112 protein-coding genes, 3 tRNA genes and 2 pseudogenes (1 of these 117 running past the window's edge) are annotated in these 114515 nt (G+C 47.1%); 46 read left to right on the forward strand and 71 right to left on the reverse strand.

What is annotated here, in order from left to right; genetic code table 11:
- Positions 1–328: 328 nt before the first annotated feature.
- The 5 genes from NDA06_RS05350 to NDA06_RS05370 all read left to right on the forward strand — a co-directional run bounded on the left by NDA06_RS05350 (position 329) and on the right by NDA06_RS05370 (position 4967).
- Positions 329–1279, forward strand: coding sequence for a phosphotransferase (locus NDA06_RS05350; RefSeq protein WP_190984986.1), 951 nt, complete (start codon positions 329–331; stop codon positions 1277–1279).
- Between the two features lie 355 nt (positions 1280–1634).
- Complete coding sequence (locus NDA06_RS05355) at positions 1635–2366, forward strand: ATP-grasp domain-containing protein (RefSeq protein ID WP_190984987.1); 732 nt, start codon at positions 1635–1637, stop codon at positions 2364–2366.
- Positions 2367–2741: 375 nt separating this feature from the next.
- Positions 2742–2957 (forward strand): hypothetical protein, encoded by a 216-nt coding sequence (locus NDA06_RS05360; protein ID WP_190984988.1) that lies wholly within the window; start codon positions 2742–2744, stop codon positions 2955–2957.
- A gap of 6 nt (positions 2958–2963) precedes the next feature.
- Positions 2964–3599, forward strand: a complete 636-nt coding sequence (locus NDA06_RS05365) for a hypothetical protein (protein WP_206755342.1) — start codon at positions 2964–2966, stop codon at positions 3597–3599.
- A 303-nt stretch (positions 3600–3902) separates the two neighbouring features.
- Positions 3903–4967 (forward strand): tRNA-dihydrouridine synthase family protein, encoded by a 1065-nt coding sequence (locus tag NDA06_RS05370; protein ID WP_190984990.1) that lies wholly within the window; start codon positions 3903–3905, stop codon positions 4965–4967.
- Between the two features lie 130 nt (positions 4968–5097).
- Here the strand turns inward: NDA06_RS05370 and NDA06_RS05375 are convergent, their stop codons facing one another.
- Positions 5098–5907 (reverse strand): hypothetical protein, encoded by an 810-nt coding sequence (locus NDA06_RS05375; protein WP_190428173.1) that lies wholly within the window; start codon positions 5905–5907, stop codon positions 5098–5100.
- Between the two features lie 145 nt (positions 5908–6052).
- Between NDA06_RS05375 and NDA06_RS05380 the strand changes: the two genes are divergently transcribed.
- A complete protein-coding gene (locus NDA06_RS05380; protein ID WP_242047379.1) occupies positions 6053–7432 on the forward strand; it encodes a GTP-binding protein in 1380 nt (459 codons plus the stop codon).
- 89 nt (positions 7433–7521) lie between these two features.
- Here NDA06_RS05380 and NDA06_RS05385 read toward each other — a convergent pair whose 3' ends face one another.
- From NDA06_RS05385 to NDA06_RS05395, 3 genes are all read right to left on the reverse strand, one after another.
- Positions 7522–7785 (reverse strand): hypothetical protein, encoded by a 264-nt coding sequence (locus tag NDA06_RS05385; RefSeq protein WP_190984991.1) that lies wholly within the window; start codon positions 7783–7785, stop codon positions 7522–7524.
- 84 nt (positions 7786–7869) lie between these two features.
- Positions 7870–8694, reverse strand: a complete 825-nt coding sequence (locus NDA06_RS05390; protein WP_190984992.1) for a TlyA family RNA methyltransferase — start codon at positions 8692–8694, stop codon at positions 7870–7872.
- Between the two features lie 241 nt (positions 8695–8935).
- A complete protein-coding gene (locus NDA06_RS05395; RefSeq protein WP_190984993.1) occupies positions 8936–9733 on the reverse strand; it encodes a vWA domain-containing protein in 798 nt (265 codons plus the stop codon).
- Positions 9734–9865: 132 nt separating this feature from the next.
- Between NDA06_RS05395 and tnpA the strand changes: the two genes are divergently transcribed.
- Entirely contained in the window at positions 9866–10279 is a 414-nt protein-coding gene (gene tnpA, locus NDA06_RS05400; protein WP_190984994.1) for an IS200/IS605 family transposase, read from the forward strand.
- Between the two features lie 172 nt (positions 10280–10451).
- Here the strand turns inward: tnpA and NDA06_RS05405 are convergent, their stop codons facing one another.
- From NDA06_RS05405 to NDA06_RS05475, 15 genes are all read right to left on the reverse strand, one after another.
- Positions 10452–11408 carry a HEPN domain-containing protein gene (locus NDA06_RS05405; RefSeq protein ID WP_190984995.1) on the reverse strand — a complete coding sequence of 319 codons (957 nt, stop codon included), beginning with the start codon at positions 11406–11408 and terminating at the stop codon, positions 10452–10454.
- 225 nt (positions 11409–11633) lie between these two features.
- The gene (locus tag NDA06_RS05410) at positions 11634–11774 is read right to left on the reverse strand and encodes a hypothetical protein (RefSeq protein WP_190428377.1); all 141 of its coding nucleotides are present in this window, start codon (positions 11772–11774) and stop codon (positions 11634–11636) included.
- A gap of 72 nt (positions 11775–11846) precedes the next feature.
- On the reverse strand, positions 11847–12509 hold the full coding sequence (tsf, locus tag NDA06_RS05415; protein WP_190984996.1) for a translation elongation factor Ts: 663 nt from the start codon (positions 12507–12509) through the stop codon (positions 11847–11849).
- Positions 12510–12658: 149 nt separating this feature from the next.
- Complete coding sequence (locus tag NDA06_RS05420; RefSeq protein WP_190984997.1) at positions 12659–14092, reverse strand: hypothetical protein; 1434 nt, start codon at positions 14090–14092, stop codon at positions 12659–12661.
- A gap of 203 nt (positions 14093–14295) precedes the next feature.
- Positions 14296–14697, reverse strand: a complete 402-nt coding sequence (locus tag NDA06_RS05425; protein ID WP_199323997.1) for a hypothetical protein — start codon at positions 14695–14697, stop codon at positions 14296–14298.
- A 17-nt stretch (positions 14698–14714) separates the two neighbouring features.
- Positions 14715–15098 carry a 50S ribosomal protein L7/L12 gene (gene rplL / locus NDA06_RS05430; RefSeq protein WP_190985038.1) on the reverse strand — a complete coding sequence of 128 codons (384 nt, stop codon included), beginning with the start codon at positions 15096–15098 and terminating at the stop codon, positions 14715–14717.
- 66 nt (positions 15099–15164) lie between these two features.
- Positions 15165–15239: transfer RNA gene (locus tag NDA06_RS05435), tRNA-Leu, on the reverse strand.
- A gap of 31 nt (positions 15240–15270) precedes the next feature.
- Positions 15271–16005: a hypothetical protein gene (locus tag NDA06_RS05440; RefSeq protein WP_190984998.1), complete on the reverse strand. Its 735-nt coding sequence runs from the start codon at positions 16003–16005 to the stop codon at positions 15271–15273.
- A 176-nt stretch (positions 16006–16181) separates the two neighbouring features.
- Positions 16182–16252 (reverse strand) — tRNA-Ile (locus NDA06_RS05445).
- 989 nt (positions 16253–17241) lie between these two features.
- Positions 17242–17442, reverse strand: a complete 201-nt coding sequence (locus tag NDA06_RS05450; protein ID WP_190428392.1) for a hypothetical protein — start codon at positions 17440–17442, stop codon at positions 17242–17244.
- Between the two features lie 134 nt (positions 17443–17576).
- Positions 17577–18536, reverse strand: a complete 960-nt coding sequence (locus NDA06_RS05455; RefSeq protein WP_190528349.1) for a GNAT family N-acetyltransferase — start codon at positions 18534–18536, stop codon at positions 17577–17579.
- Between the two features lie 161 nt (positions 18537–18697).
- Positions 18698–19204 (reverse strand): GNAT family N-acetyltransferase, encoded by a 507-nt coding sequence (locus NDA06_RS05460; RefSeq protein WP_190688033.1) that lies wholly within the window; start codon positions 19202–19204, stop codon positions 18698–18700.
- Positions 19205–19206: 2 nt separating this feature from the next.
- A complete protein-coding gene (locus NDA06_RS05465) occupies positions 19207–19692 on the reverse strand; it encodes a cupin domain-containing protein (RefSeq protein ID WP_190984999.1) in 486 nt (161 codons plus the stop codon).
- A gap of 117 nt (positions 19693–19809) precedes the next feature.
- Positions 19810–20343 (reverse strand): GrpB family protein, encoded by a 534-nt coding sequence (locus tag NDA06_RS05470; RefSeq protein WP_190985000.1) that lies wholly within the window; start codon positions 20341–20343, stop codon positions 19810–19812.
- 251 nt (positions 20344–20594) lie between these two features.
- Positions 20595–25181, reverse strand: a complete 4587-nt coding sequence (locus tag NDA06_RS05475) for a CHAT domain-containing protein (RefSeq protein WP_190985001.1) — start codon at positions 25179–25181, stop codon at positions 20595–20597.
- Positions 25182–25441: 260 nt separating this feature from the next.
- On the opposite strand from NDA06_RS05475, the gene NDA06_RS05480 reads away from it, so the two are divergent.
- Positions 25442–25696 carry a type II toxin-antitoxin system ParD family antitoxin gene (locus tag NDA06_RS05480; protein ID WP_190985039.1) on the forward strand — a complete coding sequence of 85 codons (255 nt, stop codon included), beginning with the start codon at positions 25442–25444 and terminating at the stop codon, positions 25694–25696.
- Positions 25683–25853 (forward strand): annotated as a pseudogene (locus tag NDA06_RS05485) (type II toxin-antitoxin system PemK/MazF family toxin); the annotation flags it as partial. The gene NDA06_RS05480 and the pseudogene NDA06_RS05485, both read left to right, overlap by 14 nt.
- Before the next feature lie 152 nt (positions 25854–26005).
- Here NDA06_RS05485 and NDA06_RS05490 read toward each other — a convergent pair.
- The 6 genes from NDA06_RS05490 to NDA06_RS05515 form a co-directional block, all read right to left on the reverse strand.
- Complete coding sequence (locus tag NDA06_RS05490; RefSeq protein ID WP_190985002.1) at positions 26006–26668, reverse strand: hypothetical protein; 663 nt, start codon at positions 26666–26668, stop codon at positions 26006–26008.
- 49 nt (positions 26669–26717) lie between these two features.
- A complete protein-coding gene (locus NDA06_RS05495) occupies positions 26718–29510 on the reverse strand; it encodes an SUMF1/EgtB/PvdO family nonheme iron enzyme (protein WP_190985003.1) in 2793 nt (930 codons plus the stop codon).
- Positions 29494–29826 carry a CU044_2847 family protein gene (locus NDA06_RS05500; protein ID WP_190985004.1) on the reverse strand — a complete coding sequence of 111 codons (333 nt, stop codon included), beginning with the start codon at positions 29824–29826 and terminating at the stop codon, positions 29494–29496. Before NDA06_RS05500 ends, NDA06_RS05495 begins: the two co-directional genes overlap by 17 nt.
- 203 nt (positions 29827–30029) lie before the next feature.
- Positions 30030–30977, reverse strand: coding sequence for a DUF1822 family protein (locus tag NDA06_RS05505; protein ID WP_190985005.1), 948 nt, complete (start codon positions 30975–30977; stop codon positions 30030–30032).
- Positions 30974–31744, reverse strand: coding sequence for a hypothetical protein (locus NDA06_RS05510; protein ID WP_190985006.1), 771 nt, complete (start codon positions 31742–31744; stop codon positions 30974–30976). Before NDA06_RS05510 ends, NDA06_RS05505 begins: the two co-directional genes overlap by 4 nt.
- Entirely contained in the window at positions 31741–31923 is a 183-nt protein-coding gene (locus tag NDA06_RS05515; RefSeq protein ID WP_190667003.1) for a hypothetical protein, read from the reverse strand. The genes NDA06_RS05510 and NDA06_RS05515 overlap by 4 nt, the downstream gene beginning before the upstream one ends.
- On the opposite strand from NDA06_RS05515, the gene NDA06_RS05520 reads away from it, so the two are divergent.
- The 4 genes from NDA06_RS05520 (at position 31922) to NDA06_RS05535 (ending at position 37377) form a co-directional block, all read left to right on the forward strand.
- Complete coding sequence (locus NDA06_RS05520) at positions 31922–32602, forward strand: actin-binding WH2 domain-containing protein (protein ID WP_190437145.1); 681 nt, start codon at positions 31922–31924, stop codon at positions 32600–32602. The genes NDA06_RS05515 and NDA06_RS05520 overlap by 2 nt on opposite strands.
- A gap of 50 nt (positions 32603–32652) precedes the next feature.
- A complete protein-coding gene (locus NDA06_RS05525; protein ID WP_190688022.1) occupies positions 32653–33327 on the forward strand; it encodes a hypothetical protein in 675 nt (224 codons plus the stop codon).
- A gap of 209 nt (positions 33328–33536) precedes the next feature.
- Positions 33537–36335, forward strand: coding sequence for a TIGR02921 family PEP-CTERM protein (locus NDA06_RS05530; RefSeq protein ID WP_190985007.1), 2799 nt, complete (start codon positions 33537–33539; stop codon positions 36333–36335).
- Between the two features lie 178 nt (positions 36336–36513).
- Positions 36514–37377 (forward strand): alpha/beta hydrolase, encoded by an 864-nt coding sequence (locus NDA06_RS05535; RefSeq protein ID WP_190985008.1) that lies wholly within the window; start codon positions 36514–36516, stop codon positions 37375–37377.
- Positions 37378–37644: 267 nt separating this feature from the next.
- Here NDA06_RS05535 and NDA06_RS05540 read toward each other — a convergent pair whose 3' ends face one another.
- The 11 genes from NDA06_RS05540 to NDA06_RS05590 form a co-directional block, all read right to left on the reverse strand.
- Positions 37645–38559 carry a branched-chain amino acid transaminase gene (locus tag NDA06_RS05540; RefSeq protein WP_190985009.1) on the reverse strand — a complete coding sequence of 305 codons (915 nt, stop codon included), beginning with the start codon at positions 38557–38559 and terminating at the stop codon, positions 37645–37647.
- Between the two features lie 256 nt (positions 38560–38815).
- Positions 38816–40300, reverse strand: a complete 1485-nt coding sequence (locus NDA06_RS05545; protein ID WP_190985010.1) for a DUF697 domain-containing protein — start codon at positions 40298–40300, stop codon at positions 38816–38818.
- A gap of 91 nt (positions 40301–40391) precedes the next feature.
- Positions 40392–40468, reverse strand: a tRNA-Met gene (locus NDA06_RS05550).
- Between the two features lie 46 nt (positions 40469–40514).
- Entirely contained in the window at positions 40515–41468 is a 954-nt protein-coding gene (locus NDA06_RS05555; RefSeq protein ID WP_190985011.1) for an asparaginase, read from the reverse strand.
- A 133-nt stretch (positions 41469–41601) separates the two neighbouring features.
- A complete protein-coding gene (locus tag NDA06_RS05560; protein ID WP_190412553.1) occupies positions 41602–42102 on the reverse strand; it encodes a CGLD27 family protein in 501 nt (166 codons plus the stop codon).
- Positions 42103–42122: 20 nt separating this feature from the next.
- On the reverse strand, positions 42123–42629 hold the full coding sequence (gene rsfS / locus NDA06_RS05565) for a ribosome silencing factor (protein ID WP_242030385.1): 507 nt from the start codon (positions 42627–42629) through the stop codon (positions 42123–42125).
- A gap of 105 nt (positions 42630–42734) precedes the next feature.
- On the reverse strand, positions 42735–43340 hold the full coding sequence (yqeK, locus tag NDA06_RS05570; protein ID WP_190985012.1) for a bis(5'-nucleosyl)-tetraphosphatase (symmetrical) YqeK: 606 nt from the start codon (positions 43338–43340) through the stop codon (positions 42735–42737).
- A gap of 146 nt (positions 43341–43486) precedes the next feature.
- Positions 43487–44716 (reverse strand): glycosyltransferase family 4 protein, encoded by a 1230-nt coding sequence (locus NDA06_RS05575; RefSeq protein ID WP_190528377.1) that lies wholly within the window; start codon positions 44714–44716, stop codon positions 43487–43489.
- Between the two features lie 216 nt (positions 44717–44932).
- Positions 44933–45382 (reverse strand): anti-sigma regulatory factor, encoded by a 450-nt coding sequence (locus tag NDA06_RS05580; protein ID WP_190412556.1) that lies wholly within the window; start codon positions 45380–45382, stop codon positions 44933–44935.
- Between the two features lie 22 nt (positions 45383–45404).
- Entirely contained in the window at positions 45405–46403 is a 999-nt protein-coding gene (locus NDA06_RS05585) for an anti-sigma factor antagonist (RefSeq protein ID WP_190985013.1), read from the reverse strand.
- Positions 46404–46626: 223 nt separating this feature from the next.
- On the reverse strand, positions 46627–46770 hold the full coding sequence (locus NDA06_RS05590) for a hypothetical protein (protein ID WP_190534628.1): 144 nt from the start codon (positions 46768–46770) through the stop codon (positions 46627–46629).
- A 109-nt stretch (positions 46771–46879) separates the two neighbouring features.
- Between NDA06_RS05590 and NDA06_RS05595 the strand changes: the two genes are divergently transcribed.
- A complete protein-coding gene (locus NDA06_RS05595; protein WP_190985014.1) occupies positions 46880–47668 on the forward strand; it encodes a 7-carboxy-7-deazaguanine synthase QueE in 789 nt (262 codons plus the stop codon).
- A gap of 198 nt (positions 47669–47866) precedes the next feature.
- Complete coding sequence (locus NDA06_RS05600; RefSeq protein ID WP_190985040.1) at positions 47867–49345, forward strand: esterase-like activity of phytase family protein; 1479 nt, start codon at positions 47867–47869, stop codon at positions 49343–49345.
- 164 nt (positions 49346–49509) lie between these two features.
- Here NDA06_RS05600 and NDA06_RS05605 read toward each other — a convergent pair whose 3' ends face one another.
- The 4 genes from NDA06_RS05605 to NDA06_RS05620 all read right to left on the reverse strand — a co-directional run bounded on the left by NDA06_RS05605 (position 49510) and on the right by NDA06_RS05620 (position 51261).
- A complete protein-coding gene (locus tag NDA06_RS05605; RefSeq protein WP_190412559.1) occupies positions 49510–50154 on the reverse strand; it encodes a DUF3318 domain-containing protein in 645 nt (214 codons plus the stop codon).
- Positions 50155–50237: 83 nt separating this feature from the next.
- Positions 50238–50795, reverse strand: coding sequence for a hypothetical protein (locus NDA06_RS05610; protein WP_190412560.1), 558 nt, complete (start codon positions 50793–50795; stop codon positions 50238–50240).
- 53 nt (positions 50796–50848) lie between these two features.
- Positions 50849–50974, reverse strand: coding sequence for a hypothetical protein (locus NDA06_RS05615; protein ID WP_277877557.1), 126 nt, complete (start codon positions 50972–50974; stop codon positions 50849–50851).
- 56 nt (positions 50975–51030) lie between these two features.
- A complete protein-coding gene (locus NDA06_RS05620; protein ID WP_190412561.1) occupies positions 51031–51261 on the reverse strand; it encodes a hypothetical protein in 231 nt (76 codons plus the stop codon).
- A gap of 403 nt (positions 51262–51664) precedes the next feature.
- Here NDA06_RS05620 and NDA06_RS05625 point away from each other — a divergent pair, with 403 nt between their 5' ends.
- On the forward strand, positions 51665–52534 hold the full coding sequence (locus tag NDA06_RS05625; RefSeq protein ID WP_347277007.1) for a hypothetical protein: 870 nt from the start codon (positions 51665–51667) through the stop codon (positions 52532–52534).
- Between the two features lie 217 nt (positions 52535–52751).
- Here NDA06_RS05625 and NDA06_RS05630 read toward each other — a convergent pair whose 3' ends face one another.
- The 4 genes and pseudogenes from NDA06_RS05630 to bchL form a co-directional block, all read right to left on the reverse strand.
- Complete coding sequence (locus NDA06_RS05630) at positions 52752–54158, reverse strand: ferredoxin:protochlorophyllide reductase (ATP-dependent) subunit N (protein ID WP_190429383.1); 1407 nt, start codon at positions 54156–54158, stop codon at positions 52752–52754.
- Between the two features lie 112 nt (positions 54159–54270).
- Positions 54271–54390 (reverse strand): annotated as a pseudogene (locus tag NDA06_RS05635) (DUF5331 domain-containing protein); the annotation flags it as partial.
- A gap of 59 nt (positions 54391–54449) precedes the next feature.
- Positions 54450–55064 (reverse strand): DUF5331 domain-containing protein, encoded by a 615-nt coding sequence (locus tag NDA06_RS05640; protein WP_348251689.1) that lies wholly within the window; start codon positions 55062–55064, stop codon positions 54450–54452.
- A 10-nt stretch (positions 55065–55074) separates the two neighbouring features.
- The gene (bchL, locus tag NDA06_RS05645; protein WP_190412565.1) at positions 55075–55941 is read right to left on the reverse strand and encodes a ferredoxin:protochlorophyllide reductase (ATP-dependent) iron-sulfur ATP-binding protein; all 867 of its coding nucleotides are present in this window, start codon (positions 55939–55941) and stop codon (positions 55075–55077) included.
- An 828-nt stretch (positions 55942–56769) separates the two neighbouring features.
- Here bchL and thiO point away from each other — a divergent pair.
- Together thiO and NDA06_RS05655 are read left to right on the forward strand one after the other, a co-directional pair.
- Entirely contained in the window at positions 56770–58758 is a 1989-nt protein-coding gene (gene thiO / locus NDA06_RS05650; RefSeq protein ID WP_190985017.1) for a glycine oxidase ThiO, read from the forward strand.
- A gap of 183 nt (positions 58759–58941) precedes the next feature.
- A complete protein-coding gene (locus NDA06_RS05655) occupies positions 58942–59121 on the forward strand; it encodes a ssl1498 family light-harvesting-like protein (protein ID WP_190412567.1) in 180 nt (59 codons plus the stop codon).
- Between the two features lie 120 nt (positions 59122–59241).
- Here NDA06_RS05655 and NDA06_RS05660 read toward each other — a convergent pair whose 3' ends face one another.
- The 5 genes from NDA06_RS05660 to NDA06_RS05680 form a co-directional block, all read right to left on the reverse strand.
- A complete protein-coding gene (locus NDA06_RS05660) occupies positions 59242–60045 on the reverse strand; it encodes a tetratricopeptide repeat protein (protein WP_190985018.1) in 804 nt (267 codons plus the stop codon).
- A gap of 181 nt (positions 60046–60226) precedes the next feature.
- Entirely contained in the window at positions 60227–62287 is a 2061-nt protein-coding gene (locus NDA06_RS05665) for an RNB domain-containing ribonuclease (RefSeq protein ID WP_190985019.1), read from the reverse strand.
- A gap of 129 nt (positions 62288–62416) precedes the next feature.
- On the reverse strand, positions 62417–62632 hold the full coding sequence (gene rpsR / locus NDA06_RS05670) for a 30S ribosomal protein S18 (RefSeq protein ID WP_190412875.1): 216 nt from the start codon (positions 62630–62632) through the stop codon (positions 62417–62419).
- A gap of 86 nt (positions 62633–62718) precedes the next feature.
- Complete coding sequence (gene rpmG / locus NDA06_RS05675; RefSeq protein ID WP_190412570.1) at positions 62719–62913, reverse strand: 50S ribosomal protein L33; 195 nt, start codon at positions 62911–62913, stop codon at positions 62719–62721.
- A 50-nt stretch (positions 62914–62963) separates the two neighbouring features.
- On the reverse strand, positions 62964–63506 hold the full coding sequence (locus NDA06_RS05680) for an RDD family protein (protein ID WP_190412571.1): 543 nt from the start codon (positions 63504–63506) through the stop codon (positions 62964–62966).
- A 293-nt stretch (positions 63507–63799) separates the two neighbouring features.
- Here NDA06_RS05680 and glp point away from each other — a divergent pair, with 293 nt between their 5' ends.
- Positions 63800–65041, forward strand: coding sequence for a gephyrin-like molybdotransferase Glp (gene glp, locus NDA06_RS05685; RefSeq protein ID WP_190985042.1), 1242 nt, complete (start codon positions 63800–63802; stop codon positions 65039–65041).
- A 94-nt stretch (positions 65042–65135) separates the two neighbouring features.
- Here glp and NDA06_RS05690 read toward each other — a convergent pair whose 3' ends face one another.
- Positions 65136–66776, reverse strand: a complete 1641-nt coding sequence (locus NDA06_RS05690) for a serine/threonine-protein kinase (RefSeq protein ID WP_348251690.1) — start codon at positions 66774–66776, stop codon at positions 65136–65138.
- Between the two features lie 275 nt (positions 66777–67051).
- Between NDA06_RS05690 and NDA06_RS05695 the strand changes: the two genes are divergently transcribed.
- From NDA06_RS05695 to NDA06_RS05725, 7 genes are all read left to right on the forward strand, one after another.
- On the forward strand, positions 67052–67315 hold the full coding sequence (locus NDA06_RS05695) for a hypothetical protein (protein WP_190985021.1): 264 nt from the start codon (positions 67052–67054) through the stop codon (positions 67313–67315).
- 32 nt (positions 67316–67347) lie between these two features.
- Positions 67348–69894 carry a phenylalanine--tRNA ligase subunit beta gene (gene pheT, locus NDA06_RS05700; protein WP_190985022.1) on the forward strand — a complete coding sequence of 849 codons (2547 nt, stop codon included), beginning with the start codon at positions 67348–67350 and terminating at the stop codon, positions 69892–69894.
- A 72-nt stretch (positions 69895–69966) separates the two neighbouring features.
- On the forward strand, positions 69967–70236 hold the full coding sequence (locus NDA06_RS05705) for a YciI family protein (RefSeq protein ID WP_190412575.1): 270 nt from the start codon (positions 69967–69969) through the stop codon (positions 70234–70236).
- 344 nt (positions 70237–70580) lie between these two features.
- Entirely contained in the window at positions 70581–71000 is a 420-nt protein-coding gene (locus tag NDA06_RS05710; protein ID WP_190436898.1) for a hypothetical protein, read from the forward strand.
- Between the two features lie 3 nt (positions 71001–71003).
- A complete protein-coding gene (locus NDA06_RS05715; RefSeq protein ID WP_190534647.1) occupies positions 71004–73148 on the forward strand; it encodes an ATPase domain-containing protein in 2145 nt (714 codons plus the stop codon).
- 312 nt (positions 73149–73460) lie between these two features.
- Complete coding sequence (locus NDA06_RS05720; protein WP_190534649.1) at positions 73461–73598, forward strand: hypothetical protein; 138 nt, start codon at positions 73461–73463, stop codon at positions 73596–73598.
- A 60-nt stretch (positions 73599–73658) separates the two neighbouring features.
- Positions 73659–76412, forward strand: a complete 2754-nt coding sequence (locus tag NDA06_RS05725; RefSeq protein WP_190985023.1) for a bifunctional diguanylate cyclase/phosphodiesterase — start codon at positions 73659–73661, stop codon at positions 76410–76412.
- Between the two features lie 152 nt (positions 76413–76564).
- On the opposite strand, the gene NDA06_RS05730 is transcribed toward NDA06_RS05725, so the two are convergent.
- A complete protein-coding gene (locus tag NDA06_RS05730) occupies positions 76565–77608 on the reverse strand; it encodes an adenosine deaminase (RefSeq protein ID WP_190985024.1) in 1044 nt (347 codons plus the stop codon).
- 169 nt (positions 77609–77777) lie between these two features.
- On the opposite strand from NDA06_RS05730, the gene NDA06_RS05735 reads away from it, so the two are divergent.
- The 6 genes from NDA06_RS05735 (at position 77778) to NDA06_RS05760 (ending at position 83293) form a co-directional block, all read left to right on the forward strand.
- Positions 77778–79118, forward strand: coding sequence for an adenylosuccinate synthase (locus NDA06_RS05735; RefSeq protein ID WP_190425281.1), 1341 nt, complete (start codon positions 77778–77780; stop codon positions 79116–79118).
- A 125-nt stretch (positions 79119–79243) separates the two neighbouring features.
- Complete coding sequence (locus NDA06_RS05740; protein WP_190412582.1) at positions 79244–79852, forward strand: 50S ribosomal protein L25/general stress protein Ctc; 609 nt, start codon at positions 79244–79246, stop codon at positions 79850–79852.
- Between the two features lie 127 nt (positions 79853–79979).
- Entirely contained in the window at positions 79980–81548 is a 1569-nt protein-coding gene (locus NDA06_RS05745) for an AAA family ATPase (RefSeq protein WP_190985025.1), read from the forward strand.
- Positions 81549–81712: 164 nt separating this feature from the next.
- Positions 81713–82027 carry a hypothetical protein gene (locus NDA06_RS05750; protein WP_348251691.1) on the forward strand — a complete coding sequence of 105 codons (315 nt, stop codon included), beginning with the start codon at positions 81713–81715 and terminating at the stop codon, positions 82025–82027.
- Between the two features lie 187 nt (positions 82028–82214).
- Complete coding sequence (locus NDA06_RS05755) at positions 82215–83006, forward strand: YdcF family protein (RefSeq protein ID WP_190985027.1); 792 nt, start codon at positions 82215–82217, stop codon at positions 83004–83006.
- A gap of 62 nt (positions 83007–83068) precedes the next feature.
- Positions 83069–83293 (forward strand): hypothetical protein, encoded by a 225-nt coding sequence (locus NDA06_RS05760; RefSeq protein ID WP_190412586.1) that lies wholly within the window; start codon positions 83069–83071, stop codon positions 83291–83293.
- Positions 83294–83356: 63 nt separating this feature from the next.
- Here the strand turns inward: NDA06_RS05760 and NDA06_RS05765 are convergent, their stop codons facing one another.
- Both NDA06_RS05765 and NDA06_RS05770 read right to left on the reverse strand, forming a co-directional pair.
- A complete protein-coding gene (locus NDA06_RS05765; protein WP_190412587.1) occupies positions 83357–83581 on the reverse strand; it encodes a ferredoxin-thioredoxin reductase variable chain in 225 nt (74 codons plus the stop codon).
- Positions 83582–83765: 184 nt separating this feature from the next.
- Complete coding sequence (locus NDA06_RS05770) at positions 83766–85946, reverse strand: protein phosphatase 2C domain-containing protein (RefSeq protein WP_190985028.1); 2181 nt, start codon at positions 85944–85946, stop codon at positions 83766–83768.
- Positions 85947–86209: 263 nt separating this feature from the next.
- Here NDA06_RS05770 and NDA06_RS05775 point away from each other — a divergent pair, with 263 nt between their 5' ends.
- Together NDA06_RS05775 and NDA06_RS05780 are read left to right on the forward strand one after the other, a co-directional pair.
- On the forward strand, positions 86210–86644 hold the full coding sequence (locus NDA06_RS05775) for an NfeD family protein (RefSeq protein ID WP_199324001.1): 435 nt from the start codon (positions 86210–86212) through the stop codon (positions 86642–86644).
- 45 nt (positions 86645–86689) lie between these two features.
- Positions 86690–87673: an SPFH domain-containing protein gene (locus NDA06_RS05780; RefSeq protein WP_190412588.1), complete on the forward strand. Its 984-nt coding sequence runs from the start codon at positions 86690–86692 to the stop codon at positions 87671–87673.
- On the opposite strand, the gene NDA06_RS05785 is transcribed toward NDA06_RS05780, so the two are convergent.
- A complete protein-coding gene (locus NDA06_RS05785) occupies positions 87670–88077 on the reverse strand; it encodes a Fur family transcriptional regulator (RefSeq protein WP_190412589.1) in 408 nt (135 codons plus the stop codon). The genes NDA06_RS05780 and NDA06_RS05785 overlap by 4 nt on opposite strands.
- Before the next feature lie 162 nt (positions 88078–88239).
- Between NDA06_RS05785 and purS the strand changes: the two genes are divergently transcribed.
- From purS to NDA06_RS05800, 3 genes are all read left to right on the forward strand, one after another.
- A complete protein-coding gene (gene purS / locus NDA06_RS05790; protein ID WP_190412878.1) occupies positions 88240–88527 on the forward strand; it encodes a phosphoribosylformylglycinamidine synthase subunit PurS in 288 nt (95 codons plus the stop codon).
- A gap of 108 nt (positions 88528–88635) precedes the next feature.
- Positions 88636–89310, forward strand: coding sequence for a phosphoribosylformylglycinamidine synthase subunit PurQ (purQ, locus tag NDA06_RS05795; protein WP_190430528.1), 675 nt, complete (start codon positions 88636–88638; stop codon positions 89308–89310).
- Between the two features lie 206 nt (positions 89311–89516).
- Complete coding sequence (locus NDA06_RS05800; protein ID WP_190985030.1) at positions 89517–90629, forward strand: iron-containing redox enzyme family protein; 1113 nt, start codon at positions 89517–89519, stop codon at positions 90627–90629.
- A gap of 249 nt (positions 90630–90878) precedes the next feature.
- Here the strand turns inward: NDA06_RS05800 and NDA06_RS05805 are convergent, their stop codons facing one another.
- The 3 genes from NDA06_RS05805 to NDA06_RS05815 all read right to left on the reverse strand — a co-directional run bounded on the left by NDA06_RS05805 (position 90879) and on the right by NDA06_RS05815 (position 93168).
- Positions 90879–91595, reverse strand: a complete 717-nt coding sequence (locus tag NDA06_RS05805; RefSeq protein WP_190412592.1) for a class I SAM-dependent methyltransferase — start codon at positions 91593–91595, stop codon at positions 90879–90881.
- 469 nt (positions 91596–92064) lie between these two features.
- The gene (locus NDA06_RS05810) at positions 92065–92421 is read right to left on the reverse strand and encodes a hypothetical protein (RefSeq protein WP_190412593.1); all 357 of its coding nucleotides are present in this window, start codon (positions 92419–92421) and stop codon (positions 92065–92067) included.
- A 135-nt stretch (positions 92422–92556) separates the two neighbouring features.
- The gene (locus NDA06_RS05815) at positions 92557–93168 is read right to left on the reverse strand and encodes a Uma2 family endonuclease (RefSeq protein ID WP_190985031.1); all 612 of its coding nucleotides are present in this window, start codon (positions 93166–93168) and stop codon (positions 92557–92559) included.
- Positions 93169–93565: 397 nt separating this feature from the next.
- On the opposite strand from NDA06_RS05815, the gene NDA06_RS05820 reads away from it, so the two are divergent.
- Positions 93566–94582, forward strand: a complete 1017-nt coding sequence (locus NDA06_RS05820) for an SDR family oxidoreductase (RefSeq protein ID WP_190436927.1) — start codon at positions 93566–93568, stop codon at positions 94580–94582.
- Positions 94583–94643: 61 nt separating this feature from the next.
- Here the strand turns inward: NDA06_RS05820 and NDA06_RS05825 are convergent, their stop codons facing one another.
- From NDA06_RS05825 to NDA06_RS05835, 3 genes are all read right to left on the reverse strand, one after another.
- Positions 94644–94769 carry a hypothetical protein gene (locus NDA06_RS05825; protein WP_277878305.1) on the reverse strand — a complete coding sequence of 42 codons (126 nt, stop codon included), beginning with the start codon at positions 94767–94769 and terminating at the stop codon, positions 94644–94646.
- 10 nt (positions 94770–94779) lie between these two features.
- Positions 94780–95472: an ABC transporter ATP-binding protein gene (locus NDA06_RS05830; RefSeq protein WP_199292335.1), complete on the reverse strand. Its 693-nt coding sequence runs from the start codon at positions 95470–95472 to the stop codon at positions 94780–94782.
- 568 nt (positions 95473–96040) lie between these two features.
- Positions 96041–97294, reverse strand: a complete 1254-nt coding sequence (locus NDA06_RS05835; RefSeq protein WP_190412597.1) for an FtsX-like permease family protein — start codon at positions 97292–97294, stop codon at positions 96041–96043.
- Between the two features lie 485 nt (positions 97295–97779).
- Between NDA06_RS05835 and NDA06_RS05840 the strand changes: the two genes are divergently transcribed.
- The 3 genes from NDA06_RS05840 (at position 97780) to NDA06_RS05850 (ending at position 99582) form a co-directional block, all read left to right on the forward strand.
- Positions 97780–98079 (forward strand): hypothetical protein, encoded by a 300-nt coding sequence (locus NDA06_RS05840; RefSeq protein WP_190412599.1) that lies wholly within the window; start codon positions 97780–97782, stop codon positions 98077–98079.
- 136 nt (positions 98080–98215) lie between these two features.
- Positions 98216–99148, forward strand: a complete 933-nt coding sequence (locus tag NDA06_RS05845) for an SH3 domain-containing protein (RefSeq protein ID WP_190985032.1) — start codon at positions 98216–98218, stop codon at positions 99146–99148.
- Positions 99149–99363: 215 nt separating this feature from the next.
- Complete coding sequence (locus NDA06_RS05850; protein ID WP_190985033.1) at positions 99364–99582, forward strand: hypothetical protein; 219 nt, start codon at positions 99364–99366, stop codon at positions 99580–99582.
- 121 nt (positions 99583–99703) lie between these two features.
- On the opposite strand, the gene NDA06_RS05855 is transcribed toward NDA06_RS05850, so the two are convergent.
- A complete protein-coding gene (locus NDA06_RS05855) occupies positions 99704–100465 on the reverse strand; it encodes a MinD/ParA family protein (protein ID WP_190436933.1) in 762 nt (253 codons plus the stop codon).
- A 218-nt stretch (positions 100466–100683) separates the two neighbouring features.
- On the opposite strand from NDA06_RS05855, the gene NDA06_RS05860 reads away from it, so the two are divergent.
- A complete protein-coding gene (locus NDA06_RS05860) occupies positions 100684–101826 on the forward strand; it encodes an IS4 family transposase (RefSeq protein WP_348251692.1) in 1143 nt (380 codons plus the stop codon).
- 205 nt (positions 101827–102031) lie between these two features.
- Here the strand turns inward: NDA06_RS05860 and NDA06_RS05865 are convergent, their stop codons facing one another.
- Complete coding sequence (locus NDA06_RS05865; RefSeq protein WP_190412603.1) at positions 102032–102358, reverse strand: ArsR family transcriptional regulator; 327 nt, start codon at positions 102356–102358, stop codon at positions 102032–102034.
- Positions 102359–102475: 117 nt separating this feature from the next.
- Positions 102476–104833: a CHASE2 domain-containing protein gene (locus tag NDA06_RS05870; RefSeq protein ID WP_190985034.1), complete on the reverse strand. Its 2358-nt coding sequence runs from the start codon at positions 104831–104833 to the stop codon at positions 102476–102478.
- 546 nt (positions 104834–105379) lie between these two features.
- Here NDA06_RS05870 and NDA06_RS05875 point away from each other — a divergent pair.
- On the forward strand, positions 105380–106192 hold the full coding sequence (locus tag NDA06_RS05875; protein ID WP_190985035.1) for a DUF928 domain-containing protein: 813 nt from the start codon (positions 105380–105382) through the stop codon (positions 106190–106192).
- 52 nt (positions 106193–106244) lie between these two features.
- Here the strand turns inward: NDA06_RS05875 and NDA06_RS05880 are convergent, their stop codons facing one another.
- The 8 genes from NDA06_RS05880 to NDA06_RS05915 form a co-directional block, all read right to left on the reverse strand.
- The gene (locus NDA06_RS05880; protein WP_347276133.1) at positions 106245–106403 is read right to left on the reverse strand and encodes a DUF6760 family protein; all 159 of its coding nucleotides are present in this window, start codon (positions 106401–106403) and stop codon (positions 106245–106247) included.
- A complete protein-coding gene (locus tag NDA06_RS05885; protein ID WP_348232901.1) occupies positions 106388–106765 on the reverse strand; it encodes a phage tail assembly protein in 378 nt (125 codons plus the stop codon). The genes NDA06_RS05880 and NDA06_RS05885 overlap by 16 nt, the downstream gene beginning before the upstream one ends.
- 9 nt (positions 106766–106774) lie before the next feature.
- Complete coding sequence (locus tag NDA06_RS05890) at positions 106775–107134, reverse strand: hypothetical protein (protein ID WP_190412607.1); 360 nt, start codon at positions 107132–107134, stop codon at positions 106775–106777.
- A complete protein-coding gene (locus NDA06_RS05895) occupies positions 107121–107627 on the reverse strand; it encodes a phage tail protein (RefSeq protein WP_190412608.1) in 507 nt (168 codons plus the stop codon). Before NDA06_RS05895 ends, NDA06_RS05890 begins: the two co-directional genes overlap by 14 nt.
- A 122-nt stretch (positions 107628–107749) precedes the next feature.
- Positions 107750–108250 carry a phage tail protein gene (locus NDA06_RS05900; RefSeq protein WP_190412609.1) on the reverse strand — a complete coding sequence of 167 codons (501 nt, stop codon included), beginning with the start codon at positions 108248–108250 and terminating at the stop codon, positions 107750–107752.
- 107 nt (positions 108251–108357) lie between these two features.
- Positions 108358–108828, reverse strand: coding sequence for a phage tail protein (locus tag NDA06_RS05905; RefSeq protein WP_190412610.1), 471 nt, complete (start codon positions 108826–108828; stop codon positions 108358–108360).
- 82 nt (positions 108829–108910) lie between these two features.
- Positions 108911–110629: a phage tail sheath C-terminal domain-containing protein gene (locus tag NDA06_RS05910; RefSeq protein ID WP_190412611.1), complete on the reverse strand. Its 1719-nt coding sequence runs from the start codon at positions 110627–110629 to the stop codon at positions 108911–108913.
- Positions 110630–110728: 99 nt separating this feature from the next.
- On the reverse strand, positions 110729–111277 hold the full coding sequence (locus NDA06_RS05915; RefSeq protein WP_190412612.1) for a Pvc16 family protein: 549 nt from the start codon (positions 111275–111277) through the stop codon (positions 110729–110731).
- Between the two features lie 240 nt (positions 111278–111517).
- On the opposite strand from NDA06_RS05915, the gene NDA06_RS05920 reads away from it, so the two are divergent.
- The 3 genes from NDA06_RS05920 to NDA06_RS05930 form a co-directional block, all read left to right on the forward strand.
- Positions 111518–112672 carry a HAMP domain-containing sensor histidine kinase gene (locus tag NDA06_RS05920; RefSeq protein WP_190534702.1) on the forward strand — a complete coding sequence of 385 codons (1155 nt, stop codon included), beginning with the start codon at positions 111518–111520 and terminating at the stop codon, positions 112670–112672.
- Between the two features lie 79 nt (positions 112673–112751).
- Entirely contained in the window at positions 112752–113429 is a 678-nt protein-coding gene (locus tag NDA06_RS05925; RefSeq protein WP_190412614.1) for a response regulator transcription factor, read from the forward strand.
- Positions 113430–113528: 99 nt separating this feature from the next.
- Positions 113529–114515, forward strand: the 5' portion of a protein-coding gene (locus NDA06_RS05930) for a DUF4255 domain-containing protein (protein WP_190528430.1). 357 nt of this gene lie beyond the right edge of the window; only the first 987 of its 1344 coding nucleotides appear in the window; it begins with the start codon at positions 113529–113531; its stop codon lies off the right edge, out of view.

Genomic DNA, 114515 nt, shown 5'->3' on the forward strand with positions numbered 1-114515 from the left:
CTTACAACATTGCTGTAGGAGGGGCAGTACCTCCCCGGTGGACTAACTGATATAGATTTTGGTGTTGAGTTTTAGGTTCAAGACGGCTGACACAAGTTTCTCAGAGCTGCTGATTATTCATTAGCTACTCTAGCCAGAGTATCCTTTTGGGATGACAACCAAGATGATACTCAGCATCAAGCTAGACCTTGAAGTAAAAAAGCAACGGTCGGAGATAGCTAAAGAGCAAAACACCAGTCTCGATAGGCTGGTGCTGAGGTACATATACTAACGATGGGAATTTGTCTGTTTCATTCCAGTCGATTCATTGGATGATGAACAACCATAGATGATGAATGACAAAACGTTTTTACACCTTGCAATTGAAGCACTTTGTAACTATGGTTTAGAAAATGCTCAACTAACTCGCTTAGGCGGAGCAAGTAACACTAACTTTAAAGTAGATGCTGACGATAAATCCTATGTACTACGTCTGCACACATCTGCATATCATGACCGAGTTGCTATATCTTCAGAACTAGCTTGGTTAAGCAGTTTGCAAAGCGAAACGACCTTGGTACTCCCTAAACCTATTGTTAATTTAAACGGAGAGCTAGTCACAGGCGTACCTGCTGATAGCAAGCCAGAAACGCTGTGTACGCTCATGTCCTGGGTAGAAGGGAAAATTTCACCTACTGTGGACATTTTGACCGATGATCAGCTTGCAAAAGTAGGCTCTCTGATGGCACAACTTCACATACACTCGCAACAGTTTGAGCTACCTGAAGGCTTCAAACGCCAAACGTTTAATGAAGCCCATTTTAGTGGGCGTTTAGAGGTGTTGTATACGGCTTTAAGCAACACCGAATTAGATAAAAGTGACCTGAACAGTTTGAAGGTCAATGCCAGTCACATAATCACTTATTTTGCTCATTTGGAACGCAAGCAAGACAGTTTTGGTGTTATTCATGCCGACTTTCATTCTGGTAACTACTTACTCTGTGACGAAAAGGTTTGCATCATTGACTTTGACCGTTGTGGTTTCGGCTTTTACCTTTATGACCTTGCTTTAGCGCTTATGGAACTTGACGAGCAACAACGAAAAGCCTTTTTACAGGGTTACGAAACCGTCAAACCATTGCCTGCTGATTACACAAACCTCAAGCAGGTGTTCCTGTGCTTGGCTTACCTTGATAATCTCGGCTTTCTTGTTGCCAATCCTGAGGAGCTAGCGTTTGTCATGGGAGAATTGCCGTTTGCCGTTGAAGCATTCCGTAATGCAGTCGAGACAGTGCCTTAACAACATATTGGAGCAGATTGACAAAAGATCCTGGTGCAATGCGATCGCTCATCGCCATAGCTTGAGTTAACGCAAGGAAACCCAACATATACTTCTGCTTTGCATATCCGTCAAGATGAGGTTTGCTATTAGCGTTCCTAGGATGCGATCGCTATCAGCTTGTCATGTGGGATGGAAAGATGGCAGTACTCGTATTTATGGATATGTGCTGAGGACGCTACTTCATTACATGAAGCACTGGAAGCCAAGAAGTGAGGCACTGTGCTGATAAGGCAGAGGTAGGAGGGGCAGTACCTCCCCGGTGGCTTGCTTATAATTAGAAATTGCCTGCTAGCATTTAAAGACTTTGTAACTGATGCCAACTCTGATTTTGACTCCACGCTACACTGACGATTCTCAGGCTTTATGGCGTGCAGCTAATCGTCTGGGTTGGCGAGTCGAGCGACTAATGAACTGGCGGCTACCTGATGAATTAAAACTTGTACCCGAACCAGTCTTGTATGTGGAAGCATTGATGACAGAGATGATAGCGGAGCAACTTGGACTTCGCTTACTTGACGCACCAGATGATTGGTTATCCAATTTACCTGAAGAATATCGGAAGCGTTGGGTTTATCTCAGTACCCTCGGTGAAGCACGGAGCATAGAAAAAGCAGCTTTTATCAAACCGCCAAACGACAAAAGTTTCCCTGCCCGCGTTTATCAAGGTAAGGAATTGCCAAGCGATTATCCCGATGAGATGCCAGTGCTAATAGCGGAAATTGTGGAGTGGAAAAAGGAGTTCCGTTGTTTTATTTTGAATCGCTCCCTGAAAACATTCTCAGTCTATCTCCGGGATGGAGAGTTACAGCGAGAGAATGATTTTGTACATACAGAAGAGGAGGAATGTGAGGTTCGGGAGTTCATCGAAACTCTACTATCAGATGAAAGGGTAGAGATTCTTCAGGCAACAGTAATTGACGTAGGTGTGATTCGAGGAAGAGGATGGGCAGTTGTTGAGCAAAATGCAGCCTGGGGAGCAGGTTTGTATGGTTGCGATCCCATTGAGGTTTTAGAAGTGCTGCGCTATGCTGTTGTTGCTGCATAACATATAGTTAGGCTGCAAGTATCACGGTATTTGTACGATGAGCAGTCAGGAAATCAACTAATAAGTTAGGTACCGGAGCGAAGGAAGTTTCACTTTGAAAACCGAATGCTATAAAGACGTTCATCGGTTCCAGTTTCCCTTCCCCATAAGCGTGTTAAACCTCTTCGTGCAGTTGAATAAATAGTTATACCGTTAAGCTATTGGTGAGGATAATACTTGAGAATCCTATACCAGAACACAGCATCAGGCTATTCCCTTATTTATGGATAGCATCGCCACTCTCCTTTTAGTGCAATCAAGTCACCTCGTAGACTAGATTGAGTTATAAAACCAGCAATCCCAGGCTTTTGAATGCCTAACAAACGCTTAGACTAGATGGACGTGGGATATCTGACGCTCTTTGAGTTGCGAGAAGCGACAACAGTTTCTCAACAAACACGCGATCGCGCCCACATGATTCGACTTTACGATGACTGTTCTTTGACACCTCGGCAGCGTTACAGTCTGGACACTTCATTTCGGAAAAGGGGTGGACACGTTAATTGTTCCATTTTGCTCAGGAAAGCATTCCTCTTTGAGCAACGCCTATAATCAATCATGAGTAAAAAAATGATGTTGCAACCTTTTGTAAGTTTTCTAAAACTGAGTCTTGTCTGCTTAGTTAGCTCCGCTGTCTTAGAGCCAGCGCAATCCTACGCCCAGTCAGCAGGTTCACTGTCAACCCCTGATGCTACTTTTAAAGGTGTTTTGCAGCAATCAGATGCAGTTCCTTCACAAACAAATGCACCGCTGAAAGCTCAGGTCAATCCCGAACCAGAATCTCGTCCCCGGCGCAGCTATATCGGTGTTGGAGGTGCTATCGGACTAGCGGGTGATACGACTGCCCTAGGAACGGGAGGTCTAGCGATTCTGACCAAGGTCGGATTTACGGACAACCTGTCTTTGCACGATGCCACAATCATATTTGGCGATCGCACTGCAACTTCGATGATTGCCCTGACTGGTGAGTTTCCCATTCGCGGTGCATCTGGACAAACTATTATCTCCCCTTTCCTGGGTGGAGGAGTCATGCTCAGGATTGCCGATGGTCTGAATATCAGTCCACTTATTTCTGGCGGCGTTGATGTTCCGTTATCAAGAGACTTAACGGGCACGGTACGGGCAAATGCAGGCTTCCCCACTAATCGCAATGCTGATGTCGGACTTTTAATTGGAGTTGGTTATAATTTTTGAGTAACTGGCGTTAATTAGAATGAATTGATTAATTGGTGTTGAATAATTTTAGAATAAAAGATATTTGTTTCTATTAACAAATCTTCGTCATTTTAAAAGGTACAGGCAGTAACCATTACCTATTGAAATGACATCTTTTTAAAGCTAAAATAATAAGTCGCTGTATGGGACGATCTGAAAAGGATGATTATCTAAATCCAAGTTGGGATTCTACAAGCTTTCAAGCTTTTTAGTCCGAGTGACAAGAAGTTTGTCGATCGCAACAAAAAATAATTTTTTATCCAACATCAACCGACCGCGCAAATGTCACAATCCGCTCTACTTCCGCCTCCTATGTATCCGGGACTGAAATTAACGGCGCTTGCTCCCATGCAGGATGTGACGGATCTGCTGTTCATGAGCGCGATCGCTAACTATGGCAGTCCTGATTATTTCTTTACTGAGTATTTTCGCGTCCACACGAGTTCGGGTTTAGATAAAAACATCCTCAGATCAATTACAGAGAACTCCACCGGACGCCCCGTCTTTGCTCAGCTTATTGGTGAGAGCGTTTCCGATCTTGTACGCATTGCGAAAGAACTAAGTCGCTATCCAGTCGCGGGTATCGACCTGAATATGGGATGTCCTGCACCAAGAATTTATCGCAAAAACGTGGGTGGAGGACTGTTACGCGATCCTGAAAAGATTAGCCAGATCCTTGGCGAGTTGAGGGGGGCAGTCGATGGGCTTTTGACCGTCAAAATGCGAATTGGCTTTGAAGATACCGCTAATTTCGATCGTATCCTCGACTTGATTAATTTGCACAAAATTGATTTGCTGAGCTTGCACGGTCGTACTGTCAAAGAAATGTATTATGGCAACGTGCATTACGATCTGCTTGCCCATGCCGTACAACGGGTGAATTGCCCAGTTTTAGCCAACGGGAACGTGACATCTGCCGCAACAGCAGCAACGGTTCTAGACACGACAGGAGCAGCCGGGGTAATGGTTGGTCGCGCTGCGATCCGAAATCCCTGGATTTTTAAGCAAATTCGCCAATACCTGAGCGGTCAACCTGTTTCTATCGTAACGCTGGGTGAAGTTCGCGGTTACATTGAGCTACTGCGTCGAACGATGACAGCATGGACAGTACCGGAGAAAGCGCGGGTTAGCTATATGAAGATGTATCTAAATTACATCGGTCAGAGTGTGGATGCCGCTGGATCTTTCTTAAAAGATATGCGCCTATCCCAGACTGAAGCGGAACTATTTGGAGTATGCGATCGCTATTTATTAAGCAACCCCGACCAAGAATTTGCTTCGGAGCCATATCCTAGACTTCTGGCTCGTCCTAGCTGCGAGAGTACCCGTGAATTGATCGCAAACTGAAAATAGAGAATGCAGTGCGATCGCAATCCTAAATGATTCTTGAAGGCGAGATACCCAACAACTCTTACGAAGTCGGGTATCCGAACCATTAGCTCACAACTACAATCGGATTGCGATCGCTGTAGCGTGTTTATTTTGCTGACTGAGCCGCGGTGCAACCAGTAAGAACTGAGGCAGGAACGGGTACATCAGAATTTGCCAAACCTTGTAATTGCTGTCGATAGGCTACTAACTGACTTTGAGTGTTTGGATCGCGGACAACTTTTCTCATTCGATCGATTACTTTGATCGCTTGCGTCCAATTTTGAGCGCAGACTGCCTTTTGTAAAGAGGCGTTGAGGTTTTCCTTGGGGACGTTTCGGGCTGCCGATGGATTTTTAGTAAGTTTGAAAGAAGTCAAAAATCCATCAATACTTTTAACTAGATCTTGTTCTCTATCTGTTACTACGAAAACTTGATAAAATCGTCTCCGGTCTACCAAATAAAATCTGCTTTTAATGATTACTCCTTGGGATAGTTGTACTTTGAATTCCCTTCCCGGAGAATTTGCTAAAGTAATATTCCGTTGGCTTAAAAGCTTCCCTTTTGAACTATTTGTAAATCCATAAATTGCCCCAGCTAAAAAATCGTTGACATCACGCTGAGTCTTGATCAGATTAGCCGGAAGCTCGGAATAACCAACTACATAACCGGCTTGATTTGGTCGGAAAGCCTGGAAGAGTTGCACTTTAATTGGCCCACCTTTAGTCTGAAGCGTTTGCTGACTTTGGTTGGGTGTACTGGGCATCAACACGGTGAAGCCTCCTCTTGTTGAAGAGAATGGCTTCCATACTGACTGAGCAAGTAAAATCGGTTGCTCAGCTTGCACTGCATTAATGATGGGAGCGCCACCCACCAGGCAGGTGGTTAGGAAAAGAGAACAAAGAAGTGGATTTTTCATTTCAGGTAGAGTGCAATCAAGCGATCGCAATGAGATATCGAGCGAAAATGGATCTGTAGCTTCTTCTAATCTAGCCTTGAGCCATCCTCAATTATCCCAAACCAATGCCGCTGTTGGGGGTCACACATCCTCTGCACGCAGCACTCTGCAAGAAACTCACTTCAATCGCGCTCGTGCCAGTCTGCGGCAAGCGCTGTCTTGGTATTCCCACTCTCGCAGCCAACGGCACCCTTCAAAATTAGAAGCAACCGCAGCGCTGCAAACTGAACTGGATTTTTTAAAGTCTACGCTTGATAAGTTAGACCAGGGTGTGATTCGGATAGCCGCTTTTGGTTTAGTCAGTCGCGGCAAATCAGCAGTGTTAAATGCCTTAGTGGGGCAGAAAATTCTGCAAACTGGGCCGCTGAATGGGGTGACTCAGTGGCCCCGTTCCGTGCGCTGGACGCCTAACGCGGCGGGTAAGGTGCAGGTGGAATTGATTGATACGCCTGGATTGGATGAAATTCAGGGGCAAGCGCGAGCAGAAATGGCGCGGGAAGTAGCGCGTCAATCTGACCTGATTTTGTTTGTGGTGGCGGGTGATATCACGCGAACCGAGTATCAGGCACTGTGCGAATTGCGCCTGAGCCAGAAGCCTTTGCTTTTAGTATTTAACAAGATTGATTTGTATCCGGAGCAAGACCGACAAGCGATTTATCAACAGTTGCAGATTCTGGGTGCTGGAAGCAGAGAGACGCGATCGCTCTCCGCTTTACAAGAAGATGAAATTGTGATGGTGGCGGCGGAACCTGCACCCCTAGAGGTGCGAGTAGAGTGGCCCGATGGTCGCGTCACGCAGGAATGGGAGACGCCGCCGCCGCAGGTGGATGAGTTGAAGCAGAAGATTTTGGGGATTCTGAATCGAGAAGGGCGATCGCTTTTAGCGCTCAATGCCTTAGTTCAGGCGCGAGAAGCTGAAGAAAGCATTGCTCAGAAGGTGGTGGCGGCTCGTGAAACTGAGGCGGAGCAGCTAATTTGGAGCTATGTGAGATACAAAGCGATCGCAGTTGCACTCAATCCGATTGCTGTTTTGGATGTCTTGGCAGGAACGGTGGCGGATTTGGCGCTGATTCGCTCCTTGTCGCGGCTGTATGGGTTGCCGATGACTGGTTATGAAGTTGGAAAGCTTTGGAAAACCATTGTGTTTAGTTCAGGCGGCTTGCTGCTGGGTGAATTCGGCAGTAGTTTAGTTTTCGGGTTGGGCAAGAGTGCGGCGGCGATTGGCGCTGGGGAGAGTCCAACGAATATTACGGCTTATGGCGGTGCAGCGATCGCCCAGGCTGGTATCGCCGGATATGGAGCTTATGCAGTCGGTCGGGCGGCGCAGGTGTATCTAGAACAAGGCTGCACCTGGGGACAGTTGGGAGCGAATACCGTCATTCAAGAGATTCTCAATCAGGTAGAACCGAATACAATTCTTTATCGCTTGCGGCAGGAATTGTTGCAATTCGGCGGAACATCTCAAAGCAAATCTCCAAGCAAATAGATGAACGCAAAACCTAACCCCCAACCCCTTCCCTGTGAGGGAAGGGGTGCAGGAGAAGTTCTCAGTCTGATTCGACTTTTAAATTCAGATCAAGATTGTACTTGGGAAGAATCAGCAGTACGATCGGCAGCGCCTAATTCTGATTCTGCACGGCTTCGCATGGACTCTTGTAAGTGTTCGTCGTGGTGACGGTGCTGCGACATCAATTCCCGCGCCTGTTCTTGGGTATGGGCGTCAGCAGGATGGGTTTGATGTACCTCAGCCTCTGCACGGCTTCGCATAGACTCGTGTAAGTGTTCGTCGTGGTGACGGTGCTGCGCCATCAATTCCCGTGCTTGGTCTTGGGTACTCATGCTTTGACCCTCTACTTTTAAGGCTTGCTTCTGTCTCAATTTGACCTGAATAGAGCTAAACGGTATCAAAACTGACAGAAAAATTTACGATTTAAGATTATCCCGAAAGTGAGATGCAGCGGCTTCGGTAATCTGTTTAATGGCTTGCAAACTCGGCGGTGGTGTGGCGCTATCCACATCCAACCACAACAGATACTCGATATTACCAGCAGGCCCGGTCACTGGCGACCAACTTAAGCCGCGATATTGCCATCCCAACGGTTGCGCGGCTAGTAACACTTGGAAAATAGCATCTGCTTGATCGTCAGGATCTCGCACCACACCTTTTTTACCAACACGCGATCGCCCAACTTCAAACTGCGGCTTTACTAGCAATACCGCTTCTCTAGGAGGCTGTGTCAATTTCCACAAAGCATCGAGAATTTTGGTTAGGGAAATAAACGAAACATCTACAACTGTTAAATCTGCTGGCGGTTCATCACCGTACAATTCCTCTGGGGTGAGATAGCGCAGATTAGTCCGTTCTTTCAACACTACCCGCGCATCATTGCGTAATTTCCAGTCGGCTTGTCCGTAACCGACATCAACGCCATAAACTTTTTTTGCCCCAGCTTGCAGCAAACAATCGGTGAATCCGCCAGTAGAAATTCCGCCATCTAAGCAAATTCGATCTTGTACGGAAATGCCAAATTCTTCAAGTGCTTTGGAGAGTTTTTCACCGCCTCTGGAAACAAAACGCGATCGCTCTTTAATTTTAATTTGCGCCTCGGTTTCTACCTCAGTTCCCGGCTTATCAATGACTTGCTGATTAACCATTACTTCACCGGCACGTATTAGCCGTTGTGCTAACTGCCGGGAGGTGCATAAATCAAGTTCTACTAATAAGGTGTCAAGTCGTTGTTTCGCCATTAATTATATATATTAGGGATTGCTTGCGTGCAAGTTAATAGAGCAAAGCGATCGCAATCGAAAAGGAACTCCGCTGGTTAGTTATTACACACTATTTAAAGGATAGCTACTTAATCGCTTACCTCCCAGGTTCTTCGCCCCTTCCTCCCACGTTCGCTGCTTCGATCGAGTCGAAGCCACGGATACTTATCCTCTCGTAAACAGTATGTATGCCCTAAAAGTTAGGGCACGCAAGCATTACCTAGACAATTAATGCATCCAAAAAACCACGCTTTCCAAGTCGTGCGATCGCAGATGCAACTTGCAGTCTTGGACAAGCGAGAGTTTCAGCAGTAGCGCTGATATCTAGAGAACCAAGACGCTGTACCGTATCTAATACTTTACCGTCAAATTCCAAGTTACGGAATTCGCTAGTTAGCATAGCTACCATCTGACTGATAACATCTTTAGCATCGCGGACAGAGGCACATTGTCCACTCGTGCCAGTTGCGATCGCGGTAAACGACTGCAACGTAGCGCGATCGCTTCCCATGCACAGTGCATGAACCGTTACCCGCTGATTTTCCGCCGCCGCCGTTACCGACTGCACCGTTAAACCATTAGGATATCGCGCCGGATCGGTATGCGTGAAGCCATCGCTGTCTCGATCTGCGTGAAAACCGTGTGGCGGTGCATCACCCACCAACAGAATAAAGCGACAACTGTTGCGTCTCCACTTCATCTGGTTAGCCGCATCCTGAACACCATCATAAACAGCTTCCGGATGATCTCCACCCCCATTCGCTTCTAGTTTGTTAATGTTCTTCTGCATCTCCTGCAACTTTGCAGTTAGCGGATAGATGCGAGTTACAAAAGTCGTGTCTTGTGGAGGGTGATCGCGGTATTCTACTAAACCGACTTGCAAATCGATGTCACTGTCAGCTGACAACAAACGAATTGTATCCAGCAATTGTTGTTTTGCTTCTTGGATGAAACTACCCATACTGCCAGTTGTATCAATTACAAAGCACACATCAACATGATTGAGAGCTTTTGTCATAATTAGTCTCACTCCTTCTAGTTAAAAAATTACCTGGCGAATGGAATTCGCAGCTACACAAACGAAGTCCGCCTTCGCGGACTAAATGCGATAATCGTGGTTGAAAAATTTGCATATTTAGGTTGAGGGAAAATGAGGTCGAATTTCACACAGTTGTATCTCCATTGTGTTTGGGCTACTTGGGATAGATTGCCTCTAATTACGCCGGATATCCAAAAGGTAATCTATGCAGCCATTGTTAGACAGTGCAAACAACTCGGATGCACAGCGATCGCTGTTGGTGGTATTGAAAATCATGTCCATCTTTTGACGAGTTTCCCATCTACTCTGGCTGTATCTGATTTAGTTAAACAAATTAAAGGTAGTTCTTCTCATCTAATTACTCACGAAATTAAACCTGGTGAATTCTTTAAATGGCAAGGCAGCTACGGGGCTTTTACTGTGAGCCATGATGCTATCGATAAAGTTGCTGATTACATCCGAAACCAGGCGATTCACCACCGACAGAAATCAACTATTTCTTCTTGGGAATTGATTCCTAAATAATTTATTTTAGGTTGGGCGGTTGAAAACGCAGCTACACAGGCTAAACCCGCCTCCGCCGGTTTCAATATCCTCAATTTTCTGATAGTCCGCGAAGGCAGACTTCGTTTGTGTAGCCGCGAATTACATTCGCCAGGGCTTTCTGGTGAGATAGTTATCAAATAGGTAAGAAAAGTTATTGGTTAGGCGGAACGAATAAATCGTGCTTGAGAATACGGGAATAGATTTGCCTAATGATGTCTTCTATCTCCTGGCTCTTGCGATCTAAGTCGGCATCAGATGCTCCCTCATGTAAAATCTTGCTACGAATGTTATAAGCTTCGTCAATCATAGAAACAGCATCTGGATTTTCAGGAAGATGCTCCTTCACAAGGCGTTTGATGGCTTGAGAAATCGATTCGCGCTCTAGCTCCCGAATCCGACCTTGGACTGACGCTCTAATATTGTCAGGAATAGAGGCTGTGTTGCTTAACTGTTCGACGAAACTGCCAATTAAATCCTGAAGTTCTGGGTTGGGGTAACGATTGCGTTTAGCTAGCGGTTCGAGAGAAGAGACAAGTCCAACAAATCGGGAACGCTCTGTCGTTTCCAACCTTGCTGATGCAAACAACTCCATAGATACCAAGAGTTGTCGGTCAACCTCAAGGTCAGCCGAAAATATTTCGTTAATACGCTCCACCATACTACTGCTGCTCATGACTACTCTGAAACTTACACTCATCATGAACCCCGATCCGCCTCTGCCCTGTTGGGTTCGATCAAAGACCATACAAGGCAATGGAGTGTGATAATCCAGCAGGAGTGGATGCTTCCTTGAAATCGCTGCCCAGAGAAGAGCTAGTGAGAGCTTTAAACCCTTCTGTTCAGCTTCACCCGCAGTTGCAAATCCCTCTACGTAGACATCCAGCTTTTTGGCAGTTTTTCTCCTCCCCCTAAACTGGCTCTCGTCCTTTTCCTCCTTTAACGGCACTATGCGGACAATGGACTCCTTATCGTTAAGCAGCAGGGAAGCCTCTCCATCGAAGCCAGACTCATCTGTTTCACCCAAGACAATTCCAACCTTTGCTCCGTAGGGACGACGGTTTGGACTGTCAGAAATTATTTTTCTGGGGTCAGGCTTGCTTCTGCTCATTGAATGACAGTAATTAAAATATGAAGTTGTTGCCTAGCCATTGATCTAGACAACAACCTATAGCCTAGCAAACGAGTTTGTTATTGTTAGACCGCACCTTACGACAACTGAGGTACCTCTATCTCACATCCCTTACTGGCAGCGTTGTCTCCAGAATCTCCATCAACAACTCTAAGCGCGATCGCTTTCCAAGTAAGTTATGTCCACCTAAAAACTTTCAGCCCCTCAATTTCCATTTTTTGAATCCCCATTCACCATTCCGAGCGATCGCAATTTGGGTTTCTTCTCCAGCAAGACAAATCGAGTTGCCTGGGCGGTTGAAACCGCAGCTACACAGACTAAACCCGGATGGTGCGCGGGTTTCAATATTCTCAATTTTCCGATAGTCCGCGCAGGCGGACTTTGTTTGTGTAGCCGCGAATTCTATTCGCCAAGCCTTTATTCCCTGCCGCCCATTTGTGCAGCGACTTCTTCGGCAAAGTTGCTTTCAGGCTTTTCAATGCCTTCACTTAACTCAAAGCGGACAAAACGACGCACTTGGATATTTTCACGCAGTTGAGCTACGCTTTGCTTCACCAGTTCTTCCACCACGATACTTTGGTCGCGAATGTAAGGCTGATCCATCAAAGACATTTCTTTCAGGCGTTTTTCAATTCGCCCTTGAAGAATTTTTTCTTTGATGTTTGCTGGTTTGCTAGCCAAGTCATCGCGTCCCCTTTCGATTTCTGTTTCTTTCGCAACAATTTCAGCCGGAATGTCTGCTACCTTTACATACTCCACATTCGGACAAGCGGCAATTTGCATGGCGATGTTTCGCACCAGGGTTTGAAATACTTCGCTGCGACTTACAAAATCAGTTTCGCAGTTTACTTCTACTAGTACGCCAACTTTACCGCCAGTATGAATGTAGCTGTCAATAATTCCTTCTGCGGAAATACGATGGCTGACGCCGCAGGTTCTACTCATACTTTTTTGGCGCAACCATGCGATCGCTTTGGTCATATCGCCATTGGTTTCATCCAGCGCCTTCTTACAATTCATCATGCCTGCACCTGTTTTCACGCGCAGTTCGTGGACAGTTTTTGCAGTTATTGCCACCATGTTTGATTCCTCCTTCACTAATAATTTTTTTGACCTCTCCCCAACCCCTCGCCTTGCAGGAGAGGGGCTTTTTTCTTCCCCTTTCTTACAAGAGGAAGGGGTTAGAGGTTAGGCTTTCTATGCTTCGATTTAGCCACAAGTGAACCTATCTAGTTATCAACTCGCACTGGTAACGGTGTCTCTAGAATTTCCATCAACAATTCAAGGCGAGATGGACGAGACAACAATGGCACCAAGTTTGGCAGAGAGTAGTAATCACCAGCGAAAGTGAATGTCTCCAGCGATACTTGAGACTGTTGCAACTGCTTTTCTAAGTGGTTGCTATGATTGCCAACTTTGACAATAATTACATTCGGCACTACCTTCAATTCTTCGCAGTATTGGGGATAAACTGTGTTGAAGAAAGGAGCGTTGTTTTCGCCTTCATCGGTAACGATGATGATTTGTTCTGCCGACTGTTTGTTTTGCCGCATCTTTTCCAGTGATGCACCAATGCTAGTGCAACCATCCGGAAACAATTTCTGGAAAGCTTTCTCCCAATCTGACAGCGCTTTACCTTGTGCTTTTACTTCAACAGCTTTGGTGTCGAAGGCATAAACAAATAAGTTACCTTCGCTGATGCCAGAAATCAAAGCTGCAATTTGCTTTCCGACTTCCAGCGCTTCAGTCATGCTGCTGCTTTTGTCTACAAACAAGGCAGTAGACTTAGTAATCTTACCCCGCTTTTTCACCTGTTCGTTGACAACTTGCTCTAGCTGCGCCACAGTTGCATCATCGACATTGGCGACACCCGCCGCTTTCATCGCCTTGAATGCAGACACGCGATCGCTTGTTGCAGCTTCTGCCAGTTTTGCATCAATCAACACCTTCACCTCAGCGTTCTCCATCGCACCTCGCGCTTGGAGTGACTTAAGGTTGTTAATTACCTCCTGCGGTGACATGGCGTTAACTAGCGCCATCAGCACTTCTGGCGTTACTTCCTTCACCGCACCAATGGCGACAGTGTAGGGAATTTTGTGTTCTGCAATCAGTTGTGCTTGTGCTTGTGGTGTCTCTGCTTTTGCAAGCTGCTTGAGTGCAAACGCAAGACTATCTTCAGGTGGTACATCTTTGAATAGTACGGCGTTAGCGCGATCGCTAGGGCGTATGTGCAAACTTGCATAAAGATGCTTCATCGCCTTGCGTCCCCGCACCGCTGCGCGATCGAAAAATGCAGGATTCTTCTCCCGTTCCTGCAAATAACGCCGCACCGCAGTCCGCGCCGAACGCGGCAACTTTTGCTGATGCTGCTTCATAAAGTCTACAATCCGCGCCACCTGGTAAGGCGGAAACTCTTGTAACATCATGAAACCCGCGCCCCGATGTTCGTTCAAGCTGCTGGTCAGCAAATTGCCGACAAAAACTTCCTTGTGGTCGCGCACATCACCCTGACGCTGATACCATACAGCCAGGTGTCCGTAAAAGATGGGGTCAAGTTCGACCATCATCTTATGCACTTCTGCTACCTTACCGAGTTCCCGGTGTGGCGTAGTCAGCAGACTGTTGAGCATTTCTAAACGCAAGTCGCGTTCTAGTGTATTCATTGCAACTACCTCCATTTCATTTGAAGCGTTGAGGAGGCAGGTGTCGCACGCAAGTTAATTGCTGCCGCGCAAGTCGAGAAAGCTGTTTTTTTACCTTAAAAGGGTATGTAAGCTTTTTCTGTTGGGGCGCGGCGACAACTGCCATTATAATTTGCCAAGCAAGAGACTGTCATCCCTGCTAATCTAAAGGTTTCAAATCCGGTTCAGTCCAACTTATCCGAGCTTGCCAAGACATTAAAGCGATCGCGGTTGTAGTATGTCAGAGGAAGATTTTTATCTGCGTAACTATCGATAAGTTCGTTGGCAAGATATACGATAGAGCGAGTTCGAGCTGCAACCGATAGATAGTGACTAACAATCCGAATCCAAAACAGTGTCATCGTTTCGTGATAGCCACTGTTTTTAGTAGTTTTAATCCGATTAGCCAAGTTGTAACGCTGGATGCGATCGCGTATGCAATTCGTCGCTTCTGCCTTCGAGTAACGAGTGAGATACCATAGTGCAACTGTTAAATGTGCGCGATCATTCCACTCGTCTCGTGGCAAGGTGCAATTCTCGAATGCCGCAATTAGACTTTCTATCTCACTGAGTGACTGATATTTCACAACTGCGAGAGTGCAAACTACTTGAGAGAAACTTTAGCGCCTGCTGCTTCTAGCTGTTGCTTGATTTCTTCTGCGTCGGAGAGTGCGATCGCTTCTTTCACCACTTTCGGCGCTGACTCAACAAAATCTTTTGCTGACTTCAGATCCAAATTAGTCAAAGTCCGTACAACTTTGAGGATTGCAATCTTCTTATCAGCAGGAACTTCCTCCAGAACTACATCAAACTCAGTTTGTACAGAAAGCTCTTCACCTTTTTCCTCGATTATTTCAATAATACTTGTCCGCTGGCGAGGCGAAGCATCAACTCGAAAAGTATCTTCAACTTGCTTAACTAATTCTGCCGCTTCGGTTAGTGTTAAAGATTTTAATTGCTCTAAAATCTTAATTGTTTTTACAGACATCTTTATACTCCTCCTCATAATAAAAAATGAAATATTATCATTCCACGCAAGTCGAGAAAGCTGTTGTTTCATACGCAGGGGTTGAACCTGCATAATCTTGAGCTTAAATCAAGCGCCTGTACCAATTCGGCTAGTATGTAAGCTTTTTCTATCAGGGCGCGGAATGAGAAGTTTAACTATTTGCAAGCTGCTGCATAATGAACTTTATTTCCTTCTTGTTACACTGACGTTTATCGACAGCGTAACTTTTTCTGTAGATTCTTCTACCTTGCTTCTCCCGTACACTCCAACCGTCAGCAATTTCTTTTAAGACAATATCTGTTACTGGCTTTGTTGGTGGTGTATTTTGAAGCTTTATTGCATACCACAAATTGTTAATTCTATGGTATTCTAGGCGGTCATTAACAACTACTAGATTGTCTAGCTTTTCGGGAGGTTTGTTGGGTGCTTTCTTCGCTAGGCAGAGAACTTTAGTGTCGGGATGGATATAAAGTTGCTCTCTCCAATAATTCAGCGGATTTCTGGGTAAATACTTGCACGATTTAGTAGAATAAGGAACTCCATCAATTAGTTCAACATCCTTTTCCACAAAACCCCATACATGGGAGAGAATATGTTGTCCTGATAACGTTCTCGTTTCAAGCTGCTGGCATAGTTCGCTGTAAACATTATCCCAAGATTCGCCTACTTTAGAACGCAACCAGCGACGTAATGGACCTAGATGGTCTGAAAAGTGCTTTGTGCGTTTTCTTGTCTTGATTAAATAAGGGCTTAGCAACCCATCTTCACTTGCTTCATGAGTAATCTTTTGCAGAGCTTTTTTATAACCTTTAAGCTTTTTTACACTTATCCTCATGCCTCCACGAGGACGTTCAATGACAATTTCTCCCAAACGGTGTTCGCTCATTACTTAGTATCGTCCCTAAATATCTATTGATTTTGATGAATTGCCATTCAGTTATGGCTAAGTTTGCTGTAATTAGGGAAGAACTACATAACATTAGAAACACCTCCAGTAAATATTAAAAATAACAATAAACTTAGTAGTATTTAAATCGCTCCGCGCAAGTCGAAAAAGCTGTTTGGGTATACACGGGAATTGAACCCGTCACGGCTCGATTATGAGTCAAGTGCTCTAACCAACTGAGCTAGTATGTAAGCTTTATCTATTAGGGCGCGAAGCGATTTTGCCGCTTTAAAAATAATGGGTGTTCCGCACAAGTTAAAAAAGCGATTCACTGGAGAGTTACCGTTACTCTACACTGCCAAATCATGGCAGCGGTAGGAATTGAACCTACATCTCCCGCTTATCAGGCGGATGTGTGTATGCTTTTCAGGTTAGGGCGCGGAACACAAAATTTAAAGCTGAGTATCCATAAAACGCACTCTTTAGTTTGCAATCTGTTTTGGAAAGAATTGTCACTTCGTACAAGTTAAGAAAGCTATAGTTAACGGGAGTTGAACCCGACCTATCGATTAATAGTCGATTGCTCTACCACAGAGCTAGTATGTAAGCTTTCTAAGTTAGGATACGAAGTGATGCGACACAAAATTTAGTGTAAATATGGGAGGCTACGCACAAGTTAAAAAAGCTTTTTTACACCTCTCCAAGCAGCGGAGAGGGTAGGAATCGAACCTACAATTCGGTTTCCCGAACCTTACCAGTTTGTATGCTTCTTACATCAGGGCGCGTGCCTTGATTTTCACATCAGTTCGCAGAAAAATTGAATTTCAATCCCGCGCAAGTTAGCAAAGCGTTTATCACTTGGCGCTCTATCCGTTGAGCTACAGCTGCATAATAGAGCAGCTGGTGGGAATCGAACCCACTACCTCCCCGACCGTAACGGGAATGTGTGTAGGCTTCACAAATTAGGGCGCGGGAAAAGTTTTGAAAGTTACGCCCGTGCAAGTCGAAAAAGCTTTATTACAACTTACGACCGTTCTTACTAAACATTGCTTAGCAGTGGACGCGCAAACCGCATCTGACAAGAGACTTGGAATGCTTCGCTAGTTCGGTCGCCCGAATTTCACTACCTTAGGATCGTTATCAATGGTGTGTATGCTTTTTCTGTCGGGGCGCGGGGCAGGAATAATTTCGAGTTTTGACTTTTGAGTTTTGAATTAATTTAAAATTCAAAACTATTTAGCCATAAACTGCTTCTGGGCGCACAATTAAATCGCCACTGGGACGACGATCGACAACGTAGGATTGGAAGCGATCGCTTCTAACATCAAAATGCTGTGCAAGGCGTTCCTTAACGGATTTGTCGTTCATGCCATCCGTTACACCTAGTTGCTTTTCTTCAATGTCGTAAGAACGACCTTCAAAACGAATGTGAACCATTTTGAACACCTCCTTAAAGTTGGAAGCAAGATGATGTATGAACTTGTCGTTCTCTTGCTTCACTACTTTATACTACATAAACACTACAAAAGTTGTCAAGAGTTCGGCAGCAAGATTTTTAAGCAAGAGTCTAACTACACATCCTTGACGTAGAAAATGCGGGTGTGAAGTGTGGCATAACCGACAGATTCGTAGAGTTGCAGCGCACCTGAAGGATTTTGAGCATCGACGCCAAGCTTGGCTGTCTCTACGCCAGCAGCCTTCAAACGCTGCATCCCGCTTAGTAACATAGCTCGTCCCAGCCCAATCTTACGGAAGCCGCGCCGCGTGCCTAGTACAGCAATCCAGCCTTCGTTGCGATCGCTGCGTGCATTTTCCTCTGTATAGATCCTGCTGTGGCAAAAAGCAGCAAAAGTCCCATCAGGAGCGATCGCAATCAAGTTTAATTCCGGCTTGTAATCCCGGTCGCTTAGATAATACTTAAGCATCTCCACAGTTAAAGGGTGATGATTCCAATGGTCGATAAACGACTGGTTAAACATCTCCACCCACGCTTCTGCGTCTTGTTCAACTTCTACTTGGCGAATGGTGAAACCTGCTGGAAACTGCGGTTGTGGTATTGGTTCATCCAGCGATCGCCTCATGGTGAAAAAGTACCGATCGGCAGTGAAACCGCAACTTTCTAAGAAAGCGATGCGTTCGGCTTGGTCTTCGCGAGCGCTGGAGCGCAGCTTAACACTCATGCAGCGTTCTTTGCTAACTTCGCGCATCCGTTCCTCACCCCAGGCGACGATCTGTTTTTCCAGATAAACGCCGCGATCGCTTGGGTGGACGTGGAAACCAATGTAGCCTTCGATGATTTCGCCATCAGGGGGAATCCACATTCGTCCGAAGCCAATCAGCTTACCGTCAGAGTTTTCCCAGAGGCAAAGATCGCGTGCTTTGTCTAATGAAGGTGCTTTAAATTCCTGTCGCAGTTCAGATACAGATATGCCTTCATCGAGTTTATCGACCGCTTCGCAGGAATTGATCAAGTGAGCGATCGCTTCTAAATCCGCTTCCCCTGCATAAGGACGCATTGTTAAAGTAATCATAAAATTAGCTTAGATGCCTACATTGGCGTAATTCCGGCAATTAAAGTTGCAATTCACTACAGGCATACTACAAGGAATTGCGGAAATAACACCTCACCTGATTGGGTGACAAGCTGACATTGCAGCTCATAGTTTGCGATCGCGATGAATTTCTGCACTGCTTAAAGCGATCGTAATTTTTCAAAGTAAAGAAGAGGATGCTCGTTGACGACTTCCCGTCCCGTTTGCCTCATCCCTAGCTTCTCAAGCACCCGCACAGACGCAATGTTTGGTTCGTCCACATCCGCCCTCACCTTGGGAAGGGAAAGCGTGTCCAGAGCATAACCCAATACAGCGCTAGCTGCTTCTGTTGCGTAACCATATCCCCAGCGATCGGGATGAACTCCGTAGATTAAACTGGGAGTCCCTTCCTCTGAAGGCAAGAAGCCAGCAAAGCCAACAAGATATTCAAGGTCGCGCATAAAGATTAGCCAGAGTCCGTACCCATGCTGTTCAAAGTTCGCGATGCTGTCCTCAACGAAAGATTCTGCCTCGTCAGACGAGATTACCCGGTTGTCGAATAAGAAAGACCGGACGCGATCGCTCGTCCAAAGCGTGTGAATGAGTTGAATATCCTCGATCTGGCAGGGTCGAAGCTGTAATCTACTTGTTTCGAGTACGCAACTCATCGTTATTCGGTGTCTAATGCTCCAAACGGTTTAGCATCTGACAGGTCAAAGATTTCAATAGCATCTTCACGGCGAAACATGCGTTTTCCAAGGTGCGGGAAATCGGCAATTTCTATATCGAGGTTTTCTCCTCCCGCCAGATAAACTAAGTCTTCCTCACCTGCATTCCTCAAATGATGAGCTACCGAAGGAGTCGGGAATGCCATGAAGTCTCCTGCACCAACTTCAAATTCTTCGCCGTCAATTTCCGCAATTCCGCTGCCCGATAGGATGTAAATCCATTCTTCCTCGCGGTAGTGGGAATGATATACAAAGGATTCCTTTCCTGGAGGGACTTTTACAAAGTTGACTCCGGTGCGCTTTAGTCCGAGCGCTCGCCCCATTTGTGTCCCTGAGATTTCGGATTTCGGATTCCAGGGGTGTGAGAATGTTTGCATATTGTCTTCAATTTGTTGACGCCGCAAAATCAAAGATTTCTTCTCTGCCATGTTCGTAACCCTCAGATGGTTTACTGGATACCTAATAGCTAAGTTCAGCGATCGCAATATGGGATTTCATAGAGGTTTCTCCTCGCGAACAAAATATAAGTCTGGATAGGGACACTGTTACTCATTTACTGAAGACACACGCCACCCTGCTGCTTTTCGGTCAATGGTTTTGATAAAGTCGTCTTTCCCGTCCATATATCCCTCTATATCATCGGGATACATCTCGGCTAATTTCCGCTTAAGGTTACTGTATTGCTGTGCATCGTCAGGATGAGCAATCATGTAATCTCGAAATGCTAAGTGACGCTTTACCTGTGCTGAACCAATCTCGAATGTATGAATGTGATGTGTTCTGATACCTGCTTGGCTATTCTTAAGGAAGAATCGCCGACCGGGAATTCCATATTCACCCATCACTTCATAACCCAGTGACTCCATTGCTGCACTCTGCTCATCTACACGAGAAATGTCTTTCACTTCAACCAGCAGATCGATAATGGGCTTTGCGTAAATATTAGGAATTGCCGTGCTACCAATATGATGTAGTGCAACCATATTTTCACCCATTGCCTCAGCAACTTGCTGCGACTCAGCCTCAAACGCATCTCGCCACTGTAGATTGTGTGGAACTACTTCAACTTTGAACGGCATAACTGGCACCTGTAGTAATGCAAGATTCTGGGAATGAGGAGCAATTCTTGGCTACACTCGCAGATTCTCCAATTGCGAAATTCTTGATTTGTAGATAAGTGATATCTAAGGTCATTAATCTTGTGTCAATTTGAGAGGGTCTGGCATTTCGGTGTATTCAGTTGGGGAACTGTTGATTTTAAGCCAGAGGAATTTGGAAGCAACAAAGAGGTAGATATAGCGATCGCAATTAACCTGGATTTTGTGCAACTTTACTGGCAAATCGACAGGCTTTGTGTTTGCAGATAGTCCCGCATCCAGGCACAGTTTAGAACCAGTAGGGCATCCAGATCCAAATTCCATAAAATAATTGTGCGATCGCTACTAGCTGAAGCGATTGTTTGACCATCTGGGCTAAAACTTATCCCCAAAACGCTATCAGTATGCCCACGTAAGGTTTTGAGCAATTTCCCACTCAGGCTCCAGAGTTTCACCGTTCCGTCAGAACTGGCAGAAGCGAGAGTTTGACCATTCGGGCTGAAGCTGATGCTATTGACTCGATTGGTATGTCCGGTTAAGGTTTTGAGCAACTGACCGTTGCTCCAAAGTTTTACGATTCCATCAGCACTGGCAGAAGCGAAGGTACTACCATTGGGACTGAAGCTGACATCTAAGATACCAGCACTATGTCCCGGTAGAGTGCTGAGCAAACTTCCGTTATGCCAAAGCTTCACCGTTTCGTCAGCACTCACAGAAGCTAAAGTCTGTCCATCCGGGCTGAAACTCACGCTTGTTACCGATTCCTGATGGCCGATCAAGGTATCCAGTAGAGTTCCATCCCGATTCCAGAGTTTCACAGTTCTGTCGGCACTCGCTGAGGCTAAAGTCTGACCATCTGGACTGAAACGGACACTCAAGACACTAGCAGTATGTCCCTGGAAGGTCTTCAGAAGCGTGCCGTCTTTGTGCCACAATTTTATCGTTTTGTCAGCACTCGCTGAAGCAAACGTCTGTCCATCCGGGCTAAAACTGATGCTGTAAATCTCCCCATTGTGTCCTTTGAGAGTTTTTAGCAGCTTCCCGTCTTGATGCCAAAGCCTCACTGTTTTGTCGGCGCTGGCAGAAACCAAAGTCTGACCATCTGGGCTAAAACTTACACCCCGCACCTCAGAATCATGCTTCTGCAAAGTGGGAAGTTTCTCAGCGTTAGGGTGCCAAAGTTTAACTGTAGTATCGGCGCTGGCAGAAGCCAAACTCTGACCATCGGGGCTGAAACTCACACTGTAAATCGAAGCGCTGTGTCCTTTGAGAGTAGAAACAAGCGTGCCATCCAGACGCCAAAGTTGCACCGTTTTGTCCGCACCGGCAGAAGCCAAAGTTTGACCGTCTGGGCTAAAATTAACCGCCCAAACGAGATCCTTGTGTTCGGTGAAAGTTCTGTAGGGACGAGTTTCAAAACCTCCCAGACTCCGATTCTGACGCCAGAGTTTCACTGTAGTATCTGCACTAGCAGAAGCCAAAGTCTGACCGTCGGGGCTGAAACTGACGCTATTGACTGAAGCGGTGTGCCCTTTTAAAATCCCTAGCAATTTACCATTGCGGTGCCACAGTCTAATTGTTTTGTCGGTGCTAGCTGTCGCTAAGGTTTGGCTATCTGGGCTGAAGTGAATACTTGTTACCCAAGAGCGATGACCCTTTAAGGTGACAATTAGGCTGCCGTTCCGCCGCCAAAGTTTCACCGTTTTATCCGCACTGGCAGAGGCGAGAAACTGACCATCTGGGCTAAAAGCAACGCTATTGACTTTGCCAGCGTGCCCTTTGAGAGTAGTTATGAGTGTACCGTCCCGGTGCCAGAGTTTCACCGTTTTGTCATAACTTGCAGAAGCCACCATTTGGCTGTCTGGACTGAAGCTGACGCTTTTTACCTTGTCTCGATGTCCCTCCAGCGTCCTCAACAGCGTGCCATTCGGTTGCCAAAGTTTCACTGTCCCGTCATCACTCGCAGACGCGATGGTTTGACCATCCGGGCTAAAACTGAGGCTAATGACCGTTCTTTGATGTCCCTCCAGACGGTTATACTCTCTGACGCCGTAGACGGCTTGCTGTAGAACCGTTACCACTCGAATGCGGGTATCGGGTTTGGCTTCGATAGATTGTTGTAGCTGTCTACCTGCCTTTAAACTTTCCAGCAATGCTTCTAGTTCTTTATTTGAGGCTAGGAGTTCATCTGAGGAAGCACTTAAAGCATTGAGTTGGGCATCGATTTCACCCGTTTCAGCTCGCTGCCATTGCTTTGTGGCAATTCCCACTAGCAATCCTAGTCCTATCAAACCGCTCGTGAGTCCCAGGATAACTTGTCTTCGTTGGCGATCGCGTACTCTCTGCTCTCGTGCTTGCAGAGCCAAACTTGCCTGTATAAAAGTTTGCTCCGTTGAACTCAGATCCGCTGAACGTTCGGCGTACCAATGTTGAGCTTCTAATAACGGCGCACCTCGCCACAGTACCCCCTCATCTTGCTGGCTATCCCATTGTCGCAAAGCTATCCGCAATCGCTCCTGCCAAGTCCGGAAGCTGCGGTTATCTTCTAGCCACTGGCGCAAGCGTTGCCACTCTCGAATCAGCGCTTCATGGACGATTTCGACAGTTTCAACGCTTGTTGCTTCATCTTGTCTGGTGACAACCAAACGTGCATCTGCTAAGCGCGTAACTAAGTTCCAATTGTCTTGTCCTACGTCGGTACGGGTGGCGATGCGGCGAGTATCGGCGGTGCCTTCACCGGGATGCACTAATTGGAGAAAGATACGCTTTGCCTGTTGCTGTTCTTCCGATTTGAGTGCTGCATACACCTGTTCGGCATAACTAGCGAGTGCTTGTTCGACGCCCCCAATGGCATCATAAGCAGCATGAGTGAGGATACCGTTGCATTGTTGTTCCCACAGCAAGGTCAGGGCAAACTCCAGCAAAGGCAGAGAACCGGGTTCGCAGCTAACGGCATCTAGTATGCGCGATCGCAATCCTTCCTCGATCTGTACGCCTAAATTTTGGGCTGGTTTTGCGATCGCTGCTTGCAGTTCTAAGCGGCTCATTTGCCCTAAAAATTCTGGGGGGAAGCGCTGCAACGCAGAGGCAAAGGGATGATAAGAAAGTGCGTATTCGCAGAAATCTGCTCGTAAAGTGAGAATTAGGGTAAAACTGGGTATCTGGTTGACAGCAGTTAATAATTCATCTTGAAAGCGTTGACGGATTTCAGCTTCCTGACAAAGCGCGTACAATTCCTCAAACTGATCGGCAAATAAAAGCAGATGGTCAGTTGTGGGAGTTTTATCTAGAATTCGCTCTAACACAGCGATTAATGGCAAGTCACCCTGCTGAATTGCTGTTGCTAGTTTGTTGATTTCAACCAAACGATCTGTTTCACGCAACTGCGGTTCTAATAGGGGAATCAGTTGTTCTGCCAGTTTTAAAAAAGGACGATTCCCCGGACGAAAGCTAACAATTAGCCAGTTTTCTATCTGACGCAAACGTGGAATTAAGCCTGCAAAGACTGCGGAAGATTTACCGCTACCGGAAGGGCCAATCGTAGCAACGAGTGGCTGATTATATACCGCTTTCAACAGTTTCTCAGTGAAAACCTCCCTGCCAAAGAAAAACGGTGCATCGGCTTCTTGAAATGCAGACAAACCCCGATAGGGACAGGGGAAATCTTGCCCAGTTTGTACGGGCACGGCACTGCCGTGTCCGTACCCCTCAAGAGACCCTTTTCCTCTATCATGTAATCCTTGCCAAATTATAGGCACCGCTGTGGGATTTTGGCATATTACTGGCAACCAACTGGCGCAAGGACATCGATCCTCTAAAGCTTGCAGCTGTTCTCGTGCTTCTCGCACAGAGGTATAAAAAGACTCACCCCTAGAAAAAGCGGCGAGAAAATACTTGAGAAATTCCTGAGCAACCAAGTCAGGGACTGGTTCCCGCATGACGACGATTTGGGGAATGTGGAGGCTTTCGAGGGAACGTGCTAAGCCTAGTCCATCGCAGGAGTTGAAAACTGCCAGTTGTAAGCCGCGTTCTATTGCTCTTTTCAGAGCATAGGTTAACTCGGTGATGGATAAGCGATCGCTACCATTAATTTCAATCTCACCCGTTTCGCCACAAGCAAGGCTGGAACTATGTCCGGCAAAAAATAAGATATCCCACCCAGATGAGTCCCAAAGTTGTTGGTATAACTGGCGGCGTTGCGGTTCTACTAAAAAGACAATTTCTGCATCATCAAGTAAACCTGAAAGCAACTGTCGGTCTGCTTCAATATCAATCCCATTCCCATTCCCCAAAATCGCTAAAATTCTGGGTTTTTCCCGTAATGGTGCGTCAGTTTCTACCCGTTCGTAAGCAGTTGCTCCCAGCGCTACTTCTGCCTTGGGGTAACGCTCGAAAAAATCCCATAAATGCCAAGGGAGTCGTCGCAGTTGGCTGTCTTCTATTTGCAGAATCAACCGCACTGTATCGGTTGGTAATAATTTTTCGAGTAATTTTTCTCGAATCGGGCGAAAAGACTCAGCTTTGAGCCAAATGGCCAAACTATCTGCTAAGGTTTGAGCTGATTGGCGGCAAGCCTCAAGTAAATCTTTTGGAGAACCCTGGGTAATTTGTCCTCCTCTTTCTTCCAAGCGAAACAGGAACGACAAACTGCGATAGAGAGACTGCCAGTGTTCGTATTGTTCCACCAACTCGTTTGCTGGAGGCAATTTACCTTTGGCACGGGTGGTAACAGCATGGTTGCCTTCTCCCCGAATTTCCAGCGTTGCTACGGCTCCCAGATGCAAGTCACCATCGATATCCAGGATGACTAACTTTTCCATCGCTGCCTGCTTTCGGGACTCTCAGGGATTAAACTGCTACAGCACTAATATAGTCTTAAACCTCGCCCAGAAGAGACTAGGGGAGAGCGCCTATTCCAGCGAGATTAGAGGATGCTTTAAAAGTGGGGGCAATGTAGGCACTTGTTGTGCAAATAGATTGCCTACATTTTGGTGATCGCTCCTTGATGCCGGTGGACTTCAAGAAGTGGTGGGAGAAGCGATCGCCTACAATAGAGCCAAAACTCCTCTGTGCAAACACCATGCAAATCGTCCTACCACCTGAAATTGAAGCCCTTGTGCAGCGCCAACTCATCAGTGGCAAATACAATAGTGCGATCGAGGTCATCCTTGCAGGTGTCAAACTCCTTGAACAACAGCAAGACATCTACCAAGGACGACTACTACAAGAACTCCAACAGAAAGCACTTGAGGAGGCTTACCGACAAGCATCACAAGAAATTGACCCAACTTGGGATGTAACAATTGCGGATGGCTTGAGTGATGAAACGTGGTGAAATTTACTATGCTAATCTCAGCCCTGCGGTTGGTTCTGAGATGGCTAAACGTCGTCCGGTGCTAATAGTCAGCAATGATACTAATAACCGCGCCGCCACCACAGTAACAATTTTGCCAATTACATCTAATGTTAGCCGTGTCTATCCTTTTGAAGTTGAATTAAAAATAAATGTGCTAACGCTGACCAAATTCAGCGCTGGCTTTCAAGTTAATCACGTTTTCCCAACGTAATTAATTCTGTTATACCCTACTTCTGAGTGCCAATGCGATCGCTTTAGATAGAGCTTACTTGTGCTGATTTTTGAGTCTTATGAAACTCGCCAAGTACCTGTAATGTTGTATTCGCTTCTGCTAGTACCTAATCCAGTGACTTTGATAGAGAAGCGAGTACCTAAATTGACATCGTTAGCGGGTATCAACTCTCCTGTTTCATTAGCTAAAACTTCAGCCGAGGCTACTTCTATAGAACCCTGAAGAAGCTGGACAAAAACTTGACCCGCAGTTACATGAACCGCCACCCTAGGTTTTCCAAATCTACGAAATGAACTGTTGGAAACAACAATCTCTGAACTACCTCCATCAATATCTCTTTCTTCAATAGTATTTCTTATGTTGAAATTAAAGCTATTTTGTAGTTCAATGTTTTGAGCGTTAGCTACTTCTACTACCATCTCTATGCTATCGGTTGATAGTGGGTCAACAGTCCCCTCTATGTCTAGAGCTTCTCCGGCAAGCAAAGCTAGTTCAGTATCTTCTTCAGATTTGCTAATTGTGTCAGGCTGGGTGAGTATAGACTCACTCGGAAGTATCTCAAAGTAAACATTTAGATTCTTGGTATACTGCTCCACGGCTTGCCGATCTAAGCCACTAACTCGAACCAAGAATTCCTGCCCTTTACTATTTTCAAACCTAGCAACACTACAATAACGAGGTTTAGGTGCACAAAATTCAAGTGAGATTAATTCAGTCATTTTTTTCTGTGTATTGGATAACTAGCTTAGGATTACATTAAGTTTTCTCTTATTTTGCACAGCGCACTCCAGTTGATTCACTACCAGGCGCAGCTTGAGCAGGGACTCTAGTGGTGATTGAGTACATTTCGTCTGTCCAACTACCTCCCCGTTGAGCTAGTGCCATAGGAAGTAGGTTTTTTAAATTACCATCCCAAACTTGCTGCTGGGTGGAATTTGAATACTCTGGAAAATAAGATGCAGTCCATTCCCGGACATTCCCTACTAGATTGTAAATACCTTCGGGGGTAACACCATCAGGATGGCTGTTTACAAGTTCAATCTCCTTTGAGGTATTTCCGGAAAGAATATTGGCACGTTGCCGTGTTGGGGGAGTGTTGCCCCAAGGCCACAACCTGCTTTTAGGTTCAAAGCCGCGTGCAGCTCCCTCCCACTCTAGTTCTGTTGGCAAGCGTCTGCCTAGCCATCTACAGTACTCAGCAGCCTGAATTGCTGTAATTCCTACAATTGGGTAGTGTAACTGGCCGTCATTATAGTAGCGAGATGGCTCTGTTGCTGGGGGAGAGCATTTCCCCGCCTGTACGCAAAATCGGTATTGGCGGTTAGAAACCTCATACTGCTCAATTTGAAAAGCTGCAAGGCGGATGTGCTGTTTCGGCCTTTCTTGAGATGGGGCTAGGGGATCATTTGTGCCAATGGTGGCGATGCCACCACGGATATCTTTCATAGCTCCTGCTGCTATCCGGCTCAGTACATAGCTCAGTACATAAGGATAGGCGAGTACACTTGTAGTACCAATAACAATTGTGCTGAGGGCTGCAACAAGCCATCGCAGCTGTTGTCGCGCTAGCCGCTCTAGTTCCAGTTCTCGCTGTTGCCTTTGTTCACGCTCATCTTTCTCCTTGTCCCGCAGAGCCAAACTCAGCAATATGAAGTCCCGCTCAGCTTCACTCAGCTCGTCTGAACGTTTCTGCTGCCAAGCTTCAGCCTCCGCCAGCAGTGTCCCGCGCAGCAAAACGGCTTCATCTTGACCTGTACTTTCCCATTGACGCATCACAGTCCGCAACCGCTCTTGCCAAGAGCGGAAAGTGCGATCGCTCTCCATCCATCCGCGCAGCCGTCCCCATTGCCGAATCAGCGCTTCATGGACAATCTCCACCGTTTCTTTACCAGCACCCTCATCCCACCCAGTCACAACTAGACGGGCATCAGCCAAACGCCTCACCAAATCCCACTTATCTTCCCCTACCTCATCACGGGTAGCCAACCGTCGGGTGTCCTCAGTCCCTGCCCCCGGACACACCAACTGGACGAACACCCACTGAGCAACCTGCCTGTCTACCTCACTTAGCCTGCTATACACCGCCTCGGCGTACCCAGCCAGCGCCTTCTCGACGCCACCGATATCCTCATAAGCCTGATGAGTCAACTGTCCATTTCTCTGTTTTGCCCACAGTAGCGTTAGGGCAAACTCCAGCAACGGCAAATTCCCTGGTTCCTTCTCTACTGCTTCTAAAATGCGCTCCGTTAGCCCCGACTCAATCCGCACCCCCAACAACTGGGCAGGCTTTGCTATCGCATCTTGCAGTTCCTGACGATTCATCGGGGCAAGTTTCACGTCAGCATTCTGCAAGGCATCAGCAAAGGGACGGTAAGAGAGGGCGTATCCCAGAAAGTCAGCTCGCAGGGCGAGGACAAAGGTGAAGTTCAAGATGTTAAATGCTTCCAGGAATTGCTCCAGAAATCCCTGGCGTTCCTCGACATCCCGGCACAGGGTGTAGAGTTCCTCAAACTGATCTGCTACCAACAACAGGCGGGTGCTTGAGTTTTTCTCCAGAATGCGCTTCACTACATCTTGCAACGTTACGTCTCCCAGCCGAAGCGTTTTCGCCAGCTTGTTAATTTCAGCCAATTGATCCGTTTCGCTCATCTGGGTTTCCAGCAGCGGAACCAATGCAGCGGCAAGATTACGGAAAGGACGCTCTCCTGGACGGAATGAGTTAATTAGCCAATCCCCTTGCTGTCGCAGTTGAGGTACAAAACCTGCAAACACTACCGAAGACTTACCGCTGCCTGAAGAACCAATCACTGCTACCAATGGCTGTCTTTGCACAACAGCTACTAGCTGTTCTGTGAACGTCTCGCGACCGAAAAAGAACTTAGCATCTTGCTCCCGAAACGCAAACAATCCCCGGTAAGGACAAGAGGGAATAGCTTGTTCGTCCAAATCAGACCAAGCGTTTACTAGAATCCTGGTAGGAATAATAAACGCGGCTTTTACGTCTGCTCGGTTCATTTCTGCCGCGACAGCCATTCCTGCCACACCCTGTAACTCTTCATCCCACACAGGCGCACCGCTGAAACCCGGTTCTAAGCGATAACCTGGTTGTTTCACATCCTCTAGCTGCACCCAATTGTTTGCAATCCGGGAGCGCAACACGCCAGAGGCTGAAACCCCATTCGGCTGACCTGCTGGAAACCCCAAAACGCGGAACGGATGCCCCCACAAATCCTCTGACGTGACCAATTGTGCAGGTTGAGCGGTGTCTGGGAGAGCAGTTTCTAACTCCAATCCTGCAATATCTTCAAACGCCTCATTGGGATTGACAGGTCGCCAGAAAATGATTTTAGCTGCCAACATCTGTTTAGCAGCCAAGAGCGGGAAGTCCAAATTGATGACACCATCGGGCTGTTCTTGAATGGTGCGGGGAATGCCTAGCGCATCTGTCACCACATGAGCGCAGGTGAGAACGTGCTTGGAGGAGACTAAAAAGCCAGCACCAATAACCTTTCCCGATTTCGAGTAAATCCTGACAACCGATAACTCAAGCGGTACCGCCATTTATAGGCTCTTGCTTCCACTTCAGGGTAATTTCGTAGTTAACTTCACCCTTTCCTGATGCAATTACGGCTCCAAGTTCAGCCGTCATTTTAATGCCAAACTTAACCTCAACTTCACTAGCCGGCTCATTCAAACTCCGCACCTTGTTAATAATGGTACTGGCTACTGGCTTGATGGTATCGAGGGCAGATTCAAAGGTCTTTTGGGCTTTTTCTACGATGTCGTCACCCAAACCGATGCGATCATCGCTAGGCTGATCCACTTCTATAAGAATGGAATCGCCCCCCTCTACAGGAAATTCAACGATGCGTTTCACGCTTGCCCTCCATTAAAGATTTGGTACGTGCTGTTCTCACTTGAAGCAACTCAATAGCTGGCAGTTAGCCGTTACCCTAAATCTTATTATTTACTTTGACGTGTTAATTTAAGAAATTTTTCATTCTCCCCTACTACTGTACCTGGGTTATTTGAGAACTACTATAAACCCACTCATACAAGACCTTTATTATGTAGAAATCCCTAGATGACAAAGGCTTCTGTGATGCTAATATCTCCTAACGCTACTTTAACACTAAATTGTTCCCCCATTTGTCCGCTGAATTCATATTGCATGAAGGTGTCAGTTCCGCTAGCAGTAATTTCTCTGAATACCTCCCCAGATTCTGTTAATACCATCAACTTCAGTTGATGTGGCAGCGCCATTTGTGGATTGACAGAACAAAGTTGCAGATGAATGCCCAACCTTTCCTGGTTTTCTGGCTGGAGAGTGACTATTAAAACAACTGCATTTGTTTCCAACTCGATCCGCTTTGCCCGTCTCACAGTCGATCTGCGTAATGCTAAAAGAGGCATTTGCGGCGTCAAGACTTGCTCAACTGTCTGCCAACCAGACTCGAAGAGATTTTGTAACCAGTTGTTTAGCTGCGATCGCGTCTTGTCGGGTGCATCTGACAGTGATGATTCGAGTTGATCTAGATACTCAATCAGTGCATCCAAAGATTGCAAGTCATTAAGTTGCAGTTCCTCTGGCGGATCGATAGTAGCAACAGCGGGAGCAAATCCAATCAGCTGTGCTTCCTGCAAGTAGACTGGTTCTGTGGGAGTAGAACGCGATCCAAACTGAACTGCCACATAGCCAACTCGATCTTGCATCACTTCTGGCGGTAGCATAACAGATGTCTCCCCAGGCAGGACGGGACGGCACTCTAATCTACCTAAGTTAGGCAACACCAGATCCGCTACATCAAACATGGCTCGCAGACCAGGATGCCAGCTGTCGCTTGAGGCGAGATCCGGTTCATATCTCAGCCATTTTAGATAGCGGTGAACCGCCCAGACAGCTAGGGTATTGAGATATACCCGCACCCCCTTTTCAGGAGTTGCTTGTTCTTGTGCAAATTGTCGCGCCATCTGATGGGCGGTGTCGCTGAGGGGAACGTTAACAAAAGGGGGTGCGATACTGTTCATAAGTCTTCTTCTACATTTGGTTGATAGCCCAAACTTCTAGCGATCGCTTGCAGAAGCGGGAGTCCTTTGTTTTTCCAATGCCAGTTCAGGGTGTTGTAATTAATGTTGAGATCCCGTGCTACAAGAGCGAGTTTGTCGGGTGGATACTTTAAGAGCAGGCGCTGGCTGAGAATTTGGCAGTTACACTCTGGATAAGCTTGGGGATGACAACGGCGAAGTTTGCCTTCCGGATCTCGGTCAATATATTGCTTTAGCTGAACCCCAATTCTTTGATTTTTCCGCTGTTTCTGTTCTCGCCGGGTTTGTTCTTCTATTTCTAAAAGCGTACAGGGAACTGAAGCCGCCAAGCGATCGCCAAAAGTTTCACTCCCCTCATCCCCCAAGGGAACATCAAGCGAGAGGGGTGGTTTCCTCACTTGTTCTTGAAATTCCGCTTGAGGATTCTTGGGATTTTTGGCGCGAGTCTGCTGGGAGGAATGCAAGTCGCGCACTTCATATTTCAGGCGTAATTTCAGGTTAATCCAAGCCACCAAACTCTTCTCTAAAGAAGGCTGTCTGGGTTCAAATTCGTGTATTTCATCAGCCAATTTCAGCAATGTATCATCCAAAGCTTCCAAGTAATCCGGGTGAGCGGACCTCGCCAATCCTGGCAATTGCTGAATTTCTATCAACAGCTGATTCATCGCTTTTCGCCAGCTAAGGCTCCCAGATGGATGCTGACGGACTGCTTCAATTAGTTTGCCTAGCCGCTCATCCCGTTCGTTCATAGCAGGGAATTAAGTAAGATTCTCTCCTCTTGCTGTCGGGTCAGCCTATCCAAACCATCTTCGCTCTTCACGGTTTTTGTAAAGTTTTGTAACAAATTTTGGGTATATCCCCACAACTTTGAGGCAGGTGCCTGAGAGATCCGTAGAGCGATACCTGAATTGATAGGAGAAGATGTCATGAATCACTTCGCAATCCTAATGTACTTTTTGCGCGATCGCCAGGAATTTCTGGAAGAGATTAGTAAAGGGATAAGAATTGAAACCAAAATTGTTTCCTTGTTAATTAGTAGTTCAGTCTTTTTTGCACTTTATGGAGCAATCATCGGCTCGTTTAGTGGCGGATTGCAAATGGTTGCTTCAGCCATTAAGCTACCAGCCTTATATTTAATCACTCTAGCTGTTTGTTTACCTAATTTATATTTCTTTGATGTAATTTCAGGCTCTAGGCGCAGCTTTGGACAATACCTGGTTTTACTATTAGCTTCAATGTCAATCATTGGGGTAATGCTTTTCAGTTTTGCACCAATCACCCTGTTTTTTCGTCTTTCCATTAACGATTATCAATTTTTTAAACTCTTGAATGTACTGGTCTTTACCATTACAGGTTTGATTGGGATTAATGTTTTTTATCGAAGCCTGATATATATCAACGAGAAAGATTCTGACAAGCCAAGTAACCGCACGGCGATGATTCGAGGCTGGTTAGTGTTATATGGCTTTGTCGGAAGCCAACTAGGATGGACGCTCAGACCCTTTTTTGGCAATCCTGGTAGCCCCTTCGAGCTATTTCGCCCTCTAGAAAGTAACTTTTACTTTCATCTCTTGAAAATAGTTTCTGACGCACTAGGTCTTCGTTAAGCACGTAACAGGAACCAACTGATATGCAAGCTGACTTAGAAAATTTACAGATGACAAAAGAAGATCTGGAGACTTTGGTTGATTTAGATCCTAGCACTGCTCTAGCCATTGATGCTTATAGAGGGTTTATCCTCAAAAATCCCAAGCAGATGCTATCAGTTCTCCTGACGGAACTATTTATACTCATGCTGGTCTTAATTTTTGTTATGCCAGTAAGTCTAATTTTACTTCGCAACGCTGGAAGTTTACCGGGAAATACAGATGGTGTTACCAGATTATTAATCATCATTTCTAGTATTTCTCTGTTGGGTGTCTTGATTTGGAATGCTTATTTTTGGCAACAAGTTAAACAAGTCAAATCTTTATCGAGGTTACTAGATAAAGTCGATAAGTACAATCGCGTAATTCAAGCGATCGCTCTCATCGATGAACTAGAATCAGCAAGTCGTTCACCCTCTCGCTGTAATAACCTCAGCACTAGAAAAGAAGTCATCCAAGCTTTGAGCATTACTAAAGAAACCTTGAGCAGCGCTTTACAAGCGGAAATGCTCATGAGGAAACATCGTCAATTTCTGAGCAATCATTATGAATTATTTGCAAACCTTGAAGAAAATCTCACTTCCTTGCTGTCCTTTAGCCTGAGCGATCGCGTAGATGAATATAGTTGTTTACTCAATGAATCTTTGCAAATTGGGATTAGCGTACATAAGGAATTGAAGAATTAACGAACCACATTAGCAAAGCATGGGCGTTAGCGCTTTAGGGCGCTAAAAAAATAAAACGAAGAGAGGTTTACGAAATATTCAGAATCGCTGTTGAAGAAATCAGGGCTAATGAGAATTTAATTTCGGGTTGATTGACAACCAAAATTATCAATGGTTTATTCAATCGTTTTCTAAATAATCGAAAATTTGTTTCTAGGTATACATGCATTATGAAGAATCTGCTTCATGCCACATATCACGGCATATTTTGGTTCTGTAATATTACATTTTTGGTGGTTGTCTGCGCTGGGTATTGGCCTGCTTATACAAGTGAAATCGTTAAGGCTGCGTCGAATAGTCCGATCGAAAGAGAATTTTTCATCACCCTTGCAGTTTTGATTGTGATATCGATTATCTGTACGGTGCTGGGACTGCGGCGTTTCCGTAAGCAACCTTTACAGCTGATGCGTTTGTTTTATGGCGTGGAAGCACCCCTGTTTCTCCTGTGCCTACTATTGTTTTTCCTCAGACAGGGACTCCGCCTCCGGCTTGCGGAACTCACCCCCGCTAGCGCTTTGATTTTGGGCACAGTGGGCGTTTGTATGGTTGCTTTTTACCTCGAAGTGCTATACGGCTATGCAGAACGTCATCGAGCGATCGCATGGTTGCAAATGATGGCTCACAGTCTGATGCCGGGGGTTGGTGTGTACCTAGGGTTGCTGCTGCTATTTTATGCCGCACCCGCAGCCGCCTTTCTCGTGTACAACTTCTTCCAATTTCAGTGGATAAGGGACTTTGGGTATATATGGGCTTCCGGAAACTGGTGGATACCCGTCTCTTTTATGCTCTTTTGCGTAAGCGTTATCCTATCCCTGTTCATGCCTTGGATATTGGCAAGCTACTACATTCAATCTGGGCAGCGAATCTTACGTGCTTTTGCGGCTCAGCATGGGCGAAACCGCACTGTTATTGGTTCGGGGACGGTGGTGACTGCTTGGATGATTCTGTGCCTCTCATTCAATGCCCAGCCTCAGATTCAGGCATTTAAACTGTTAGAGAACCCAGCACCATCAGACAGCGAAAAGGCAGCACTTGTAGCCAAGTCCGACTTGATTCGGGATGGACTCCTGAACGCTTACTTTTCTTCTTATCGGTATCTGGGCACTTCAGAAGAAAATGACCATATCCGCGTTATGTATGAGAGCGTTTTTGGCTTACCAGAGCTGCTTTCCCAGTTCTTCCAAGACAGCTACAATCACTTGATGTCGCCGTTCTTATACAACGGTTCCCTAAGAGATATGGAAAAAGCTGGAAAGCTGTACGCCCAGTTTTTTGACAAGCCAATTCAAAAAGCAGAACGACAAGCAATTCAACACGCTTTGCAATCTAGTGGAAATTTGGACGATGCCAAGGCAGGGTTGCTGAATATTAACCAGGAAAAGGTGTGGTTGCGATCGCAACAAGTCATCGTTAAACCACAGGGCGATTGGGCCGATGTGGAACTCTATGAAGTGTATGCCAACAAAACCACTGATGTTGAGGAAATTTTCTATTCCTTTTCTTTGCCAGAAAGCGCGGCAATTACAGGAGTTTGGTTGGGCGACAGCGAGAACTTAGCCAAGCGCTTCCCTTTCAAAGTTTCGCCACGCGGTGCCGCTCAGAAAGTTTATACTTCACAGGTAAGGCGCTGGCGTCCCGTCGATCCAGCTTTACTTGAGCAAGTTGGGCCACTTCAATATCGCTTGCGAGCCTTTCCCATTCCTCCCCGTTTATCACCGCAGGAACAAGCGGAGTCAGAAGATCGACCAACCGAAATGCATCTGTGGCTGACCTATAAAGTCATGCGACAAGAGAAGGGGTGGGCGTTACCTCAGCTAGGAGAGAAGCGTAACATTTTTTGGAATGAAGACACCCAGCGTATCCGCAATGGAGAAGTTTTAGCACGGGTTGGCGATGAATGGTTGGAACCATTTTTGCCAGCAGATGGGCAATACCAGCCAAGTCTACATCAGGTTAACTTGCCAGATGGCTACCAAATCTCAGCCAAACCCTTAGCTGCAAAAGATTACTTGATGCCCCAAGGGAAGCGGTTTGCAGTCATTGTCGATGCTTCGCGGAGTATGGCAGTACGCACCAAAGAACTGACGGAAACATTGAGCTGGTTGGAACAACACGGCTTTGCTGACAACATCTTCGCGAATAATGATGCTGATTTGTACATCAGTGCGTCTCCTGGTGCAAAACCGCAGCGCATCGATGATATCAGTCGCTTCGATGCCATGAAGATGACATTCTACGGCAGCATACAACCCAAGGAAATGCTGCGGCAGTTTACGCAACTGCGAGGGAATACGCCTTACGACGGCATCTTATTGGTGACGGATGAAAGCGGTTACGAGTTATCAGACAATCGCAAAGATGTGCCAGTAATGCCTGCACCGTTGTGGGTGGTGCATCTAGGAGCGTTGCCACCTGCTTACGATGATGCAACTCTTAAAGCCATTCAAGACAGTGGTGGCGGTGTGTGTACTGAAATTTCCGAAGTTTTGCAGCAACAGGCAACGAAGGCAGCGTTAGGGTCATCTGTCGTCAGCGTAGTGGATGGCTATGCTTGGGTTTTGGAAAAAACCCCCAAAAATACTCAGAGTGCTGATGCAACTCAAAACTTTAATACTCAAGGTTTTGAACCTCTAGCGGCGCGGCAAATGGTTTTGGGGTTAAGCAAACAGCTGAATGGAAAGCAGATTGCTCAACTGGATGCCATTCATGCGATCGCTAAAACTTACAAAATTGTCACGCCTTACTCGTCCATGATTGTACTGGTCAATGACGAGCAACGAGAGGCACTTAGAATTGCGGAAGCTCAGAAAGACCGTTTTAATCGTTCGGTTGAAGATGGAAAAGAGCAACTGAGGCAACAGAACAATCGTTTTAGCGCTAGTGTACCCGAACCCTCTGCGATTATCGGGTTGGTAGCGATCGCCTTGTTCCTGATTCGCACTCGTCAACGCAGCGTCAAACTACAATAGATGCACGTTTCGACTGCGAGAAACAGAAGGCTCAAAGGCTCACTACTATAGCCATTCAAGGGTTGGGTGCGATACATCAGTAAGGGCTTTTTGAATGCCATGCTTCTACAATGACATTCAAAAAGCCGCTACTGAACGTTAGAACCGCAATCTATTCCACCCAACCGAGAAACGCTCTATGCTCTATCGTAATTTCTCAACGCAAGCCGAGCTGGATGCTGAATATAACGTAGAAAAGTCGGTGCCAGACTTCACTGTGTACGCAGATTTCTACGTGAAAACAAGCGCTAGCGTGCGCTCTGCGTTGTCCTGCAAACTCCAGGTTCCTTTTGGCCCCACTCTAGCCGAACATCTGGATATCTTTCCAGCAGCTCAACCGGATGCCCCCATCTTGGTGTTTATTCACGGTGGCTACTGGCGACTGCTCAGCAGCCAGGATTTTAGTTTAGTCGCCAAAGCACCTGTGGAAGCGGGAGTTACAGTAGTTGTCACCAACTATGCTTTGTGTCCTACCGTGACAATGGATGAGATCGTGCGTCAGAGTCGAGCAGCGGTTGCTTGGATTTATCAAAATGCTTCTAGTTTTGGAGGCGATCGCGATCGCATTTACGTCTCTGGTCACTCGGCGGGCGGTCAATTAACAGCAATGCTGATGGCAACTGACTGGGAAGGAACCTACGGTTTACCCGCCGATATCATTAAAGGAGGCTGCGCGATTAGTGGTTTATTTGACCTGATGCCCTTTCCCTACACCTGGCTGCAACCCGCTTTACAATTAACTTGGGGAGAAGTTCTCCGCAACAGCCCCATCCTGCATATTCCCGACAAAGCCGGATCGCTGATTGTCACCTACGGCGGGGATGAATCTAAAGAATTTCAACGCCAGTCCGAGGAGTTTCTAGCAGCCTGGAAAGCGAAAGGTTTAAAAGGCGAATATCTACCCCAACCTGGTAAAAACCACTTTACTGCCATTGATGGTTTTCTGGATGTCAATAGCAACCTGTGTACTGCTATCCTCCGACAGATGGGCGTTAAGGCGTAGCGCTAATTTAGGGTTGGGTTATGAGCCGATCTCCTCTGCAAACAAAAATGCCCTCTCTGGTGAGAGGGCAGCATTGCTTTTATGGATTGAGGAGTTTCATCGATACAAATAAAAGCGTAAGCCGTGGATGTGACGCGGGAGTGGCAATCAGATATCAATGTTGCGATCGCCTTCGAGTCTCGCCGAGGTTTCTGTTCTTTTATCCTGCGAAGGGAGTTTAGTTTGTAGAGATGCGATCGCCTTTGTCTCTCTGTCTGACGGATTTTCTTATTCAAGCGCGATCGCGTCTACCCAATCTTGATAATCGGGATCTCGATTTTCCGTAATCGCGATGAGTTTTTCTCGCAGTTTTGTAGTAATCGGTTTGCTCTCTGGTAATTGATAATTTTCAATTTTTTTGACTGGCGCAACCTTGGCAGCAGTCCCACTCAGAAAAACTTCGTCAGCGATAAAAAGCTCTGATTTATCAACGGGTCTTTCTATCGTTTTAATTCCTAGATTTCTGGCAATTGTTAGGACGCTATCTCTGGTAATTCCTTCTAAAATATCCTGTTCAAATCCAGGGGTAATCAGTTGCCCATTTCTCACTAAAAATATATTCATCCCAGAGGCTTCGCAAATTTTTCCCTGCGAATTCATCATAATTGCCTCATCAAAGCCTGACTCTACCGCCTCAGTTTTTGCTAAGGCAGAAGTAATATATGCGGCGCTGATTTTACCTCTCAGAGGCAAGCTGCGATCTTCTTGTCGATACCAGGAACTAATTCGACAGCTGACTCCTTCCGGAGATAAATAATCTGCTAACTCAATTCCATAAACTAAAAAATCTTTCTCAACATTATGGAGCCTAGGAGCAATTCCTAACCCCGAAGTATATACGAGAGGGCGGATATAAAAAGACTTGTTTGGTTGATTTTTTCTAATAAAATCAACGATAGTTTCTCGAATTTTAGAGGCTGGTATATCGTAGTGTAAATACTTAGCACTATCACTTAACCTTTGGCAATGACGGTCTAATCTAAATAGTAAAATTTGCTTATCATTTTGAGGATCGGGAATCCCTCTTAATCCCCCAATTGCGCCAGTTCCATAGTGCAAAGCTTGGGTAGCAATAGAAACTTTGGCTTCGTTAAAAGGGACAAATTTATTCTGAAAGTAAGCAATGGGTAAAAAATTATTCATAAGCTTAAAGAAGTTTTTCCAGATGTTTTTCGATTTGCCGATTGCGATTCTACACATTCGGCTTCCTGAACTTTCTTTCAAAATTCAAAAGGAATGTGTGTTCCGACTAAATTAGGAAATTCAAGAACGTTAGTGACTATTACTATATAATGATGTCTTGATTTCGAGCTAGTACAGATTTCGATAGTTTGAATAAAACATTTTAATAGTAGGGTGGGCATTGCTCACCCTACTGTTGGGCTAACCTACTACTTGGCTAACAACTAGCAATCTCGTTACCCGCGATCGCAGGCTGGGGTGATTCTGGCACCAGACGCGCCACAGCTTGCTTGACAAATCCTTGCAAGAAAGCAACTCGTTGATTTTGCTGAAACACTTTTTGCAGGGTTTCGCGCAACTGATCGAGATTCAAAGGACGCCCTTCTGCGGTCGTAGCGGCTTCCTGCACTTGGAAATATTCAATCAAGCTTACACCCGCTAACCGGGTTAGATAGGCAGCGCTGACGCCCTGAACCGCTCCTCCGGCGACAAATGTAATCGCATTGCTCTTCAGAACACTGCCAACGGTTTGAGTCGTTAGCTCGACTAACCCAAGCTTGAGCATCAAACTACCCATTGTCCCCGCGATCGCTTGCGCTTGTTGGAGGGAGAATTTTTGCTGATAAAGATTACCGAGATCCATGACTAGCTGACCGTTAATGGCAGCGGTTGCTAGCAAGTCCAAGGCAGGGACGGGGTTCGCAAAGGCGGTGGCGGCGGCAATCCACTGATATTGCTCGATAACGGGAAGGGCGCGATCGCGTCTCACTTCATTTAAAGCAGATTTCGCTTCGGCTTTCAGCGCATAAGCTGCCCTCCAAGCCGTTGCCCAAACCAGCTGTTGACTTTCTTGAGCTAAAATTTGGCTTAACCGGCTTGCGATCGCACTCATCTCAGGCGCTGGGGTTTCCATCCACTCTCGCACCGAACCATCTGGTTGATGCTGACGCACTTTGATGGCGCTGGGGGAAGCCGCGATCGCCACGACATCTTCTCCGTTCAGCGTTCCTTGCATTCGTTGCCGCAATTGCTGCAACACTGTGGCGCGTTCTTCAGGTAAATATCGATCTTGTTTGTTCAGAACTAGCACTGCACGCTGTTTAGATGCCGCTAGTTGCTGTAAGGTTTGATATTCTGGATCGGTCAAATCTCCATTCGTGAGAAATAGCACTAAATCTGACCTCTCCGCTAACCCTTCCCGATTCAAGGAAGGGGGTGGGTTCTGGTCAATTGCAGTGAATAAAGCCGGTGTCTCCTGCAAGCCGAGTTTTTGCGGCTGTTGAGATATCCAGTTAGACTTTAAAACTTCAATTAAAGTAGATTTACCGACTGACTTTCCGCCTGTGACAGCCAGATGCATCTCCTGGCGATCGATTTCACTCGTAATTTTGGCAAGTTGTTCTCTTAGCGGGGCATTTGCCGGATGGTTTTCTGCCTCTGCCTCTAGCTGGCTAATCGTACCTTCGGTTTGAGCGATCGCTTTTTCTACCGTTTCCCTGTCCATGTGGCTGACATCTGGCAGATGAAGCTCTTTGGCTGTCTGTTTCTGAAATAACCAGAAACCAGCGCCGAGTGCGATCGCGCCAATTACACTAAACTCACCGACTGTCCCCGCTGAGTCATGAAAACTCTGCAACAACCAAAGCGAGAATGATAGACCAATTCCCCCGACTAAAATCGGACGCCGCAAATTCACAGCCATAAATATTTAAATGTAACCGAATCGCTGCTAACCAGCCTACAACAAATCCCTGCAACCTTTTGGGATTGCAGGGATTGTTTACTTTTGTATTTGGTGGCGGGAAGTGGATTTGAACCACTGACCTTCGGGTTATGAGCCCGACGAGCTACCAGGCTGCTCTATCCCGCGTCGTTGCCAACTTATTTACTATAACGCAAATTCAAGAATGTGGCAACTACAACATCGAAAGTTCTCCAACGACATCTAAGCGCTTGAATTTGCTCAAGCTCATAAAGGTTTCCGATAGGGTTTCCGCCACCGAGGGACTAATCCAACCCATTTGCTTGAGTAGATGAATAGCAACGGCACACTTTGCCCGTCCTGCTCCATCTGCCACCTTAATTGCTAGTCCCATCCCTTCGCCAACGCGACCGATACACTGAATCCCTTCAGCACCCCCTTTGCTGATGATTTCACCTTCGGTCAGACGCATGAGTTCTGTATCAAATAAACCTTCTCCTGCCACCATATTTGGGTGATGGGTCATGGCACGGACGATGCGCTCCATATCCAAATTATTCCCAGAGGCAAGCTGACCGTACAAGGTACCCATTTGCCCCAGCTGCATGAAGTAAGTCGGAGCGCCACAATCATCGTGGGCACTGATGAACTCTACAGCGGGCATTCGCAGCAATTCGGCAACTTTGCCTAAAATTAGCTGCTGAACGGGGTGGTTGCGCTGCAAATAGGTATTCAGAGGCCAATGCCTTGCTTGGCAAACGGCAAGCATTCCAGCGTGTTTCCCGGAACAGTTATACTCCAGCGGACTCCGTTTACCTTCTGGAATTGGACACTGAAGTGCTGATGGGTCAACATCCGAGCGCCAAAGAACGTTAAAAGCCTGTCGGACTTGGGCAGTCGTACCTTGGTGGGAGCTACAGATAATGGCTAAGTCTCGATCCGTTAGCTTGTAGCGTTCTAGGGTGCCGGTAGTCGTAATTGCCAACGCCTGGAATGGCTTGAGGGCGGAACGAACAAAAGCAGCGGTTTCCGAACTGCCTGCCACGGATAGGACGCGCCCTCGGTTGTCACAGACGACTGCTTGGGCGCGATGCGTTGATTCAATAATGCCTTCTCGCAGCAACCGAACTTCCAGTTCTGCGGATTGATTTCTTTTTCCCCTTGTCATGGGTAAGACTTTATCACTTTTTGTTAGTTGTTCAGTAGCCTGCGATCGCTTGTTCTGAGGTCTTCGGTAGACTGTGCAGCCTTTCCTTACTATCCACTACCTCTCGCTCAATGACCTAATGCCTAATGGCTCATTACAGAAAATACCAAGTTAGACTACCTGCAAAGAAAAATAAGGCAAGCAAGACAAAGGTTCGCTGTAACCGCTGAAGGATTGGTTGAACTTGGTAAGTGACGATCAAGCGATCGCGTGTCAAAATTTCTTCTGGCTTTGTCCAGCACTGACCGTCATACCAACCGGATTCTTCATAAAACACTTGTTGATTCTCTAGGCGCGATCGCACGTAAGACCAACCCAAGTACAGTCGCACCAGTGCCAACACCACTCCCAAGCTCGCTCCTGCTGCACCCATGAGGATAAACTTGCTCGGATACTTTCCTGGCGCAAAGCTTGCTGCTGCCATTGGACCTGCGACGAACCAGCCGAGACCCCAAATCCAAGCCAGCTTTTTGATGTATCCTCCCAGTTCCAGCGTCACCCAGCGAAAAGACCAAGAATCCTTCAACTCCTGGTACTCATTGAGCGGTTGTTGTTCGGCGGGAACTGGGCAAACTGAAACTGGAGTTTCCATCATGTTTTTACTCTCCCATCGGCTCACGATGCTGAGAAATCGATTTTTTCAGCATGACCCCAGAATGCTTCCAGATTATAGAATTCCCGCTCTGGAGGCAACAAGATGTGAATGATGACATCCCCGTAATCCAACAGTATCCAGCTACCTTCTGCCTTTCCTTCCACGCGCAGAGGCAGGCGTTGCCACTCCGTTTCTACTTTCTGTTCAATGGATTGGGCGATCGCTCTCACCTGGACTCTGGAGAAGCCGGTTGCGATCGCAAAGTAATCCGCCAGATAGGATACCTCTCCTACCTGTAGCAATACGATGTCAGCCGCTTTGCGGTCATCAGCAGCTCTGGCAGCCGTTAAAGCCAGCTCTTTGCTTGCTTTTTGTTTATCTGCATTGACAGCCAGTCGAGCAGAAGCATTCGCGTCGTCTCCGTTGGAGATGAATGCTTCGTTCCCAGTAGAGGAGGACTGTATCTTGAACTGTTCTGACATTAAATCCTGATTTCCTTGTTCAAAAACACCTATAAATTCCTTCAAAGTTGGTTCAACTCACAGCACTGTACTAGAGAGATGCTGAAGTTTCTATTTTAATTTTTGAAGTTTCGAGCCTCAGCTTTTTATGGCTTTTTTTAACTTTTCATTTCATTTATCCTTCCTCCTTTCAGCTTCAGGTTGCTGCTTTTTGCTAGCGATTTGAAGTGCCCAATTACGGCTACGGATCGTTCGAGGGTGAATTAAGCAACGAGTTTCGAGGAGATATTTCAGGGAATAATCGCAAGTTAGCCAAACAGCTTTGTAGAGATTTTGCCAAGCAACTTGTCTTAAAGCTTCTAACTCAGGAGTGTTACCTCTGCCTGGTTCCAGAGTATCAGCCAAAAACACGATACAACTCAATTCACTCATTCCTGGTCTGCCTAAGGTGTGATCCTGGATTGCCTGCAAAATTTCTTCATCAAATATTCCAAATTTGTCTCTAGCAACAATTGCACTAACATCTGCGTGCAATAAATGCGGATTTTCTTCATCCACCGGGTCTAATTTCAATCCTTCTTCTCGTGCCATTTGTAACAGCAGCGAAGGCTTAAAGTATTTTGCGAGATCGTGCATCAACCCCGCTGTCGCTGCTTTTTTCTCGTCGAGTTGATAATGCAGCGCTAGCTCAATAGACATCTGCTCGACGCCTAATATATGTTTGATTCGAGCGGCAGGGACACGATCTGCTAACCAGGCTAAGACCTGTTCGCGCATTGGGCGAGGAACTCCATAGGGCTATCGGGACAGAAGCAAAGGGCAAAGCCTAAGGCTTTGGGCGATCGCTAGTTCCCAGGATAATAAACGCTAGGCATCGCGCGATCGCTACTTCAAACCGACAACCATTTTGCTTTCATTCTAGATCAATGAAGCCTAACCTCATCAAACAGCTTCTCATACTGCTCCAAGGCGTGCTTAAAGGAGTAATTTTCGATAGCATATTGTCTGCCTTGCTGACCCAGTCTTTCCGCTTTGTCAGGGTTTTTATATAAGTCTAAAATTGCTGCTGCCAGAGCCTCAGGATCTTCTGGGGGAACGACGACACCGCCGCCGCTATGCTGCACTGCTTTAGCTGCCGTACCACTAGCAGGAACAGAAGCCAGAATTGCCCGACCGCTGGCTAGCAGCACCTGAATTTTAGAAGGCATATTGAAGGAAATCACGTTTTCCTTTTGCATCACCAACCCTACATCCGCCGCTGCCAGTAGTTCCGGTAATTTTTCGCGGGGTTGAAATGGCAGTAGCAAAACGTTTGGCGCATCCACTTTTTGACAATAAAGCTCTAGGTCTTGTAAGGCTTTATCTTCTCCCACAATCACCACAGCAATGTCGGGAATATGTCGCAGGCAAGTCGCCGCATCGATCAGGGTCTTTAAGGGTTGGGTGCGACCAATGTTACCGGAATACAGAACCACAAATTTGCCGTCGAGTTGGTGAACGGCTCGAAAATAATTATTTTCTTTAGGCAAAGGTTGGATAAAGTTAACATCAACCCAGTTAGGAATCAACCTAATTTTACTTTTTGGGACTCCTTTACCAACTAAATTATCAACAAATCCATCAGCAATGACGCTAATCTTCGTCGCTGTTCGGTAAGCAAAATTTTCCAGCTTTTCAAAGATGGCAATCATCCGTTTGTTGGTGAGCAACCCCGTATGAACTGCGGCTTCCGGCAAAATATCCTGGAGGTTCAAGACTACCGGACAGCGGTGCAACCATCCCAGGAGCGCGGCTGGAACGGAAACTGGCAGGGGCGGTACGGTTAACAAAATTACGTCTGGTCGCCTGCCTTTGAGGGCATGGACTAAGCTGATCAGGACAAAGCTTGCATCCAATAGAATTCGATCTATCAAACCCGGTTTCGGGCGAATCCAGACATAATTGCGCTGAATGGCTACGCCATTTTCTAGTTCTGTTAGGTACAATTTCCCCTTATATTTCTCGTAGATGCGCCGTTGCGGATAGTTTGGCATGGCAGTGACAACTCGCACTTGATGACCTTGTGCTACCAAACCTTCCGCTAGTTCGGTCATCAAGGGGGCAATGCCGATTGGTTCGGGATGGTAGTTGTAGGAGTAAATCAATATCCGCATGATCTAGGTCTTACCAAATATTTAGCACCAAGCTTTTACCTAGTCTAATCGGGGGTTGCGGTATGTTGGTACAATCGCGCATCTTCTTTGAGGAATAATGTGGCTTTTTCTCGGTCTATTTCTCGGTCTATAAGTGGGATCGCGCTTGTAGATGAGATTTATTCCCAGTTGTCAGAAGCAGCAGCACATCTAGGAGAAAGCGAATACTCTCCAGTTTTAGCGAATTTTTCTTCGCATCAGCAAGCAATTTCGTTCGTCAGGCATCCGCGTGTAATCGAGTTCATCTGTGAATTGTTGCATAAATATCAACCCGCGACCTCCTTCATTCTCCAGGGGGTCAAAATCCTTTTGACCCACCACTTGCAACTTTGATTGCAGCTTGGCTTGCAAGTTAAACGGTTTTCCGTAGTCCCAAATCCGCATTTCCAGATAGCTAATATAGACTTTCACCTCAATCTGTATTGGGGTGGTTGGGGGCAATGAAGAATGAGCGTGGCGAATGACGTTCGTAAACCCTTCAGTCAAGGCTACCTGGGACTGCCACCATAATTCATAGGGCAGTAGCGGTAGAGTAAGTTGCTCAAACCATTGCAAAACTTCTGTTAAAGCATTTAGATCCGTCTCCACCTGAAGGCGGGATTGTGCTATTGGTTGTTCCTTTGTCATTAACAGAAGTAATTGAGGTTTCCTAATAAGCACCACTGTTTTTGCGAAATAAAATTAGGATTGTTTTAACAATTAACTTGAGGTCGTAAATCAGGCTCCAGTTCTCCTGATAGCGCAAATCTAAGCGAATCACATCTTCAAAATTGCGTACTTGCGATCGCCCATTTACCTGCCACTCACCCGTCATTCCTGGTTTCACATCTAAACGCTGCCATTCCGGAACTTCGTATTTTTCTACTTCATCAGGTGTCGGGGGTCTCGTACCGACTAAACTCATCTCCCCTTTCAGAACATTCCAAAACTGCGGCAGTTCATCCAGGCTTGTCTTCCGTAAAATTCGACCCACCCGTGTTACTCGCGGATCGTTTTCATTCTTGAAAAAGGCACCGCTGGCTTGATTCTCGATTTTGTCTTTCAGTGCTTCCGCGTTTACGCACATCGAACGGAATTTCCACACCTGAAACCGTCTTCCCATCCAACCGCAACGGATTTGACTGAAAAAAATCGGGCCTGGATCGTCGAGCTTAATCACAATGACGATGGGAATAAACAAAATTGCCGTAATCCCTAAACCCACCAGCGATCCCACCACATCAATACCACGTTTAATCCACGAGCGGACGGAAGGATGAGTCGTTGGTAGCTGAATCTCTGATTTTTTCCCAGGGGTTGTGGTTGTGCTTTGGCTTGGCGGCTCGATCGTTAAAACTTGATCCAGCCCCGTCATCGATAACACTGCCATCACTTGAGGATGGACACCCCGAAGTACTAATTCGACTTGTTTTTCCCGCGCTAGCTTTACATTACTGACCAGCGCACCAATACCACTGCTATCAATAAATGTGGTCTGACTCAAATCAAAAACTAATTGCTGGGTAACGGCACTCTCTTGTAAGAATTGCTGACAGCTTTTCTTAAAAGCCACGGCCTCAAGAACAGTAAGGCGAGGGGGTAGCTGGACTACAGGAGTGTCGTTGAAGAACGTAATCCGAAAATCTGCATCGGGGATCGGTCCAACCATGTAAACCTAGTGCTAAGGTGCCATCTTATATTTTGAAAAATATTTGAGATTAGTCAATTCAACTTCATTAAAAGTTTTTGTAAAGAATTATTTTATTGTTTTGATATAATTCTACCTAAATCAAATTCATCGAGTGTCCATAGTAGCACTGAAATAGCGAATTGTACCAAGAATTTTTTAAACTGCTTCTAAGGGTACCAAAGAGCAAACATCTTGGCGGTGGTTAAAAATTGTAGTTATCGTGAGTTATCCTCAGGGATCGACCGGAATCATCAATATTGACAGAATTATCAAGCGGTGAGAAGGCTGACTGGGGAACCCCCTGCCAACAGCGATCGCTGTTGGCAGCACGCGGAGATTCAAGCATCCTTCCCACGTGGTTAATCTAGGAACTCAAGGCAGATAATGAGATTAGTAGAAACCTTAAAGTAAACCCAGTCCGGAGCGAATCAGTCGCATCTCAAGTCAGAGCAACAATGACCCCTAAAACTGCCGACTATCCCACTGCGCGGCTAATTGAAGTCTTCTCCGCCATTCAAGGGGAAGGACTGAATGTAGGCACCCGCCAAATATTTATCCGCTTTGCCATCTGCGACCTGCGCTGCCATTTTTGCGACAGTGCCCACACCTGGTTAGCGCCAGATAAGTGTAATGTGGAGCGAACACCTGGGCAAAGAGATTTTGAAACCCACTCCAATCCAGTGTCTAGCTCGGTGTTACTAGAATGGATTGAACGGCAAAATCAACCCGGTTTGCACGACAGCATCAGCCTCACGGGTGGCGAACCGCTGCTTCATGCTCCCTTCCTAGCTAAATTTCTGCCTGTTTTGCGCCACTCCACAGGGTTGCCAGTCTACCTAGAAACTGGCGGTCATCGTCCAGAACAACTAGCCCCGATTTTGCCCTTCCTGGACTCTGTAGGCATGGATATGAAGCTGCCTAGCGTCAGTGGAGAACAAAGGTGGGAAGCGCACAGGGAATTTCTCCAGCTTTGCCATGACTCACGGGTTGATAGTTTTGTCAAATTAATTATTTCTAGCCAAACTGAGTCATCTGAGCTGGAACAGGCAGCTGAATTGGTGGCAGCAGTTAGCCCTGCTATCCCGGTGTTTTTACAGCCAGTGACACCCCTACAAATGCCCCATCATCTGCCAGTGTTTGCTCCAACCCCCGCGCAGGTTCTGGAGTGGCAGGCATTAATGAAGCGAAGTCTCAAACAAGTGCGAGTTGTGCCACAGACTCACAAAATGCTGGGTCAACTTTAGAATTGTTCATGGTTCATCAGGAATTCTCAGGAACCACGAATCCTGATTAGTAAATTTGTGTAGTTGAATAAAGAATTGATGAAGAACCGGAATACTTATGTGAAATTACTGTGTGGAAGACCGCTTTAAAGTTATCTTTAACCAGCTTTTAAAGTAACCGTCTGATGCTCGTGATAGTAAAAGTTCTGAGGCTAAGACATTATGAAAGCAAAGCATTGGCTTTGGACGGTTAGTTGCTCGCTGGCACTATCTACGCTCTCTATCACGGCAAATACCACCTCTACTTATGCCGCTTCCCTGGTTAATACTCTGGCGATTCCGGGGGAAAGTACGGATCTATTCCCGACTAATGGCGGCAATGGTGGTGCTAACATCAATCGCTTAGGTTTTTTCTCGGATCTATATTACGATCGCTACGAGAATGTGTACTACGGTTTGGGCGATCGTGGTGCAGGAGGCGGTGTACTTTCCTACGAAACGCGAGTTCAGAAATTTTCGCTGGATGTTGACCCAAACACGGGGACGATTAGCAACTTCAAGCTGCTGAAGACCATTTTATTTACTAAGGACGGTGAGAACCTCAACGGATTGAACCCCCAGTTACTCAACGGCGATACCGGAATTCTGGGTCTTAGCTTCGATCCAGAAGGCTTTGCAGTTGCACCCAACGGCAACTTCTACGTTTCAGACGAGTATGGCCCCTCTGTTTATGAGTTCACTTCGACTGGTTCGTTCATCCGGGCGTTTGCCACTCCAAGCAACTTACTTCCTCTAGCTGGAAGTGTTCCCAACTATGTCGATGGTCGCCCAATCCTTACTAGCGGTCGCCAGGATAACCGAGGCTTTGAGGGAGTGACTCTTAGCCCAGACGGTAGAAAACTGTATGCGATGCTGCAAGACCCGCTCGTAACTGAGGGAAGTCCCGATGGACGACGCAGCCAGAACTTGAGAATTGTGGAGTTTGATACGGCAACAGGTGATAGCGTTGCCCAATATATTTACCAGCTAGAAAGTCTTGCCGCTATTAACGATCGCATTCCCGGAACTGATGACGATTTTGGGCAGAATTCTCAAGGTCGTAATATTGGTATTAGCGCCATTACCGCCCTCAATAACAATGAGTTCCTGGTACTGGAACGCGATAATCGCGGCGTGGGCGAAGCCGATCCTCTAAGTGAAGCCCCAGTCGCCAGTAAGCGGGTTTACAAAATTGATCTCACAGGTGCCACAGATGTCAGCAACATCAGCTTGATAGGTACAAATACTTTACCATCTGGCGTAATACCTGTTAGCAAGTCTCTGTTTTTAGATGTTGCAGCGCAGCTGAAGGCGAGTGGTCAAGTAATCCCTGAGAAGTTGGAAGGTTTGACAATCGGGCCTAAGCTAACGGATGGTTCCTACGCAATTATCCTTGGCACGGATAACGACTTTAGTGTGACTCAGGGGAATGCTGGTCAGCAGGATGTTTGCACAGATGGTACAGCCTTTACTCTCGTATCTATTGATAGCGGCTGTCCCGCCGGACAAAAATTACTTCCAGGCTACCTCTACTCGTTCAAAGCTAGTGCTACAGAGTTAGAGGGGTTTGTACCTCCGGAAAAAGTGCCAGAACCAGCGGCAACGGCTGGATTAATGCTACTGGGTTTTGGCGGTTTGTTGCTGAAGCGGCGGCAATAAAAAGGCAATGGCAATATAAACGGTGCCCAAATTCGGGTGTAGCTTTGGTACACCCGAACTTGGGGAAAGACAGGCACTCATGTAAAACAGAACAATTCTTCAATCTCGTTACTCAGCTTACGCCTGGTAACGAAGATTTGGATGCGATCGCATCGGAAGAGTCTTTATACTGAGTCCTCGCGTGCGCCTTTGACTTTAGCTTTGGCTTTGGCAGCGCTACGCTTGAGGGCAGAAAGCCGCGTTTCGTATTTGCTCCGTTGCCTTTTGTTTGGGGTTAGCTCTAGCAAAGCTTTCAAAGCGCTACCCAAACTTTTGTAGGCGTTGGGGAGGGAGTAACCAAAGCGGGTGGCAAGCGCGATCGCTTTTTCATCCGCTTCAATCATCTCCTTTACCTGCTTCTCTCCACTATTTTTTTGATACAATCTCCAGCCTGAGACACCACACAATGCCAAGGCTAATATCAACAGCAAGCCATCCTGCACCCACAGTTCGCCGACAGCACCGCCTAAACCAATTGCAAGCGCTGCCATTTCCCAGCCATCTCTGGGGATGGTGTCGTTTTGAATTCGGGCGACTTCGTGCCAAAACAGTAAATTCCGCTGATCGAGTGCTAGCTGATCCCATTTCACTAGATCAATTTGAACCTCAATTTGATCCTTGCCAATTTCTTCACAGCGGATCAGGGGTGGATTCACTTCAGTCGTTCCTTCGACTGTTACCCAGCTTTGCAATTCTGGCGGCAGTAAGGTTTTTAACCGCCGGAGTTCGCTCATCTCAGCTCTAGCAGAAGAGGTTGCATAGGATGTCATAGTCGTCCAGCCCCAGGAAATTCGCTTTTCAATCGTAAGGTTATTACTTTGGAGTATAGCGATCTTCGTGCCCGGATTCAGATTCACTCAGATGGGAATAGTCCCCGCTTCTTACGCGCTTCCATCGCTCTCTCCAGCATTTGCAGTAATCCAGGAGCTTCTTCTTGAAGGGTAAGCAGTAGCCTTTCTCCCAATTCTCGATCGCCTGGATCTTTGCCGGTTTCCATCACCTCTTTCAGTCGAGGCATCGCTACATTATCAATAATTTGAATTAAACCTGACAAACAACGGTTGAATTGTTTTTCGGTAAGACTTGAATCTTCTAAGGGAAACTCAATGATGGCACGAATTTCGCCATCGTTTGGGTCATATTCCCATTGCAGCATTTTGGTTTCCCAGGAAATGCACAGCATTGTCTGGAGGATCGCTTCTTTGTAAGGATGATCTTTAACTCCAGATATAACTTGGGGCGCAAATACCTTGAAAAATTCCCCATCCTCATCCAGCTGGACAACAATCAAGAATTCGTCTACGTTTTCAGCTTGTACACCCGTCAGAATCCGGTACGCTTCTTCGTCAATATGATATTTCCAACCTTGATTGTCTAGATACGTGGCAATCTGTCGTAAAGTAGCGCCCATGACAGCCTCGCTGCGTCAGGTGGAGCAGGAATAACACGACACAGTATAACGTGCTATCTGACAACGGCATATAGAAAGCCGTCTTTAGTTAGGGCTTGGGGCGATCGCTTGCTTCTAACGCTGTTCCGATCGGGGTTTGGGTTGGAGCTAGGATAGCGATCGCGTCTTTTGTTTCTCAAGCAATTTTGCTCCGAAAAACCCAATGCCAGATGCCTGCGGTACAGTTCAAATTTGCTTAGCGCTGGTAGGAACGACCGCCAAGATAGAGTGCTGCTGCGAGGGCGATTCCAGGTAATGTAATGACTGCTGCCAATGGAGAACGTAACCAACTCGCTTGCTCGTACCGTTCTCGATAATAAGTAGACCTAAGCGAACAGGGTTGAGCGGAACTGACTGAACCCAACAAAATGCTACTAGCGATCGCAGTGCTAGAAGCGATCGTAACCAAAGATAATTTTGTTTTCATACAGTTTTTTCTCCTACCGCGTTTTAGTGCAGGGAACGATCCTGAGCGATCGCCCAAAGTTTCATTTAATTCTAGCTGCCTCTGACTAAACTGGGGTTGAATGCTACGCAAGTGCAAAAAAGGGGAGTGCGATCGCTCTAACTCAGACAAGCTAAAACTAAAGTGGGTTTTGTAACTGTACAACCCTTCCGGAAGGCTTTGTAGCACTTCAAGCCAGTACGTCTTCTGACACAAATGCCTTTTTCCATCTAATTCGCACAGTCAAACTACCAACTGAAAACTGAAGAACTAACAAAAGCTTGGAAAGCATTTATTGATGGTGCCATGCAATTAGGTTGAAATTCAGTATTACTCCTGAATCGGAGCGTCTTTGAGGGCTGTTAAAATACCCAGCAGTTTAGCTGTGTATATTGATATGAACTTAGAGCGATCGCTCATGAAGCTAGCCAATGCCGTATCTAAGCTTAATGAACTTTCATCAATGGAAATTTGTACTGAACCAGGATGTACTAAACAAGTTTCTAAACCAGGTCATAAATTGTGTTACGAGCATTGGAAGGCTAACAACACTCAAGCGTCACCCACACCAAAACCTAAACCGAAGCCTCAGCCATCGTCTTCCCCACCGCTGTTGTCCGCTACCAGCATCAGCGAGAAACTGGCAATACCCAAGCACAAAGTTAATCCCATTTTGGCTGAATTAGGATTGTTGAGCAAAGACCAGAACGGCTGGGTTGCTACCAAGTTAGGAATTAACTTCGGTGCGGTGCAAAAAACTTATTCGCAAGACGGCACGCTATACGTTCTCTGGTCTGAGTCGATTCTGACGAATCAAGCGTTCCTCACGACTATCCAAAGTATCAATGGTGATAGTTTAGAAACAAGTACCAAGGAAGCAACCAGCGAACAAGGGTTTCGCGAGAAGTTTCGGGCTAGCGCCCAGCATCGCACCACTGATGGGCATTGGGTTCGATCAAAGGCTGAAGCTCTGATTGATAATTGGTTGTATGTTTCGGGAATCGTTCATGCTTACGAACGACGACTACCCATTGAGGAAGAAGCGTACTGTGACTTTTATCTTCCATCAGGGAGAGTGTATATCGAGTATTGGGGATACGACAACGATCAAGAGTATGCGGCACGTAAGCGAGTTAAGCAGGAGCTATATCAGAAGTACCAGCTCAACTTAATCGAATTATCGGATGAACATATTAAGAATTTGGATGATTGCCTACCCAGAATATTACTGAAGTTTGGTGTAGTTATTAGTTAAAGAACTCATATAGTTATCCTGTGTTTGCGATCGCTTCCTCTCTTCCTTCGCGTCCTCTGTAGTTGGGTAAAAAAGCGATCGCAATTCGACCCTTCTATCAAGATGACCTAACTTTACTGATAAAAGTAATAGGAGCGATCGCATCTAGATCGCTCCTACTATTTATTATCTATTACGCCCCTCACCGAAAAGCGGAAAGGGGCAAGGGGCGAGGTTCTTAAATCTTCGCTTCTTCTCTCACTAACTTATCCCAACCCAAATCTTTAAGGTTGTTATTCCGGCGCAGCGGACGAGTCACCAACTCCAGAATGTCACGAGCATTTGTAAAGCCGTGAATCTGAGCAAAAGTGAACTCAACAGACCACTTAGTATTGATACCGCGTGCTTCCAGTGGGTTAGCGTGCGCCATACCAGTAATCACCAAATCTGGTTTGAGTTCGTAAATACGCTGAATTTGGTTATAGTTGTCCGGCTTCTCCACAATTCTAGGCGTTGGTACACCCATTTCGTGGCAAGTTTTCTCTAGCAACGCCAACTCAGCGGCTTGATAGCGCTTATCCATGTAGGGGATGCCGATTTCCGGGCAAGTCATGCCACAGCGCACCAGGAAACGAGCTAAAGAGATTTCCAACAAGTTATCGCCCATGAAGAAGACAGATTTGCCGCGAATCAACTGGACATAGTCTTCCAGATTTTCCCAGATTTGCGCTTCCCGCTCCTCTAGCCCTTTGGGTTCAATCCCAAACACCGAGCAAATTTTCTCAATCCAGGCGCGGGTGCCATCGGGACCAATGGGGAAGGGTGCGCCGATGAGTTTGCACTTGCGGCGACGCATCAGGGTGGTAGCAGTGCGGCTGAGGAAGGGGTTCATGCCAGAGACGTAGTACCCTTCTTCCAGAACTGGCAATTCGGTGTAACGCTTGGATGGCAACCAACCTGAAACTTTAATGCCTTGCTTTTTCAGTTCCAGTGTCAGATTGGTAACAACTGGATCGGGGAGAGAACCGAAGAGAACCAGTGGCGGATGCTTGACATATTCCGATTCATCGGCGGCAACATCTTCTTTTTTCTTGCCGAAGTTGAGCAGAGAAGCGATCGCATTCCTTTCTTTCTTCTCAGTTTCTACCACGGGCGCTTTATCGGGACACCGGGCAGCCATCGCCGCCAGCACGGTGTCTTCCCCTTGAGTAAAGGCGTAGTCTAAACCATTGGCGCGAGCCGTCACAATGGGGATGCCAATTTCGGATTCTAGCTTGGGTGCCAAGCCTTCCAAATCCATTTTGATGATTTCGGTTGTGCAGGTGCCAATCCAAACAATGACGCTGGGGTTGCGATCGCGCTTAATTTGCAAACACAGCCGCTTCAACTCTTCATAGTCATTCAACTGAGCGGAGATATCTCCTTCTTCCAACTCAGCCATCGCGTAGCGGGGTTCCGCAAAAATCATCACCCCCATCGCGTTTTGTAAGAAGTAGCCACAGGTTTTTGTACCAATAACTAGGAAGAAACTATCTTCTATCTTTTGGTACAACCAAGCTACGCAGCTGATGGGACAAAATGTATGATAATTTCCAGTTTCACACTCAAAATTAAGCGCTTCCGGTTCTGTATTCGCAAGGGTCATAGTAAAGGTTTCCTCTCAAATTTTTAATTGATTGTTAGTCAAAAGGTGATTAGTTATTAGTCATTCCAGAGACCAAGAAATTCTGACTTTATGACTCATAACTATTGACAAATTACTCAGGCTCTGGGATTAGAGCGACAATCTCTGCATCCTTAAGCTTCATTTGCAGAGCGATCCAGGAACGATTCGCTTGAAAATATTCCAACCACTTCTGCTTCAAAGCAGATGTAAAGTTTTCAAAATAAAGTCATACTTTCTGTTAGCTCATCCTGCCAATACTGATGTTAACTTTTAACGCTGCCAAGGAAAGCGATGCTTTTTATAAACTCCCTCGCAAGATTCATCCACCTTAGCAGCGATACGACTGGCTGATTGAGCAACATTGAGAGCAGCCGGAGGTAGCATTCTGACTTCCTCTGTATCTGTTTTTTCAGCCGATAGTGCCTCTAGCTCATCGTCGGGAGCAGCCGGTATTGCCTCTAGCTCATCGTCGGGATCGAAGTCTAGCCCAAAGCTCGCCACAATTCGGTCGGGGTCTGCATTGAGGTCCACAATCAGGGGAAGCATCTCATTAAATTGCGGGTCTAGAGTCGATAGCGTCGCCAAAATGAAGCTGGAGGTAGGGCGTCTTTGTCCTTCAGATGTCACCCAGACTTGCAGACGATTGAGCCAGTGACGATTTCTTCGATAGTAGTCTAGCCATTTGGCTCTGACCGATTCCCGTAGCTGCTCAGGACGTAACTGCTCAGGACGTAACTGCTCAGGATGTAGCTGCTCAGGACATAGCTGCTCGGTGTTCACAGTTGGACTTGATGCTGATGCTGGTGAAAATAATTTGGTTTGGAGAATGGTGCATAACAATACGCACGTCAAGATTGACACTAAAAGCATTGATCCATTCTCCATCCTTAGATCCCTAAACCATCATCATATCTAGCTCTTGTTCTTCAGTCTTCACCTCTGGCTTGGTGGGATTGAGGTAGAAATCAGACAGCAAGGAGAACAACTCGCGGTCTGGAGCATCGTTAGGCACAACACCCTCTGGACGCGCCAGAATTTGGTCGGCAATGTTGAGGTAGTAATCGCAGACGTAGTTGAGCGAGGGGTCAGTCTCTGCCATTTCAAACAGAGTTTTGCCCTTAACGCGGGAAACGCGAATGTCTTCAATCAGCGGTAACACTTCTAGCACTGGCATCGGTACCGCAGAAATGTATTTCTCGATCAGGTCGCGCTTAGCAGTGCGGTTGCCAATCAATCCGGCGAGACGCAGGGGGTGAGTCCGAGCTTTTTCACGGACAGAAGCGGCAATCCGGTTGGCTGCAAACAAGGCGTCAAAGCCGTTGTCAGTGACAATCAAGCAGTAGTCAGAATAGTTGAGGGGAGCTGCAAAGCCGCCACATACCACGTCACCGAGTACGTCAAACAGAATGATATCGTACTCATCGAAGGCGTTCAGTTCCTTGAGTAACTTCACGGTTTCGCCTACCACGTAACCGCCGCAACCGGCACCAGCTGGGGGACCCCCTGCTTCTACGCAATCAACGCCGCCATAGCCTTTGTAGATGACATCTTCAGCCCAGACATCTTCGTAGTGGTAGTCCTTTTCTTGAAGCGTGTCGATAATTGTGGGAATCAGGAAGCCGGTCAGGGTGAAGGTGCTGTCGTGCTTGGGGTCACAGCCAATTTGCAGGACTTTCTTGCCGCGCTTGGCTAGAGCCACAGAGATATTGCAGCTGGTTGTGGATTTGCCGATTCCGCCTTTTCCGTATACTGACAGTTTCACGCGCTTCGTCTCCTATAGTTTCATTTCAAACCAGGATGGTTGTCTTTGGTGTTAGGCAGGGCATGAATAAAGTCGCTGCCGAAGAAAGCCAGCCGTAGATTGCTTTTTATCTGGGTATGAACTGCATTATTGTCCAACTGCCGCAGAAAATAAAGGGGATGGAGGAATGGATTAGGTACTAATCGCGATTATTGAGAAAATAGATAATTCTTTAATGTTTTTCTTTTGCTAAAAATGCTGATAAAGCTGCAATTTAAATATTTAAGAGGTTTTGTACTCTCTTAATTAAGAATGGGGAACAAAAGACAAAAAGCTCGGGGCGAAGAGAAGACGCTCACGCTACAACGTGAAACCGATAATTTGAGGCTATTTAGGACTCTGCGAACAACGTCGCTCGTCGAGAAAGTCTTAAACTGTACCTATAACTCGGATTGACTTCGCCTAATCGGCTACACTGCCTGAAGCAGATGGCTAATCAAAAGGGTCACAGAGGCATCTGCAAGTAAAGTGGGGATTTTGATGAATAATTATTAATTTTTGAGAGACAGTTTTCTAGGAATCCGAGTTGAGTTCACAGTCAGGGAGAAGATCGCAGAGGGGCGGGAAGAGGCTAACATCAATCACCGAAAGGGGAGGAGGGATGGTTTTGCGGAGCGCCTGGTGTTCCGAAGCAATCCGTCGTCATGACCAAGACTAAAGCGATCGCTACCCCTCATCGAGAACGCTTCTTGACTAGGCTTAAATTAGGACGCCATTTTTTTCTAAGGCGTATGCGTTGATTTATTGGAAGCCTTAGAGTCGGATTTTAGTGAAAGCGGCTATATCTATATGAATACAGAAACTGACATTCTTATCATCGGCGGCGGTGCGATTGGCTTAGCGATCGCCCTCGAACTTCGCTTACGGGGGGCAACCGTCACCGTCTTGTGCCGCGACTTCAATTCCGCAGCGGCTCATGCTGCTGCTGGAATGCTAGCACCCCAAGCAGAAGGGATTCCGACGGGCGCAATGCTGGATTTATGTCTGCGGAGTCGGGATTTGTATCCGGACTGGGCAAGCAAACTGGAAGCGATCGCAGGGGTATCTATCGGCTATTGGCCTAGTGGCATCTTGGCACCCGTTTATCTCAATCCTCAGTCCTCAGCCCTCAGTCCTCACTCCTTAGCACATTGGTTAGATAAAGATGCAATTCATCAAATTCAACCCGGACTGGGTTCAGACGTTGTTGGTGGTTGGTGGTATCCCGAAGATGGTCAAGTAGACAATCGGGCTTTAGTTCAAGCCTTGCGGGTGGCAGTGAGGGAATTAGGTGTAGATATCCGTGAAGGCGTGGCAGCTGAAGCCCTCCAGCAACAGAACCGGAGAATCAACTGCGTCAGAACAGCATCTGGGGATTTTCGCGCTCAACACTATGTCTTAGCCACCGGGGCTTGGTCAAATGAATTATTGCCAATTCCGGTCAGCCCGAAAAAGGGTCAAATGTTGTCCGTGCAAGTGCCTGGTGGCAGCCAAGAGGGATTGCCTCTCAAGCGGGTGCTGTTTGGTGAGGAAATCTACATCGTGCCGCGTCGGAATGGACAACTGATCGTGGGAGCCACTAGCGAGGATGTGGGATTCACACCCCATAACACTCCAGCCGGAATCAGAACCTTACTGGAAAGCGCGATTCGGCTTTATCCTGCCTTGCAGAACTTTCCTATCCAAGAATTTTGGTGGGGATTTCGACCGGCGACACCCGATGAGTTACCGATTCTCGGTTCTAGCGCCTGCGAGAATTTAACGCTGGCGACGGGTCATTACCGCAATGGAATTTTGCTGGCACCCGTGACGGCCTCCTTAGTGGCAGACTTGATTTGGGAGCAAAAGTCCGATCCCCTGTTAGACCATTTTCACTACTCCAGGTTCTACGCTGGATCTAAACCCATCAATGCAACCCCCAAAATGCTTCAAATAAGCCATCCTTCTGAATCCGGGAGAATTCCAGGCTCGTCCATACAGATGAATCATTCCTTGGAAACCCTGCCATCCGATCCTTTAATTATTGCGGGTCGGACTTTTCGCTCTCGCCTGATGACTGGTACCGGCAAGTATCGCAGCATCGAAGAAATGCAGCAAAGTATTGTGACTAGCGGTTGCGAAATTGTTACTGTGGCGGTGCGCCGGGTACAAACAAAAGCGCCCGGACATGAAGGGCTGGCTGAAGCGTTGGATTGGACAAAAATCTGGATGCTACCCAACACGGCTGGCTGTAAAACGGCTGAAGAGGCGATTCGAGTGGCACGTCTGGGGCGGGAGATGGCAAAACTTTTGGGTCAAGAAGACAATAACTTTGTCAAGTTAGAGGTGATTCCTGACTTAAAGTATCTCCTGCCCGACCCAATTGGTACTTTGGAAGCGGCAGAGCAACTAGTGAAGGAAGGCTTCGCGGTTCTCCCTTATATCAATGCTGACCCCTTACTGGCTAAACGATTGGAAGAGGTTGGCTGTGCGACGGTGATGCCTTTGGGTTCTCCGATTGGTTCCGGACAGGGCATCAAGAATGCAGCGAATATTGAAATCATTATTGAGAATGCTGGGGTGCCGGTGGTGGTGGATGCCGGACTAGCTACGCCCAGTGAGGCAGCGCAGGCAATGGAGATGGGGGCTGATGCCGTGTTGATCAATAGTGCGATCGCTGGGGCAAAAAATCCAGCCGCGATGGGTCGCGCAATGGCTCTGGGTGTTGAGGCTGGGCGTCTCGCCTATCAAGCCGGACGAATCCCTGTAAAAGTCTACGCCAACCCCAGTTCTCCCCTGACTGGCACGATTACCAGTTAAAGGCTAAAGGGGCTGAGAAGAATGTAAGTTCAACCTCTCCTTGGCACCCCTGCACTTAGTCGGTACCAAGATTCTCTCCTCTGGCGGAAGTAGTGTAAATAATTCATGCAAAAGATAGAGTACATTGACCCGATTTTTTGTTACAATTATTTACAAAATAAATCCTAGATAAGGATATCATTCATGCGATATACAACCGAAGACGGCGGACGTTTGAACAATTTTGCAGTAGAACCAAAAGTTTACAAAGCAGAACCGCCAACCCAGGATCAAAAGCGTAACTATCTCTTCATGGGAATTGGCGCGATCGCTTTGCTTAGCAGCTTAATATTTGTTGCTATTTCGGCATCCAATGTAGGCTAAGCACCCACCTGATACTTTTTAGGAACGGGTGAAATAAGGCAAAAGTAAAAAGTTAAACGTAAAAAGAAACAGAATTTCGTTTTTTTGTCTTTTGCCTTCTACTTTGAATTGAACGTAGGTTTACCGTTGAAGGTTTTTTGTCGCTTCTAGGGCGTCTTGGTAACTTTCTGTTCTTCCTTGGGACTTGAAAAGGTCTGCGGATTTCTGAAAATCTGCAACTGCGGCTTGACGATTATTCAATCGTAAGTAGGTGATTGCGCGGTTGTAATAGGCTTCAGCAAATTTAGAATCTAAATTTACCGTCTGAGTATAATCGTCAAGCGCTTTGGCATGTTGTCCTAGCCGGTTGTAAGCTAAACCCCGATTGTAATAAGCTCTGGCATTCTTGGGGTCGATTTGTAAAGCTTGGTTAAAATCGGCAATTGCGGCTTGGGTTTCTCCTAGATCGTCGCGAGCATTGCCTCGGTTAATATAGACACTTGCATCTTTGGGATTGAGTCGGATCGCCTCTGTAGAATCAGCGATCGCTTGTTGATAATTTTCGAGAAGATAGTAGGAATATCCCCGGTTGCCGTAAGCATTTCCGTACTCAGGATTAATCCGAATCGCCTCAGTGTAATCTGCGATCGCTTGCTGATAAGCTCCGAGGACGTGACGGGCATACCCCCGGTTGTAATAAGACTCTGCATCCTGGGGAGCAAGACGGATCGCTTCGTCAAAGTCTGCGATCGCCCCCTCATAATCACCGGCGTCTAGTTTATCAACGCCCCGGTTGTATAAATCAACCGCGCTCATCGTTGCCTTATTATTATCAGCTGCACTCAGTAACTGGCTGGGCGGCAACTGAGCGTAGACAGCAGTAGGAATTCCACCAATTACTGTGGTGATTCCGACAATGGCGATAGTTTTGCGAATGTTATTCATAGCTTGTCTTTTCTCGCCCCGCTGGAAAGGACTGAGGACTGAAAGCTGAAGACCGATCGTTGAGGTAAAAAATAAACATCAGGGGAAACGTGAAATCTATTTTCTGTTTCTTCCTCTTGAGGTAGTCCTCAGCACTATTTTCTCACTCAGTCCTGTCGAATCAATCCTTTGCACTATTTTTTTACGTGCCAGCTGGCTGAGCTTCCTGATCGATAAGCTGGCGGAACTGAATGACATCTTGCCGGGGGTCGGCATGGCTGACTCGGACTTCTAAGCGATCGCCAAGTGCCACTGAGTGGGTGAACCGCATCGCCAACTCTAATCCCAAATCTTCTAACAAAATTAATCCTAATCGGTCATCTTCTCGCAACCATCGCAGCATCAGCGCTTGCCAAACCTGATCGCCATGACGCCGCAGGTACTCTAACCCCCAATAACGATTTGTCTGGCGTTCCACTAACCTTGCTTCTTGGGAGGCGGTGCCGATACCCAGCATAACTTCTTGTAACTCTTGCGCTGAGAATGGCGTGGGTTCACCGCGTAAATGCGCCTTTATTTGGAAATGCGCCAGCAAGTCGCTGTAGCGGCGGATTGGAGATGTTACCTGAGCGTAGGTTTCCAGCCCCAAACCGGCGTGTCGTCCCGGCGTGAGGCTCATTTCGCTACGAGGCATACATCCCCGCATTGCACAAAATCTCACAGGTCCTGCGGGCAGCTGCAATAGTTCCTCTTCTGAGGGAAGTTCGGGTTGGGGTTGACTGCGAAAGGGCAGAGGAATATTGTGAGTTTTGCCGTAGTGGGCAGCCACTTCACCCGTGAGAATCATCATCTCCGCTACCAACTGGCGTGCGGGTGAGTCTTCCAAAATTTCAATGATGATTTCGTCACCATTTACTTTAATCATCGCCTCTGGCATATGGATGTTAATCGAGCCTTGGGACTGCCGCCATGATTGGCGACGTTTCGCCCAAGAAGCGATCGCTGTTATTTCTGGTTCTGCCTGGATACCCAGTTGCAGCATCTCATCCACATCGTCGTAAGTCAGGCGATAGGTCGGCTTAATTAAGCTGGCACTGATGCAATAGTCCTCTACGGCACCTTTTTCATCCAAAAGCACGCCAAAGCTCAGCGCCCAACAAATTTTTCCTTGCACTAAGCTCATCGGCCCGGTTGCCAAACTCGGCGGGAACATCGGAATCATCCCCGTCGGTAAATACAACGTTGTGGTACGCCGTCTAGCTTCTAAGTCTAATTCATCTCCTGGGGAAACCAAGCGCGAGGGGTCGGCAATGTGTATCCAAAGCCGCTGACGCCCATCGGCGAGGGTTTCCATACTCAATCCATCGTCTATTTCCTTTGTACTTTCATCATCAATCGTGTACACCTTCAAATGAGTCAGATCTAATCGGTGCTCATCCGAATCGTTCGGCGCGAACTCAGCATACTGCTTAGCCACTTCTATCACCTTGTCTGGAAAGTGAACGGGGATCTGACTGCGCCGCAGATATAGATTTTCGTGAGGACTCCACAATCCCAAATCCACCAGCAGTTGAAACGCAGCTTGGGGAGTTCCGGGGCGTCCAAGCTCGCTCATTGTTTCCAAAACAGGTGCTGGAGGGGGATAGGCGCGATTCAGAGATTCTTGATTGAGTCCAGCACGAACGACATCTGTCAACAGAGCCGCATATTTTTCAATGGCTTCCAGGCGTTGACGTTCGCGGCGTTCCCACTCTACCTGTTCGCCAGAGAGCGCCTTTTGCACGCGCTCTACAAATTCTTGCCGCCGCAAGAGCCGTTCTTTTTCGACTTCTATCTGATGTTTTAGTTCTGCTACCTGAGTAGCAGGACGCGGCTCGTAGCGATCGCCTTTTTGCTTGAAATAAAGTCTATCTTCAGATAGCAAATAGTACGCTGCGTAACATAGGGGGGCACTTTTGTCAGAAAACAGCACTGACGCCATTTCCACATCTGTAACGCTCGTTCCATCCTCTACCAATAATTCCCATGCTACCTCCAAGCCAGTTGGGTCCAGATAGCGCTGTACCTCTTGGAGGAAGCTGGAAATTTGTGCAGGTTTATAGCTTTCACCTGCAATCTTATAGGTCATTTGTCGGGGATGGATGATGTGGGATTGACCTTTCTCGTCTACCACAATCCAGTGCGTTTTGCCTTCTTGACGTTCTGCAACAGCAAGACGCCGCTCTCCATGCAGCCGAAACTCAATTAACGTTCCTTTCTCCACAAGTTTTTGGCTTACGCAGTAGCATTCATTGGACAGCCCATCTATCTACCAGTTTAGCGGCGTGGCGATTGTAAATTGTAGATTTTCGATCTAAGTCCAAAATCCACCCATCCCCAATCCAAAATTGAGTTAACCTTCAGGGTTAATAAAGGGCAACAGAGCCAAAAGCCGTGCCCGCTTAATTGCTACGGTTAAATCTCGTTGTTGCTTTGCTGTTAAACCTGTAATTCGGCGAGGCAGTATTTTACCCCGCTCTGTAATAAATTTCCGCAACAAATCGACATCTTTGTAGTCGATGGGTTCGTCAGGTTTAATTGGGGAAAGGCGGCGACGGAAGTAAGTCATCGTTGGTGATTCGTTGTTAATTGTCAGCACTCAGCACTCAGCAGTCATTGGTCATTAATCAAAAACTAATGACTCAGGACTGATGATTACTTAATTTCTTTGTGGACGGTATGTTGGTTGCAGTGGGTGCAAAACTTTTTCAGTTCAATCCGCGCCGTCGTGTTCCGGCGGTTCTTGGTGGTTGTGTATCGGGAAACACCCGGCGATCGCTTGGCGATGTTGGTGCGACAGTCGGTGCATTCCAACGTCACAATCAGGCGCGCCCCCTTCTTACTTGCCATAATGCTATTTCTACAAAATTCAAGAGGACAAAATTAAACACAAACCAATATTATTTCATACGACGAGTCACTTGAGCAAGTAATTTTTTGACGCGGATATCTAAAGAATAACCTCGGCGCGTCTGCACGATACAAGTTCGCCCAACGCGATCGTGAAAAGCTTGTTGCCACTCAGCATCTGCAAAAGCCACTCCACAATCCACTGCTAGAGGGCTGATCAGCAGCAGTAAAGAGACCCCGTTCGACACCCCAATGGTCAGTCCCACCATCGCCAAAACAGCAGCGAATCCCAGAATCCCTTCGCGCTTGCATAACTCAAAAAGCCCAGGAGTTTTGCGGTATTTGGGATCGACGACTTTCATATCCAAAGCCCAGCGTCCCACACTCTGTCCCTGATTTCGCGCAACCAGAAGCACTCGCCCAGCTAGCCATGCGATAATGAAAACCAAGATTTGTGCAATCGGGATACCCGGAGTATTTGCCCCAAAGGGCAAGCTAAAGAGCCAAATAATTAGAAAATCAATCGCAAAAGCAATACACCGTCGCTCAATTGGCACCTTAGGTAATCGGCGGTTGGTCAGTTCGTTACGCATGAAAAATAGCTTTTCCGACGGTCTATTTCCATATTAAGCTTTCACCTAACCGCTTTTTGTCTGTTGTCCGTGAATGTGTTGATAGCGACGACTCTAGGGGTACGGCTCTCCAAACAGTGCCCACCAACTAACTGGCATCGGCGGGTTTCATTGGATAGACAAAAGCGACTCACCGATATCTTGGTTAAAAGAGCCGCTAGGCAATGCAACTAACCTGTAGATGCGATGAATCAGCGTCTCTACTAACTGACAATTTTTTAGACAATTCTTGAGAAGAGGCTGGATTGATGGCGATGTTGTTGGTTAAAGAAGCAGAGGCAATCATTTTCGATTTAGTGCCACCTCTAGATAACCAGATGGATGCTGAGGTTGTAGACCTCTCTCGTGCCAATGGTCGGATTCTAGCGGCTGCGGTGACGAGCGAGTTGGATTTTCCCCACTGGACGAATTCAGCAATGGATGGGTATGCGGTGCAATTTGCCGATGTGCAGGGAGCTAGCGCCGAACAGCCAGTGGTGCTGGAAATTGTAGAAGAGATTCCAGCCGGATATCAACCGCAGCGATCGCTCCAAACTGGGCAAACCGCCCGCATTTTGACGGGTGCGGTGATGCCAGAGGGCGCTGATACTGTAGTGATGCAGGAAGTGACGCGGCGGGAGGAGAAGCAAGTGTTTATCTTCGCTGCTCCAGCAGAATTAGGAGCCTTTGTGCGTCACCGGGCAGCTTTTTACCAGGCGGGAACTCCCCTTTTGCCAGGGGGAATTAGACTCAATGCTCCGGAAATCGCTATCTTAGCAGCGGCTCAGTGTACTCAATTGCCCGTTTACCGACGCCCTCGCGTGGCAATTCTGTCCACTGGCGACGAATTGGTGACACCGGATCGAACCCTAAAGCCCGGTCAGATCGTGGACTCCAATCAATACGCCCTCGCTGCATTAGTGGCACAGACGGGCGCAGAACCTCAGATGCTGGGGATTGTCAGGGATGAACCAGAGGCACTCAAGAAAGCGATCGCGCAAGCTGTCGCCACCGCTGACGTGGTCATTTCCTCCGGCGGCGTTTCCGTAGGCGACTACGATTATGTGGATGAAATTCTTGCCCAACTCGGTGCTGAGATTCATATCCGTGCTGTTGCGGTTAAACCCGGTAAACCTTTAACCGTCGCCAGATTTCCCAACGCCCAGCGTCCGATTCTATACTTTGGTCTACCGGGAAATCCAGTTTCTTCCTTGGTGAGTTTTTGGCGATTTGTGCAGCCAGCCGTGAGAAAACTTGCTGGTCTAGCTGATGGCTGGGAGCCAAAGTTTGTACAAGCGCGATCGCATCACGATTTGCGTTCAGACGGTAAACGAGAAAGTTACCTTTGGGGCAAAATGAATTTAGTAAACGGTACTTATGAATTTCATTTGGCTGGCGGTAGTCACAGTTCCGGTAATTTAATTAATCTTGCTCAAACTAATGGTCTGGCTGTTTTACCAGCAGGTCAAACCTTCATTGCATCTGGAGATCCGGTGCAAGTTTTACCAATTGGTTAACCCAAAGAGTCATTGGTAAAAACTTTAAAGTTTTGAGTTTTGAATTACAGAACTCTCTTCGTACTCAAAACTTATTGCGCTTAGTTCCTTCCAATTACCAAAAACCTCTTTTGCCAGTGGTTAAAACGGTTGCCCAATTCGTTTTTGCCTGCGATAGCTGTTCCTCGCTAACTTTTGCCCCCGTGAGATTAGCGCCACACAAATTTGCACCTCGGAGATTCGCATGATTGAGATAGGCAAAGCTCAAATCTGCACCGCGTAGGTCAGCTCCTTCCAAATTTGCCGTGCTGAAGTAAGCCCTGCCCAAATTTGCCTCCTTCAGAATTGCTCCAACTAAATTCGCCCTGCCAAAATCGGCACTAGACAAGTCAGCGCCCTGAAGGTTGGTTTTAGCTAACTTAGCCTGATGAAAAATGCCTCCTGATAGGTTAACCCGTTGCAGGTTCAGCGAGCTTAAATCTTGAGAGGCAAAGTCTCGTCTACCTTTGGTGTAGGCAGTTAACACGCCAACAGCATCCAACTTGGGAGGAAGTTTTGACTTAGCATTGCCGTTAGAACCGCTATTTTTGAGCATCGTCGGCGGATAACCAGAGCCGGTAGCAGGACTTGGTTTATACATACTTCCCCCGGTTTGCGGTCCGGTCATGCCTAACTTTTCTCGACGTGCTCGAATTGCCATCGCCAGACGTTCTGAGGCGGAAGTGCCAGTCGAAGGGGCTGAGGAAAGCGTTGGACTGCTTAAGTCTCCAGAGTTGGTGTAGCGATTGCCTGTTTGTGGTTGTCGCTGGGAGCTATTGGGTTTAGTCGTTAAGCCTTGCTCCAAGCTGTCGAGATAAGGTTCAAGGTCAAGCGCTCTCAACACTTCCTCAGCAGACTGATAGCGATGACGAACCGAAACCTCTAGCAATTTCTTGAGAACATCAGCAAAATGATCGCTGATCTGAAGCTGCTTTCGCCAGAGCATTTCGCCCGTTGACGGGTTGTAATCTAAGTCTTTTGGCGATTTTCCAGTCAGCAGATAAACGCAAGTGACTCCCAATGCATACAGGTCGCTCGCATAAACCGGGCGCATTGCCATCTGTTCGGGCGGGGCAAATCCAGGTGTCCCAATTGCGTAAGCCGTCAAAGCGGTTTGCTCGGAGCTACTGTTTGCCGTTGTCGGACTGACTTGGTTTTTCACTGCTCCAAAGTCAATCAGAACCAGTTTGCGGTCTTGTTCGCGGCGAATCAAGTTGGCGGGTTTGATGTCCCGGTGAATCACCTGCTGGCTGTGGATGTAGTGCAGGACGGGCAAAATCTCGCTTAAGAATTGCTTGACACCAGCTTCGCTTAGAGGTCCCGATCCTTTAACCTCCTGCTGTAGCGTCAAGCCGCTGATATACTCCTGCACTAAGTAAAACTGCTGGTTGTCTTCAAAGTAATCCAGCAGCCGTGGCACTTGGGGATGATTGCCGATTTTCCCCAAGGTTCTGGCTTCTCGTTCAAATAGCTCGCGTGCCATTTGTAAAACGTGGGCTACAGTCGTTGCTGGTCTTAGTTGCTTGATTACGCAACTTGGCTCCCCAGGCAAAGACTCATCCTCAGCTAAAAAGGTCGCTCCAAAACCTCCTTGCCCCAGCGCTTGACTGACTCGATAGCGCTTTCGTAATAGGAGTTCTGAGCCACAGGACCGACAAACTTCGGCGTGGTCGTGGTTTTGCGGATTTGGACAGGCGGGATTGAGGCAGTAGCTCATTCAGACTCACCGGGATGCTGAAACCGGATATTGCTACCCTAACTTAAATTATCGAGGCATTAATAAACAATAAGCATGGTACATTTACGGACAATTCTTTAAAGAGTTGCTAAAGACGATTAATCTTTGCTTAAAGAATTGAAAAACGATGTACTCCTGCAACTGCCAAGATTTTTCTCAAACATTGCAGTTAGAGACGGTATTAAATTGTAATCAAACAACTGGCGAACAAAAGAAGCGGATCGGGATTAAGCACAAAAATTGTTTCCATATCTTTGATAGCACATCCGGAAGCGCTAGATGTGATTGGTGTTACCCCTAAAACACTCATGCTATCTGGAAGGGAGGGCAAAATTTTGGCAGAACAAAAGAGAAAAGAAGCTAAGGGGGATGGTGCTAAGCAACACGCTCACCTGGAGAAGCGATCGCACTCACCCTCCCGGAAGACTCTCCCAGAAGGCTGCGTCTGCGGGCATTTCTATCTTTGGCTTTCCCCACTCGTCGCCGGAATGCTTCAGCTGTACAAAACGGTAAAATGATCGGGCTGAGGTAAGTAAAAGCTTAAGCGTAAATGCGTATTTCTCTGAACTGGCTACAAGAATTGGTTGACTTGACGATGACTCCGGCGGAGTTGGCGCACACGCTAACAATGGCTGGGTTTGAAGTAGAAGATATTGAAGACCGCCGCACTTGGGCGGATGGGGTGGTGGTCGGGAAAGTTCTAGAGATTCAACCCCATCCGAATGCAGATAAACTCAGGGTGTGTACGGTCGATGTGGGGGGAACGTCCCCCTTAAATATTGTCTGTGGGGCATCCAATGCCAGAGCAGATATTTATGTGCCTATCGCCACCATCGGGACTTATCTACCTGCTGTTGATCTGAAAATTAAACCGGCTAAACTCCGGGGCGTTCCTTCCGAGGGGATGATTTGCTCTTTAGCGGAATTAGGTTTGGCAAAAGAGTCCGCAGGAATTTATATTTTTGGGCAGGAAAATCTTCAACTGGGTAGCGATGTGCGAGCGCTCCTAGGCTTAGATGATGTAATTTTAGACTTGACATCTACCGCGAATCGTGCTGATGCTTTGAGTATGGTTGGCGTTGCACGGGAAGTCTCGGCGCTGACGGGTGCCGCCCTGCGACTTCCACAAGCCCCAGAAGTGTCAATTCCGAAAGGGGATGGCGGTCTGAAGTTGCGAATTGCTTCGGGTCAAGCGTGTCCGGCTTACATCGGGACGGTCATCGAAAAGGTCAAAATTGCGCCTTCTCCGACATGGTTGCAAGGGCGATTACAAGCCGCTGGAGTCCGACCCATCAATAACGTGGTAGATATTACCAACTATATTTTGCTGGAATGGGGTCAGCCGCTGCACGCCTTTGACCGCGATCGCTTGCAATCCGTGGCAAGTGGTGGAGCCGGGGGAACCTCACCGCTACAGATCGGGGTTCGCTTTGCCAATCCTGGGGAATCCCTCAAAACCCTGGACGGTCAAACCCGCACCTTGCAACCCCAAAATCTGCTGATTACTGCCAACGACCACCCGGTGGCACTGGCTGGGGTCATGGGCGGTGAAGAAACCGAAGTGTATGAAGGGACTGAAAATTTAATTTTAGAAGCCGCTTTGTTTGACCCGGTGGCAATCCGCCGGTCGGCACGCAGTCAAAACTTAAGGACAGAAGCCTCTGGGCGCTACGAGCGGGGCGTCAATCAGGCAGAATTGGGAATTGCTTGTCAACGAGCGATCGCGCTGCTCTCGGAGTTTGCAGGGGGCACTCCCGTAGCACAAGAAATTGCCGACACCAGACCCGATCCGTCAACTTGGAGTCGTTCGATTGAACTGCGTCTAGACCGGGTAAATCACGTTTTAGGCCCAGTAGAGATGGGAGACACTGAAACTACAGGGGAAGTTCACGCTGAAGATGTTGAGCGCATCCTAACGGCACTAGGGTGTCAGCTACAGCCAGTGACGAAGCAGGATGAAGGTGGAATGCGGACGGATCGAGAAGATTCTAAGCTTCAGCCTTTGGAATCCCTGAAGTGGATGGTGAAAGTACCGCCTTATCGCTACCGAGACTTGGAGCGAGAAATCGATCTCATTGAAGAAGTAGCTCGCCTCTACGGCTATAACAAATTCTGCGATACCCTACCCGACAAGACTGAACCGGGGTATCTTTCGGTCGATCAGATGCTGATGCGTCAGATGCGGGAAGCTTTCCGCGCAGCAGGATTGACAGAAGTCATGCATTACTCTTACTCCGTAGCGAAAACTAAGAACGATACAGAAGTCGCGATCGCAAATCCCATGTTTGCAGAATATTCGTCTCTGCGAACTGAGCTGATCTCCGCTTTGATTGACTCCTTCCAGTACAACTTAGAACAAGGTAACGGCCCCTTGAACGGGTTTGAAATGGGTCGGATCTTCTGGCGGGAAGAGGATGGACTGATCGAAGCTGATTCCGTTGCTGGAATTTTAGGCGGCGACTCCTCTACCCAAGGCACTTGGACGCGAGGAGGCAAGCCACAACCGATGACTTGGTTTGAAGCCAAAGGAGTGTTGCAAAGTGTATTTGAGCAACTCAGCCTCCCAGTCGAATATCAACCAGACCGCCGCGATCCACGGCTGCATCCCGGACGCACGGCTTCTTTGTGGGTGCAGGGAAACCGATTGGGAACGTTTGGGCAACTCCATCCCCAACTCCGCCAAGAACGGGACTTGCCGGATGAAGTCTACGTCTTCGAGTTGGATTTGGATGTGGTTTTAGATTACCTGGATGCAGAGGAAAACCGGACGCCTCTGTTCAAGCCTTACTCTACCTTCCCCGCATCCAGCCGAGATTTGGCTTTGTTCGCCTCGATTCAGGTTTCTGTCTCAGACTTGAAACGAGCGATCGCGAAAGCTGCCATTGCAGACAAACACAAGGGGACATCCCTACTAGAATCGGTCGAGTTGTTTGATGAATATCAAGGGAAAAATGTCCCGGAAGGACAACGCAGCTTAGCGTTTCGCTTAGTTTACCGAGCTAGCGATCGCACGCTTACCGATGAAGATGTCGAGCCAGTGCATCAAAAAGTCCGCGACGCGCTCGTCGAAAAATTCGGCGTTAATCTGAGAAGTTAAATAAAGTTTTGAGGGTTGAATGTTGATTTAACCCTCAAAACTCAAAACATCAAAACTTTACTACTATTAACCATGCCTAAATACGTAATGTGGGGAAGCTATTGCGAAGATGTTTTAGAAAAGCGATCGCCTTACCGGCAAGCGCATCTAGACGGTCTTGCTGCCCAAAAAGAAGCGGGTATTCTGATGACGATTGGCCCGACGAAGGACATCACTAAAGTCTTCGGCATCTATGAGGCGGAAGATGAAGCCGCCGTGCGCCAGTTAATTGAAGCTGACCCCTACTGGCAAAACGGCATCTGGACTGAATACGATGTCAAAGAGTGGATTCAAGCCATCTAATTCCACCAATCAAGCGCATCTCAATTGAGCAGATTTACTGAGAAGCTCCTCAATTCTCCTGAGAAGTAGGAAATTGAGGGGTTTCTACCTCTCCTTACTCAGGCAAAGCCAGCCCCACAACCACCGCCAGTTGCCATTTCCGATAGAATTTTGAGCATAAAATAAAGAAATCACCGTTAAATTAACCCTAGCGGTGAGGACTATGGTAGAAACCAGTAATAACAAGCACGGTAAGTTTTACAAAAACGCCACCAGGCTAGGGTTCTGTAGACTCTCAAGCAGACTGAACAGGAGTCTACTTGAGAGTCTGGCGTCGGCGAACAGGAGCCGTGAGAAGGTTGGAGATGACAGAATCCACGGATGAAGATAGCCAAAAGACAACACTGCGTCAAGCCCAAGCAGAGATGCTAGAAGCAGGCAAACAGGAGACTTTAGACATCTTTAGCGAACTTTTAGAGCGGCTGTGGGAACGCATTGTCGGTTTAATTGGCGAGACGGCGACGGTTGCTGTTTTTCGGAGTGCCCTCTTAGAAGCAAGTCGCGACCATCCGCTATGCCAAGAAATTAATATCGATAGCAATGGAATTTGCCTTAAGCAACTGAAGAACAATTTGGATGCCTTCGAGCGTACAGCCGTCCGAGCCGGACTGATGGCTTTTACTGATAACGTAATGGCTCTACTAATCGATTTAACGGGTGGAATTCTGTTGCGGAAGGTGGAACCCCTCGTGCAGCAGTTAAAACAACAACTGGAAAAGGGCTGAGGGATGAGCAATATTAAACTAATGCCGACAGGTGTTCCCAACTTAGACGCCGTAATGGGCGGAGGCATCCCTGTTTATTCACTGAATATTGTTGCTGGACAACCGGGGACAGGTAAGACAATCCTGGTGCAGCAAATGCTCTTTAACCACATCCGGAATCACAGCACTGCCAAAGTTCTTTACCTGACAACCCTTTCGGAGCCGACGTTGAAGGTGGTGCGCTATATGCAGTGCTTCAGCTTCTTTGATGTAGAAGTTTTTGGCGAACAGGTACTTTTTCAGGATATCGGGCCTTTTATCCGCGAGCATTCCCTGACCGAATTAGCTGACGAGATTCTCGCCAGGGTAGAAAAACACCAACCGGAAATTCTGGCGATTGATTCCTTTAAAGCCATCCGCGATTTGTCTGACGACGTGAGCGATTTTCGTCGCTTCTGTTATGACCTCTCCGTTCGTCTAGCGAGTGCGCGGTGTACCGCCTTTTTATTAGGGGAGTATGACCGCTCGGATATTGGCGAAGGGGCAGAGTTTGCGGTAGCTGATGGCATTGTTTATCTGAACATTGCACTCCAGGAGGGGGAACAGCAGCGTTTTCTCCAGGTATATAAAATGCGCGGTCGAGCGACGGAGATGGTGCCTTACCCGTTTGCGCTCACAGATGGGGGGGTTCAGGTTTTGGGTTCAATGCTGACGCTCAAACGTCGGGAGACAAGTTTGGAGGAGGAGAGCGAGACGGCATCGACAGGAATTACTGGACTAGATAGCATTCTTCGGGGCGGCATCCCTCAGGGGCGGTCTATCCTCCTTTCCGGTGTTTCTGGAACGGGTAAGACGACGCTTGCCATGCAGTTTCTAGTTAATGGCGCTCTTCAGGGAGAGAAGGGACTGCTGTTTTCTTTTGAAGAAACGCGCGATCGCTTGTTCCGAATGGCAGAGGGTTTCGGCTGGAACCCTCAAGATTTGGAAGCCAAAGGCTTGTTACGGATCATTTTTATTCCCCAGACGGAGATTCGGGTCGAGGAACACTTAGAGTACATGGCACAGGAAATCGCAAGTTTCCAGCCTTCGCGCTTTGTCATTGATTCTTTTTCTGTCTTCCTGCACAAAGTGAAAGATTTGGCAGTGCAGCGGGAAAAAACTTTCCAATTGTCCACGCTGGTGCAGCGGGTTGGTGCGGTGGGTTTTCTCATCTCGAATATTCCCGCAGGCGAAGTGAACCGCCTTTCTCGCTTTGGGGTGGAAGAAACCGTGGTGGATGGGACGATTGTCCTTTCCACAGATGTCAATGGTCTTCAGCGCCGACGCTACATAGAAGTTTACAAAATGCGAGCCGCCGACCATGTGCCAGGTCGCCACCGCATGGAAATCGGTCATCAGGGCATTGAGGTGTTATATCTGGCACCGACTGAGCAAAAAACTAGCGGAATGAAGACACCGCCGCTACTGGCTTTCTCGCCGTTAAACGCGATCGCACGGGAGGGAGTTTTCTACGGTTCTGCTTGGTTGGTGCGAGGGGAACAGGGAGTCGGCAAGACGACGCTCGCCCAGCAGTTTGCCATTGAAGGATTGCAACGAGGGGAAAGCGCTCTGTTTATTGCGACGGAGGCTCCTAGCTACTTGCTACGCCAACAAATGGAAGTGTTCGGAGTCGAGATCGAGTCTTATTTGCGATCTCAACACCTGCGTATTTTAGACACTCATCCTTTCTCTAGCCAAGAATATATCGACCTGACTGATATGGAACGCTTTCTCTACGATATCGAGCGTCACCTGCGGGCAATGCCCAAACCCTGTCGGTTGATTACAGATTCTCTCACCCCACTTGCTGTCCAGTATGCTCCGGATGAGTTCATCACCTTCATCGAACGCAAGAACCGTCTGCTCCGTCAACTGGATGTGGCATTATTTGACACGATTCTCCCCAAAACACTTAATGAGAGCATTCTTTACAGCCTGCTCAATAGTTACGATGTCGTTCTGGACGTGTACGTTCCGAACTGGGGTGAGATGGGTCAGACGGGGCAAGGTTTTCGGGTACTTCAAGTCCGTAAATCTAGAGGGACTCACTCTGACACCCGCCCCTATCCTTACACGATTCGCCAAGGCAAGGGCATTAGCGTCCAAGAAGGCTTTTACGGAGAAATTTAAATTTATATCTGGTTGCTTTTACTAAAAAGAGCCTTCCTACGGATAACGAGAAAGAAGGCTGGAAAGCTGTATCCTACTCCACCAAATCGATCAACCTCTGGTATGGGTAGAACCCCCCATCTTTGACATAGTGTATCGACGAATACTACAAAACAGGGAACAATATCATTAGACAAATTGACCGTGGTCAGATTGTTGAAGCGCCAAAATCAATAAAAAGCCTTTGGTAGGCTCTCCCGGAAAGCGCTAAGGGAGTACCTGCCAGGATAAATACCGCGATCGGGGAGTTATTCCGTAAAGACAACGCCAAGGGTGTCTGCTAAATTCTGGGATTTTTGGCTGCATCTATTGCTAGCCATGATTTGCCGCACGTTTGCGGACTGGCGATCGCTTTCTTCGCATCTAGTGAAGAGCGCCCTTGATGCTGTTTCTTACTTCCTTGAGGACTAACTGCTTGTAGCTTTGCTGCTTTCCTTAAAGTTTTTGCTGAATTATAAAAACCCTCGTATTATGTTGAAAAAAATCGATGAGGAAGACCTCCTCCTAAAGATAGATCCAATAGAAATTCAGGATTATCGGGTCTTGCAACCCGTGGATGGCTCCGAGTTGAAGTATATCGAGTCCGTGATGGAGCGACAGCGTTTGGTCAGTGCTTTGGAACAGCAGGCACGAGAGTTGGAGGCGAGTCAGATGCGCTTCCGCACTTTGGAGATGCTGTACGAGCTTTTTTGGCAACTGGGTTACACCTTAAACTACGAAGAATTGGTGCGACTGATGTTGGCACACCTGCATCGTGCCGTGCCCCATGATGTCTCAGCGAGCATCTTGATGACTGAAGACTTGTGCCATGTTTTCATCCAACCAAATTGCACCCTCGCGCCGGAAGTTCAGGAGGAAATCCAACAGCGGCTGCTCAAAACTTTTGTCCGCATGAGGGGGAAAAATACCCAACTAGAGGCGGAGCAATGCCCAATTACAACGATAGAGCCACAGGGATTTGATGGAACGCGATCGCCCATTCGCAGTTTGGGTTCGTCTTTCCAAGTGCCGATTATTAATGCTGAAGGCAACCAAGTGGTGGGACTGCTATTCGTGGCAGCTCAAGCGGAGGGAGCATTTACTGAAGAGCAGGTACGATTGCTGTACACGGTGGCGAACCAGGCTTCTGCCTCTATTCAGCGGTTGCGGACGCTGCTGGCTGCTGAACAACAACATTTAGAGAGCTTGGTAGAAAATTTGCCGGAGGGAGTGCTGCTACTGGATGCCAACCAGCGGATTGTTCTGGCAAACCAGGCGGCTTGGAAGTATCTGGCGCTCTTACAAAACCAGAGTTCTACTCCGAGCAATATTGTGACTTTTTTAGGAGAGCAGTCTTTGGAGATGCTGCTACAGCCACCGAGCGAGGGAAAGTTTTGCCATGAGGTGGTGCTGGAGGGAGTACAGCGCCAGGTTTTTGAAGTCGTCGCTCAACCGTTGATCGCCAAGGCGGGTTTAGGAACGAGCAATTGGGTGTTGGTGATTCGGGATGTGACAGAACGCCAGCGGGTCGAGGAAACTTCCCGATTGCGCGATCGCGCGATCGCTGCCAGTAGTAATGGGATTGTTATCGTTGACGCCAGACTGCCCGATTTACCTGTTATCTATGTGAATCCAGCTTTTGAGCGGATTACAGGTTATACGGCGGCGGAAGTCACCGGACGAAATTGCCGTTTTCTGCAAGGAGAAGAAACCAATCAATCGGGGTTACAGGAACTGCGAACAGCGCTGCGGTTAGGTAAAGCTGCGACTGTTGTTTTACGCAACTTCCGTAAAGATGGCACCCCTTTTTGGAATGAGTTAAATGTCTCGCCGATTTACAACAGCGAGGGCGTTGTGACTCATTTTGTTGGCATTCAAATGGATATTACGGAGCGCAAACAAGCGGAAGAGCAACTGCTGCACAATGCGTTTTATGATGTTCTTACCGATTTGCCCAACCGAGCTTTGTTCATGGAGCGCTTGCATCGGGCGCTTGAGCGAGCAAAGCATTCCGAGAATTATTTATTTGCCGTCCTGTTTTTGGATCTTGACCGATTTAAAAATGTCAACGATAGCCTTGGGCATATTGTCGGCGATCAAATGCTGATTGCGATCGCTAAACGCCTAGAAAAAAGCCTTCGCCACGGCGATACGGTAGCGCGTCTGGGTGGAGATGAGTTTGCGATTCTGCTGGAAAATATCAATGGGATCGGCGATGCTACCCATGTTGCCGATCGCATCCATCAGGAACTGACTTTGCCGTTAAATTTAAACGGGCATGAAGTATTTACCACCGCCAGTATTGGCATTGCTGTAGGGGCAGGGTCTTCTTACCCCGACTATGGGGGTTATGAGCATCCAGAGGATCTCCTGCGCGATGCCGATATCGCCATGTATCGAGCGAAGGCACTGGGGAAGGCTCGTTATGAGGTCTTTGATAAAAATATGCACGCCCGTGCAGTGGCGCTGCTTCAGTTAGAAACTGATTTGCAAAGAGCGACTGAACGGGGAGAATTTCTTCTTCACTATCAACCAATTGTATCTCTGCAAACTAACCAGGTTGTTAGTTTTGAAGCCCTGTTACGTTGGCAACATCCCGAACGCGGTCTTGTTTCTCCGGGAGAGTTTATTCCGGTTGCAGAAGAAACCGGATTGATTACTCGGATTGGCTGGTGGGTACTGCGCGAAGCTTGTACCAAATTGCGCGAATGGCAGACGCAATTTCCGAGTTCTATCCCTTTAAGTATCAGCGTAAATCTTTCAGGTAAACAGTTTTCTCAACCTGATTTAGTGGAACGCATCACTGAAATTTTCGCGGAAACTGGCGTGGATGCTAGCAGCTTAAAACTAGAAATTACTGAAAGCGCCATTATGGAAAATGTTGAATCTGCATCAGCGATGCTTTGGCGACTGAGAAAGCTGGGCGTTCAGTTGTATATGGATGACTTCGGGACGGGTTATTCATCCTTAAGTTACTTGCGTCGTTTTCCGATCGATAAGCTGAAAATTGACCGATCTTTCGTCACCCAGATGGCAGGGGATAATGAGAGTCTGGAGATTGTCCGGACAATCGTGATGCTGGCTCACAATCTGGGAATGAATGCGATCGCAGAGGGTGTGGAAACCGTAGAGCAACTTGCTCAACTGCGATCGCTTCAATGTGAATACGCTCAAGGATATTTCTTCTCGAAGCCGGTCGATGCTGACACGGCGCGATCGCTTATCGCCAGCTCAAACACTCATTGATTCCTCCAACTCGCAAGTATTGAATTCACTCATTTCTGACAACTCGACTTTAGCGATTTGGAGATAAGTCAGCATCGAGAAGAAGAATAAATTAGGTTCTTGTGCCGTATTTAATTCAAATGAGAATTGCTATCGATTTCTCGATTAATGTCCTAACTACTGGCTGCTAAAACATTCGTGGATGCAGGGTGCAGCAATCCTGTCAAAAGTGATGCCGGACGTTGGCTGTAAGGCCAAGCAAAGGCATGACGGAATGCCGCCTCTTGACAAGCTTGCAACTGTTCAAAATCAATAATATCCAGTGTCAGCAGATTCTCATACTCAAAAGGCAGACGCACATTGTGTAATCCAGCATTATCAGTACAGATGGCAATATCTACACCCGCTTCAAAACAGCGGTCAAACACCAGTTTGAGTTGACGCATATCCTCCAACGTGCCTGTTTTTAAGTACGTGGTAGGACATACTTCCAAACACTGATTTTGTTGAGCCAATTGTGGTAATAATTCTGGGTATTGCAGGGGGATTTGGATGCCGTGACCAATTCGCATCAAATACGGCAGCAGTTCCGGATAACAGCCAGAAGGGGTTTCGTAGAGATGACCCGTGGTTTTAACACCGAGCGATCGCGCATCCTTATACAATTGGACAAACTCATCCAAACGCTCGGAAATTTGGGCATCTCCTCCCGCCATGTCCACCGCGCAGACATACTCCTTCTTCTGTGCTGCCAAATCAACAATCGCCCGGTTCACCTCATAAGGGAGCCGCGAGTGCATACACAGAATTTGACTGGTTACAATCGGATACTCAGGCACCCGACTGGCTTTGCCGACAATATCCACAATTGTCGCCATTTGGTCAATTCGTTCTGATTGGCTTAAATGCTCGGACGTTCGCAGATACGGTGTATATCGCAATTCCAAATAAGCCAAATTCTCAAAGATATAAGCACCCCGAATCAGCCGATAAATGAAGTAGGGCAAAGTTTCTGCCGTTTGCGTACTTTCCACCAGCGTATGTAGTTCTAGATACTCATCCAGCGTGTTGCGGGGTCGCGTGTAAAATTCTTCAAACTCTGGGTAATCCGGAAATCGTTGAGCCAGCTCAGAATCGCTGCGATGGAAATACCGCCAAAGAATGCGAGGCACAACAGAACCGCCAAGATGGCGATGTAATTCAGCATATAAAGACACAGGAACCTCTTGCCAGTAATTGTGGAGTTGTTATCTTGTTAGTTGCTAAGGGTGCGCGGTGCGCCCCTTGTAGATGTGAAGCTGCGAATTGTTAATCTGAAGTTGACAGCGGTAGCACCATCTGTTAATAATTGTAATTTGTGAAAACTCTAGCTCTTTTAATAAACCCTTGGCTAACGTAGTTGTGATCGGTGCCCAGTGGGGCGATGAAGGCAAAGGTAAGATAACTGATTTACTGAGTAAATCAGCAGATGTCGTAGTACGTTACCAAGGGGGTGTCAACGCTGGGCACACCGTCGTGGTGGAGGATCAGACCTTTAAACTGCACCTGATTCCCTCTGGAATTTTATATCCGGACACCGAGTGCATTATTGGTTGTGGGACGGTCATCGATCCGCAGGTTCTGATTGAAGAACTGGATCAATTAGAAGCTCTGAAGATATCTACCCGTAATCTACTGATTTCTCAGAATGCCCACGTCACGATGCCTTACCACAGGTTAATTGACCAGGCATCCGAGGAGCGACGCGGTAGCTATAAAATCGGTACCACCGGACGTGGGATTGGCCCCACTTATGCAGATAAGTCAGAGCGAACCGGCATTCGGGTTTTAGACTTGATGGATACCGAAGGGTTGCGCGAGCAGGTGCGCTGGACGATCGATTATAAAAACGTCATTTTAGAAAAGCTTTACAACTTACCGCCCTTGGATGCAGAAATCGTGATCGAGCAGTACCTGGGGTACGCCGAGCGTTTGCGTCCGCATATCGTGGATAGTTCCCTAAAGATTTACGACGCGATTGGGCGACGGCGCAATGTTTTGTTTGAGGGTGCCCAAGGCACGCTCTTAGACTTAGATCACGGAACCTATCCTTACGTTACCTCCTCAAACCCAGTCGCCGGGGGAGCTTGCGTGGGTGCTGGGGTTGGACCAACGATGATCGACCGCGTGATTGGGGTCGCGAAAGCATACACGACGCGGGTAGGAGAAGGGCCGTTTCCCACCGAACAGAATGGTAGCGTCGGAGAAATGTTGTGCGATCGCGGGGCGGAATTTGGCACCACGACAGGGCGCAAGCGCCGCTGTGGATGGTTTGATGCGGTGATCGGTCGTTATGCCGTGCGGATTAACGGTCTCGACTGTCTCGCGATTACCAAACTAGATGTTCTCGACGAACTAGAGGAAATTAACGTCTGCGTCGCCTACGAAATTGATGGCGATCGCACCGAAGACTTCCCCACCAACTCTCGTCAATTTTCCCGCTGTCAACCGGTTTACAAAACTCTGCCCGGATGGAAACAATCCACTGCTGACTGCCGTACCCTGGAAGACTTACCCCAGCAGGCGTTGGATTATCTCAAGTTCCTGGCAGAGCTAATGGATGTCCCAATTGCGATCGTCTCCCTCGGTGCTAGCCGCGATCAAACGATTATAGTAGAAGATCCGATCCACGGACCCAAGCGGGCGCTATTGCACGCCAATGGCACGCCGGTAACATCACATCGGTAATAGGCGAAAAAATTAAAAGTTAGAAATTAAAAATTGAAGAAAGACGATTTTCTAATTTTTAATTTCTAATTTTTTATGAAGATGCCAATTACCAAGTCACTATTAGCAACTCACAAACAACGAAGATGGAACATACAGTTGAATGTCAAAAGCGCCCTGAAGGGAGCAAGCCGAATGCCCTTCGTCGCAGTGGATTAGTCCCAGCCGTCCTATACGGGCACAAAGGAACTGAATCCATTGAGTTGACTTTGGAAGCCAAAAAGGCTGAAACCTTACTCAAAGGTGCCTCTGTTAATAACACCTTGATTCAGCTCAACATTCCTGAGATTTCTTGGAGTGGTAAAACACTGCTCAAAGAAGTGCAGACGCATCCTTGGAAAAGAACCTCCCTGTATCACCTCAGCTTTTTTGCGGTCGCGGCTCATGGCGATCTGGATGTGCAAGTGCCCCTGCATTATGTAGGAGAAGCCTATGGTGTTAAGCAAGAAGGCGGCGTATTAGACCCCGTACTCAACGAACTTCAGGTACGGTGTGCGCCTGAAAGCATCCCTGATTCGATTGAGATTGATGTCTCTAATTTGCATATTGGAGATAAATTGCATATCGGCGAACTCGTTTTGCCACCTGGGGTGACAGCGCTTGGTGAGCCAGATCAAGTGACTGTAAGTGTCCTCCAACCTCAAGTCCAAGCTGAAGATCAAGAAACTGAGTCGGAAACTGAATCTGAAGCATGAGACGATGGCTTTTTGCCAGTTTGTTTCTCATTGCCTTGAAAACCAGGGGTTAAGCCCCTGGCTTTTTTTTAACCGTAAAGACACATTAGTGAAGCCATGCGCGATCGCGCTATAGAACGCAAAAAATATGACAGAAGCTTCTTTTCCCCCTTTAATTCAGCAGATGTTGCAGCCGAGTTTTTATCCTCATCCGGTGACGCAACCAATTGAGCTGATTCAAACACACGTTTCTTATGTGTTGTTGACGGGTGATTTGGTTTATAAAGTTAAAAAGCCGATGAATTTTGGCTTTTTAAACTATTCAACCTTAGAGCTAAGGCAGCATTTTTGTAATGAAGAAATCCGCCTGAATCAGCGCGGTGCGTCGGAAATTTATTTAGAAATTTTGCCCATTACTCAGACAGACGACCAATTTCATTTAAATGGCTCGGGCGAGCCGGTGGAATATGTGCTGAAAATGCGCCAGTTTCCCCAAGATGGCTTATTCAGCAATCTGTTTGAGCAAGACTTGCTGACGGAAAAACTTATGGAGGATTTGGGACGGGTTGTTGCCAAATTCCATGAAAAAGCGCACACAGATGACTATATTCGTAAATTTGGTGAAGTGGCTCAAGTTCGGGATGCCATTGATGAAAATTATCGGCAAACTGAAAACTATATTGGTGGGCCGCAAACTCAGGAACATTACGAGGAAACCAGGCAGTATACAGACTCGTTCTTTGCTGAGCGAGAGGAGTTATTTAAAAGCAGAATTCAAAATAATTGGATTCGGGAATGCCACGGAGATTTGCATCTGAGAAATATTTGTCTCTGGCAAGACAAGATTCTGCTATTTGATTGCATTGAATTTAACGAGCCGTTTCGCTTTGTCGATGTCATGTTCGACATTGCCTATGCAGTGATGGATATGGATGCGCGATCGCGTCCAGACCTCGGCAATGCCTATTTGAATACTTATGTCGAGCAGATGGGAGATTGGGAGGGGTTGCAGGTGTTGCCTTTGTACTTGAGCCGTCAAGCTTATGTACGGGCGAAGGTGACTTCTTTCTTGTTGAACGATCCGGCTGTTCCCGCAGCCGATAAGGAAAAAGCCGCCGCCACTGCTGCCCAATATTACCAACTAGCGTGGGAATACACGCGATCGCCGTCTCCGGCTTATGCCAATGTTAGTGGCTCCTCTCGCCAAGGAAAGCTGTTTTTGATGTCTGGTCTATCGGGTTCTGGAAAGAGTACGGTAGCGCGGCTCCAGGCGCGGCGCTTGGGGGCAATTCACATCCGTTCGGATGCGCTGCGGAAGCATTTAGGAGGCGTTCCCTTGGAACAACCAGGAGGAGCCGACCTTTATTCAGATGAGATGACTCAGAAGACTTACAGCCGGTTGTTGGAATTGGGGATAATGCTGACAAGCCAAGGTTGGTCGGTGATTTTGGATGCGAAGTACGATCGGCAGAAGTTGAGAGAAGATGCGATCGCTCAAGCCACTGCTCACCAAATCCCTTTGCAAATCCTCCACTGCACGGCACCAATGGAAGTTTGCCAGGATCGTCTCGCCTCCCGTACTGGTGATGTTTCTGATGCTACCGTTGACCTATTGGCGAAGCAACAAGCCACTGCTGAACCTTTTACTCAATCCGAACAAGCCTACGTGAAAACTTTAGACACGACTCAGGATTGGGAGTCACAATTAAATAGCTAATCGAAAAGTGGCTAATTGAAGGATTCAACCACTCTTCGGTTAGCCACTCTTGGATTAGCCAGACACTTATGACGAACAAAGGCAATGGGTTCAGATCCCTGGGACTCTCAAGTGGGTTCTCTGCTGGGTTGAAGTACTGGTTGTTTTTTCTGATTTGCTTTGTAATGCTGGGGTATCGGGTGCCCTTGAGCATCTTTCTAGGGGCGGTTGGGGGTTTTGCAGGGGCATGGGTGGTTGCCTGGTCAAAAGCCAAAGATGAACCCCGGCAGGTACGCTCAGACGAGACGAAAGAAGGTTCCAATGGGCGGAATCGGAATAATTCGGCAAACCGAAAACGCTATGGTAAACCCAAAAAACAATATCGTGGCTTAAGTGGTCGTCGCGACCGGGGCAACCTAGGAAATAACCAACAAAACAATACAGCCTACAACACAGAAGATAGCCGGGAAGACAACACAGAAGATAACCGGGAAGAATAATTCTGCTGGGGATGAAAAGCAGGGGCGCAAAAGGGGAGACAGGAAGTTATCCTCTTTTAGATTTTGGATTTTAGATTCTGGATTTTAGATTTTGGCTCGTACTGGGCGTGTCCGTAGACACGCCCAGGCATTGATTTTTAGTGGCTTTAAGGTGAAATGGTATAGCAATTACTAATTACCTTGTTCTATGTTTTTGTTTCTCTCAAAACTGCTACCGCTATTTATCTATCCCTTGGGAATTGCCTGCGTGCTGATGATTGTGGCACTGGTATTACTGTGGAAACGCCCTCGTTGGGCGGCGGTGCCGATTGTTTTGGCATTGATTGCCTTGCTGGTGGGGAGTAATGGCTGGGTGGAGAACTCGTTATTGCGATCGCTAGAATGGCAAAATCTCCCACCCTCTGAACTCCCAACTGCCGAGGCGATTGTCATCTTGGGCGGTGCCACGAAATCGGCTTTGCCGCCTCGACCGAGTGTAGATTTGAGCGAAGAAGGCGATCGCGTCTTCTATGGTGCCCAGTTATACCGCGAAGGCAAAGCTCCTGTCGTGATTGCTAGCGGCGGACGCATCGACTGGCGGGGCAGTGGGGCACCGGAATCTGCGGATATGGCTGTAATTTTAGAAACATTAGGCGTCCCTAAATCTGCCATTCTTCAAGATCCTAGCTCTTTAAACACTTATGAAAATGCGGTGAATGTGCGGCAAATTTTAGAAAAGCAGGGGATTCGCCGAGTATTATTAGTGACTTCGGCAATGCATATGCCGCGATCGCTCCTGATTTTCAAGCGTCAGGGAATTCAAGCCATTCCCGCACCCACCGACTTTTTGGTGACAGAAGCAGACTTTCTCGAATCCAACAGGAGCCTGCAAGCTCGAATCCTAAATGTTTTACCAGATGCCGAGCGGTTACACAGGTCAACCAGAGCGTTAAAAGAATACATTGGAACAGGGATCTATCGCCTTAAAGGCTGGCTTTAAAAAGTTTAGACAGTAGTTTGAAGCGATTATTTTTCCAACCTTCAACCTTCCAACCTTCAAAAATGCCAAAAGAATTCCCACACTTTATTCCAGCACCTCCACCCGTAGCGGACATCTTTGCCACCTACCAAATGACTCATGACTTTTACCGGGAAGCCGAGTACCGAAAGGAACTTGAGCGTTACTGCCAGTGGTATCAGATGACAGCGGAAGCTAACCGGCAAGAGTTGCAGAGAATGCGGGGTGACATCAATATATTCGGCTGGTTTAATCGCGGTAGGCGATGATAGTCAATGGCTCATGGTCAATGGCTCATAGCTAATCGCGAATATGAGCCATTGACCATGAGCCTAATTTAGAGTTTCTAGCTCATCCTCGCGGAAGTGACCTTTAAATTTTTTGTCAAACTGGACAAAAACTGGAAGGTTGGCGCTGACGGGTCTGCCTTGCCATTCGTGAATGATTGAGACCACTTCTCCTTCCCGATCCTTGACATCAAAAGGCTTACCCTTATTTTCAGGATGGTGGTAAACAATCACAGATTTGATAACGCGGACGCGATCGCCTACTTTCATTTCTTGATCTCCGGTTGGGTATCTGAGTCAAACTGGTGCAGCCTTCTTTTGAGGAATAACTGCTTCCACCAAGCGTGGTGAGCTGGGAGCGTTGCCTATCAAGACGCTTGGCTCTTACCAGTACCCAAGCATTGTGCTATTGTGAACAACCTTAATATTCTTGCACAGGACGGTAACTTCCTCTTTATGGACTTGGAGGGGGTGCTGACGGAACTGGCGCTGAATTTTCGGGAGGGGGTACTGAGGGAACTGGTGACGCTGAATTTTCGGGAGGTGACGGCACTTCTGTGGATGGAGATGGAGAGTTTTGCGGTGATGGTGGCATCGAAGCGGGAGATGGGGTTTCGGGGACTGGAACGGGCAACGGTGCGGGGTTGAACAAGCGATCGCGTATTTGCTGGAACCCTTGAGGATTGTATTTCCACCAAGCATATAACCCAGCCGCACTGCCCCCTAGCAGTAGGAGGAAGACTCCCAATGCGACGACCAACCCTTTCCCTCGACGCAGTCGGTTTGGCTTTGCCGGAACGATTTCCACTGGCACCGCTTCAGCATACTTCACGTCTTCAGCTTCAGCTTGCAGACTAGCTTTCGGCATCAAGGTGAGATTCCCGATCTCGCCAAAATTGAGTAGCACCGGATACTCTGGGGAAACGCGGCAGTAAGTAATCACGACTGAAGTATTATCGTGACCGTTCTTCTGATTCGCTAAGTCAATCCAGGACTGTACTGCCGCCTCCAGGGGAATTTTAGCCTGAAGCACCGGCTCCACATAATCTACCCAGGAACGCTCAACCCAGTTATTGTCGCTCAGACCATCAGAACACAGCAGCAGCAGTCCGTCTTCTTCCACAATGAAGCGTTGCACATTCGGACGAAGAAACTCGGCATCCCGCGTGCCTAGCGCTTGAGTGAGGGCCCCGGCATCGGGTCGCTGTAACGCCTCCCGGTAGAGACTGCGCCCCATTCGCACTTCCCTGGCAGCAACGTCATCGTCTACGGTCAGCAGCTGGCAAGAATGGGGGGTAATCCAGTAGGCGCGGCTATCCCCAACATGGGCGATATAGAGTTCGTGGGCATTCCCCACACCAGAGTTAGCCGTCGTCACCTTCTGGGGCAGCTGGAGAGCCATCACCAGCGTCGTTCCCATCCGCCGCCTAGACTCTCGTCCTTGTTCGTCATTGCGGGCACAAATGAGGTTATTGACTACCCGGATACTTGCTGCGAGTTGCTCTTTCACCAGTTCCGGTGGCACGATTTCCGTTTGCTCTGCCACTTCAACTAAAAGTGCCCGCACTTGCAGTTTCAGGGATTGTACTGCTAGCTGGCTGGCAACTTCCCCGCCTTCATGACCACCAATCCCATCGCAAACGATGCTCAAGTGGGGAATCAGCGGGTCAGTTGTTTGGGTGAAGTCTGCGGCTAGCAAATCCCGCGCCGTGGGATAGCAGGTGTCTTCGTTGTGGTCATGTTGAGGACCCGTATCTGTGGCACCGGCAACCCGCAAGCGCAAGGGGAGTTCAGCTGCCTGCTCCAGTAATAGCTGATTTAGCCGTTCGGCGATCGCGCTTTCGGTCGCATCTTCGGCTTGCATCAGTTCGCAAATTTCTAAAAGTGGCGTCACCGCTGATGCCTGGATTAATCTGCACCAACTCGCGATAACAAGACCCAGATCCCGGAGACTTGGGCCAAACCCCGCGACCATTTGATCCCCGGTCGGTTCCGCTAAGGCGTGAGCGGCAAAAGGCTCAAGGCTCAAGGTGAGAGGCAGAAATTTTTTCTCTTCCCGCCGACTTCCTCCAACTTGCCTGTGGTCAGAGATCCCATTCCCATTGTTTGTATGGGCAACTTCCATCTCTGGGTCGGTGACTGGGTCGGCGTAAAGTTCTAACAGCCGCAACCGCCACCCTTCAACTCGGAGATTGTCCGCAACTAAAAGGCTAGAAGCTACCCCAAATTCCGCCAGCGGCGTCCAAAGTTCCAGAATTTGCCAGAGCCAGTAAATCTGGCGGACTGCCGATGCTTGGGGCAAAGCGTCCAAAATGGAAGGAAATAGCTTGCCCGTGGCATCCATCGGGACATTTTCTAGCAACAGAATCTCAGTCGGGGATGGAGAATTTCCCACTGCTGCATATCCATAGACTTCGGGGAGATGAAACCGCTGGGGATATAAGCGCAGGTAAGGGTAAAGATTTTCCGGGAACTGTTCGGGGATCTGAGGCGGCTGTGTCGGTTGAGTATCGAGCCAAACTTGAGGTGCAACAACTTGATATCTGTCTTGCACGAATTCTCCGACCGGGATCGTTGCAGCAACTGAGCCAGTTGCCCAAAGATAGCGATCGCTCTTCAACTGGGAACTGTTCATAAACCGAAATTTTTATAAAAAAGCTTCCAAGAGATTCTTAAGGAAAAATTCCACTGGTTTCTGGGAAATTTATAGCTGAAATGTTGTAGTAAACAGAAAGGCAAGATGCCTTCCCAATCCTAACTGGCTTTCATTGGAATAGTTCATCTTACCTTGATAACTATCCTTACCGGGATATCAAGAAGGGATTGAGTTTTATGACGATTTGGTTTCTAGCAGGGTTGTTGGATTCTCTTTTTCTCATCCAGCTGGCGCTCCAGCCTTTGGGATTCAGCCCAACTTTGTTGTGGTTACTGGTAGGAGCGATCCTTTGCTCGATAGAGCTAGTTGTACCAACAGCTTTTACTGCTTTCATGATGGGAATCAGCGCCTTCGTGGTGGCACTGTTAGTCATGCTGCTCCCATTACCGGCGGCTTTACAGGTGGTGCTTTGGTTAGTGTTTTCAATTGCTTTCGTTTACCTGGGTCATCGCTTGATGCCAAGACGAAAGGTATCTTCGATTGAAGATGCCACCGAGGGTCAGACTTTAACAAAGATTTTGCCAGGAGAGATGGGGCGGGTACTCTACGAAGGAAATTCTTGGAAGGCACGCTGTGAAGATGAGAAACTGGCGATCGCTCCCAATCAAAGAGTGTACGTCGTCAGACGGGAAGGCACAACTCTCATCGTGCTTCCAGAACACCTATTGAAATCCTAATTTTAGGGTTTATCAATCTGCGATATTGTAAAAACGAGGTTCACAATGGAAGGATTTTTTGGGTTATTAATCGCTTTAGTTTTAGGCGGATCTGCCCTCTCAGGCGTCAAAGTGGTTACGCAAGGAAACGAAGCTTTAGTCGAAACTTTAGGTAAATATAGCGGCAAAAAACTCAAACCCGGTTTGAATTTCGTGATCCCGGTTTACGAAAGAGTCGCTTACCAAGCAACCGTCCGGGAAAGAGTTCTCGATATTCCTCCCCAACAATGTATTACCCGCGACAACGTTTCGATTACCGCTGATGCTGTCGTGTACTGGCGCATTCTGGATTTGGAGAAAGCCTACTACAAAGTGGAAAATCTCCAGTCAGCAATGGTGAATTTGGTGCTGACGCAGATTCGCTCGGAAATGGGCAAACTGGAACTGGATGAAACCTTTACTGCCCGGACTCAAATTAACGAACTTTTGCTCAGAGAACTGGACGAATCTACCGATCCTTGGGGAGTGAAGGTGACACGGGTAGAACTGCGAGATATCGTTCCCTCCAAGGCTGTGCAAGAATCGATGGAATTGCAAATGTCGGCGGAACGTCGCAAGCGGGCGGCAATTCTCACCTCTGAGGGCGAACGCGAATCAGCCGTGAACTCTGCTAAAGGGAAGGCTGAGGCGCAAGTTCTGGAGGCAGAAGCCCGTCAAAAATCCGCCATTCTGGAGGCAGAAGGGCAACAAAAGACGATTGTTCTCAAAGCGCAGGCGGAACGGCAGCAGCAAGTTCTCAAGGCTCAGGCTACTGCTGAAGCGCTGCAAGTGATTTCTAAAACGCTCAAAACTGACCCCAATGCTCAGGAAGCTCTCCAGTACCTACTGGCTCAGAATTATCTGGAAATGGGGATGGCGATTGGCAAGAGCGGTAGCAGCAAGGTGATGTTTATGGATCCGCGCACTATCCCAGCTACGTTGGAAGGCATTCGCTCGATTGTCGGAGACACGAACCAAGCTCAATTTTTAGATTTAGATGAGGACAGTTAATCCAGGGCATCGCTAGCAACTTGAGCAACACAGCAGCGATCGCACAGTCCAAAAAACTCCAGAGTATGGTAGAAAATTTTAAACGAGTGCGATTGTTGCAGCTGGCTCTCCAACTCATGGACTGGACATTGATTGATGGGAATCGAGTCTCCGCACTGCAAACAAGTTAGGTGGTGCTTGTCTTGTTGCACGGAACTGTAGAGCGATTCGCCACTTGCCAATGTCCGTACCTGGACGACACCATCCAGTTTTAAGGCTTCCAGGGAACGATAGACGGTTGCTAGTCCCATGCTTTGGCTACGATTGCGAAGTTCTACATAAATATCTTGAGCTGAGACAGCTCGGTTCATCGTCTTGAGCAGATTCAAAATACGCTCTTGACTGCGGGTGCGTTGGGCTTTCATGGTCTTCAGTTTTGCTAGATATCCTTAATATGTTTCAGGTTGTCGCTGATACCTTTATCTCTTTCCAGCTTAAATTGCGAGAACTTCACGCAGCTCACACCCTTCCCCCCTTAGAATAAAACAAATATCACCTATCTAAGGGAATAATTTATAGGAATGGCTGTGAATCGGAAATATCAAGCGAAAATCTACGTGACTCTGCGCCCTTCAGTTTTAGACCCAGCAGGCACGGCGGTACAGTCTGGGTTGGGGCATATGGGATATGCCAATGTTGAGCAGGTGCGAATCGGAAAGTATATTGAACTGACTCTGATGGCAGAGAGTGAGGATGAGGCGCGGCATCAATTAGATCGGATGTGCGATCAGTTGTTAACGAATCCGGTAACCGAAAACTATCGGTTTGACCTAACTGAGATGTCGGGTCAGATAGAGACGGAGATATTCTTTTAGGATAATAGGGGCTAGGTAGTTGGTAGTTAGTAGCGATGGGTCATTTGTGAAGAACCAATCGCTACTGATGACTTCTGGCTAGCCAGTCTTCCATTAGCGATTAGCAATATGAAATTTGGGGTTGTTGTGTTTCCGGGTTCTAATTGCGATCGCGATGTCGCCTATGTGACTCGCGATTTGCTACATCAGCCGACGCGCATGGTTTGGCATGAAGACACGGATATTTCCGATCTCGATGTGGTAGTGATTCCGGGTGGCTTCAGCTACGGCGATTATCTGCGCTGTGGCGCGATCGCTCGTTTCTCTCCGGTGATGCAAGCAACGATTAAACACGCCCAGCAAGGGAAGTTTGTCTTGGGTATCTGCAACGGGTTTCAGGTGCTAACAGAGGCGGGACTCTTGCCAGGGGCGCTTACCCGCAATCAAGAGTTGCATTTTATTTGCGATCGCATTCCCCTGAAAGTCGAACGCACCCATCTCCCTTGGACGCAAGCCTATTCTACCGGACAAGTCATTACCCTCCCGATTGCCCACGGTGAGGGGCGCTACTACGCTGATGCCGCTACTTTGGCAAAGCTGGAAGACAACCAGCAAATTCTCTTCCGTTATCACGGCGAGAATCATAACGGCTCTTTAAATAATATTGCGGGTATTTGCAATAAAAAAGGCAACGTGCTAGGAATGATGCCTCATCCAGAACGCGCCTCAGATCCGATTTTAGGCGGTACGGATGGGATGGGGTTGTTCCAAGGATTACTGTCTGCGGTGGCAGCGATCGCATAGTGCCATAGCAAAAATGTTTTGTTGAACCACAAAGACACAAAGAAAGTACGAAGTTTTCTTTGTGTCTTTGTGGTTAATCTTCAAACACCTATATATTTAGGTAGAAATACGTTTGGCTGTGGCAAGTTCCCCCCACAGACCGACAATTGTTCCAACCAGACAGCACTAGCATCAAAAAAGTGCAAAGACGGAATTCATGGGCAATTATGGTCGCGATTACTGATTTTCAACCGACAAATACGGCAACGAGTCAACGAACAGCCACAAACTACAACGAATCTGAGCAGCAATTTGTAAAACTGCTCGAAATGGAAGATTTAGACAACAAGCTGGCTGCACAGCCTGAACTAGCAAGCGACGTTGAAAGTGCGATCGCTACCGCAATTGAGGCGGCTTACAAGGTAGGAAGTGGTGATGAGCCAGTTGAAGCCGCACACCTATTTTTGCAGCGCGTGCTGTATCGCATCAATCGGCTCAAGCTGTTTTGGTATGACGATCTGCGCCATTACACCAACGAACGCTCAATTTGGTTGCAAAAAGTTCGTAACCAAATCGAGTCCGCTTGGCAGGAGTGGGAACTGGCACACTTTGACGTAGAAGCACTCCAAAAACTTTCCCCAGCCGATGTCAAGCAAGCGCTGAGCGAGCGTGGTGCAGCCGACTTAGATCCTCCCCTATCGGAAGGTAGTCGCTACTTGCGGGAGCAGACAACAGAGGCTGGTTATCGCCGAATCTTGGCAATTGGTTCCTTTGATGGCTTAGTTGAAGGCAGCCGCCTGTCGCGCATTCTGGGAGGCACCGCCAACGCAGTACAATGTACCCTCGTCAAAGTGTTGTTGGAAGAGTACGGCAACGGTCGCCTTTCCCGCAAGCACTCTACCTTTTTTGCCCAGATGCTTGACGAGTTTGGCATGAACACAGAGCCAGAGGGCTACTTCGATTTAGTACCTTGGGAAGTGCTAGCCTGCGCTAATCATAACTTTCTCGTTACTGAGCGCAAAATTTATTTCTTGCGTTACTGCGGTGGATTGACTTATTTTGAAGTGGCAGGTCCTGCGGCATACAAAACCTATCTAGCCGCAGCGCAACGGTTGAACCTTTCTGATGCAGCAATGGGTTACTGGGAACTGCACATTCGGGAAGACGAACGTCACGGTCAATGGATGTTAGATGATGTGGCGATGCCGTTGGTTGACAAGTACCCAAATGATGCTTGGGAAATTGTCCTGGGATATGACCAAGAGAAGCTAATGGGCGATCGCGCTGGTGTAGCGATCGCGCGTTCGGCAAGAGAAGCCGATCGAGAGGCCAATCAATAAAATACATTTTGCCTAAAATACTTGCCGACTTGTTAACAGTCAGTCGTCTTCCATTCTCGTTCTCAGGGTTCAACCTAGAGAACGAGAATAAATTTGAGTTTTTCTAGTTTTAGTTAGAAATTAAACAATAAGAATAGGGCACTGAGAACTGTTAACTTCTCAATACCCTTGATTCGTTCCCGTCTAAAGTGGCTTTTGGGTTTAGGAAAGATTCTTTAGCGATCGCTCTCCCCCTCCCTGTTCAAGCTTTTACAAAGATGTCATGATCTGAATCAGCTCAGTAGATAAATCCACTTGACATTTCTGCTGCTTCCTAAACAAAACACCTGCTAAAAGATAGATGTTCGCTGAGTAAAAAGCCATTTTCTTTTCTCGCAACTCTCTAATTGTGTTTTTAACCTTTGGCTCACAACTGTAATAACCAAAGTTTAGAGGGGAGACGATAAAATTAGCAATCGAGTAGCCTTGCATGATTGCATAATTAATAAAGCCCTCCGGATTAGAATAACTAGAGAGCATTAGTAAGACGTTTTCATAATCTAAAGATAAAAGCCGTTTGGCAATTTTAGACCCATCTGTACCCCCATGTAACAGGGGTTGATAAATATTCTCATCTGGCGCTGGAAGGTATGGTGGATTTGAGATCAGATAATCGGCCTTGGGAAGAGATGCCTCAAAGAAAGAAGTATTGTGGATGATATATTGGGCGCTAAGTTCGTATTCCTGAATATTTGATTTAGCAGTTTTCCAGGCTAAGTCATTGAGTTCAAAGCCATGTATAATTCCATCAAATCTGGTTCTCATTAAGGAGTTAATGACTGGGGTTCCATCTCCTGAACCAAATTCGATAATAGTTTTACCATGAGCGCCCTCATTTAAAACTAAACTTTCTAAACATTGAGAATAAAAATTAGATTCTTCTGGGCAATAGAATACATCTTTTACTGGCCTGGATGAAATTAGCATAGTTTTCTCGGTGATAACTATAACAAAGCTAATTCATCCTCTATGCTTTTGTGATCTATCAAGAGAATTATACCCAAAGGCATTGACAAGCATTTACATTTATTTATAATTTTCTAAGGTGTTTTTACAGACTTTTAAAAAACACTGTTTTTCTGAACAAAAAACAACAAATGGCTAATTGCTTTTCAACACTTAGCAATTAACCATGAGTCATCATTAAGTAATAAATGGAGCTATAAAAAGTTAAGCAACTACTGCCAGTTGGTTAAGATCGCCATTCAATCCACAGGTATAAACTAATCTTTGATGAGTACCTGGAGTTTGGCTAGCAAGCTACAAAATATCTTTGTTAACAAAACCTGGGATGATATCTGTGTGAGCGCACATCCATCAGAAGCCAGCATTGCCTAACGTTGTTACTACAAGCATCAAACCAAAGGCGAGGCAATACTGACGACATGAAGCTGTTTCAGGGGTGGTTGATAGCGCTAGAAGCATTAGGGTAGCGTTTGCGGAGGACAACTGTATTGTAGTTGTAGGCGATCGCTAGAATATTCATGACCAGGCAGGTGCTTCCCAAACATAGCAGGATATAGGTGGGAGGCAGCACTACCCCAACCTGGAACCAAGTAAAGACGTGTAGCACCATCACCAGAGCAAAGACGGTTGCCACTCCAGCACTCCGCCACACCTGAACTTGAGGGCGACAGAGTGCAGCCAGAATCATTGTCCAGATGGTAGCACCCAAGTTGGCTGGAACCAGAAACGCGCAAATGGCGATACAGTGGGCGCGTGAAAACTCAGAGAGGGAATTAAAGTCCAACATCTGTTCATTATATCGAATGGCAAGATTTTACAAGACTTTTTGCGATCGCCTGTAAACACTCACGGCTGTTGATCACATTTATTCACATACGACTGCGATCGCTTTCCCACTAAAACTGCACGACCTTGTCTAAAACTACATAATTTGTTTTAAATCTAATACAAATCCAGGAAACACATCTTCTCCTGATAAATTTGCCGGATTTTCTAGAATTTCCACATCCTGACCTTGGCGATAGATTTCTACTCGCTGGTTTTTCCGGTTAATTAACCAACCCAATCGAGCGCCATTTTCCATATACTCTCTCATTTTCGCTTGTGCGATTTTCACTGAATCGCTAGGAGAAAGTAACTCAACCACAAAATCAGGACATAGCGGCACAAATCCCTGTTGTTCTTCAGAGGTTAAAGCATCCCAGCGACGCTCCTCCGGAGCCGCTTCGCTAACGCGTCTTACCCAAGACGAATCAGGTGAACGAGCTGCTCCATTCGGCAGTTTGAAGCCACTCGAAGAGTCGAAGGTAAGCCCTAGATTGCTCTGTCGGCTCCAAGCTTGGAGTTGATACGATAAATCGATATTACGATTTCCAGTTTCGCTACCTGTAGGGGGCATAATGATTAATTCTCCCGATGCTGTGCGCTCAAATCTTAAATCCCGATTGTTCTGACATGACTGGAAAAACTGCTCGTCTGTCAAGTCAATCGTTAATTTGAGGGTAGAAGGTAAAGTAATTGTTGTTGTGTTCATAAAGTTATTAAAGTATTAACTCGCTTATATTTTCTAGTCTATTATCGCTCTGGTATAAAATTTGCTCCCTCCTTCTTGCTTCTGTATTGGCTCTAAATAAATTGTTTTCTTTTTTTCTCATTTTGGAAAATCCACTCGTGGATCGCCTGCACGAATTTGGGGCTGACTTCTGTAAAAGTGGGCTACCCTGCGATCGCAAAATCTAGGCAAAGGGCGCTACTCCCATCCCCATTGTCAACCTTGAGGTCAACCCTGAGACTGATGTAACCCGCCGTGAGTCGATTAATTTAGTTAATAGAACTTAACATTCGACAACTAAGGCAACGTTCCTGGATGCAATTGAGCTGCAAAGGTGAATGGTTTGTCGTCAGCAACTTTAATAAAAGGATGAGCAACAATGCAATTAAAGCCAATCACAGAGCAAGTCGTCGCCGTCGTTGGCGCTTCTAGCGGCATCGGGCGCGAGACAGCTTTGCAGTTTGCCCACCGAGGCGCAAAAGTAGTCGTCTCAGCTCGCAGCGAACCAGGGTTAAAGTCTTTGGTGGATGAGATACAGCAACAAGGCGGTGAAGCAGTCGCAGTCGTTGCTGATGTCACGGATTTCGAGCAAGTAAAAGCGATCGCAGATAAAGCTGTGCAGGTATACGGGCGACTCGATACCTGGGTGCATTGCCCCGCCACGGGCGTTTTCGCCACTTTCGACAATACAACACCGGAAGAGTTTAAGCGGATTATCGATATCAGCCTGATGGGGCAGGTATACGGAGCAATGGCGGCGCTACCTCATCTCAAGCGTGAAGGACGCGGGGCGCTGATCCACATCTCTTCAATGGAAGGCAGGCGTTCATTACCCCTCCAGAGTGCCTACTCCTCAGCAAAGCACGGGGTTGAGGGCTTTCTAGAATCTCTGCGCGTCGAGCTGCAACATGAGGGAATCCCCATCAGTGTGACGAGTGTGAAGCCATCCGTGATCAACACGCCCTTCTACAACAACGGTCGCACGAAATTAGGCGTCAAGCCGACGGGAATACCGCCGTACTATGAGCCGAACCTTGTTGCTGATGCGATCCTCTACGTAGCCGAACACCCCACTCGTGACTTTATTGTGGGGGATGTGGGCAAGCTGTTAGATGTGGTTCAGCGCATCTCACCGGGACTGGTGGATCAAATTTTGGTTCTCATCGGCTTCAATTTTCAGAAAACCAACGAGCCAAAGTCTGAAGATGCGCCAGATAATCTTTACGAGCCGATTCTCAGCCATGACAAAGTAGAAGGAGATTTTGGCAATCTAACGATTCCCTCCTTTACTGACTGGCTGGATAAGAATCCACCGGTTAAATGGGGCGCTGTAGCAGCTGCGGCGTTGGGAGTTGCCGCAGTCGTCAAAGAGTTTTTCCCAGGAAATAATATTTAAGGCGATCGCATCAGGGACACTACTTGGTTGAAAGCGATCGCATCCAACCTCAGCTGCCTTCTCATCTAAAGTTGCGATCGCTCTCATAATTCTTAAAAGGAATGGGGAATTGGAAAGAAGGCACGCCTAATTTCATTTCCACTTCTCCATTCTCAAACAGCAACAAACTATCAATGACCCGATTCACAAATTAGATGTTATGCCTTCAACCTTCCATCTTCTAGATGCAACACTCGATCGGCAACATCCATAATTCGACTATCGTGTGTCACCATCAGAACCGTGCAACCGCCTTCCTTCGCGAGCTGACGCAGTAACTCAATCACAGCGTGTCCGGAGTGAGAATCTAAAGCCGCCGTAGGCTCATCTGCCATAATCAACTGAGGATTGCCAGCTAAAGCACGAGCGATCGCTACCCGTTGTTTTTGTCCCCCAGATAAATCGCGGGGTAAATTTTTCGCCTTATCCGCCAATCCCACCTGTTCTAGCAAAATTTGTGCTTGTTGCCGTGCCATTCGTCCCCGAATCCCTTTCAGATTCAGCGCTACTTCTATATTCTCAGCCGCAGTCAGCGCCGGAAACAAGTTAAATCCTTGAAAAATAAAGCCAATATTTTCCAGTCTGAACTTTGCTAACTGGCTCCGAGACATCCTTGTAATCTCTTCCCCCAGCAAGTGTACACTGCCAGCAGTCGGCGTCAAAATCCCAGCCAAAATTGATAGTAAGGTCGTTTTACCCGATCCAGATGGCCCCATCAATAGTTGAATATCGCCCTTGAAGATTTCCAGATTGACTCTTTTAAGGGCTTGGAAACGCGATCCTCCCGACTGGAATACCATTTCTACTCCGATGCCGATAATGGCTTTTCTGTGAGCCTGAAGCGAACTCATAGAAGGAATAGCATCTAGATTTCGGACACTGGCAAATTGAGTACGGTTGCTTTGGGAAAGAATCATCAAAATTTCTATTCGTTAGGTCTAAACTACAACGAGTTACTAAATGCAATCTGTCTTAAGTAACCATACTCCGGACAAAATTTCAACGGAAGCATCGAAGGAAAGAATCAGATGCAGGCTTTAAGAAGAAACCAAACATTAATGTCTCCGGCTCTAGATAAAAGCTGTTCGACTATTGAACAGCGAGCAGGAATCAATCTATTTGATAGAGATTGACATTAGGGACTAAATAGTAGTTGTGCCTCCTAGTAGCACGAACCCTGATCCACTCACCGTTTCAAGTGAGATTGAATTACACTCACCTAATTAAAGTACGCACACTTTCCAAAATAGGTTTGTATAATGTTTTAATTTCTAATTGTTCCGCCCTGTTGCCAATATAAAGTTCAACTCACTATCAGTTAGGATAAAACAGACATCTACATTTATTATTGATGGTCATTGAGTATATCAGGTTCCTGAAAACCATCGACTATTATCCTAAAGCGGCAAAATTCTGAAATCATGCCTTAAAAACAATAGCCGGATCGACACGAGTCACTCTTTGGATAGCGAAGATAGCTGAACCAACACACATCAGAGTCGTAATCCCAAAGATGGCGATCGCACTTCCAGGCGTGATTAAAATGATGATTCCCTGAGTAGCAAACGTCCAAGCTCCCAACCCCTGGCAAAGAACCATGCTGGGAATATAGCCCAGAACCGCCATCCAGAGCGCCTGCTCGACAATCACACCGTAAATCTTCCAATCAGAAGCTCCCATCGCCTTGAGCGTACCATACTCCTTTAAGTGGTCAGATACAGAAGCGTAGAGGATCTGACCTGCGATCGCCATCCCGATAATAATGCCAACAACGGCACCCAAGCCCAAAATAAACCCAATTCCCGTGCGCTGCTGCCAGAAAACCCGCGTCTGCGATGCCATTTCAGCCTTCGTATAAGCGCGGGTATCTGGTAGTGCTGCTTCTAACTTTTTCTTGAGTTGCTGTAAATCTTGACCGGGCTTTGCCTGCACCAATACATAAGTGATTAAATCAGTAGGAGTTAATTTCTGGGGTGCAGGAGCAGACAGATTATTCGCAGCGGGTGGGTTATTAAAACTCGCCGACGCACTGGTACACTTTATGTCACCCGATTGGAGCTTGCAGTTTAAACTCGTCGTTACGCGGGAATTTGCGTAAGCGTTGGCAGTCTCCAACGAGGTGAACAAAAAAGTATTCGATGTAATTGATTGAGTGTCTTGCGTCAGAGCAACTAACTGTGCCTTAAATGAGCCAACTTCAGCAACATCGCCAATTTGTTTGATGTTCAAAGGACGCAAATTAGATTTATCCAGCATCACCGTGTAAGGCTGCTTTAAGGCACTCAAACTTCCTTGAATAACTTTCCCTGGACTAAATAATTCTCCGGCTGGATTGAATCCGATGATTCTCATCGGTGAAATCTTGTTCCGAGAATCTCGCCACAAAGATGCTTGGACAATCAGCGGTTCAGCTTGTTCTACGCCTTCTACCCGTCGAGCCTCAACAACTCGCTGCGCGGGTATGGGTAGTGTCAGCTCCATGTGAATCATATCCGCTGAGGATACCCAGATATCAGCATTGGAATTGTCGATTAGCAAAGTCGTAGCGCGAGTAAATCCATTGAAAATACCCGTTTGAATAGTGACTAAGCTAACTGCAAACATAATCCCCGCCTGAGCTGCCAGGAAGCGGGGAATATCCTCAAATAGGTTTTTGCGGGCGATTGATGCCATGAAAGGAGTTGTTTACTAGCGTGTTTATTATAAAACCGGAAAATTGAAAGACAATTTCTGCAAAACGAGCGAAATAAACTGAAAATTGCGTTACAGTACCCCAAACCCGATTTCTTAGAACAATCAGATTTGCTAATCCTATTCATTGTGCTTACCGATATATCCGCACTAAGATGGATTTTTTAAATTTATTTTACTGTGAAAGGATTAAGCTTGGTTCTGGCTGCGATTTCCCTATAATTACCGACGTGCTGAGAGGAGTTCAATGCGATCGCGTCTTTTCCGTGTCAGAGGAAATCTCGCCTATCCAGCGTCAAGCCAAGCCTCTGGCTATCAAACAATGCTGCTGCGCTCTCTACCTTTGCCTTTACCAATTTAATACCCGCGAAAGAGTAAAGAGCGATACTAACTAAGCTACCTTCATAAATAGAAACATCGTAATAAACAGACTACGCTCAACTTAAAATAACATAGGAGAAAAATTCATGAGCGACGAACAAAATCCAGTATTGCCAGAAGATCCCAGCGAAGCAGAACCGGGAAGAGGGGCACCAGGAAACAACCACATTGGAGTTCAATTATCGCAATCAGTATTGGGCGTGAATGCAGCAGATGCGGTGATTCCATCTAATGTGGACAAAGAGCTGAATAAACACCAAGTTGAAGCAGCTAGAGAACAAGAAGAAGGAACTGGTTTAGATACGACCGAGGGTTACATCCTGGATGAAGCGGGGCAGCTAAACAATTTTGCGATTGAGCCTCCAATGTATGTAGAAGAGAAATAATATACGACCTTTGCTGGGAGTGCCAATCATCAGCCTCCCGGCATATTTACATATTTAAAAACAAAAATTTAATAACTTTGCCTGAAATCCTAGCGTCTCAACTGTAGGTAACAAAAAGACGTTATCGGCATTAGTTATGAAAAAAATATACTTTTTGATTATGGGGGCAGTTGCGATTTCGGCAATTACTGGTGCCACTCTAGCAACAGCCGGTCGCCAAACTGGCGCACAGAACCAACAAAGCATAGAAACAAATATACCGGAATCAACTTCGATCCCAGAAGCAACTGCGATCGCTTCCACCGTTAAAACCAACAACGATGCAGTTGAAGCCACAACGCCACAGATAAAGACTCAAACGGATGTGGCAATACAGCCAAAGCTGGATGACTTTCCCCATCAACGCATCGTTCTGGTAGATGAAGTAAACCCAGAAAGTGACTTCGCTCAATTTCGGCAACAGTTGCGGGAAGCAGTGCGATCGCGCGATGCTGAGTTTCTGCAATCCATTTTGCCCCCCAACCAAATTGGCATTGGTCACGGCATCAGCACCCTCCCCGATTTAAAGCTAGAAAATCACAATGCCCCAATCTGGGGATGGCTAGAAAAAGCCCTAGCTGCCGGTTGTTTTCAAACCATTAACCAGGGGCAACCGGACGTTGACCCCCAATCTCCAGGTTGGATTTGTAGCACCGTACCGCGCGATTTTGCTCAACAGTATCCCGCACCGAATTCTGCCGATGGCGTTTCCTACGAATTAAGCCGCGTCATCATTGTGGGTGAAAATGTGAATGCGCGATCGCAACCCAGCCTAGAGAGTCCAGTAGTCGGCTTACTCTCAAACGAAGTCGTCAAAGTCAATCGTCAAATCGAAGAACAACGGGCCAGAGAACGGGCGCAACGAGGCGAAGATTACAGTTCCATCAACGGGTGGACTGCGGTAATTTTGCCAAATGGAAAACCGGGCTACATGTCCAATCGCTTTGCTTATTCTCCCCTTGAATATCAAGCCGTCTTTGGCACAGTAAAAGGGCAATGGCGTCTGCTTTATATGCCCGGTGGAGAGTAAATCAAAGTAAAAGTATCGCTATTTCGGGGAAAATTAGACAGGCGATCGGGAATTAAAAGCAAGTTTCCTACAGACTAAAGCTTGAAGCCTGGTAAATGAAGTTCGCAAAGGTGACTTCACGAAAACTATCTCTGTATTTTCGAGCTAGCAAAGCAAAGATTCTGTTACCTTGTCAAAATTCTCCAGCCTGATGAATACCTTTGAGAGTAACGTCCATGCCAGTAGATTTAATCATTCTAATTGCCGCACTCATTGTATCCTGGTTAGTCTTCACCTTACTCATTAAGGTAGTGAAAGCCAGCATCGGCACAGCCATTTTAATTGCGGCAGTTGTTCTCGTTTTACAACTCTTCTTTGGCATTGACCCCCAAGACCTTTGGCAGCAGATAACCCAACTTCCCCAAACTATTTTGCGAATGGTTACGGGCAATTAATTAAATTAGCAAAAGTCCATAGTGTAGGGGAGTTTATCAATATGCTTAGCTAATCACCAATATTTTGTCAAACCCGTCCCTACAAATCAGTTGTTTTTTCGGTTGCACTAACAATTACCTATTAAGCCATAATCATCTTGGCAACCTTTTCCATCACCTTACTCAAGGGATGATCTGGAAACCGCAGGCAAAAGAGATCGCTGCTTGCCATTTGAATCATCTCTTCTGAAAGCGGCAAAATTCCGGCCACCGGAGCATTGTAGGTTTTTTCTACCTGTTGCTTCAAGGCATCAAAATCCAAAACGGGTAGTGCCTTATTTACTAGCAGTAACATCTTAGGCACCTGTAATTTCCGAGCCACTTCCACCGTTACAGCAGTCCCCTGAAAGTCCTGGCGGTCTGGACGCAAAATTAGCACCAAGATATCAGAGATAGTAATAGAAAGTAGAGTTTCTTCGTTAAGACCTGGGTGGGTGTCAATAAATAAGTAATCCAGATTCAAGGTTTCCATTATCTCTTGGAAACCGTCATTGAGGAGACCAAAATCAAATCCCTCGCGCAGAACTTTAGTAATATCCCCTGCTTTGATACTAGAAGGAATCAGATGAATGCTGCCGCCTTTAACGCCAGTTTTTCTTAAAACTGAGGTGACATCATAAGCAGCTTCTTCAATTAAACAGCGACCCCACAGGTAGTCATTGAGAGAGTGTACCATCTTCTGCTCATCGAAACCGAAAAGCACGTGAATTCCTGGCGATTGAATATCGGTATCAACGATACCAACGCGATACCCAAAGCGAGCCACTAAAGCTGCCAGATTCGCCGTCGAATTTGATTTGCCGGTGCCACCCCGGAATGAGTGGATGGACACAATTTTTGACATGGTTTACCTCAATATGTGAGAGGATTCTTCATCCTTAATAGAAAACAATCGAGAAAGCCCACTCAAGGGCGCGGGGAATGAACCGTGCGGCTTATACGCTATACCATTTTGCTCACGGGGTGACAACCCCGTCAAAAGCCTAGTGCAAGCGCTCCTGAAGCCAAGTTGCGGTAAAAAAAGATGGGGTCACTCTTGTTAAAAAGCCCCATCTGTTAAAAATGCTTCCTCAATTTTATCAAATTCATCTGCAACAGCAACTAAAAAACACCGAATACTTGACTCTAAAAATTTTGATATACCTCTTGCAATCTCAAAAACAAGTCAGCATTGAATTGCTGGCTTCGTTAATGCCTTATCCTATTCAGTTTGAAAGCCGAAGGCGCAGTTTACAAAGATTTTTAAAATTATCTTGCTTAGAAATTGATACTCTATGGTTTCCGCTAGTTCAAGAAATTTTAAAGAGAAAATTTCCGAAAACTCAGCAAATTAAAATAACGATTGACCGCACACAGTGGCGAGACAAAAATGTTTTTGTAATTAGTCTGATTTGGGACAAGCTAGCTATCCCATTATACTGGCAACTGTTGGACAAAAAGGGGAGTAGTAACCTTGAAGACCAGAAGTCTCTAATCCGACCTGTTTTAGAGTTATTCAAAGATTACGAAATTATCATCTTAGGCGACCGCGAATTTGGTAGCGTTAAGCTGGGTAGCTGGCTGTGTGAACAACAAGTGAAGTTTGTTGTTAGGGTAAAACAAGAGCGTTATATCCAGCAAGAAGATAAAGAATATACCCGCCTATCAGGATTAGGATTATTACCCGGAACTAGCTTTTTCCTCCCTGACGTTAAAGTGACGAAACAAAAAGGGTTTGGTCAGTTTAATGTTGCAGGTTATTGGCGACGTAAATATCGGGGTAAGGGTGAAGATGAGGGTTGGTATCTCTTAACTAATTTAGGGAGTTCACAGCAAGCGATTGCTGCTTTCAAATGCCGCAGTGGGATTGAAGCTATGTTCAAAGATTGTAAGACAGGTGGTTATAATTTAGAGAAGAGCCACGCTAATAATCACCGTTTAAAAAACTTAATTCTCTTGATTGCTCTGGCTTACACTTGTGCTGTATTCCAAGGTAAAAAAATCAAACGCATGGGAATACAAAAATATATTGGTCGGCTTACCGAATTGAAGCGCTCACAGCGCCGACACAGTAGTTTTTGGATTGGATTATACGGTCAATCTTGGGTAATGGGAATGGAATTTTGCCAGGATATTGTTCATGAATTAATGGTAATAAGATGTAACAAGCTGCCATTTTTTCAGAGAGGTCTGAGGGCTATGTCCTTGATTTTACGCATATTTTGACGGGGTTGTCACCCCGTGAGACCATTTTGTCTTTTGGTTGCAACATATAGATTCTCATCTGCTCTTTTTTCAAGCGTTAGGGAGGGGCTGGAAGAAGTGTTAATCTAGCGCCTCACAACCCAAATAGGATTACAACCTTATCAAGGTAATAGAAACTTGCATTTAGGCTAATTCCCACAGCTTGATAGACGCTTATTTCGTTTACTCACTCCAGGTTCTGCCAGATATTTGTAGATAGCTTGCTTCGCTGTTTAGAGGCAAGGCGAGGTCGGTAGCGGAGTGTTTCTCCCTCTTCTAGTTCTTGCACAACGCCTTGAGCGACTAGAGCTTCTAACTGGGTGCGGGCAACTTCCTCACTTTCGCCAGTGTGAGCTGCCACTTCCGGCAAGGTCACGTTTTTTTGACGCATCATCCAGTTGACGAGTTTTTGCAGGTCATCGGGCAAATTCATCATATCAAGCATATTCAGACCAATATCAGTTTGGTGTCCGCTGGAATCGGTGGGTGATTGATCGATTCGATCCTGATTCATCTTTTCCTTCCTTGTTCTTCAGCTAATGATGTGAATCGCGAGCCTACGCATCCGGCGTAGCATACTCAGTTCGATGTATCGGTAGATGTCCTCTAATAGCGCTTTATCTCGCCGCCATCAGGTAGATTCAGTCTCTGTATTCCTCACGGTTTTTGCCCGTTGCTGCAACTGCTGGAAGTAATCGAGTTCTTCGCTTTCAGCTTCCTGGCTAGTCTCTAGAACTTCTATTGTTGAGGAATTTGACTCGGTAGTGGTTTCTGCGTGCCCGTCGCTGCTCGAATTTCTCAAGTTTGCTCGTTGCTGCAACTGCTGGAAGTAATCGAGTTCTTCGCTTTCAGTTTCTTGGCTTGCTGGTGTGACATCTGCTATTGAGGTATTTAACTCAGTGGCAGCTTGGGTTTGCCTATCTTCCTCCCAATTTCTCAAGGTTGCTCGTTGCTGCAACTGCTGGAAGTAGTCGAGTTCTTCGGTTTCTTCAACTTCTTGGCTTGGCTGGAGGACTTTTGGGGTGGAGGTATTGGACTCAATTGCGGCTTCTCCCTGTCCGTCCTGCTGATTGCTTAATTCTTGGACAGGAGAAGTAATTTGGCTTGCCAATGCAACTTCTGGTATTTCAACGTTTGATTCCGCAACAGCTTCTGCTTGCCCATCATGATGCCGATTTCTTAACTTTTTACCCTTTTTCTGTAACTGCTGTAAGTAGTCGATTTCTGCTGTTGTTTCAGTGGCTTGGCTTGCCTGTGTAGCTTCTGGTATTTCAACAGTTGGCTCAGTGGTAGCTTCTGCTTCCCCATCATTGGAGCGATTTCTTAACTCTTGTCCCTTTTGCTGCAACTGCTGTAAATAGTCGATTTCTGTGGTTGTTTCAGCGGCTTCTAGGATTTCAACGGTTGACTCAGTGGTAGCTTCTGCTTCCCCATCATTGGATCGATTCCTGAAACTTTTTCCCTTTTGCTGCAACTGTTGTAAGTAGTCAGTTTCTGCCGTTGTTTCAGCCGCTTCTGACCTCTCGACTTTTAATTTAGAAGTTGTTTTTTCAGAAGGATTGCTTTCTCGACTCCTGAGATTTTTCGCCTTTTCCTGCAATTCTTGGAAGTAGTCACTTTCTGTAATTTCCGCTACTTGGCGTTCTTTCTTTTCCTGGTCAATCTCAATATCGATTTTTAAAAACCCTTTGACGCCTTGATAGATGGCTTTGGCGTATCCTCTATCTACCAAAACGACGCCGACTGCCGTTGTCACCAGTGCCAATGCTGGGGGCACGAGGGGTATCCATCCTGCTTTGAGAAACAAAACATAACAAGTTCCAAACAAGAGGGCGATCGCTCCCCCTCCCGCAATCACCAAGAGCAAGGGACGCCGAATTCGCCATGCCACTAAGCCTCCCACCAACGACCAGGCCCAAATCCATCCAATTTCGCCCCACTCATTCCAGTACCAAAATAGCGGTCGTTTATCCAGAACTGCACTGAGGATCTGACTCACAACCTGAGCATGAATGACCACTCCGGGCATTTTCTGAGTGCCTTCTTGAGCAGCACTATAGGGCGTGTTGAAGTCGTCATTCACGCTAACTGCGGTGTAGCCAACCAAAACAACCCGATCTTTGACTAAAGCTGGATCTATCTTGCCTTTGAGTACATCTGTAAGCGTTATCTTTTGGGCAGGCAGATTTGCCGAACGGTAGTTAATCAACATCTGCAACCCTTCCGTGTCGGCTTTCCGGTATCCGCCAGCATTCGGATCGGGGCTTTTGAAGAGAGTGGAACCGATCTTCAGATTCCCGTCATCTGAAGGTTCTGCTTCGATTCCCTCAGCTTGCAGGTACATGAGTGCTAGGGTCAAATCCAAGGAGGTGAGTTGCTCTTCAGGATCGCTACAAAGATGGGGGTTCTCTAAGGGAGCGTTCGGGACTGGAGGATTTGCCACTAAGAGACTGCGCCGAACCCATCCATCAGGTTCTTTGACAAAATCAGCAAATCCCACTTGGTCTGGTGAGATTCCAGGCGGTGGCGGAAATCCTGCCTGTTTACCATCACTGAGTTGGCAGATCGTAATAATGCGATCGCTTCCTTTGAGGATCTTCAATAAATTGGCATTCCCCTCTTTGACCGGAACATCCCGAATAATATCTATACCGATGGCTCTCGGTTCATACTGCTCTAGTTTCTCTAACGCTTTGGCAATTGTGGCATCCGAGATAGGCCACCCTTTCTCAGTTTGGATATCTCCCTCAGTAATCTCCACCAGCAACAGGCGATTATCTGGACCTTCATCACGACGCATCCGAGTCAGCTGGTCAAAAGCACCCAGCTCTTGTCCTTGGAGTATCCCTAGTTGCCTAGCTCCCACGACCAAGCTTGTCGCCACCACACTGGTGAGAACAACTTGTCCACCAAAATTTAAAGCTGCTGTGCGTAGGTTGTTTGTGTTTGATAGCAGGGAGCGAATCTTTGAACTGAGCTGAGAAACCATATAATTGCCGCCTCCTCTCTAGGGGCTAGAGTTTTAATCTTCGCTCAATGTGTAGCTTAAACAGAGGAAATTAAGATTAAGAATTTGTATGTATCCTTGTGTCCTTGAAAATTGTTTAAGCCGCAAATTGAGCCGTCAAGAACCAAAAAATTAATTGACTACAAAACTTTATGAAGCTTTTGAGAAGAAATCGGACAAATAGATAATTTTTTTGATTGAAAAAAGAAAAAGTGCCAACTTGAGAGATAATTTTATAGTAGTTATAACATCAAATTTTGTACTAAGCAAAAACCAGCGCTTTTAAGTACCCACTAAGGCAAGAAACATGACAAAATTAATCGCTAATTTCTAGAGATATGCCAGGAAAAGTGGGAAACTTTGTTGAAGATTAAAGAGTCTTTGTCTAAAACCACTACGGTCGCGATCGAGTTTATTTACAAAGCACGATGCCTCATGGAGGCGATCCCTTTGGAAAGTGTTTCGATCCCTTTGTATGCACTCCGCTTGCTGCTTGCTAGGTAAACCCACTGCAACAACTTAAAGATTATGGTGAACAAGTCTTCTGTGTATTTCACAACACTCTCCTTAGCCTTGTTTGTGGGGCTTAGTGCGATCGCTACCAGCTTTCCAGCCACCGCCACCACAAAAAGCAAACCGATTCAACAACCCAGCCTGAACCGTAGGGAAATGCGTGTAGCAGGGCGCCTAAGATTTAGGCTGCCAAGGGTTGGGGCACCCAAAACTAGAGAACCGGGAGCATCGCGTGGTAGCAGCAGCAGCAGCTGCACCGCCCAAGGAAAGTCGCTCATGGCATTGTTGCCCAGCACAAATGTAGGCTTGAGTGTAGCTGCTCACCCGACCTTCTTTGTTGCCGTTCCCGGAACTTCCGCACAGGAAGCAGAGTTTGCGCTGTATGACGGGGAAAAAAGTACGCAGGCAAAATACGAAACAACATTTCCGATTCCGAATAAGGCAGGTGTTGTTAGTATTCGCCTTCCTCAAAAGGATGCACCACCGCTAGTTGTTGGCAAAACATACCGTTGGTCGTTATCACTAATTTGTGACCCCGAAGATCGGGGGGCAGATATTCTTGTAGAAGGATGGATTCAACGAGTCCAACCGAGTTCCCTCCTGAGCAATGCGTTAGCGAAAGCAGCACCGCGCGACCGCCCAGCAATCTATGCAGATGCGGGGATGTGGCTTGATACCGTCGCCTCTCTAGCTGACTTACGTAACGCCAATCCTAAAGATTCCAGCTTAATTAGCGATTGGAAAGACTTGTTAAAGTCAGTTAATCTCGGCACAGTTGCTGAAGAACCCTTAGTGAAGGTAGACATCAGCCAGAATCCAACGCCCTAAAATAAAGCATTGTAGATGAAGCAGGGGCAAGGGTTCTCCCCTTGCCCCTGCTTTATTCTGGCTGCACCAGCTGACTAATTTCTGTCACCCAATCCCGGCGATCGCGATGTTCTAGATTGAGGATATCCTCTAAAGACCAGTGAAAGTGAAAAGCTATCAAGGCTACCTCTTGGCGTAGTACGTCCGAAGGGTAGCCTAGAATTCCCCCGATAGAGAAAGCTCCACCTGAAATTGACGATTGCACTGGGGACACTGAACCGGAATGTAAGCTTCCCCCTCCTGGTTAATGCGATTGTAAAACTCCCGCAAATATGCTAGATCTCGCGAGAAAAGACCCTCTAACAGTGTAGGCGTTACCTCGGTTACAGTACCGATACAGGTAATCACCCGCGAGAGCATTACCAAGACTCCATAAGCTGGATTCTCCTGAACGCCCCGGTCTTTTTGGACGCACATTTCATCTTTTGCCGTTGCCAGACGCATCACCCCCTGGCGATGAACGCCCCCTTGAGCATCGATCAATCCTCTAGGGAGGACAAATTCAAATTCTGTTTGGATGCGATCGCTGTCCATCTCGTCGGGTTACTCGGAATCAGAAGCCAGTGCAGGATTTGCAGAGGGGTTCGTGGCTTCTTTCAATCCTGCATTTTCCTGTTCTAGGTCATTAATTTGACGATAAAATTTCTGGAGATAATTCAGGTCACAAGCAAAAAAGCCTTCAACAACTGAAGGCGTGACCTCCTCCAACGCTCCCAAGCGGACAATCACGCGGGACAAAATAATCACTGTAGCGTAGGCAGGATTTGATTTAACACGCGGATCTCGCAAAGGGACAATCTCATCCATCGCCCTCGACAAACGCATCACACCTTTGCGGTGCAGATTGCCATCCGCATCGAGATATCCCTTAGGTAAAGTAAATTCAAACTCAGTTTGAATCATTCCTTGCTACTTGAATCCGTTTTAACTGTTCAACTGTCATTTCTATTTCTTCAATCTCCAGCTCACCCCCAGCCGCATTCACATCAGAAATTTTATAGCTAGTAGGCCACGCCCGTTGAAACTCAAATCTAAACTGTTCTTCCGCCGCTTGATTATAAATCACCAAAGAACCATCTCGTCGTTGTTCAGCCCAATCTCCATCCTGGACAGCTTGAATCCAGTTCCATAACGTCATCGAACAAGTCAGACCCCGGCGCAGAGTAATATTGCTGTAACTAACCTTACCCGGAATTTTTGTACTGACAATTCGACCCTTAGATTCCCCATCTTTTCCCCACTTTTGAGGTGTCACCTCAGAGATTTCTATCACCTGTTGGGTAGACTTAAAACCACTACAATCCATAAAGTAGCCGTCTACTGCATCATTGCTGCCATTTAGTTTTAGTTCTAGAAAAAATCGGCAAGTGGTGAGAATTTCAGGGAAGTCTGTCACAGTTGATACCGCCTTACAACCAATGAGCTTTCGAGCTGATAAATCAATGACTGGTGAATAAGACTGTGCAACATCTCACCTCACCAGCGCAGTTTTACAAGGAGTTGACTTTAGAATTCCTTCTACGCCGATACAGTAAACTTCATCCGCTCGTAGTTCAGCTTAAGCGTCCAAGTTTCCAGTTCGCTACTCCCTGCGTCCCGCTTAGGAACATCAAAACTATTGGGAAGCACCCCTACAAAACTGTAAGTTAACCCCACCTTCCCCTCTGAACCGGAGTAATAAACATTAATTGTCATTTCTTTGCGTAAAGTTCGCGCTTTTGCAGCTTCCCCAAGGTTAGCTTTCGAGGCGCAATCCTTGTACCACTCCCACAGCTTATCGTCATTTCCGCCTTGATGCGCTCCTGGCACCAAAACGAGCGTTATCTCGCCATACTTCGGTTGACTCGGAACACTGAGAACTAGTGATTTTCCTTTCGGGCCAGAACCGATGGCATTATCAGCACCCTTTGGGGACATATCTACTGACATCCCACTGACTTCTTTGATAATGATGTCTTTGATATCACCAATTGCTACATCGTAGTTATCACTAGATAGTAACTCAACAGCATCAGCCATAAATAACCTTCCAATCAATTACAAAGTGCAAAGGAATGATTTTTGCGATCGCTTCTTAAAGCGAACAAAATTAAGAATATTGTCTCAAACACCCAGACTTAGATAGATCAAGCTGGATCGAATTGGTCAACCTGTAGCGTAAAGGTTTCTTCAAGCAACCCGCCATCTGCACTGAGTTTCCCGATTTGATATTTACAAATCCAAACTCCGCTCATCTTCCAAGAGTCCACCATTTCTCCAGCTGAGTTATAGGATTTTATTACGCCTTCTGCCATCCTGGCACTCGTTGGAAAACCGCCACCATCCTCTGCTTTTGGCATACACTGTAGCAACCACTTTCGCATCAGTGAGCTAGTGCTTTTTGCATCTCCACTCGCTAGGGTTACTAAAGTAATTTGAACCGCGGCTTCCCTTTTCTTAGTAAGAGTCTGCCGTACAGCTCCCTTGGCACCAGACATTAGAGCATCACCGTGTTGAACGTCAGTCTTATATGCTGGTAAGTCAACACTTTTAAACTGTAAACCGTCACCTACACCCTTAATTTCTAATTCAAAATTCTCAACGGTAATAATCGCCATTATTCAAAACCTCCTTACAAATTTTTCAATATCAGCTCAGATATCAGCTCTTGATCAAGAGCTGATATCTGAGAGTTTTAACCTACTGGTTAGGAGACCACTGACTGATGCGGAAGATCACAAATTCCGCTGGTCGGACTGGGCAAACTCCAATTTCGACATACAAACGACCCAGCATTACCGTCTCATGGGTGTTGATACTGGCATCGCACTTCACGTAGAAAGATTCACCAGGCGAACCACCGAATAATGCCCCTGCACGCCACAGCCGTTCGAGGAAATTGCTGACCGTGCGGGTAACTCGCGCCCACAAATCTTGATCGTTAGGCTCGAACACAACCCACTGGGTACCAATTTCAATCGAGCGCTCAATGTAGCTAATCAGGCGGCGGACGCTGATATAGCGCCACTGGACATTAGCCGGTTCTACCAGAGTCCGTGCGCCCCAAACTTGGAAACCTCGGTTGTAGTTAGCAAAGTTGCGGATACAGTTAATCCCCACCGGGTTCAACAGTTCCTGTTCGCGGAAGTTAGTTTCGTAGGCTAGACCCAAGACACCGCGAGGAACTTCGTTAGCGGGTGCTTTAAAAACGCCACGAGTCTCATCAGTGCGGCACCAAATCCCCATCATGTGACCGCAGGGGGGAACCAAAATCGGTCGTCCGGCATTGCGTGGGTTCGCTACTTTAATCCAGGGATAGTACAACGCCCCAAACATGGAACGACGATTGAAGTTACTTAACCACTGAGCTACGTGCTGAGGCTTTTGTTGCTCAGGGGGTACAGGCTCTCCGCCTCCTTTGCAAGGTGGGGGATCGAGAACTACCATGCGGTAGTTGGGGCTGGGTGCGTTGTTTTCGCACATGCTAACCATCATTTCCATGATGCCGTGAACCTGATCCAAATCCAGCAGGCCGCGTTGGTATGCCAGCATTAGGTCGGGGCAAGCAATCATCGAAACTTCGTCAATTTCAAAAATCCCTTGGACGCCCGTGCGGTCATCACGCACCCCATTTACATCCCGTGGAAAGCGTTCAGGGCTAGAAATGACGGGTGGAGGGCTGACTTCATAGGTGCCGTTGACAGGTCGTCGAGACAGGGGTTGTCCGCTGGTGGACATATCGGTGACGGACAAAAATTGAGATGCCTCTTGGTCGCCAATCCCCTCATTAATCGCAGTGATGACATAGGTACCCACTTGCGCCTCGACGTCCGGGTTCATGGTCAGGTGGCTGTACTCTTCGAGTTTCTCTCCACCGCGACTAACGATGACTTTAAAGTATTCACCCGTGTTGAGTGGGGGTTCTGCCTCTGGATCTTCAGGAGCTTTGGGTTCATCGGGAAGGATTGAAACATTGACTCGTCCACCGGGTAAGGCAAGAGCTGAGCTACCATCCTCTTCGCCTTCGGATGCCTTAATCGCAAACATCAAAGAGGGACGATTTCCAGAGGTTCTGAGCTTTGTGGCTGTTTCCTCCGGTGCTGGTGGTTCCGAACCGGGGAGTTTGGTACCAATGCTAGTCACCCAACAGCGCCCACCGCCGTTCATAAACCAGCCATTGACGGCAAAAGGGAGGTAGGCGTTGAAGTCTGTGTAACCATCGGAGCCTTGTTTGGCAAAATACTCTAGGTATTGGCTCCAGTTGGTAATCATCATGGGTTTGAACAGTTCGGCATCACCGCGTACATCCTCGGTAAAGCCAACAAACCCAGCAACACTCATGCTTACGCCTTCAATCGGGCGACTACCACGGTCTACTTCTTCGACGTAGACACCAGGAGCAAAATAATCCATTGGCATAGCGTAGTCTTCCTTGATTAGTGGTGGGTAATCGGTAATTGGTAATCGGTAATTGGTAGGGGCGATCTAGCAGGTCGCCCCTAGAGTAGTAGGTAATTGTTACGACCTACTACCTACTACCCCATTCCCTACTACTTCTATAGGTGTGATTGGTTCTCCTTGTCCTAGCTGGTTAAAGGGAACTGTCACGGTTACATATAAAGCTGGACGTAATGGAACCCCCAGCGCACGCCATAGAGCGACGGCATCAATAAGCCCAACGGCAGAAATGGTCATTGACAAGTTGCCATAACCCCGTAGTGAAGGCGCTAGCAGCTCTTCTGGTAGCCAGCGGTAACGTAACAACAGCATCAAGGCTTCTGACAGCAGACGCTGTTCTCCCAGGACGGTACGATCCCAGGCACTGACTAGGAAGGAAATGTCAAACCATAATGGGGAATACTTCCCAAAAGTGGGTGGATGCGGTTTTTCCTGGTTAATCCTGTGGTCTACCTGACTGTTTTCCCCGATGTTGTAGCAGAACAGGTTCAGTGCTGGTCTTACATCCTGCCGCATACTAGGGTGGTTGAAATCAATTTGCTCTGTACTGAGCAGGGAAGTCCCTTCAGCCAGGATTTCTGCCAAAGTCTGGGCAGCAGCAGGGATCATAAGACTGGGTGTTTAGGCTGTATAGGTCTAGATTAGGAAGACAACCCCAGAGTGTTTATTAGACTTTGGTCGAAACTTTAAAAAATGTGTGTAAATACGGATGAAGACTGAAATCCCCGACTAAGCTAGATTTGTCATTTATTTCTTGCGGAAGATGACAAGCTCCGCAAAATGAAAATTCAGTGGTGCTTACATCCGATTCAACGTTACTGAAATATCCTGTATGGCGGGGAGTTACAGATGAAGGTTGGAATAAAACGGTTTGCTGTACAGGTGCATCCACCTTCCTCCACACTCGGTTCGCTAGGTACACCGTACCCTCCCGATCTTAGGAGTATTTGCAAGCTCCATCTCGAACAGATTGGCGCACAACTACCCGTTGTAGCCGCCTGGATTGTTTACCAAGATTCAGATACCCAAAAGCGTCAATTAGTAGCCTATTATCCAGACGAGCGCCAAGGAAATTACGCAGAGTTGCCCAAATTTTTTGCTGAGGTGGGGTGGGAAGATTCCCTACCTGCGCTGAAGTTGAGCGAAATAACCAAGTGTGCTAAAAGTGCATCTGCTGACGCCGCTTGTAGCTACAACACTTATGTTTGCCCTCTCAGCGAGCAGAAAGCCAAAGAAGTTGGGTATTTGCTGTTATGGAGTAAAAATCCCCTTTCTTCGCTGCAACAACAAGGCGTAGAAAAACAGGCTCAATTGCTGAGTCACTACCTGGTGATGTCTCGCGAGTGTTCCCATCAAAAAGCTGAGATTCAATTACTTGAGCAAGTGCTAGGTCGTACAGAACATCAACTGCGAAATCCCTTGGCACTGATTAGTCTTTACGCCGAAAATTTATGTTTAGGGTTGCCATCTGGCTGCTTGCAAGAGCAGGCTGGGATTGTTCGCGAAACCGTGAATGAGTTAATTGAAAACTTAACGGATTTGGTTTATTGCGGACAGCAGGCAAAACTACAGGTAGCACCTTATGAGCTGCGGAAAACATTGGCTGAAAGTATCCAAGGTCTGCAACCTTGGTTAGAAGAAAAACGACTGCATATCCGCTATCCGGAGAAGCCGGTCACGCTGGCAGGGGATCGATGGCAGATGAAACAGGTATTTGACAACCTGTTGAGTAATGCAGTTCATTTTAGCCCCCCTGGGGGAATGATTACTTGTAATTGGCAAGTCTTTCAATCTGAAGTAATCGTTGAAGTTTCCGATTGCGGTTCCGGGCTTTCTGAAGAAGACTTGAAACAAGTATTCACACCTTTTTATTCTAAGCGTCCAGGCGGTACTGGTTTGGGTTTGGCGATCGCAAAAAAAATTATCCTCGACCATCGAGGAACCATTTGGGTAGAAAACTTGCCTTCTGGTGGGGCACAGTTTTCCTTCACCCTACCTCGATAGCAATTTTCAGTGAGTCAGTGGGAATGATAAATGAGTTACTCACCCTCTAAAACGAACAGTCGCCTTGAGGTTCTCTAAAATGTCCGCACCAGCGCCAATTTCGATTTTACTCGTGGATGATGAACCACGCTTTCGAGCAGGGATACGGACTCTACTTGACTTCTTGAGTAATAACGGCTCTTTTCGATTTGAGATTGTCGGAGAGGCGGCTTCTGTAGAGCAAGCGTTAAAATTAACCGCTGAGCAAAAGCCAGCGATGATTTTGCTGGATATGGAATTGCCCCCTGGAGATGGAATTACCGCCTTGATCGGTTTAGGAGAAATGTCCTATAAGGGGAAAGTGTTAGTTCTCTCAGGACACCGGGAAGACGAATGGGTGTTTCGGGCGATGCAGGCGGGTGCTAGCGGGTACGTGTTTAAAGACCGGGTGGCAACTCAACTGTGCGAAGCAATTAACACCGTCATGAAAAATGAAGTGTATTTATCGCCAGAAGTTGCAGCTTGCTTCTTTCGATTGTTTCAATTTTATGCAGGGCGATCGCATCTTTCCGGTCGGAGCATTCACTTAACCGAACGAGAGCGAGAAGTCTTACACTGGCTCGTTGAAGGATCTTCTAATGAAGAAATTGCCCGCCGCCTTTACATCACAGTCGCTACAGTTAAAGCTCACTTAACAGCAATTTTTGAAAAACTCAGTGTCACCAGCCGCACGCAAGCAATTGTAAAAGCCTTAAAACTCGGATTAGTTAGTGCTTAATGGCCAGAATCTGGTCATTATCTAAAGAAACTTTTGTCAAGTTAAACGTTGAAAACGAATAAATCAGCTTTTTGCGAAGCTGATTGCTGAAATTTTTTTATGAGCAATTATTTAGCGATCGCTACTGTCACTGCTGCTTTGCAAAGAACTTTGCAAGCTGTTGTACAAATAGACCTGGATGGCGCAAGAGTGACAACGGTGCGACCCAGTAACTTAGGGAGTGGCACCCCAGAGACGGGAGTGAACATCTACCTGTATCAAGTGAGTCTCAATCCCGTGTGGCGCAGCAGTGCAGATGTGCGGAATCGCAATCGTAAGGGCGAAATGGCAAAGCGATCGCACAATGCTCTCGATCTGCATTACATGATCAGTCTCTATGGCAATGAGGTTGAGTTAGAACCGCAACGACTTTTAGGCAGCGTCGTCCGTACCCTTAAAGATCGCTCAACTCTAACCCAGGAAATGATTTGGGACACGATCGCTGATTCTAACTTTACCTACTTAGCGGACTCTAACCTCTCCGAACAGCTCGAAGAAATTAGCTTCGTGCCAATGGATTTATCTTTAGAAGATTTATCTAAAGTTTGGTCGGTATTCTTCCAAACCCCCTACACCCTATCAGTTGCTTACCGAGCGACCGTCGTCATGATAGAAGGGGAAGAAGCAGCCCAGAAAGCTTTACCCGTGCGCGAGTACAGGTTCAGCGGTGTGGTGCCGTTTTCCAATCAGCCGGTGATTCAGGAGGTGGTGTCTCAAGCAGGCAGGTTTCAGGCAATCTTGGCAGACAGCACGTTGCTAATTCGGGGTAAAAATTTGAATAGCAACATCACGCGGGTGCGTCTTGGTGAGGTGGAAGCGACGCCCTCAGAAGTTCACGAAACCCAAGTCACATTGCCCCTAAGTGCCTTCTCTGCCGAGTCGCTCCGCGCAGGCGTACAAAGTCTACAGGTGATTCATCACCTCTCAAGCCCCAGCGCCCCTGTAGCAAACGGGGGAGTCGAATCTAACGGCGCATCCAGAGGCAACTCGACCCCCGCGTTAAGCCTCCAGCCTGCTCTCCAACGCAGTGTGGAGTCGAATGTGGCA

The sequence above is a fragment of the Trichocoleus sp. ST-U1 genome, assembly GCF_039961835.1.
Taxonomy (GTDB): Bacteria; Cyanobacteriota; Cyanobacteriia; order Cyanobacteriales; family FACHB-T130; genus FACHB-T130.

Excerpts from the sequence above, each read along its gene's own strand:
- NDA06_RS05350 (WP_190984986.1), top strand. The coding sequence starts at position 329 with ATGATGAATGACAAAACGTTTTTACACCTTGCAATTGAAGCACTTTGT.
- NDA06_RS05355 (WP_190984987.1), top strand. The coding sequence starts at position 1,635 with ATGCCAACTCTGATTTTGACTCCACGCTACACTGACGATTCTCAGGCT.
- NDA06_RS05360 (WP_190984988.1), top strand. The coding sequence starts at position 2,742 with ATGGACGTGGGATATCTGACGCTCTTTGAGTTGCGAGAAGCGACAACA.
- NDA06_RS05365 (WP_206755342.1), top strand. The coding sequence starts at position 2,964 with ATGAGTAAAAAAATGATGTTGCAACCTTTTGTAAGTTTTCTAAAACTG.
- NDA06_RS05370 (WP_190984990.1), top strand. The coding sequence starts at position 3,903 with ATGTCACAATCCGCTCTACTTCCGCCTCCTATGTATCCGGGACTGAAA.
- NDA06_RS05375 (WP_190428173.1), bottom strand. The coding sequence starts at position 5,907 with ATGAAAAATCCACTTCTTTGTTCTCTTTTCCTAACCACCTGCCTGGTG.
- NDA06_RS05385 (WP_190984991.1), bottom strand. The coding sequence starts at position 7,785 with ATGAGTACCCAAGACCAAGCACGGGAATTGATGGCGCAGCACCGTCAC.
- NDA06_RS05390 (WP_190984992.1), bottom strand. The coding sequence starts at position 8,694 with ATGGCGAAACAACGACTTGACACCTTATTAGTAGAACTTGATTTATGC.
- NDA06_RS05395 (WP_190984993.1), bottom strand. The coding sequence starts at position 9,733 with ATGACAAAAGCTCTCAATCATGTTGATGTGTGCTTTGTAATTGATACA.
- tnpA (WP_190984994.1), top strand. The coding sequence starts at position 9,866 with ATGAGGTCGAATTTCACACAGTTGTATCTCCATTGTGTTTGGGCTACT.
- NDA06_RS05405 (WP_190984995.1), bottom strand. The coding sequence starts at position 11,408 with ATGAGCAGAAGCAAGCCTGACCCCAGAAAAATAATTTCTGACAGTCCA.
- tsf (WP_190984996.1), bottom strand. The coding sequence starts at position 12,509 with ATGGTGGCAATAACTGCAAAAACTGTCCACGAACTGCGCGTGAAAACA.
- NDA06_RS05420 (WP_190984997.1), bottom strand. The coding sequence starts at position 14,092 with ATGAATACACTAGAACGCGACTTGCGTTTAGAAATGCTCAACAGTCTG.
- rplL (WP_190985038.1), bottom strand. The coding sequence starts at position 15,098 with ATGTCTGTAAAAACAATTAAGATTTTAGAGCAATTAAAATCTTTAACA.
- NDA06_RS05440 (WP_190984998.1), bottom strand. The coding sequence starts at position 16,005 with ATGAGCGAACACCGTTTGGGAGAAATTGTCATTGAACGTCCTCGTGGA.
- NDA06_RS05450 (WP_190428392.1), bottom strand. The coding sequence starts at position 17,442 with ATGGTTCACATTCGTTTTGAAGGTCGTTCTTACGACATTGAAGAAAAG.
- NDA06_RS05455 (WP_190528349.1), bottom strand. The coding sequence starts at position 18,536 with ATGATTACTTTAACAATGCGTCCTTATGCAGGGGAAGCGGATTTAGAA.
- NDA06_RS05460 (WP_190688033.1), bottom strand. The coding sequence starts at position 19,204 with ATGAGTTGCGTACTCGAAACAAGTAGATTACAGCTTCGACCCTGCCAG.
- NDA06_RS05465 (WP_190984999.1), bottom strand. The coding sequence starts at position 19,692 with ATGGCAGAGAAGAAATCTTTGATTTTGCGGCGTCAACAAATTGAAGAC.
- NDA06_RS05470 (WP_190985000.1), bottom strand. The coding sequence starts at position 20,343 with ATGCCGTTCAAAGTTGAAGTAGTTCCACACAATCTACAGTGGCGAGAT.
- NDA06_RS05475 (WP_190985001.1), bottom strand. The coding sequence starts at position 25,181 with ATGGAAAAGTTAGTCATCCTGGATATCGATGGTGACTTGCATCTGGGA.
- NDA06_RS05480 (WP_190985039.1), top strand. The coding sequence starts at position 25,442 with ATGCAAATCGTCCTACCACCTGAAATTGAAGCCCTTGTGCAGCGCCAA.
- NDA06_RS05490 (WP_190985002.1), bottom strand. The coding sequence starts at position 26,668 with ATGACTGAATTAATCTCACTTGAATTTTGTGCACCTAAACCTCGTTAT.
- NDA06_RS05495 (WP_190985003.1), bottom strand. The coding sequence starts at position 29,510 with ATGGCGGTACCGCTTGAGTTATCGGTTGTCAGGATTTACTCGAAATCG.
- NDA06_RS05505 (WP_190985005.1), bottom strand. The coding sequence starts at position 30,977 with ATGAACAGTATCGCACCCCCTTTTGTTAACGTTCCCCTCAGCGACACC.
- NDA06_RS05510 (WP_190985006.1), bottom strand. The coding sequence starts at position 31,744 with ATGAACGAACGGGATGAGCGGCTAGGCAAACTAATTGAAGCAGTCCGT.
- NDA06_RS05520 (WP_190437145.1), top strand. The coding sequence starts at position 31,922 with ATGAATCACTTCGCAATCCTAATGTACTTTTTGCGCGATCGCCAGGAA.
- NDA06_RS05515 (WP_190667003.1), bottom strand. The coding sequence starts at position 31,923 with ATGACATCTTCTCCTATCAATTCAGGTATCGCTCTACGGATCTCTCAG.
- NDA06_RS05525 (WP_190688022.1), top strand. The coding sequence starts at position 32,653 with ATGACAAAAGAAGATCTGGAGACTTTGGTTGATTTAGATCCTAGCACT.
- NDA06_RS05530 (WP_190985007.1), top strand. The coding sequence starts at position 33,537 with ATGAAGAATCTGCTTCATGCCACATATCACGGCATATTTTGGTTCTGT.
- NDA06_RS05535 (WP_190985008.1), top strand. The coding sequence starts at position 36,514 with ATGCTCTATCGTAATTTCTCAACGCAAGCCGAGCTGGATGCTGAATAT.
- NDA06_RS05540 (WP_190985009.1), bottom strand. The coding sequence starts at position 38,559 with ATGAATAATTTTTTACCCATTGCTTACTTTCAGAATAAATTTGTCCCT.
- NDA06_RS05545 (WP_190985010.1), bottom strand. The coding sequence starts at position 40,300 with ATGGCTGTGAATTTGCGGCGTCCGATTTTAGTCGGGGGAATTGGTCTA.
- NDA06_RS05555 (WP_190985011.1), bottom strand. The coding sequence starts at position 41,468 with ATGACAAGGGGAAAAAGAAATCAATCCGCAGAACTGGAAGTTCGGTTG.
- NDA06_RS05560 (WP_190412553.1), bottom strand. The coding sequence starts at position 42,102 with ATGATGGAAACTCCAGTTTCAGTTTGCCCAGTTCCCGCCGAACAACAA.
- yqeK (WP_190985012.1), bottom strand. The coding sequence starts at position 43,340 with ATGCGCGAACAGGTCTTAGCCTGGTTAGCAGATCGTGTCCCTGCCGCT.
- NDA06_RS05575 (WP_190528377.1), bottom strand. The coding sequence starts at position 44,716 with ATGCGGATATTGATTTACTCCTACAACTACCATCCCGAACCAATCGGC.
- NDA06_RS05580 (WP_190412556.1), bottom strand. The coding sequence starts at position 45,382 with ATGACAAAGGAACAACCAATAGCACAATCCCGCCTTCAGGTGGAGACG.
- NDA06_RS05585 (WP_190985013.1), bottom strand. The coding sequence starts at position 46,403 with ATGGTTGGACCGATCCCCGATGCAGATTTTCGGATTACGTTCTTCAAC.
- NDA06_RS05590 (WP_190534628.1), bottom strand. The coding sequence starts at position 46,770 with ATGCTTGAATCTCCGCGTGCTGCCAACAGCGATCGCTGTTGGCAGGGG.
- NDA06_RS05595 (WP_190985014.1), top strand. The coding sequence starts at position 46,880 with ATGACCCCTAAAACTGCCGACTATCCCACTGCGCGGCTAATTGAAGTC.
- NDA06_RS05605 (WP_190412559.1), bottom strand. The coding sequence starts at position 50,154 with ATGACATCCTATGCAACCTCTTCTGCTAGAGCTGAGATGAGCGAACTC.
- NDA06_RS05610 (WP_190412560.1), bottom strand. The coding sequence starts at position 50,795 with ATGGGCGCTACTTTACGACAGATTGCCACGTATCTAGACAATCAAGGT.
- NDA06_RS05620 (WP_190412561.1), bottom strand. The coding sequence starts at position 51,261 with ATGAAAACAAAATTATCTTTGGTTACGATCGCTTCTAGCACTGCGATC.
- NDA06_RS05630 (WP_190429383.1), bottom strand. The coding sequence starts at position 54,158 with ATGACCCTTGCGAATACAGAACCGGAAGCGCTTAATTTTGAGTGTGAA.
- NDA06_RS05640 (WP_348251689.1), bottom strand. The coding sequence starts at position 55,064 with ATGGAGAATGGATCAATGCTTTTAGTGTCAATCTTGACGTGCGTATTG.
- thiO (WP_190985017.1), top strand. The coding sequence starts at position 56,770 with ATGAATACAGAAACTGACATTCTTATCATCGGCGGCGGTGCGATTGGC.
- NDA06_RS05655 (WP_190412567.1), top strand. The coding sequence starts at position 58,942 with ATGCGATATACAACCGAAGACGGCGGACGTTTGAACAATTTTGCAGTA.
- NDA06_RS05660 (WP_190985018.1), bottom strand. The coding sequence starts at position 60,045 with ATGAATAACATTCGCAAAACTATCGCCATTGTCGGAATCACCACAGTA.
- rpsR (WP_190412875.1), bottom strand. The coding sequence starts at position 62,632 with ATGACTTACTTCCGTCGCCGCCTTTCCCCAATTAAACCTGACGAACCC.
- rpmG (WP_190412570.1), bottom strand. The coding sequence starts at position 62,913 with ATGGCAAGTAAGAAGGGGGCGCGCCTGATTGTGACGTTGGAATGCACC.
- NDA06_RS05680 (WP_190412571.1), bottom strand. The coding sequence starts at position 63,506 with ATGCGTAACGAACTGACCAACCGCCGATTACCTAAGGTGCCAATTGAG.
- glp (WP_190985042.1), top strand. The coding sequence starts at position 63,800 with ATGTTGTTGGTTAAAGAAGCAGAGGCAATCATTTTCGATTTAGTGCCA.
- NDA06_RS05690 (WP_348251690.1), bottom strand. The coding sequence starts at position 66,776 with ATGAGCTACTGCCTCAATCCCGCCTGTCCAAATCCGCAAAACCACGAC.
- pheT (WP_190985022.1), top strand. The coding sequence starts at position 67,348 with ATGCGTATTTCTCTGAACTGGCTACAAGAATTGGTTGACTTGACGATG.
- NDA06_RS05705 (WP_190412575.1), top strand. The coding sequence starts at position 69,967 with ATGCCTAAATACGTAATGTGGGGAAGCTATTGCGAAGATGTTTTAGAA.
- NDA06_RS05710 (WP_190436898.1), top strand. The coding sequence starts at position 70,581 with ATGACAGAATCCACGGATGAAGATAGCCAAAAGACAACACTGCGTCAA.
- NDA06_RS05715 (WP_190534647.1), top strand. The coding sequence starts at position 71,004 with ATGAGCAATATTAAACTAATGCCGACAGGTGTTCCCAACTTAGACGCC.
- NDA06_RS05725 (WP_190985023.1), top strand. The coding sequence starts at position 73,659 with ATGTTGAAAAAAATCGATGAGGAAGACCTCCTCCTAAAGATAGATCCA.
- NDA06_RS05740 (WP_190412582.1), top strand. The coding sequence starts at position 79,244 with ATGGAACATACAGTTGAATGTCAAAAGCGCCCTGAAGGGAGCAAGCCG.
- NDA06_RS05745 (WP_190985025.1), top strand. The coding sequence starts at position 79,980 with ATGACAGAAGCTTCTTTTCCCCCTTTAATTCAGCAGATGTTGCAGCCG.
- NDA06_RS05750 (WP_348251691.1), top strand. The coding sequence starts at position 81,713 with ATGCTGGGGTATCGGGTGCCCTTGAGCATCTTTCTAGGGGCGGTTGGG.
- NDA06_RS05755 (WP_190985027.1), top strand. The coding sequence starts at position 82,215 with ATGTTTTTGTTTCTCTCAAAACTGCTACCGCTATTTATCTATCCCTTG.
- NDA06_RS05760 (WP_190412586.1), top strand. The coding sequence starts at position 83,069 with ATGCCAAAAGAATTCCCACACTTTATTCCAGCACCTCCACCCGTAGCG.
- NDA06_RS05765 (WP_190412587.1), bottom strand. The coding sequence starts at position 83,581 with ATGAAAGTAGGCGATCGCGTCCGCGTTATCAAATCTGTGATTGTTTAC.
- NDA06_RS05770 (WP_190985028.1), bottom strand. The coding sequence starts at position 85,946 with ATGAACAGTTCCCAGTTGAAGAGCGATCGCTATCTTTGGGCAACTGGC.
- NDA06_RS05780 (WP_190412588.1), top strand. The coding sequence starts at position 86,690 with ATGGAAGGATTTTTTGGGTTATTAATCGCTTTAGTTTTAGGCGGATCT.
- NDA06_RS05785 (WP_190412589.1), bottom strand. The coding sequence starts at position 88,077 with ATGAAAGCCCAACGCACCCGCAGTCAAGAGCGTATTTTGAATCTGCTC.
- purQ (WP_190430528.1), top strand. The coding sequence starts at position 88,636 with ATGAAATTTGGGGTTGTTGTGTTTCCGGGTTCTAATTGCGATCGCGAT.
- NDA06_RS05800 (WP_190985030.1), top strand. The coding sequence starts at position 89,517 with ATGGTCGCGATTACTGATTTTCAACCGACAAATACGGCAACGAGTCAA.
- NDA06_RS05805 (WP_190412592.1), bottom strand. The coding sequence starts at position 91,595 with ATGCTAATTTCATCCAGGCCAGTAAAAGATGTATTCTATTGCCCAGAA.
- NDA06_RS05810 (WP_190412593.1), bottom strand. The coding sequence starts at position 92,421 with ATGTTGGACTTTAATTCCCTCTCTGAGTTTTCACGCGCCCACTGTATC.
- NDA06_RS05815 (WP_190985031.1), bottom strand. The coding sequence starts at position 93,168 with ATGAACACAACAACAATTACTTTACCTTCTACCCTCAAATTAACGATT.
- NDA06_RS05820 (WP_190436927.1), top strand. The coding sequence starts at position 93,566 with ATGCAATTAAAGCCAATCACAGAGCAAGTCGTCGCCGTCGTTGGCGCT.
- NDA06_RS05830 (WP_199292335.1), bottom strand. The coding sequence starts at position 95,472 with ATGAGTTCGCTTCAGGCTCACAGAAAAGCCATTATCGGCATCGGAGTA.
- NDA06_RS05835 (WP_190412597.1), bottom strand. The coding sequence starts at position 97,294 with ATGGCATCAATCGCCCGCAAAAACCTATTTGAGGATATTCCCCGCTTC.
- NDA06_RS05840 (WP_190412599.1), top strand. The coding sequence starts at position 97,780 with ATGAGCGACGAACAAAATCCAGTATTGCCAGAAGATCCCAGCGAAGCA.
- NDA06_RS05845 (WP_190985032.1), top strand. The coding sequence starts at position 98,216 with ATGAAAAAAATATACTTTTTGATTATGGGGGCAGTTGCGATTTCGGCA.
- NDA06_RS05850 (WP_190985033.1), top strand. The coding sequence starts at position 99,364 with ATGCCAGTAGATTTAATCATTCTAATTGCCGCACTCATTGTATCCTGG.
- NDA06_RS05855 (WP_190436933.1), bottom strand. The coding sequence starts at position 100,465 with ATGTCAAAAATTGTGTCCATCCACTCATTCCGGGGTGGCACCGGCAAA.
- NDA06_RS05860 (WP_348251692.1), top strand. The coding sequence starts at position 100,684 with ATGCTTCCTCAATTTTATCAAATTCATCTGCAACAGCAACTAAAAAAC.
- NDA06_RS05865 (WP_190412603.1), bottom strand. The coding sequence starts at position 102,358 with ATGAATCAGGATCGAATCGATCAATCACCCACCGATTCCAGCGGACAC.
- NDA06_RS05870 (WP_190985034.1), bottom strand. The coding sequence starts at position 104,833 with ATGGTTTCTCAGCTCAGTTCAAAGATTCGCTCCCTGCTATCAAACACA.
- NDA06_RS05875 (WP_190985035.1), top strand. The coding sequence starts at position 105,380 with ATGGTGAACAAGTCTTCTGTGTATTTCACAACACTCTCCTTAGCCTTG.
- NDA06_RS05885 (WP_348232901.1), bottom strand. The coding sequence starts at position 106,765 with ATGGACAGCGATCGCATCCAAACAGAATTTGAATTTGTCCTCCCTAGA.
- NDA06_RS05890 (WP_190412607.1), bottom strand. The coding sequence starts at position 107,134 with ATGATTCAAACTGAGTTTGAATTTACTTTACCTAAGGGATATCTCGAT.
- NDA06_RS05900 (WP_190412609.1), bottom strand. The coding sequence starts at position 108,250 with ATGGCTGATGCTGTTGAGTTACTATCTAGTGATAACTACGATGTAGCA.
- NDA06_RS05905 (WP_190412610.1), bottom strand. The coding sequence starts at position 108,828 with ATGGCGATTATTACCGTTGAGAATTTTGAATTAGAAATTAAGGGTGTA.
- NDA06_RS05910 (WP_190412611.1), bottom strand. The coding sequence starts at position 110,629 with ATGCCAATGGATTATTTTGCTCCTGGTGTCTACGTCGAAGAAGTAGAC.
- NDA06_RS05915 (WP_190412612.1), bottom strand. The coding sequence starts at position 111,277 with ATGATCCCTGCTGCTGCCCAGACTTTGGCAGAAATCCTGGCTGAAGGG.
- NDA06_RS05920 (WP_190534702.1), top strand. The coding sequence starts at position 111,518 with ATGAAGGTTGGAATAAAACGGTTTGCTGTACAGGTGCATCCACCTTCC.
- NDA06_RS05925 (WP_190412614.1), top strand. The coding sequence starts at position 112,752 with ATGTCCGCACCAGCGCCAATTTCGATTTTACTCGTGGATGATGAACCA.